Source organism: Lentzea sp. NPDC058436, from assembly GCF_042721515.1.
GTDB lineage: Bacteria > Actinomycetota > Actinomycetes > Mycobacteriales > Pseudonocardiaceae > Lentzea.
Genome location: NZ_JBHXLF010000012.1, coordinates 57,672 through 168,260 on the forward strand (window position 1 = coordinate 57,672; position 110,589 = coordinate 168,260).

Sequence of the window (110,589 nt, forward strand, 5' to 3'; positions counted from 1 at the left end):
CTTCTGGACCGACGGCACCCACGGCGTCCAAGCCCCGCTGACCGATGAGGCCGTCCGCGAGGCCGAAGCGCTGCTGGGCGTGCGCCTCCCGGAAGCCCTGCTCGAACTCCTGCGCGTGCAGAACGGCGGCACGGTGGTCGACGAACTGTCCGCCCACCCGACGACCGAGCGGACCTCCTGGGCACCGGACCACGTCCCGTTCGACAGCCTGCTGGGCATCGGCACCGCGGAGGGCACCCTGTCCCTCCTCGACACGCCCTACCTGGTCGAGGAGTGGGGTCTGCCGTCCCCGGTCGTGCTGCTCACCGGGGACGGCCACACGTGGATCGCGCTGGACTACCGCGAGGGCGGTGAGCCGTCGGTCGTCTGGCTCGACGCCGACAACGAGTCGGAACTGCCGCTGGCGCCGGACTTCACCACGTTCCTCAACGGCCTGGTGCCCGAGAACAGCTTCGACTGACCGACCAAAGGATCATCCGAAGTCTGCCCGCGCGTGTAAGGCTGCTCGTCATGAAGTGGTGGCGGGCCGGAGTGGCGGTGGCGGCGTTGCTGATCGTCGTCGTCGCGGCCGGTGGCACGTCGCCGGTCACGTTCGTCGACCGCCTCGGTGACCGGCCGCCGCCGCAGGACTCCGGGCCGCAGACCGACATCCCGCTGCCGACCGAGCTGCCGGACGTCCTGGCCGTGCCGCTCACCGCGTACCTCGTGCTGCTCGCGGGACTGGTGCTGTTCGGGCTGGTCGGGATCGTCCTCGCGTTCGAACTGCCCCGGTGGCGGCGGCCGAAGGGCGTGCGCGGGATCGAGGTCGAGGCCGCCGAGTTCGGGGAGACGGCGGTGGTGCGGCGCGTCGAGAAGGCGTTGCAGGAGTTCACCGCCCATCCGGAACGGCCGCCGCGCGACGCCGTGATCGCCGCCTGGCTCGCGCTCGAAGCGGCCGAGGAACGGCTCCCGCACCAGACGCCCACCGAGTTCACCGAGAAGCTCGGCGTGGACGCCGTGGTGCTCAAGGACCTCTACCGACGCGCGCGTTTCGGGCACGAGGACGTGACCGCGGCGCAAGCTGAACAGGCACAGCAAGAGTTGAGCCGCATCGTCCGGGAGCTCGCATGAAGACCGTGCTCGCGCTGGTGGTCGGGGTGGTCATCGGCGTCGTCATCTGGCTGCTCGGCGCCTCGCCCGCGTGGGCCGCCGCGCTGGCCGTGCCGCCGGCCGCGTTCTGCGTGCTGGTCAGCAGGTTGCCGCGAGCCACCGACATCGTCTGGAGCTCGGCGCCGCCGCCTCCCGGTTCGATCAGCACGGCGCACGCCAGCACGCTCGCGAGCAGGCTGGCCGAGGCGGCGGAGGACCCGCGGCGCTACCAGGAGCGGTTTCGCGCCCGGCTCGCACGACTGGGGATCGAGGCGTCCGAGATGCCCGATCCGAAGCAACTCGCCGACAGGCTCAGGAGGGTCGAGTGACGATCGCACGGGAGGCCGAGGCCGTCCTCGACGAGATCGGCAAGGTCGTCGTCGGGCGCACTCGGACGCTGCGGCTCGCGCTCGCGGCCGTGCTGGCGGGCGGGCACGTGCTGCTGGAGGACGTGCCGGGCCTCGGCAAGACGTTGATCGCGCGGTCGTTGGCGCAGGCGTTGTCGCTGGACTTCCGGCGCCTGCAGTGCACGCCGGACCTGCTGCCCGCGGACGTCACCGGGTCGTTCCTCTACGACCCCGGCAGCCGCGAGTTCGAGTTCCACCAGGGGCCCGTGTTCACCGGGCTGCTGCTCGCCGACGAGATCAACCGCACGCCGCCGAAGACTCAGTCCGCGTTGCTGGAGGCCATGCAGGAGCGGCAGGTCACGGTCGAGGGGCGCACGTTCCCCTTGCCCAGGCCGTTCCACGTGCTGGCGACCTCGAACCCCGTCGAGTACGAGGGCACCTACCCGTTGCCCGAGGCGCAGCTCGACAGGTTCCTGGTGCGGCTCGACATCGGCTACCCGCCCGCCGAGGAGGAGGTCGAGGTGCTGCGGCGCCGGATCGCCCGGCAGCGCGAGGAGGCCGAGGTGGCGCCGGTGCTGGCGGCGGGCAGGCTCGCCGAGCTCCAGGCCGAGCTGGAGAAGACCACTGTGGACGACGATCTCCTGCGGTACTGCGTCGATCTGGCCGTCGCCACGCGCAGGCACACGTCCGTCGAGGTCGGCGCGTCGCCACGAGGTGCGCAGGCTCTCGTGCTCGTCGCCCGCGCACTGGCCACTTTGGACGATCGCGCGTACGTGACGCCCGAGGACGTCAAGGAGTGCGCGGTCGCCGTGCTGGCGCACCGGCTCGTGGTGAAGCCCGAGACGTGGACGTCCGGCGTGAACGGCGTGCAGGTCGTCACCGAACTGCTCGGCAAGGTCCCGGGCCCGCCCAGCTCATGAGCAGAGCGGACAAGATCAGGGAGGCCTTCGCCCAGTCGCACGGCGCGCGCTGGCACCCCACGGACGCGTACTCGCGCGCCGTCTGGCTGGGTGTCGGGCTCGTCGTCGGCGGGATGTTCCTGCACGAGGTCGAACTGGTGCTGTTCGGCGTGCCGCTGATCCTGTCCGTGCTGCTGACCGGGAAGCCTCAGGGCACACCGACGGTCAGCGTCAAGCCCGTACCGCGAGGGGCCGGGTTGGGCGCAGTGCACACCGTCGCGCACGTCGACGGTGCGGACGCCGAGATCGCGGTGGTCAAGCTGCCGGGCGGCACGAAGGCCGTGCCGGCGCACTCGCCCGACCTGCCGGTGGAGATCCGGCGCGACGCCTGGGGTCCCGGCGTCGACCTGCGGCTGGACCACCTGTTCGCCGGACCCGACGGCATGCACGTCTACGGGCCGATCGTCGGCGTCGAGCACGTCCGCACGATCCTGCCGCCGGTCGAGCACCACCCGTCCGGGCCGCTGCCACCGCGGCCCGCCGGTCTGGTCGGCATCCACCGCTCGCCGCGCGCCGGCGACTCGACCGAGCTGCGCGACATCCGGGCGTTCCAGCCGGGGGACAGGCTCAAGCGCGTCGACTGGCGCGTCACGACCCGCACCGGCACCCTGCACGTCCGCGAGCGGCACGCCGAGGCCGACGCGGAGATCGTGCTGGCCCTCGACACGCGCGCCGACGTCGGTGGCGAGGTGGCGGACTGGGCCTCGCCGTACTACGGCTCCTCGACGCGTCCCGGCGGCAGCCTCGACCGGGCGGTGCGGCGGGCGGCGTCGATGGCCGCCGGCTACCTGCGGCAGGGCGACCGGGTGGCGTTGATGGACCTCTCACGCCCGCAGCTCAACGTCCGTTCCGGGGTGGGGCGGCGGCATCTGATGCGGATCCGCACGCAGCTCGTCGTGTGCGTGCAGGCCGCCGGGTGGTCGTCGCACGTGGCGTTGCGCAAGCTCCCGCACGGATGCGTGGTCGTGCTGCTGTCGCCGTTCCTCGACGACGAGATCGCGGAGCTGGCCGTGCAGACGCGCAAGCACGGTCATGTGGTGCTCGCGATCAACACGCTGCCGATGCCGTTGACGCCCGATCCGGAGACGTCGTGGGGTGAGGTCGCGGCCGAGATGATCTCCGCGGAGCACCGGCTGAGGCTGCGGCGCATGGCCGAGCACGGGGTGGCGGTGACGCGCGAGTGCTGATGCGGCTGGCGATCGTGCTCGCGGCGGTGCCCGTGGCGCTGATCCTGCACCTGGAGTCGTCGTCGATCGGGCCGTTGCTGATCGTCTCGGCGCTGACGGTGCTGACCGTGCTGATGCCGGGAAGCGCGGGAGCGGCGTTGCTGATCGGCTACGCGGCGCTGGCGATGGCGTTCGCCGACGGGCACCCGTTGCGGCTCGGGGTGCTGGTCATGATTCCGGCGCTGCACCTCATTCACGTGACGTCCGCGCTCGCGGCGGTCGTTCCGGTGAAAACGAAATTCGAAGCCGCTGCGCTGAAAGCACCAGCACGCCGGTTCGCCATTGTCCAAGCGATCACATTCGTCGTCGCGGCGTTCGCCGCCGTGGTTCCCTCGGGGGCCGGGATCGGCCTCGTGGAGGTGCTCGGACTGGGGGCTCTGACGGTCGTGATCGGGGTCGTGGCGCTGAGGATCTGAATCGACACTCTCAGGGAGAACGTGTCAGATCCAGCTCAAGTCGCAGGTCAGCCGCAGGGGTGGCGGGCATCACCCGGCGACGGTAGTCACAACGGCCCCTCCGGACGCGCGAAAAAGCGGGTCCTGGTGCGACCATGTGTGTATGGCTGCTGTGAAGTCGAACCCCACGAGGATTGTCATCGTCGGCGGTGGTTATGTCGGGATGTACACGGCTCTCGGACTGCAGAAGAAACTGCGCTCCGGTGAAGCGTCCGTCACCGTGATCGACCCGCAGCCGCACATGACCTACCAGCCCTTCCTGCCAGAAGCGGCGGCCGGCTCCATCGAGCCGCGCCACGTCGTCGCTCCGCTGCGCAAGGTGCTCAAGCGCTGCCACGTCGTCACGGGCCGCGTCACCAAGATCGAGCACGCGCGCAAGATCGTGACCGCCGAACTGTCGGACGGTCACGTCGAGGAGATCGAGTACGACGTGCTCGTCTCCGCGCTGGGTGCGATCTCCCGCACGCTCCCGATCCCCGGCCTGGCCGAGGTCGGCATCGGCATGAAGACGATCGGCGAGGCGATCTACGTCCGCAACCACGTGCTGTCACGCCTGGACCAGGCCGCGAGCACGAACAACGCGGACCTGCGCAAGAAGCTCCTGAGCTTCGTCGTGATCGGTGGCGGCTTCGCGGGCATCGAGACGCTCGCCGAGCTCGAGGACATGACGCGGTATGCGCTTCGGTACTACGAGGGCGTCAAGCCCGAGGAGATGAACTGGGTCCTCGTCGAGGCGATGGGTCGGATCATGCCCGAGGTGTCCGCCAAGCTCGGCGCGTGGACCGTCGAGGCGCTGGAGAAGCGCGGCATCAAGATCTACCTCGACACCCGCGTGAAGTCGCTCGAAGGCGGCCACGTGATCCTGGACGACGGCACCGAGTTCGACTCCGACACCATCATCTGGACCGCAGGCATGAAGGCGAACCCGGTGCTGCGCAACACGGACCTCCCGCTCGACGAGCGCGGCCGCGTCCGGTGCACCGCCGCCATGCAGGTCCAGGGCCTCGACGGCGTGTGGGCGGCCGGTGACTGCTCCGCGGTGCCGGACCTCTCGCGCACCGAGGAGGACCCGACGGCGACGTGCGTGCCGAACGCGCAGCACGCCATCCGCCAGTCGAAGCTGCTGTCGAAGAACATCGTCGCGTCGCTGCGCGGCCAGAAGCCGAAGGACTACTTCCACAAGTACCTCGGCTCCGTCGCGGGCCTCGGCCTCTACAAGGGCGTCGCGGACGTGTTCGGCCTGCGCTTCAAGGGCGTGCCGGCGTGGTTCATGCACCGCAGCTACCACGTCGCGTTCATGCCGACCGTGAACCGCAAGCTCCGCGTGCTGATGGACTGGACGCAGGCGCTGTTCTACGGCCGCGAGGTCGTGGCGCTCGGTCAGATCAACGACCCGAAGTCGGACTTCGACCGCGCGGTGCAGTCCTGACGCGCGTGCCGACGCAGGGTTAGTTCTTACTCCCTGTGAGTGCACAAGTGCCCCGAACGAGTTCTCGTTCGGGGCACTTCGTTGGTCTGGAGGCGGAACTTGAGCCCCCGTTCGGAGTAAGCTCCAGGGGCTGCCTTGACATTGCGTTACGTGTTACACAGACTACGGCTGGTGCATCACCTGAATGCGTGATTCGCCATGTGGGGAGAGAGGTGATCCCGATGTCTCTCGAGGAGCTGGCCGCACAGCTTCGTCGTGGCGAGATCGAGGACCCCGCGTTGGCGCAGTACGCCGCAGAGTACGCGCAGGCGGGGCAGGTTTTCCGCAGCAAGAAGGACGATTGACCAGGTCGGCTGACGGGCGGGTGCCAGGTGCCCCGTCCGAGGCTGCGAGGCCCCTTCTCCTGCAGGGCCAGGAGTACCTCTTCCGCTCCCCGCCCAAGTGCCTCGACTTCCAGGAGCAGGTCCACCGCCTCGGCATGGTCGACGAGGGCGACGGCAACCCGCAACCCTGTGTCCTGGTGCTGGCCCGCGCCGCCGACATGGAGATGAACGAGCTCTCCATCGCCCTGGCAGAGCGCGGCATCCGCATGGCCCGCATAGACGCCGACCGCTGCGTCGACCTCCCGCTCTCCGTCTACACGGACCAGCCGCTCGTCGAACTGGACCGCTGGCTCCTGCGCCCACTGCTGGTGTGGCGCCGCCACTTCGAACTCTCCGCGATCCCGGTCGAACCCGGCACCCTCGCCGGCGCCTACGCCGTCGACCAATGGGCCTCAGTGGCCAACTGGCTGTCCTCGCGCTCCGACTGGGCTCACGTGAACCCGTCGCGCTTCTCGACGCACCTGGACCGCCTCACACAGCTTTCCGACGCCTCGTCGTTCGGCCTCCGAGTCCCCCGCACGGCCGTGACAACCCGCCCAGGCCGCACGCGCCCAGGAGGCGCCCGCTGCATCGTCAAAACGGCCGGCAGACACCTCCTCGAACCGCGCCCAGGCGTGCAACACGGCCTCTTCCCACGCCCCCTGGAGACCTCACGGGCGTCAGACGCCCCAGAGCCTGCCCCGGTGATCGTCCAGGAGTACGTGCCGTCCGAGACGGAACTGCGCGTGTTCGTCGTCGGCGAGCAGTGCATCGCCTTCCAGGTCGACAAACTCGACCCGGCACAACTCTGGGTGGATCCCGACGCGGTCCGCGTCACGAGGACCACGGTTCCGACGTCTCTCTCGGACAAGCTGCTCGCCCTCGCCCGCCACTGGCGGGTGCAGGTGGCGGCGTTCGACCTGCTCGTGACCAGCGGTGGAGACCACGTGTTCCTGGAGATCAACGTCAACTGCGACTGGCGCTGGTTCGAGCACAGGGCGGACGACAACAGCGTCTCGACGGCCGTGCACGACTGGGTGGCGCTCCGCTTCAAGGAGCTGCTCGGTGCGGGAAGGGGACGCTGATGATCGCGACCGTTCGACGCTTAGAGGGATGCTCGCTCTAGTCCAATTCACTGGGCCGCTCGGGCGAGAAACGACCATCCGCTCACACAAGCCGACGATCAAGGCCTAGGCTCACCGCGCCCCCGTAGCCCAATCGGTAGAGGCAGGTCCCTTAAAAGGATCACAGTACGGGTTCGAATCCCGTCGGGGGTACTTTCGTTCACCTGTATGGATCATCGCTGACCTGCGCAGACGACGCCAGGCGATGATCGTGTAACTCCGGGTGACACCAGCCTGGCCCGCGCTCCACGCGCTCGTTCCGTGCCGAAGTGGTGCCCGCGCAGCACCGCCGCTGCCTGTGTTGGTGATCACAAGCGTCTGGGAGCGAACGACTTGGCCGGTGCGCTGTGTGTGCAACCGCCCCGATCGAGTAACACCCCAAAGGGTCATGTGCGATCTTGTGATCACTGATCGTGCGTTTTGAGGGGCGTTGCCGATGCGTGAGCTACTTCGCGACGTCATGGTGCTCCAGGCGGAGTGGGTTTCCGAGAACACGCCGGCGATGCGGGCACGCGGTGAGCTGATCCGCCGCGACCTGCCCGCCCTGCTGCGGGAACGACTGCCCGCGCTCCAACGGGCGGCGGCGGTCGAGATCACCGACTGGCGGGCCGCGGGCAGCGATGGTGCGGGCAACAGGGCCGAGATCCCCTGGGCGCGGGTGCATTCGGCTGGCCGTTCGCCTCGCGCGACTGAGGGGTGGTACGTCGTCTACCTGTTCGCGGCGCCGGGTGATCGGGTCTACCTGTCGCTGATGCAGGCGTCGAGCAGCAAGAAGAACCGCGAGTACAAGCGGCTGCCGGGAGCGGGGCTGCGGCAGCGGGCGCTGGAGATGCGGGAGGCGCTGTCCGCGAGACTGCGGGCGCGGCCGGACCTGGTCGCGGAGATCGCGCTCAAGGCGACCCGGTCGGAGCTCGGACAGGCCTACGAGGACGGCACCGTCGTCGCGTTCGAGTACCCGCTGGACGACCTGCCCTCCGACGAGGTGCTCGCCGACGACCTGACCTTCCTCGTCTCCGTCCTCAGCGAGCTGTACGAGCTCCTCGACCGCGGCACGACGGCTCCCGAGATCACCGACGCCGAGGTCGAGGTGGAGCGGCTGGCGGGCAAGGCGCGCAAGGGGCAGGGACTTCTCCAGAGCGCGGCCGACCGCATCGCGATCGAACGTCGTGCTGTCGACGTGGCGACGCGGTACCTGGAGGAGCAGGGGTACGACGTCGAGGACGTCGGGGCCAAGGAGTCCTACGACCTCGACGCCCGTCGGGCGGACGAGCACCTGTACGTCGAGGTCAAGGGCACCACCACGACGTGGACGGACGCGTCCGAGATCATCCTGACGCGGCAGGAGGTCGAGCTCCACCTGCGCGAGCACCCGAACACCATGCTGGTGATCGTCAGCGGCATCGCGCTCGACCGGGCGGTCTCGCCGCCGACGGCGTCGGGCGGCACCCTGCGCGTGATCCACCCGTGGGCGGTCAAGAAGCCCAACCTGACGCCGATGTCGTACCGGTACGTCGTCGGCGAGTGACGCCGGACAGGCAAAGGCCCGCCCCCGGCACAAGCCGAGAGCGGGCCTCGAAAGGTCAGTTCTTCTTCACCTGGTTGAGCCGCGTGATCACGGCCCCGCCGTCCTGCATCCCGAACGAGTTGCAGGCCGTCTCCCACGGGAACCGCGAACACGCGTTGGACTGCACCACGACGTCCTGCTCGTTGTTCCAGCCGCCGCCGATCACCTTGGCGTTCTTCCACACCTTGGTCACCGGGTTGTAGCTGTACCAGAGCAGGTTGCCGTTGTTCTGGTTCACGGCGTAGAACGTCTCGCCGCCGGCCGAGCTGAGGTTCTTCAGGTTCTGCCAGCCGGTCGTGACCGTCGAGACGGGCTTCACCCAGGTCGCGGTGGCCCCGGTCCAGAAGTCGATGTAGTAGCGGTACATCGCGCCTGCCGCGTTGCGCGCGTAGACGACGCCACGGCTCGTGGCGACGATCGCGTTGTACTGCGTCAGACCGGTTTCCAGCAGCGCGCCCTGCACGGCCCACTGCTGGGTCGTGAAGTTGAAGTAGTGCGCCTTGAGGTTGCCGGCGGCGTCGAGGGTGTAGATGACGCCGTCCTCGTCCACCGAGATGCGGTAGCGGGTGTTGGCGGCGCTGTAGTTCCAGCCCTGGCCGAGCACGAGGTACTCGTTGCCGTTGAACAGGTCCCACGAGGTGCCGTTGTAGTGCAGCAGTCTCAGTTCGCCGCTGGTGGTGATGCTGAACGTCCAGCCGCTCGGGCCGGCGAGCACGCGGCCCTGCCAGCCCGCGCCGATCTGGTAGCTCTCGCCCCACGCGAACGTGCCGGTGGCGGGGGTCGAGTGCTCGAAGCAGTAGAGGTCACCCGCGGTGTCGCACGGGTAGACCGGAGCGAGGCCGTAACGGGCCGACAACGTGGTGCTGGGTCCTGGCATTTCTCACTCCACCCCTCAGAGGTTCAGCATCGCGGTGCAGGCGTCTAGGACCAGACGCTCTGTTGACCCGGCCGCGGCGGCGCCGCTCGGGTTGAACTTCAGCGGGGACGGCCAGGCGTAGAACGTCGTCCACGAACCGGGGCCCGACATCGTGTCGTCGTCGGTCCAGCCGGCCTCGTAGCCGAAGTGCTTCGCCTCGCCCGCCTGCAGGACGTTGTGTCCCGCGACGTAGCCCTCGGTCTCGTTGGCGTACGCCATGATCCACAGCCAGCCCGGGGTCTGGTTCTGCAACGTCACGGCGTACTGCGAGAGGACCTCGTGCGACATCGCGAGGAGGTTCAGGCCGCCCAGGTTCCAGCGCTGGATCGGCATCGGGAACTCCTTGGGGAGGCCCGGTCCGTGGAACTTCTCCAGCATGACCTCGGCGTGGCGGTACGCGAAGTCGTTGGGCGGGAACGTGTCGATGCGGTCGTTGTACTGGTTGCGCGCGCGGATGGCCGCGGCCGGGTCGCCGAAGTCCACCTGCAGCGGGATCTTGATCTCGTTGTAGTACGTGGCGACGGGGCCGGTGACGGCGTTCCAGCCGCCCGAGTTCACCATCGACACGACCGCGTTGCCCAGCGTGGTGCCGAGGCTCGTGACCATGCCGGGGGAGTGCGGGTCGTTGGGCTCCTGGTCGCCGGCGGCGCCCTGGAAGAACAGCGCCTGGACGCCCAGCGCGTTGCTGATCACGTCGGTGGCGGCGCCGGGGTAGTCGCTGCAGAACACCCTGTCGTTGCCGCGCGACACGGCGTGGCAGGCGTATCCGAACAGGACGGTGTGCAGCCCGTTGTCGCTGACCCGGCGCGCGATCATCGCCGAGATCGTGGTCATGACGTGCGGTTCCTCGGCGCGGTTGTAGCCGATCGTCGCGCTGCCTTCCTTGTACCACAAGGTGACCGGCGTGCGGGCCATCGCGACGGTCTGCTGCACGAGCGCGACCATCTGGTTGATGAACACCGTCGTCGTGCCCTCGATCGCGGAGATGTCCGCGGGCGCGAGGTCCATCATCACGTACGGGCTGGGGCTCGTCGTGCCGATCATCGGACCGGAGTGGGTGTGGCTGACGATGATCAGGAAGTTGCCGTTGTTGTTGCCCACCAACGGGAGCACGGCGGAGCGGATCGCCTGGTGGACGTAGCGCGGGATGCTGACGACGTCGACGCGCAGCAGGACCTTGGGGCCGTTGCCGTCGTCGATCACGACGCACTGGGCGCGCAGCCGGCGGTCGACCACGCCCTGGTTGCCGCGGGGGGCGCCGCAGTAGCCGCCCATCCAGAGGCTGGGGTAGGTCGGCCACGACGGCGTGTAGTCGAGGGTCTTCACGGACATGGAGAAAGGCATCGTGTTGTCCCTTCGGCTCTCAGGCGGACTCGACGAACGCGACGCAGGTCGGCGTGTTCGAGTTGGGGGTCGACAACGAGCTGTCCGGCTTGCCGGAGTCGGAGTTCGCGGACGTCACCTTGCGGTTCTTCTTGTCCAGCACGAACGTCCGGCCACCGTCCTTGCTCATCGCGAGAGGACCGTTCGCCTTGCCGTTGGGTTCCTTCGTCCTGACCTTGTTCGAGTTGATGTTCACCGTGACCAGCTGGGCGTCGGTGTTGCGGCCCGCGTAGAGGCTCACGGCCGCGAACGTGCCGTTCGGGTGCACCGCGAGACCGCAGGGCACGCCTTCGAGCGCGGTCGAGCCGGACTTGCCGCCGCGCAGGCCGAACGTGGCCAGCTCACGCGACTGCGCCACGTACAGGTTCTTGCCCTTGGGGTCGATGGCGAGGAACAGCGGCGACTTCTCGGTCTCGAACCGGCCGGACACGGCGTTCTTCGCGGTGTCGATGATCGTGACGCCCTTGGCGCGTTCGTCCCCCACGAACAGCTGCTTGCCATCGGGCGTGAGTGCGAGGGTGCGCGGCAGCAGACCTGCCTTGATCAACGCGCGGACCTCGCCGTTCGCGGCGTCCACCACGGCCACGTGCCCGCGGGAGCCGCCGGCGCCGCTGGACCCGGTCGCGACGTACACGGTCTTGCCGTCGGGCGAGACGAGCACCGCGTTGGCGAACCCGCCGACGGGGACCTCCCCTGTCACGCGGGCACCGTCGACGTCCACGACGCTCAGACCCGGCCCGAAGACCGTCCCCACGTAAGCGCGCAGACCGTCGGGCGAGCCCACGATCCCGTTCGGCTGGCCGTTGACCGGCACGAGCGCCTGCTCGCCGGTCAGGCTCGGGTCGGCCAGCTGCACCACGCCGTTGCCGAGCGGGTCCACGCTGCCGATCAGGAGCTTCTTGCGGCCCGCCTTGGGTGCCGCACCGGCGGCTCCCGCGAACAGGCTCTGTCCGACAACGCTCACCGCGGCGCCACCGAGTGCGGCGGTCAGGAGCGTGCGTCGGGAAATCGGTCGGAACTCTGATGTCATGTCGTCCGTCCCCCTCCGGTCCAGGTCGACTGGTTGACCTTTCGACGAAAGGGACGCGCGTGTTATCACTCTGGGTAGCCCTGATCCAGGCTGTAATCCAGTTGAGACATTTCATAGGCGATTGATACGCACGGTAGAGGGTGCGTAACGGACCGCGTCTGATCTGGACTTATGCCATGTGACAAGAAAAGCCGCAGATGGGTCTTTGGGCCCTGTCGGCTTCTGTACGAACTGGTGTAAAAACGTGAACGACTACGTACTGTGACGTAAAGGTGTCAACTGCGTAGTGGCAGGTGCCGCAACGGGCTCACCAGGTCGGCCGAGCGGTCACTCCACCGTCCACCACGAGGTCGTGCCCGGTGATCCACTTCGCCAGGCCGCTCGCCAGGAACACGCACGCGTCGCCGACGTCCTCCGGCGTGCCGAGCCGGGTGAGCGGTGCCGCCTCCCGCCACCGCGCGACGCCCTCGGGCCACTGCTCTTCTACGCCGGGCCGCGCGATCAGGCCGGGCGACACCGTGTTGACCCGGATCCCGCGCGGTCCGTACTCCAGCGCGGCCGCCCTCGCGTGCATGATCAGCCCGGCCTTGGAGGCCGCGTAGTGGGCGTGGCCGGCAGCCGGGTGCGTGCCCTCGATCGACGCGATGTGCGTGACCGAACCGCCCTCGGGCAGGTGCGCGACGGCGGCCTGGGTGACGGCGAACGGTCCGGTCAGGTTCGTGTCCAGAACGGACCGCCACTGCTCGGGCGTCATACCGGGCAACGGGTCCACGGGCTGCGTGCCCGCGTTGTTCACGACGGCGTCCAGCCTGCCGTGCCGCGCGGCGGCCTCACCGACCACGCGCTCCGCCTCGGTGCGCAGGTCGCCGTCCTCACGACCGAGGTGGCGGACGACCAGCGCGCCCGCGGCCTCGAACCGGGCGGCGATCCCCGCGCCGATGGTGCCGCCGGCCCCGGTGACGAGCACGACCCTGCCGCTGAGATCGATCACGAGACGATGCCCTCCACTCGTTCGGCCAGCCAGTCGACGATCTCACCCCGGCCCGCCGCGAACGCGTTGTGGCCGATCTCGGTGAACACCCCGCCCGCCTCGCGCACGAGCACAGCGCCCGCCGCGACGTCCCACGGGTGGATGCCGATGTTCGCCGCCGCGTCCGCCCTGCCCGCCGCGACCCACGCGAGCGACAGTGCCGTCGAGTAGACGCGCCGCACGTCCGCCCGTTCCATGAGCTCCGTCAGCAGGTCCACCTCGCCCTCGTACGGGCTGCCGGGCAACGGGATGTCGGTCAGCACGAGCGGCCGCGGGCTCGTCCCCGGCGGGATCACCAGCCCGGCGGACCTGACGCTGAACGGCACGCCGGCCGCCGCCGTGAACAGCTCGTCGCGGAACGGGTCCAGCACGCAGCCCGCGACCAGCACGCCGTCGACCGCGGCGGCCACGGAGATGCACGACAACGGGATGCCGCGCACGAAGTTGCGGGTGCCGTCGATCGGGTCGACGAACCAGGTGACCGGCGCGGACGCGCTGCCGAGCTCCTCGCCGACCACGGCCGAACCGGGCGCGCCCTCGGTCAGGCACGCCCGCAGGAACGCCTCCAGCTCCAGGTCGGCACTGCTGACCTGGTCGTAGGTGCCCTTGGTCGACACGTCCACGCGAATTTCGCGCAGCAGCTTGGCGGCGTCCACGCAGGACTGCGCGGCCAACGACAGGAGATCCCCGGGAGTCACGCCCCCATTGTGATCGGTCACAAACACGACCGGATGACTCTGGGCAACGTCCTACCCGCACCGGTGATCCAAGCCACCACGATGAGCTCACCTGACAACGACGTTGGAGGATCGGGATGCGAATCGTGGCCGGGCTGGCTGTCGTGGCGATGTTGGTCGCCGGAACAAGCACCGCGCAGGCGGACACCCTCGACTACGTCGCCCTGGGCGACTCGGCGGCGGCGGGACCGCTGATCCCGAACCCGGACCCGGCGCTGTGGTGCCTGCGCAGCGACCGCAACTACCCGCAGGTCGCCGCGAAGCTGCTCGGCGCGAAGCTGACCGACGTCACCTGTTCCGGCGCCACGACCGACGACTTCGCCGGGCGCCAGTTCGGGTTCGTGAAGCCGCAGTACGACGCGCTGAAGCCCACGACGGACCTGGTGTCGATCACCATCGGCGGCAACGACGTCGGTCTCGTGCAGACCGCGCTGGGCTGCATCAACCTGCTGCCGGAACCCGCGGGCCTCTCCTGCAAGGCCCGGCTCACCGCGGGTGGTGACCAGGTCGCGAAGGCCATCGCCGGGTGGGCGCCCGAGTTCGGCGCCGCCCTCGACGAGGTCAAGCGGCGGTCGCCGAACGCGAAGATCCTCGTCACCGGCTACGGCACCTACATCCGTCCCGGCGGCTGCTGGCCGGTCCAGCCGATCTGGTCTCGCGACGCCGACTACCTGCAGGCGTCGGTGAACCTGCTCAGCACCACGGCCAAGGCGGAGGCCGAGAAGCGCGGCGCGACGTACGTGGACCTCGCGGCCGTCAGCGTCGGCCACGACACGTGCGCCAGGCCCGCCGACCGGTACCTGGAGGGCTTGGTCCCGACGACGATCGCGGCGCCGCTGCACCCCAACGCGGCGGGCATGGCGGCCTTCGGGGCTACGGTCGCGAACGCCGTGCGGCCAGCGCAGCCGTCAAAAGCGTGACGTGCTCGATCCGCGTGGGGTCCAGCCCGGTCAGCTCGGCGACGCGCCGCAGCCGGTAGTCGACGGTGTTGGGGTGCACGTGCAGCTCGGTGGCGGCCGGGCGCCGTGAGCCGCGCCGGAGGTAGACCTCCAGCGTCTGCACCAGCTCGTCGGTCAGCGGCTCGACGATGGCTGCCAGCGGCTCCAGAGCGGCGCTCGGCCGGGAGAGCTGGTACTCCAGCAGCACGTCGGTGAGCCGGTAGAGGCCAGGCCCCGAGCGCACCGCGACGGCCAGCACCTCGCGCGCCAAAACGGCGGCGGCCGCGACCCCGGAGGGTGGGGCCGCGACCGCCGCCACCGTCAACGGCACCCCGGCCGCCCGCGTCACGTCCGCCACGATCCGTTCGCACGGCAGGTCCTCGCCCGGCAGCAGGGCGAGGCCGCCGTCGGGCGTGAGCGACGACAGCACCGGCTCCCGGCTGTGCCGCTCCAGCTCCGCCCGCAACCGCCGCAGCTTGCGCCGGGAGGCGACGTCGGCGTCCACCCCGTCCAGCAGCTCGTCGGGATGCGGCGGCACGTGCAGGGCGAGCACCACGAAAGGTCCTGACGCCTCAACGGTTCCGGCGAGCAGGCCGGTCAGCAGCGTGGCCCGCGCCGAGCGCTCGTCGTCGAACATCGTCTGGCGTTCGTCGAGGTACCCGGCGCTCACCACGGGCGTCACGATCTGCAGGTACCGCACCGCCAGCGCGTTGAGGGCCAGCACGTCCCGGACCTCTTCTGGGCGGGCCTCGGGCACCAGCGTCTCCCACACGACCTCGATGCCCACGTGGTACGCGGTGAGCACCACGTCGATCGGCACGCCCTCCTCGGCCCGGCGCGCCGCCGACTCGCGCAGGAACGCCAACTCGTCCGCGGACGGCAGCTCGCCCGACTCCAGCACGTGGGCGAAGGCGCGCAGGGCGTGCTCGGTGACGCGGTGGATGTCGCCGGCGAGCTCCTCCGCGGGCAGCTGCGAGTACGCGGGCACGCGCTCCACCAGCGCCGCGATCACCTGCCGCACGAACGACGGCATCTCCGCGACGAGTCGCGCCGCCAGCGGACGGCCGCCGATCACGTAGGACATCCCGTGATTGTGGCCGATCTACAGCTCGATCACCGTGCCGTCCAGCGGAACCTCCACACCCGCCTCGCGCAGCTCCACCGCCTCCGGCGACGACGGGTCGAGCACGGGGTTGGTGTTGTTGAGGTGCGTGTAGAGACGGCGGACGGACGGGAACCGCCGCAGCTCGGGCAGGCTCGCGGTGATCGGGAGGTGGCCCATCGCGGCCTGACCGGACGCGCTGCCGGTCGCCGACCCCATCTCCGAAGCGGCGTGGAAGGTGCCGTCGAGCAACAGGCAGTCGGCCCCGGCCACCACGTCGTCGAACCCGTCGGGCCACGACGCCAGGCAGGGCGCGTAGACCAGCACACCGCCGGAGACCGGGTCCTCGAACCGGTACGCGACCACCCAGTCGGCGTCCACAGTGGACGAACGAGCGTACTTCGGGCGCTTGCCGCTGATCGGGATCGCCGTCACCCGCAGGCCGTCGAGGTCGAACGAGCCGGGCGCCTCCCGCCACGCCACCGGCGCGTACCCGTCGATCACCGTGCGCAGGTCGAACTGGTCCTTCAGCGCGTGCAGGACAGGACCGGGCGCCCACACCGTCAGGCCCGCGCCGCCGCGCAACGTCAGCAGCCCGAGCGTGTGGTCGAGCTCCGCGTCGGTGAACAGGGCGCCGCGCAACGGGGTCTCCCGCGCGCCGGGACCGGGGTTCAGCGAGGAGCACGAGGTGATCTGCGTGCGGATGTCAGGGGACGCGTTGACCAGCCACCAGTCGGTGCCGTTCCCGCTGATCGCCAGGCAGTCCTGCGACCGCGACGGCAACGCGCCCGAACGAGCCCGCACGCACAACGGGCAGGCGCAGTTCCACTGAGGGAAACCGCCACCGGCCGTCGTGCCGAGCAGAACGGCCTTCACCGCATCTTCCTCATCGCCATCGCGGGCACCTCTGCCGGCGCCATCTCGGTCTCCAGGATCAGGTCCACAGTGGACCGGTTCGGCGACAGCGAACACACCGGGTCGGTCGCGGCGGCGTCCCCGGTCAGCTGGAACGCCTGGCAGCGACATCCGCCGAAGTCGATCTCCTTGCGCGGGCACGACCGGCACGGGTCCTGCATCCACTCGAAGCCGCGGAAGGCGTTGAACGACGGCGAGTGGTGCCAGATGTCGTGCAACGACGAGTCGCGCACGTTCTCGATCTCCAGCGTCGAGATCACCGTGGCGGCGGGGCAGGGGAGCACGTCGCCGTTCGGCGCCACCGTCAGCTGCCGCGCACCCCACCCGTACATGCACGGTTTCGGGTGGGCCTCGTGGTAGTCCGCGATGACGTAGACGATCTCCATGCGTCCCCGCAGGCGTTCCTGCGCCGCGGCCACGACCGGATCGGCGGCGGCGAGCTGTTCGCGGGTGGGCAGGAGCACCGCGCGGTTGCGCAGCGCCCAGCCGTAGTACTGGGTGTTCGCGAGCTCCAGGCGCTCGGCGCCCATCCGTTCCGCCATCGCGATTATCCCGGCGACGTTGTCGAGGTTCTGCCGGTGCAGGACCGTGTTCACCGTCAGCGGCAACCCTTCGTCCAGCACATGCGCCGCCGCTTCCACCTTGCGGTCGAACGCCTTGATGCCGGCGATTCGGTCGTTGCCCTCTTTCGTCGCGTCCTGCAACGACAACTGCACGTGGTCGACGCCGTGAGAAGCCAGCGAACGCAACCGGTCGCGCGAGAGGCCGACCCCGGACGTGACCAGGTTGACGTAGCAGCCGAGGCTGTTCGCGTGCGCCACCAGTTCCGGCAGATCAGGGCGCAGCAACGGTTCCCCGCCGGACAGGTGGATCTGCAACGCGCCCAGCGAGCGGGCCTGGTCGAAGACGCGCCGCCAGTCCTCGGTCGACAGCTCGGCGTCGCGGCGCACCAGCTCCAGCGGGTTCGAGCAGTAGCCGCACTGCAACGGGCACCGGTGCGTCAGCTCGGCCAGCAGTCCGAAAGGCGCCTCAGCCATCCACGTCCACCACCCTCCGCTCGACCATGCGGGCGACCAGCGAGGCCACGTCCTCGGGCTCGACACCGGCGTACTCGTCGGCCAGCGCGACGGCGATGTCCCCGATGGACCGAACGCCGTCGCACAGCGCCACAACGGATGCGGCGGTCTCGTTCAGCACCAGCACGCCCTCGGGGAACAGCACGACGTGCGCCTCCCGGATCTGGTCGTAGGTGCACTTCACCCCGCGCCGTATCCGCGGCACGACCTCCAGCGCGACCGTCATGGCCTGCCCTTGCCCGAGTAGTAGTCGACGGCGTCCAGCACGGCCCGCAGCACGTCGCACTTGAACGACAACGCCGAGACGGCGGCCAGTTGTTGTTCGCGGGTCAGCGAATGCTCGACCACGATGTCCACAGTGGCGCGGCCCTCGCCGGCGACCGCCTCGATGCGGTTCGTGAAGTAGGCGAAACCCTCCTCGGCGATCCACGGGTACTGCTCTCGCAACGCCGTCAAGCGCTTGCGCATCAACGCTCCCGAGAACATCTCGGTGAGACCCGAGGCGATGGCCTCGACCCACGGCTTGGTGCGCGCGAAGTTCACGTACGCGTCGACGGCGAAGCGCGTGCCGGGTAGCACGTGCCGTTCGTCGAGCACTTCATCCCTGGTCAGGCCAACGGCCTCGGCGAGGCGGATCCAGTTCTCCGCACCACCCTCACCGGGCTTGGTGCCGTCGTGCCAGACGATCCGCTCGCGCCACTGGCGGCGGATCTCCGGCGACGGGCAGTTGGAGAGGATCGCGGCGTCCTTCTGCGCGATGCAGCGCTGGTAGTACCAGCGGTTCGCGGCCCACGCCTGCAACTCGTGCTTGCTCAGCTGTCCGGCGTGCATGCGCAGGTGGAACGGATGGCTGTCCCAGTACCGGGGTGCGAGGGCGCGGAGCTCGGCGACGAACTCCGCGGGAGGAACGGCAGACATGGGAACTCCTCGATCGGCCGACGAAGGACCGGGGCTCCGGCGCGGAGCCCCGGCCCGACCACCTGACGTCAGCTGCGCGCCGCGTAGGCGGTGACCTCCATCGGCGTCTCGAAGTCGCGGAAGTCTGGCTTGACCCACTCGCGCCTGACCTCGGGGAGCTTGGTCTCGGTGGTGGTGACGGCAACGTTCATGCGCAACTCCTCGGTCTCCAGCCCGCACACCCGAACGGGCGTGCAAGCGCTTTCCGGAAGGGCGCGGCGGCGAACCACACGGTAGGTGCTCCGGACCGCCACGGTCTAGACCGTACAGAAAGTGACCTGAAGTCATCGGAGGGATCGCCGTCCGTTTCACCCGGTCGACGACCGGGAATACCGGGACCTCCGACCACTGTTGCGGGCCTCTGCGATCTGTGATTGCGTGAACACGCCCTGCAACACCGCCGCCGCAGCCCAACTCCGAGCGGACCAGAAGGAGAGCACAGATGCGTGCTCGTCGAATCGCAGCGGCGGCAGCCTGCACTGCCATGGCCGCGTCCCTCTGCGCGTTGCCCGCCTCGGCCCAGGAAGATCCCTCCGTCCTGGCCGAACGGACCCTCGCCACGAAGCTGGACATCCCGTGGGACATCGAGTTCCTGCCGGACGGCAGCGGCATCTTCACCGAGCGGGACACCCGCAAGATCAAGAAGATCTCCGGCACGACCGTGACCGAACTGGACACGGTGGAACAGGCCCAGACGACCGGCGGTGAGGGCGGACTGCTCGGCCTCGCCGTCTCGAAGAGCTTCGCGACCGACAACTCGGTCTTCATCTACTACTCGACGGCGAGCGACAACCGCGTCGCCAAGCTCCAGCTCGGCGGTACGCCGCAGCCGATCGTGACCGGGATCCCCAAGAACCGCTACCACAACGGCGGCGGCCTCGAATGGGGTCCGGACGGCTTCCTGTGGGCCACCACGGGCGACGGCCAGAACACCGCGAACGCCCAGAACTGGAACTCGTTGGGCGGCAAGGTCCTCCGCTTCGACGCCGCGGGTCAGCCCGCAGCCGGCAACCCCCGCGCCGGCAGCGTCGTCTACTCGATCGGCCACCGCAACGTCCAGGGCATCACGTGGATCGGCACCACCGCGTACGCCACGGAGTTCGGCAACAACTCGACCGACGAGATCAACCGGATCGAGGCGGGCAAGAACTACGGCTGGCCGACGTGTGAGGGCAACTGCAGCACGGCGGGCATGACGAACCCGGTCAAGACGTGGTCCACCAGCCAGGCGGGCCCGACCGGCATCGCGTTCTACAAGAACTCGCTGTACGTCGGCGCGGTCACGGGCAAGCGCGTGTGGAAGATCCCGGTCAGCGGCACCACGCTCGGCACCCCGCAGGCGGTGTTCACCGGCTACGGCCGCGTGCGCGCGGTCACGACGGCGCCGGACGGCACGCTGTGGCTGGGAACGTCCAACCAGGACGCGAACGGCTCACCGGGCGCGAACGACGACCGGATCATCTCCACGGACGGCTGAGCGGCAGGGCAGGGCGTTCCCAGCCGCGTCACCAGTTGCGGGCAGCGGGGATCCGGCGGAGCTGGTCGAGCACCGCCGGGTCCTGCAGCTGCATCCACTGGATCACCTCGGTGTAGGTGGCGCAGACCGTCTCCGGCTTGTCGCACACGAACTCCATGAACTGCTCCATCGCCGTCGAGAACGCGTTGCCGTTCCACTCGTTGAAGTGGTTGCCGACGACGATCGGCGCGCGGTTGCCGTTCAACGCGGCCTGGTGCACCGACTTGTAGGTGTCGAGCACGATCTGGGAGAAGTCCGCAGCGCGTTCCGGCTGGTCCTTGGCCTGGTTGAGCGAGTACCAGAGGTTGAAGTCCATCATCACGACCTGCTTGCCCAGCGCGGGAACGCGGACCTCGGGCATCGGGAACTCGTACAGTCCGTTCTGGACGGTCGGCCACTGCACGCCGAGCGCGACCTTGCTGGTGTCGTAGACGAGCCCGTGCGCGGCCATCGCCGGGAAGGCCTGGTCCCAGTTGCCTTCCAGGCACGGCGTCCGTCCACCCCGGACGGCGTCGGCGGGCAGGTTGAGGCCGGCGGCGCGGGACTTGTCGACGAGCTTCTTGAACTGGTCGAGCTCCTGGTTCCAGGCTGCGGTGTCCCACTTGTCGACCGAGGGCTGGGTGCCGCCCGAGCAGAAGTGGCCGTTGTAGTGGGTGCCGATCTCGTGGCCGTCGGCGATCACCTGGTTCAGGTAGCCGATGCGGGCCGCGATGTCCTGCCTGGTGCCGCCGAACGAGATGTCGGAGACGCCGCGCTTGAGACCCGCCGGCGGCTGGTACTGGTCGCCGTCCTGGTCCGCCAGCATGTACACGCCGGACAGCAGACCGGTGACGTGCGCGTTCTTGGCCTTCGCGATCGGCAGGACCTTGTCCCAGTGCTGCTTCGACACCGCGCCGTCGAAGGAGAAGAGCACGAACTGCGGCGGCTTCTCACCGGGCGCGAGCTTGTGCATCCACGGCTGCTTGGCGAGCTGCTCGGGGGTGGGGGCGGGCACCGTCGGCGTCGGCCCCGCGTCCTTGGGAGCGGGCAGTCTCGGCGCCATGGGTAAGGGACCCGAGTCCGACACCGGAGTCTGTTCGTCGCGCGACCCGAGGGTCCACACCATTGCCACTACCAGACCCAGCGCCACGCCCGTGGTCAACCATCCCCACCGTTTCACACTAAAGGAGACGACTAGTTACCCGAAGGGGTTGCGTGAGGTGCGCGATTGGTCACTGAACGGGTTCGGCGATGACCACTCTGTTCGCCTCGTACCCCTGTCGACCGCCGATCCACGTGCCGCCGCAGGTGACGAGAACCAGCCGGTGCGGCCCGCGCGGACCGAAGAACTCGACCGCGCGCGCCGGGAGCTCCTCCTTGCGCACGGTCTCGATCTGCTTGATGCGGAACCTGAACTCCTTGCCCGCGCTGTCGGCGATGACGACGTCACGGCCGTTCTGCGCCTGCCACAGCTCCGCGAACGGGCCCTTCGCGCCCTTCCAGTCGACGTGCCCGGCCAGCACCGTCGCGCCCTCGGCGCCACCGATCTCGGTGCCCCACCAGGTCGCCTCGCCGATGCCGTCGGGCACCGGCAGCACGCCGTCTTTGACCTCCTTGCGCACCAACGTCGCCGAACCGCCCGCGGGCAGTCGCACGGAACCAGGGCCGGCCTTGGGCGGTGCAGGCTGCTGCTGTTGCTGCGGGGCGGGGTCGGCGGGCCTGGCGTTGGCGGTGTTCGCGCCGCCGGCCAGCCCGGTGAGGTCGGGACCGCGCCCGGTGCTCAGGCTGTCCGCGACCGGTCCCGGTCCGACCACCGGGATCTCGTCCGCGACCGCCCGTCCCTTGACGACGGCGGTCTCGGACGTGCCGACCAGCACGCTGGCGGCGGCCACACCCGCCACCAGCGCACCGGTCAGAAAGGCCTTGCCACTCACTGCCTGCGCCACACCAGGAAGCCTGCCAGCGCCGCGCCGAGGAGCACCAGGCCGCCCACGGTCAGCATCAGGCCCGGACGCAGTTGCGTGTCGAACGACGCGGTCGCGACCGGCGTCTGGCCGTCCGCACCCGCGGGGATCGTGCTCGGCACGACCGGCTTGTTCGGCTTGTTCACCAGTTCCAGCGCGAGCGTCTGCCCCGCGGCGAGCGTGCCGCACGCGGACGGCGGCGCCTTCGGGTCGAAGAACTCCTCATAACCCTTGGGAGCGGCCACCTCGACGAGGCAGATCTCCTGCGGGGTGCGCAGGTCCGGCACCTCGACCGTGCCGTCGGCGCCGGTCTGCAGCACCAGTGGCTTGCCGTCGGTGCCGACGAGGTCCGTGTCGTCCTGCTTCTTCGCCGCGGACGTCTGGTCCTTGGCCGTGACGCGCAGCGCGACACCCGCGATCGACTTCTTGGTCTCGGAGTCGATCTTCGTGATCTTCACGGCACCGGGAGCGGTCTTGGCGGTGGTGTTCGCGGCGGCGTTCAGCTTCAGCTCGCCACCGGTCGTGACCATGCGCTGCATGTTCTCGGTCTGGATCGGGAAGTGCACGACCGGCTTGAGCGCGGGCGAGTCCGCGACGGCCGCGATCGACGGCTTGGGCCCGGTGGCGATGAGCTTGACGGCGGCGGGACTGCCGTCCGCGCCGGTCGTGGCAGTGCCGCTGGTGGCGCCGTCGGCCAGCTTCGCGTCGGTCAGGGTGAAGTTGATCGGGGCGTTCGTGACGCCCTTCTTGTCCGCCTTCACCAGCGACAGCGTCCAGGTGGACTCGGCGTCGATGATCAGCGGTTCCTTCGGCGCGGTGGCGCTGAGCTCCCACGGGCCGCGGTTCGCCTCGGCGTCGGCCTTGATGCGCGCGACGGTGTCCATGACGGACTGCGGCAGGCGCGCGGCGTAGAACTCCGCGTTGTAGGCGAGGTGGTTCGCGTCCTTCGCGTCGTAGTTGACGTCACCGTCGGGCGCCGACGTCCAGCTGTGCAACAGGTGCGCGAGCGCGGCCGCCTCGTCCGCCGACTTGGTCGTGGAGTAGCGCAGCAGCAGGTAGGAGATGTTCGCCGCGATGTCGGGGGCGAGGTCCTTGCCCGCCTTGGTGCGCAGCGCGTCACCTTCCTTGTAGCCGACGCTGCTGTCCGGCGCGGGCAGCGCGTACTGGACGCACCACACCTGCTTGTCCTGCCAGATGTATGAGCCGTGCCACTCGCTGCCCGGTGTGGCGTTGGGCTGGAGTCCTGAAGCGTTGTGGCCGATCCCCTTGACGCCGACAGCTGACGCCGTCGCGGGAACGGTCAGGAGCGCGAGCCCCGAAACCATCGCCACGGCGGCCAGACGTTTCCAGCCCATGGTGAATCTTCATCCCCTCTGACCTGTGAGATCCCGCGTGCGAGCTTCTCGTTCCCCCACACCGGGGACAAGCCGCCACGAGGGGGAAGTGTCTCGTCACAGAGGGTGTGACTGTGAATGGAATGTGATGGGCCTTACGTCCAACGTGCGAGACACGCCGCGACACGCCGCAGTCTCATAACGCTCCGGAGTTAGCGCACTATTTGCGCACGTGTGATCGTCGCCGGGGGTAAAGTCGCCTTTACCGATGGGGAACATGGCACAGAGCGTGCTCGTTGTACCCCGTGACGGCGTAAAGCAACGCCCCAGGAGGACCAGGTGCGCTCGAGCAGCAACCCGGCTTTCCGTAACCTGCCGACCGGCGGCGGGTACGGAGGCTACGCAGGCTTCGGCCAGCCAGACCAGGCCGGTTACCAGCAGGCCCCGCCGCCGCTGACCAGCGAGCGGCCCATGACGATCGACGACGTCGTCACCAAGACGGGCATCACGCTCGCCGTGGTGGCCGCGACCGCCGTCGTCACGTACCTCATGCAGGCGTGGTTCCTGCTGTTCCCGGCCGCGATCATCGGCCTCGTGCTCGCGCTGATCATCACGTTCAAGCGCATGCCGAGCCCGCCGCTCGTCATCGCCTACGCGGCCGTCGAGGGCGTCTTCCTCGGCGCGTTCAGCGGCATCATCGGCACCATGGTCGACCGCATGACCGGTACCCCCGGCCAGGGCGTCGTGATCATCGGCCAGGCCATCATCGGCACGATCGGCGTCTTCGCCGGCATGCTCGTGGTCTACAAGACGGGCGCGGTCCGCGTCACGCCGAAGTTCACCAAGTGGATCGTCGGCGCGATCATCGGCGTCGGCGTCCTCATGCTCTTCAACCTGATCATGAGCTTCTTCACCGACGGCGGCCTCGGCCTCCGCAGCGGTGGCCCGCTCGCGATCATCTTCAGCCTCGTCTGCATCGGCCTCGCGGCGTTCAGCTTCCTGATCGACTTCGACGCCGCCGACCAGGCGATCCGCGCCGGCGTGCCGGCCAAGTTCGCGTGGCAGATCGCGTTCGGTCTCACGGTCACCCTGGTGTGGCTGTACACCGAGATCCTGCGCCTGCTGTCGTACTTCAACTCGGACTGACGTCCGGGGTGTGCTGGAGGGGCGTTCCGCTGCGGCGGGGCGCCCCTTCGGCGTTCTGGGGGATGGGATGACGAAGAAGAGGTTCGACGAGGCCCTGTGGCTGATGCGCCGCCGCGATCCGCAGAAGGCCGAGGACGGGTTCGGTCTGCTGCGCGCGCTCGCGGCCGAGCACGTGGCGGACCTGGTCGAGGCGTTCCGGGCCGAGAGCGACCGCGGCCTGAGGGCGTGGCTGCTGGAGCTGATCGGCGAGGCGCGCTCGCCGGAGGCGTTGCCGGTCCTGGTCGAGCACCTGGACCACGACGACGAATCGCTCGTCTCCTGGGCGGTTCGCGGTCTCGAACTGCTCGACACGAAGGAGGCGCGGACCGCCCTCTACCGTCATCGAACGAACAACGCGCACAACTGAGGGGGAATGCGTGGACTCCGCGTACCGGCTCGCAATGCAACCGCCGTCGATCGACGACTACCAGCGCCTGCGCAAAGAATCCGGCCTGAGCGAACGCACTCGTGAAGAAGCCGAGAACGGCATCAACGGCGCGTGGACCAGCGCAATCGTCATTCACGTGGAATCAGGCGAAACCGCGGGCATGGGCCGTGTGGTCGGTGACGGAGGCACGTACTTCGTCATCATCGACATGGCGGTGCTGCCGCGGCATCAACGCAAGGGCCTGGGAGACGCGATCCTGACCGCGCTGCTGGCGAGGATCCGTGAGGCTTCGCCGAACGCGCTGGTCAGCCTGCTCGCCGACCCGCCCGGCCGTCGTCTCTACGCACGACATGGCTTCGTGGAGAGCGCACCGGACTCGATCGGGATGTGGCGCCGTTAGACGCGCCAGCGCACGTCCGGCAGATCGGTCCCCACCTTGATCAGGCAGGTCGTGCACAACGCGCCGGCCTGCGCGCGCGAGACTCGTTCGTCGGGAACCGAATGTTCGCACACGGCCTCGTAAAAGCTCCGGGAACCGTCGGCTTGATCGAGAGGGAAAGCGTGGCATTGCAGGTCATATTCGCTTTGCCACCACACGTAAGGCATGTCCGACCCCTCCTTGCTCATCGGTAGGGACGGACTTCCCCTCGCCTGATGACGCCATTGCGCGATGTTTGTCTCATCGGCGGAAAGGGGGTAGGCAAGTAGCTCCGTTCGGGTGAAGCGGAGCTACTTGCAGGCGTCAATTTGCAGATCTTGACCGGAAGATCAGCTCAGGCGCTCGACGACCATCGCCATGCCCTGGCCGCCGCCCACGCACATGGTCTCCAGACCGAACTGCTTGTCGTGGAACTGCAGCGAGTTGATCAGGGTCGTGGTGATGCGCGCGCCGGTCATGCCGAACGGGTGGCCGACGGCGATGGCGCCACCGTTGACGTTCAGGCGGTCCAGGTCGATGCCGAGGTCCTGGTAGGACGGGATCACCTGGGCGGCGAACGCCTCGTTGATCTCCACGAGGTCGATGTCGGAGACCGACAGGCCCGCCAGCGCCAGTGCGCGCTTCGAGGCCTCGACCGGGCCGAGGCCCATGATCTCCGGCGACAGGCCCGAGACGCCGGTCGACACGATGCGGGCGAGCGGCGTGATGCCGAGCTCGCGGGCCTTCGTGTCGGACATGATCACCAGGGCCGCTGCGCCGTCGTTGAGCGGGCAGCAGTTGCCGGCGTTGATGCGGCCGTCCGGGCGGAAGACGGGCTTGAGCTGGGAGACGGCCTCGTAGGTGACGCCGGCGCGCGGGCCGTCGTCGGACGACACCACGGTGCCGTCGGGCAGCTCGACCGGCGTGATCTCGCGGGTCCAGAAGCCGTCCGCGATGGCCTTCTCGGCGAGGTTCTGCGAGCGGACGCCGAACTCGTCCATCTCCTGGCGCGAGATCCCCTTCAACAGAGCCAGGTTCTCGGCGGTCTGGCCCATCGGGACGTAGACGTCCGGCACGACGTCGAGCGTGCGCGGGTCGACCCACTCCGAAGCACCCGAGGCCGCGACGGACGCGGTGCGCGCCTCGGCCTCGCCGAACAGCGGGTTGTGCGTGTCGGGCCACGAGTCGGAGCTGCCCTTGGCGAACCGCGACACCGCCTCGACGCCCGCGGAGATGAACACGTCGCCCTCGCCCGCCTTGATGGCGTGCAGCGCCATGCGCGTGGTCTGCAGCGACGAGGCGCAGTACCGGGTCACGGTCGTGCCGGGCAGGTTGTCGTAGCCCAGCAGCACGGAGACGATGCGCGCCATGTTGAAGCCCTGCTCGCCGCCGGGCAGGCCGCAGCCGAGCATCAGGTCGTCGATCTGCGCGGGGTCGAGCTGCGGCACCTTGTCCAGCGCCGCGCGGATCATCCGCGCCACCAGGTCGTCGGGACGGACGTCCTTCAGCGAGCCCTTGCCCGCGCGGCCGATGGGAGAGCGGGCAGCGGAGACGATCACGGCCTCAGGCATCACGAAACTCCTCGTTGAGAGTCAAGGTTGCCGTCGAGCCTAGTTAACGCCCGCTCACCCCGGCCAGCGCGAGTGACGAGGATTTCCGAAACTCACGCGTGCCGCTTCTGCAGCCACGCCGGCACGCGGGACGGCCGCAGCGCCAGTGCCGCCGCCGACCGGATCGGCACCGCGGGAGCGCCCCAGACCGGCCACAGTCCCGCCACCTGGCACAACGGCGCCAGCAGCACGCCCGCCGCCGCCTCGTAGCCCGCCGCGCTGGGGTGGAAGCGGTCCGAGCTGAACATGTCGACGTGCCGCGCCATGAACTCCGGCGCCAGCAGGTTCCCCAACGACACCGGCACACCACCGGCACTGCGCACGGCAACGGTCTGCGCGGCCGCGAGACGCACGCTGTAGCGGTGACCGATCGCCCGCAACGGCTGGGCGATCGGCCGCACCGTCCCGAGGTCGGGGCAGGTGCCGACGACGACGCCGCACCCGACCGCGCGCAGCCTGCGCACCTGCTCGGCCAGCAGCCGGGCCGAGTCGGCGGTGCCCATCCGCGACGTCACGTCGTTCGCGCCGATGATGATCAACGCCACCTGCGGCGCGTCCCGCACGGCCGCGTCGACCTGCGGCACCAGGTCACGCGTGGTCGACCCGCTGACGGCGTACGTCGACAGGCGCACCGGCCGTCCCGCCTCCTCCGCGAGCGCCTCGGCCAGCAACACGCCCGGCATCTGCGAGGGATGGGTCACACCGACGCCCACCGCCATCGAGTCGCCGAGCACCGCCAGCCGCACCGGGTCGCCGCCGTCGTCGAGGTACACGCCGTCCGGCGCCGGCCAGAGGTGCTCCAGCACGCCGATGGCCACCCGAGCACGTCTTCCCTGCTCCGTGAGCAGGCCGACCAGCGCACCGGACAGCCCTCCGAGCGTCGCGGCGGTCATCGCCACCGCGCGCAGCGTTCTCAGCCCGATCATCCGCACCACCTCCTTCCCCCGGAATCGTCGGCCTCGCTGTTCGAATCAACCTCCGCAGCCACTAGAGCTACGCTTCGTCCCGCTATCTCGGAGTGTGGGAGCAGGGGAGTAGATACCGGTGGAGTACGTCGAACACGTCGTCGATCTGGTCGGCAACACGCCGCTGGTCAAGCTCAACTCGCTGACGACGGGCATCAAGGCCACGGTGCTGGCGAAGGTCGAGTACCTGAACCCCGGCGGCAGCGTGAAGGACCGCATCGCGCTGCGGATGGTCGAGGCGGCCGAGAAGTCCGGTGAGCTGCGGCCCGGCGGCACGATCGTCGAGCCGACCTCGGGCAACACCGGCGTCGGCCTCGCCCTGGTCGCCCAGCGCAAGGGCTACAAGTGCGTGTTCGTCTGCCCGGACAAGGTCAGCGAGGACAAGCGCAACGTCCTCAAGGCCTACGGCGCCGAGGTCGTGGTCTGCCCGACCGCCGTCGCGCCCGAGCACCCGGACTCCTACTACAACGTCTCCGACCGGCTGGTCCGCGAGATCCCCGACGCGTGGAAGCCCGACCAGTACTCCAACCCGGAGAACCCGGCGAGCCACTACCACCAGACCGGCCCCGAGATCTGGCGCCAGACCGAGGGCAAGATCACCCACTTCGTCGCGGGCGTCGGCACCGGCGGCACGATCTCCGGCACCGGCCGCTACCTCAAGGACATCTCCAACGGCGCCGTGCAGGTCATCGGCGCCGACCCGGAGGGCTCCGTCTACTCCGGCGGCACCGGCCGCCCGTACCTCGTCGAGGGCGTCGGCGAGGACTTCTGGCCGGAGGCCTACGACAAGACCGTCGCCGACCAGATCGTCGAGGTCTCCGACGCCGACTCGTTCGACGTCACGCGCCGCCTCGCCCGTGAGGAAGGCCTGCTCGTCGGCGGTTCGTGCGGCATGGCGGCCGCCGCCGCGCTGCGCATCGCCCGCGACCTGCCCGAGGACGCCGTCGTCGTCGTGATCCTCCCGGACGGCGGCCGCGGCTACCTGTCCAAGGTCTTCAACGACCGCTGGATGGCGTCCTACGGCTTCCTGCCGCCCGACTCGACCGGCGCCACCGTCGGCGACGTGCTGCGCCGCAAGGGCGGCATGCTCCCCGACCTCGTGCACGCTCACCCGAACGAGACCGTGGGTGACGCCGTCGCGATCCTGCGCGAGTTCGGCGTCTCGCAGATGCCCGTCGTCAACGCCGAACCGCCCATCATGGCGGCCGAGGTCGCGGGCGCGGTCAACGAGCGCGACCTGCTCGACGCCCTGTTCACCGGCAAGGCGCAGCTCGCCGACCGCCTCGACAAGCACATGTCGCCGCCGCTGCCGACGCTCGGCGCCGGTGAGCCGGTCGGCATCGCCATGAACGCCCTGTCGCACGCCGACGCGGCCCTCGTGCTGGAGGACGGCAAGCCCGCCGGCGTCGTGACCCGGCAGGACATTCTGGGCTTCTTGGCTGGTCGCTGAGCGTAGAACCCCGTGCGTCCGATAGCGTGACGCCCGATCAACACCAGTCTCACTCGTACACGGCCCAGCCAAGGGGGTTGGAAACCGGATGAACGCTCCGCAGCCGCCAGGAAATCCGTTCGGCGGTCAGCCGCAGGAGCCCAACGCGGACGCAACGCAGATCGTCCCGGGAGGTGGCCAGCCGTCAGCGGCGAACCCCAACCCGGACGCGACGCAGGTCGTCTCGCCTGGACAGGCTCCTGCCGCACCGCAGCAGAACGCGGACGCCACCCAGGTCGTCAGCCCCGGGCAGACGCCGCCCGCTTCGGGTGGTTTCGCCGCACAGGGTCCCGGCTCCGGCGGTTTCCCCGCCCAGCAGCCGCCGCCCCCGTACGGCGCTCCGCCGCAGCAGCCGCCGGCCTACGGCGCACCGCCGCAGCAGCAGCCGTACGGCGCACCGCAGTCCAACCCGTACGGCCAGCCGGCCGCGGGTGCCTACGGTCAGCCGCAGCAGCCCTACGGCGCACCGCAGTCGAACCCGTACGGCCAGCCGCAGCAGCAGGCGTACGGCCAGCCCGGCGGCTACGGCCAGCCCGCCTACGGCATGGCACCGCCGCCGCCCACCGGCTACGCCGAGTGGGGCCAGCGCGCCATCGGCTACCTGATCGACGTGGTCGGCCCCGGCATCGTGGTCTACGGCGTCGGAACGGTGCTGACGATCATCGGCGCCTCGTCCGGTGACGCGACGATGGCCGGCCTCTTCGGCATCATCGCGCTGGTCCTCTACCTGGGCCTGCTCGGCTTCTTCATCTGGAACACCATCATCCGGCAGGGTGCGACGGGCCAGACGATCGGCAAGAAGATCGCCAAGATCAAGCTGGTCTCCGAGGAGACCATGCAGCCGCTCGGCGCCGGCACCACGTTCGTGCGCCAGCTGTGCCACGTCGTCGACGGCATCCCCTGCTACGCGGGCTTCTTCGCCCCGTTGTGGGAGGTCAAGAAGCAGACCTGGGCCGACAAGATCATGAAGTCCATCGTGATCAACGCCCCGGAGACCGCCTCGCAGTACGGCGGCGGCACCGGTGGCTACCCGCAGCAGCCGAGCACCGGCGGTTACCCGCAGCAGCCCCAGCAGGGCGGCTACGGCCAGCCTCCGCAGCAGGGTTACGGCGGTCAGCAGCAGGGCTGGTAAAGCCAACGGCGCAGCCCCCGGTCACCTCGTGGTGGCCGGGGGCTGAGTCTTTTCCGGGGTGTTCACGACGTGGACTCCGGCCGTCGACCGCCAGACGGGTGAGTACCCTTCGGACATGAGCACCCCATACGGCTTCGCCACCAGGGCGATTCACGCCGGTCAGGACCCGGACCCGACCACGGGTGCGGTGAACGTCCCCATCTACGCGACCTCCACGTACGCCCAGGACGGCGTCGGCGGCCTGCGTGAGGGCTTCGAGTACTCGCGGACCGGCAACCCGACCCGCCGCGCGCTGGAGACCTGCCTCGCGTCGCTCGAACGCGGCCGCTACGGCCGTGCGTTCTCCTCCGGCATGGGTGCGACCGACGCCGCGCTGCGCACGTTCCTCAAGCCCGGCGACCACATCGTCATCCCGAACGACGCGTACGGCGGCACGTTCCGGCTGATCGACAAGGTCTTCTCGCAGTGGGGCGTCACCCACTCCCCGGCGCCGGTGTCGGACGTCGACGCCATCCGCGCCGCCATCCGCCCCGAGACCAAGCTCGTGTGGATCGAGACGCCGACCAACCCGCTGCTGAACATCGGCGACATCGCCGCCATCGCCTCCGTCGCGCACGAGGCCGGCGCCAAGCTGGTGGTGGACAACACCTTCGCCTCGCCCGCCCTGCAGACTCCGCTGGAGCTCGGCGCGGACGTGGTGCTGCACTCCACGACCAAGTACGTCGGCGGGCACTCCGACGTCGTCGGTGGCGCGCTGATCACCTCCGACGAGGAGATCGACGCCGCCTTCGGGTTCCTGCAGAACGGCGCCGGCGCGGTGCCCGGTCCGTTCGACGCCTACCTGACGCTGCGCGGCATCAAGACGCTGCAGTTGCGCATGGAGAAGCACTCGGACAACGCCGAGTTGGTCGCCGAGGCGCTGACCCGGCACCCGAAGGTCAAGAAGGTCATCTACCCCGGGCTGGAGTCGCACCCCGGGCACGCCGTCGCCGCCAAGCAGATGAGCCGGTTCGGCGGGATGGTGTCGTTCATCGTCGACGGGGGCGAGGAGGCGGCGCTGGAGGTCTGCGCGCGGACCAAGCTGTTCCTGCTGGCCGAGTCGCTGGGCGGCGTCGAGTCGCTGATCGAGCACCCCGGGAAGATGACGCACGCGTCCACTTCCGGGTCCCTGCTGGAGGTGCCCGCGGACCTGGTCCGCGTGTCGGTGGGCATCGAGTCCGGTGACGACCTGGTGGCGGACCTGCTCGAAGCCCTCGGCTGATCCACCCTGAAACGCACGCGGGGCCCTTTCGCACTGAAAGGGCCCCGCGTTCGTTCTGCTACGGCTTCTTCGAGCCGAACCTGTCCACGTTCTCGGCCTCGGCCGTCGGCGCCGCCGGTAGATCGGCGCCGTTCACACAGCCGCCGACGAACTGCAGCGTGTCGCCGGTGCGGACGAAGCGGCCGGCCTCGTCACAACCCGCGTGCGCCACGGTCAGGAACGCCGCGCCGGTCAGTGCCACAGCCGTGGTCACGGCTCCGACCAGCGGAACTACCGCGGCCACGCGTCGCGCGAATGCCATGCCACCTCCACCCGATGTGAGTCCCCCGTAAGGCAGCCTACCGGGGGATCGGCGTCAGAGGTTGCCCCGTCGCTCCTGTTCGCGCTCGATCGCCTCGAAAAGGGCCTTGAAGTTGCCCTTGCCGAAGCCCAGCGAGCCGTGGCGCTCGATCATCTCGTAGAAGACGGTCGGGCGGTCGCCGATCGGCTTCGTGAAGATCTGCAGCAGGTAGCCGTCCTCGTCGCGGTCGACCAGGATGCGGTGCTCCTTCAGGACCTCGATCGGAACGCGGACCTCGCCGATGCGGGCGCGCAGGGCCGGGTCGTCGTAGTAGGAGTCCGGGGTCTCCAGGAACTCGACGCCCGCGTCGCGCATGGCCGTGACCGTGGCGATGATGTCGTTGGTCGCCAGCGCGATGTGCTGGACGCCCGCGCCCTCGTAGAACTCGAGGTACTCGTCGATCTGCGACTTCTTCTTCGCGATCGCCGGCTCGTTCAGCGGGAACTTGACGCGGTGGTTGCCGTTGGAGACGACCTTCGACATCAGCGCCGAGTAGTCGGTGGCGATGTCGTCGCCGATGAACTCCGCCATGTTCACGAAGCCCATGACGCGGTTGTACCACTCGACCCAGTAGTCCATCTTGCCGAGCTCGACGTTGCCGACGCAGTGGTCGACGGCCTGGAAGAGGCGCTTCGGAGCACCTTCCGGACGCTTCACCGTGGAGCTGCGGGCGACGAAACCGGGCAGGTAGATGCCGGTGTACTTGGAGCGGTCGACGAGCGTGTGGCGGGTCTCGCCGTAGGTGGCGATCGCGGCCATGCGCACGGTGCCGTGCTCGTCGGACACGTCGTGCGGCTCTTCGAGGACGGTCGCGCCCTGCTCGCGGGCGTGCCTGACGCACTGGTCGACGTCGCCGACCTCCAGCGCCAGGTCCACGACGCCGTCGCCGTGGCGGCGGTGGTGGTCGAGGAGCTCGGAGCCCGGGGTCACGCCGCCGTTGATCACGAAGCGGGCCGAGCCCGACTTCAGCACGAACGACTTGTGGGTGCGCTGGCCGGTCTCGGGGCCCGCGTAGGCCACGAGCTCCATGCCGAACGCCACCTGGTAGAGCCACGCGGTCTGCGTGGCGTTGCCCGCGACGAACACCACAGCGTCCATGGCGCGCACAGGAAAGGGGTCCTTGGTCGCGTCGTAGTCGACCAACCCCACGAGCTGGCGGAGCTGGTCGTAGCTCACGTCGTCAAGCTGCTGCGTCATGTCCATCAGCATGAGTCGACCTAGCAGGGTGAGCAACAGTCAGCGATTTCTCAGGACAACTTGTATAGTGATCTATGCCTTCTGATCAGCAGAGTGAGCACTCTGACCAGGTCGTGGACGAGTTGGACGCAAGGCTGCTCCTGCTCTTGACGGACGAACCGCGTCTCGGCGTCCTCGAATGTTCGCGCCGGCTGGGGGTCGCGCGGGGAACCGTGCAGGCCAGGCTCGACCGGCTCGTCGAACGCGGGGTGCTCACCGGGTTCCCGCCGGCGCTCGACCTCGGCGCCATGGGGTACGGGCTGACGGCGTTCGCGATGGTCGAGATCGCGCAGGGACGGCGCGCGGAGGTGTGCGAGGGCCTGGCCGCGATCCCCGAGGTGTGCGAGGTGCACGCGACGACCGGCCAGGGCGACCTGTTCGTGCGCGTGGTCGCGAGGTCGAACTCGGACCTGCAGCGCGTCGTCGATCACATCGTCGACGTTCCTCACGTCCGGCGGCTGTCGACGTCGATCGCGCTGTCGACGCCAGTGCCCCCACGCGTGCGGCCCCTCCTGGAACGCGTGAAGGGCCGGTCACCGAAGTGACCGGCCCCTCGCACGTCGTGTGGCGTGACTACGCCTGGTAAGGAACAGCGGAGATCAGCGTGACCTTCTGCTGCTTGCCGTTCGGCAGCTCGTAAGAGACGGTCTCGCCGTCCTTCGCGCCGTTCAGGGCCTTGCCGAGAGGCGAAAGCGGGGAGTAGACCTCCATCTCGCCGTGCGCACCCTCTTCGCGGGTCGCGAGGAGGAACGTCTCCGCCTCGTCGTCACCCTCGTAGCGGATCGTGAGCACCGTGCCCGGTGCCGCGACACCCTTGGTGGTGGGAGCCTCGCCGACCTTCGCGGCCTGGAGCAGCTCGTGCAGCTGGCGGATGCGCGCCTCCTGCTTGCCCTGCTCCTCGCGAGCCGCGTGGTAGCCGCCGTTCTCGCGGAGGTCGCCCTCTTCGCGACGGGCGTTGATCTCGGCAGCCATGACCGGGCGGTACGCGATCAGTTCGTCCAGCTCAGCCTTGAGCCGGTCGTAGGCCTCCTGGGTCAGCCAGGTCACCTGGGTGTCGCTCACGGTCACCAACTCCTCGTCTTGCTCTGGCGCATGCGTGTGCACCAGATAGTTCCCGGGCCTGAGGCTCGGAACGGAAAAACACGGCCCGCGCCGGGGCCGTGCTTGAGCTGCAATAGTAACACGGAGACAACGTTCAGCGACGGCGATTTGTTCCCCATCTCGCCGTTTAAACCGCAGATCACCCGCTTGGCCGCTAGGTCGTGGACAAGTAGGCGGGAACCTGGTAGGAGCACCCGAACACTTCGCCGGTGACCGGCGGCTTCGAGGTGCGGAGAACAGTTGTCTCGACGACGACGTCATTTCCGGGCGGAACCAGAACTTCACGCCGACCTGCTTCGTCCCCGTCCTGTGATCGGGCCCGAATGATGCAGACGGCGGCACGCTCCGGTTGATCGCGGGAAACCTCGAAACTGACCTTCACCTGGTCGTCGCCGATGATGGTGAACGCGGTCTGCTTCGCCTCGATCGGCTTTGTGCCGAGATTTCGGTAACCGACGAAGGCGATGACGGCACCTATCGCAACGGCTACAGCGAGTAATGCCCATCGCGCCCATTTGCTGAGCGGCTTGCGGGTCTGCTTGCTGTAGCGCCCCTCGGGGAGCACGCGCTGTGCCACTTCCGCGTCCTCCTCGGTCTCTGGGGAACAATGGTGCCCGACGTTCAGTTGATGAGTGTCGCAGGACCGTTCACACAGGAGGACCACGGGGGTCATGGCCGACAAGCTGCGCCTTATGGCAGTGCACGCACATCCCGACGACGAGTCGAGCAAGGGCGCGGCCTCGATGGCTCGCTACATCGCGGAAGGGCACGACGTGATGGTCGTGACCTGCACCGACGGTGGTGCGGGCAGCATCCTCAACCCGGCGATGGACAAGCCGGACGTGCTCGAGAACATCATCGAGGTCCGCCGCGAGGAGATGGCCAACGCGGCCAAGATCCTCGGCATCCAGCACCGCTGGCTGGGCTTCAAGGACTCGGGCCTTCCCGAGGGCGACCCGCTGCCGCCGCTGCCCGAGGGGTGCTTCGCCCTCGTGCCGCTGGAGGAGTCGGTGCCGTCCCTGGTGGAGGCCATCCGCGACTTCCGCCCGCACGTCGTCGTGACCTACGACGAGAACGGCGGCTACCCGCACCCGGACCACATCCGCACGCACGAGATCTCGATGGCGGCCCTCGACGCCGCCTCCGACGCCTCGTACAAGCCGGAGCTGGGCGAGGCCTGGGAGACGCAGAAGGTCTACTACGGCCACGGCTTCTCCCGCGCCAAGATCGTCGCGTTCCACGAGGCGATGGAGGCCCGCGGCATGGAGTCGCCGTACGCCGAGTGGCTCGCGAACTGGAACAGCGACCGCCCCGACGTCATGGAGCGCGTCACCACGCAGGTCGAGTGCGCGGAGTACTTCGACGTCCGCGACGAGGCACTGAAGGCGCACGCCACCCAGATCGACCCGACCAGTCGCTGGTTCGGGATCCCGATGGAACTGCAGCGGGAGATCTGGCCGACCGAGGAGTACGAGCTCGTCCGCTCGCAGGTCGACTCGACGCTGCCGGAGAACGACCTGTTCGCCGGAGTTAAGGTCTAGGGGTGCTCTCCCCAGACTTCTCCCTCGGCAGCACGGTGGCCCTGGTCGCCGTGCAGCCGTCGAACCCGAACGAGAACGACAAGGGCGGCCAGGGCGAGGACTTCGGCAAGTCCTCCCCGGTCGGTCTTGTCCTGCTGATCGTCTTCTTCATCGCCGTGTTCTTCCTGGTGAAGTCGATGAACAAGCACATCAAGGGTCTGCCGGCGTCGTTCGATGAGCCGGAGCCCGCCAAGGAAGCTCCGGCCGCCGCGGACAAGAAGGACTAGCTCAGCCTGAGGCTCACGACGAAGTCGTGGACCTCGTCGAACGCGGGCGGCTCCAGCGGCAGGTCGCTGGCCTCCCGTGCCTGCCGCAGCTCCTCGTGCCAGTGCGCCAGGTCCGCCTCCAGCCGTTCGGGCGCGGGCCTGCCCGGCACCCCGGCCAGCGCCCGGTGCTCGCCGAGGACCTTGGCCTCGATCAGCCCTGGCAGGTAGTCAGGCCCGTCGAGCTTCTCCAGCAGCGTCGGCAGGTGCGCGTTCACCTCGCCGGTGCGCAGCAGGTGCACGCCGGTCAGCAGCGCGCGGAACGTGTAGAGCAGCGGCTTGATCTCGCCGGTCTTCTCGAACAGCCGCCACTGGGTCACGGCGAACCCGCGGTAGTGGTGCCCGTGCCGTGAGGTGAGGCACCCCGCGGCGAGGGCGGCCAGCTTCCGGTGCGCCTCGGTGGTGTGCACGACCAGCGGCGAGAGCAGCTGCTCCAGCACGTAGCCGTTCGGGCGGACCAGCAGCCGGCAGAACTTCTGCACGTCGTGCGTGACGAGGTCGATCTCGACGCCGTCGCGCACCCACATCCGTTCCTTGGTCTCCGGGCCGTGCCGCAGTCCCAGCACCTCGGCGAGCGGCAGCACGTGCACGCCGCGCAGGTCCACGTCCGAGTCGCGGGACGGGAAGCCGTACAGGTGCGCGCCGGAGACCGTCGCGAACAGCAGGTCGTGCGACTGCTCGGCGACGACGGCGCTCAGGTCGGGTACCTCGTAGCTCACAACATCCTCCTGCGCACCGACACCAACCAGTCCTCCACCCGCGCCCGGTCCGGTTCGTCCGGCAGCGGGCCTTCCGCGGCGGCGATCTCGTCGCCGAGCCTGTGAGCCCACGCGACCGCGTCGTCCCAGGCCATCGAGCCGTCCCTGATCGACAGCAACGACCGGTCCGCCGCGATGTCGTACCGGCCGGTCCGCAGCAGGTTCAGCCCCACCAGCCGCAACCGCACCACGTGCATGAGCTGCTTCGGCTTGAGGTTGCGGCCCGCACGCGACAGCTGCATCTCCGTCGCGCGCGTGAACGCCCGCACCGCGTACCGGGAGAGGAACGCGGGCAGCAGGTCCCGCAGTTCCTCTCCCATCGGCGTGCTGATCTCCACCAACGGGCTGACCAGCGTCTCCAGCACCGTCGGGTTCGACTTCAGGCCCAGCGCGCAGAAGTGCTCGACCTCCCAGCTGAGCTGTTCGGGGTCAGGGCCCTCGACCGAGGTCGGGGGCTTCTCGAAGCGCCAGAACGCCTCCGTGGGCGCGACGAACACCCCGCGTCTGTCCACATCGGACTCCGCGCTCTCCAGCCCGTAGGCGTGCGAGCCGATCACCACTTCGAGGATCACAGTCGTGGGTCCACCGGTTCCGACTCCAGCGCGAGCACGCCGAAGACGCACTCGTGCACCCGCCACAGGGGTTCGCCGCGCACGAGACGCTCCAGGGCCTCGATGCCCAGGGCGTACTCGCGCAGCGCGAGGCCGCGCTTGCGGCCGAGCGAACGCTTGCGCAGCCGCGCGAGGTTCGCCGGTGACGTGTAGTCCGGGCCGTAGATGATCCGCAGGTACTCGCGCCCGCGCACCTTCACGCCCGGCTGCACGCGTGCGCCGAGGTTGGCCAGCGGCTTCACCACCATGCCCTCGCCTCCGTCCGCGGTCAGCTCCTCCCACCACCGAACGCCCGCCGCCACCTGCGCGGGGTCGTTCACGTCGACCACGAGGTGCCTGGTCTGCTGGAACAGCGGGCCCTCCAGCCGTCCCAACGTCTCCAGGTGCCACAGGTGCGAACGGTCGTGGAACGTCCGCCCCTGCGCCGCGAGCAGCTGGAACGGTGCGATCCGCACACCGTCCAGGCCGTCCACCGGCCAGCAGTACCGCTCGTACGCCGCGCTGTACGCGGCCGCGTTCGAGGCGCGCTCCGCGGTGCGCCCCAACAGGTCCGCGACGTCGACACCGCGCGAGGCCGCCGCTTCCAACGCGTCGACCGCCACCGGCAACGCACCACCGGCCGCCGCCCCGACCGCCGCGTACTGCTCGCGGATCAGGCCGGAGGCCTTGGCGTTCCACGGCATCAGCTCGGCGTCGATGAGCAGCCAGTCCGTGGCGAACTCCTCGAACAGGCCCGCGCAGGCGGCACGCACCCGATCGAGCAGCTCCACACCGCGCGCGCCGTCGAAGAACGCACGTCCGGTGCGCGTGTAGATCGCGCCGCCCTCCTTGCGCACCAGCAACACCGCGCGGGAGCCCATGTGCTTCTCCTCGCAGATCACCTGGTCCACGCGGCCGGACCGGTACTCCGCGAAGGCCTCCGCCGGGTGCTCCAGCACGTCGTCGAGCTGCGAGGTCGCGACGGGCGCCATCGTCGGCGGCAGGTACAGCAGCTCGTGCGGGTCGATAGCGAACCGGCTCATGACCTCCAGGGCCGAGGCCGACTGCTCCGCGCGGATCGTCACGGCGCCGATCAGCGACGTGTCGATCCGGCGCAGGCCAGTGACGTCGGTCAGCGCCAGCACGTCCGGCGCGCGCTCGACGGCCTTCGGCGGGAACGGCGCGTCGTTCTGGTACCAGACCTGGTGCGCCTTGACGGAGACGAGCTCCTTCTCCGGGTAGCGCAACGCGGTCAGCTTCCCGCCGAACACCACACCCGTTTCGAGGCACATGGTGTTGTTGACCCACTCGGCCTCGGGGGTGAGGACGTGCCCGTACAGCACCATCGCCGAGCCGCGGTAGTCGTTCGCCCACGGCAGGCGCACCGGCAGTCCGTGCGCGTCGGTCTCGCCGGTCGTGTCGCCGTACAGGGCGAAACTGCGGACCTTCGCGGACGCACGTCCGTGGTAGCGCTCGGGCAGGCCGGCGTGCGCGACGACGAGGTTCCCGCCGTCCAGCACGTAGTGCGCGACGAGGCTGTCGCAGAACTTCACCGCGGCCAGGCGGAACTCCTCCGGCTCGTGCGCGAACTGCTCCAGCGACTTCTCCAGCCCGTGCCGGACCGTCACCTTGTGGCCGCGCATCGCCCGCACGAGCTTCTCCTCGTGGTTCCCGCGCACGCTCAGGGCGTGCCCGGCCGCCACCATGCCCATGACCAGGCGCAGCACGCCGGGCGTGTCCGGTCCGCGGTCCACCAGGTCGCCGACGAACACCGCCTTGCGGGCACCGGGCGGAACCGCGTCCACCGCACGGCCCTCGTCGTCGCGCACGAGGGTGTAGCCGAGCTCGACGAGCAGCTCCTCCAGCTCCGCGCGGCAGCCGTGCACGTCACCGAACACGTCGAACGGCCCCGTCTCGTGCCTGAGATCGTTGAGCAGGCGCTCGTAGACGATCGTGGAGGCGTCCACATCGGACTCGGAGCGCAGCACGTGGACGCGCTTGAAGCCTTCCTTGCCGAGGAACTTCAACGATCGCCGCAGAGCCGCCCGGTGCCGCTTCACGACGTGCGCGCCGAAGTCGCGGTCGGGCCGCTGCGCGTTGCGCGCGAGGCACACCTCGGTCGGGGTGTCGAGGACGATCGCGACCGGCAGCACGTTCGCCTTCTTCGCGACCTCGACCAGCTGTGCGCGGTCCTGCGGCTGGACGTTGGTCGCGTCGATCACGGTGACGCGTCCGGCTTCGAGTCGCTTGCGCGCCACGAAGTGCAGCACCTCGAACGCCGCAGCGGACGCCGACTGGTCGTTCTCGTCGTCGGACACGAGCCCGCGGAAGTAGTCGCTCGACAGCACCTGCGTGGGCAGGAAGTGCTTGCGCGCGAACGTCGACTTGCCAGAGCCGGAGGCGCCGACCAGCACCACCAGGCACAAGTCGGGGATCTTCAGTTCCATCAGTCGTCCTCCGAGCTGAACACGGCCATCTGGGTCGGCGCGCCGCGTTCGGCGTCCTCCGGCCCGATCGGCACGTACCGAACGGTGTAGCCGCGGCGTTCCGCGACGCCGTCCGCCCACTCCTGAAACTCCGCGCGAGTCCATTCGAAACGGTGGTCCGAATGGCGCATCTGGCCCTCCGGCAGCGTCTCGAACAGCACGTTGTACTCGACGTTCGGCGTGGTGACCAGAACGGTCGCCGGCCGCGCGACGGTGAAGACGGAGTGCTCCAGCGCGGGCAGGCGCGACGGGTCGACGTGCTCGACGACCTCCATCAGCACCGCCGCGTCGAAGCCCGCCAGCTCGGTGTCCGCGTACGTCAAAGCCGACTGCCGCAACGTGATCCGCTCGCGCTGCCGCTCGCCCATGCGGTCGAGGTGCAGCTTGCGCGCGGCCTCCTGCAACGCCTTCGCGGACACGTCGACACCGTGGATCTCGGTGAACTCCGGCTCGTTGACGAGTGCGCGCAGCAGGGCCCCGCCACCGCACCCGAGGTCGAGCACGCGCTTGGCCCGCGCTTCCTTCAACGCCGCGATCACGGCCTCCTTGCGCTGTACGGCAAGGGAGATCTTCGGTTCGGCCAGCGCGTTGTCGAGCTCCTCCGGCTCGACCTCGTCGACGTCCGCGAGGCGTTCCAGCGCGGAGGTGATCAACGGACGCTTGCGCGCCAGGTACCGGGTGGTGATCAGCTCCTTGTCCGGGTGCTCCGCCAGCCAGCCGTCACCGGCCCTGAGCAGCTTGTCGACCTCGTCGGCCGCGACCCAGTAGTGCTTGCCGCCGTCGAGCACGGGCAGCAGCACGTAGAGGTGCTTCAACGCGTCGCTGAGCCGGAGAGTGCCGGTCAGCGTCACATCGCCGAAGCGCGAGTCGCCGTGCTCGGTGACCGCGACGTCCCAGCCCAGCGGAGTGAACAGGCGTTCCGCGAGCCGGTGTGGCAGCGCGGGAACGCGGACGACCAGCGGGATCGGCGTCCGCGCGAGCTCGGGGTAGCTGTCGCTGCGGCCGTTCATGGCCGTGCGGAACACGCTGCCGAGCGCGACCGTGAGCAACGACCCGGCCGCGTACGGCCTGTCGTTGACGTACTGGGTGAGCGTGCTGCCGGGACCTCGGACGAGCGCGATGGGGTCGACCTCCAGCAGGAGGGCGACCGTGCACTCCTCGTCCGTCGCCTTCGGGTAGAAGACGTGCGCGACGCCCGAGCTCGTCGTGAAGGACTGAGCCCGGTCGGGATGCTTGTGCAGCAGGTGGCCGAGGTCGGTTGCCGGCCGGTGCGTCGTGGTCATGGTGAGCAACACGCGCCTGAGTCTGATCGAGAGTCGCTGAATCCGCAGGCGAATTAGGCTGCCGGGCATGGCGAACCGACTCGCGGACGCGACCAGCCCCTACCTGCTGCAGCACGCCGACAACCCGGTCGACTGGTGGCCGTGGTCCGAGGAGGCGTTCGAGGAGGCCCGGCGGCGCAACGTGCCGGTGCTGCTGTCCGTCGGCTACGCGGCCTGCCACTGGTGCCACGTGATGGCGCACGAGTCGTTCGAGGACGCGGCCGTTGCCTCGTACCTCAACGAGAACTTCGTGGCGGTGAAGGTGGACCGCGAGGAACGCCCGGACGTCGACGCCGTGTACATGGAGGTCACGCAGGCCATGACGGGCCAGGGCGGGTGGCCGATGACCGTGTTCCTCACGCCGGACGCGCGCCCGTTCCACGCCGGCACCTACTACCCGCCGTCGCCGCGGCCCGGCATGCCGTCGTTCACGCAGCTCGTCGAGGCCGTGTCGGCGACGTGGGCCTCGCGGCCGGACGAGATCCTGGAGTCCGCCTCCGCCGTGGTGGAGGAGATCTCGCGCCACGCGGCGCCGTTGCCACCGTCCGCTGTGGACTCGGACGTGCTGGCGGGCGCCGTGGTGTCGTTGCTCGGCGAGTTCGACCGGCGCCACGGCGGATTCGGTGGCGCGCCGAAGTTCCCGCCGTCGATGGCGCTGGAGTTCCTGCTGCGCCACCACGAGCGCACCGGGTCGGTCGAGGCGGTGTCGATGGCGACCTCGACGGCGGACGCGATGGCGAACGGCGGCCTGTACGACCAGCTCGGCGGTGGTTTCGCGCGCTACAGCGTCGACGCGTCGTGGGTCGTGCCGCACTTCGAGAAGATGTTGTACGACAACGCTTTGCTGCTCCGCTTCTACACGCACCTGACGCGGGTCACTCGGTCCGAGCGCTACGAACGGGTCGCGCGGGACACGGCGTCGTTCCTGCTGCGGGACCTGCGCACGGCCGAGGGCGGGTTCGCGGCGTCACTGGACGCGGACACCGAGGGCGTCGAGGGCCTGACGTACGTGTGGTCGTTCGAGGAACTGGGCGATGCCGCAGCGGCGTTCGGCGTGACCGCCGAGCCGAACTTCGAGGACGGCAAGTCGACGCTGGGGTTCGTGTCGGAGCCGGGGGAGGAGGTGCGGGCCGCGTTGCTGGCGGCGCGTGCCCTGAGGCCGCAGCCCGGCCGTGACGACAAGGTCATCGCCTCCTGGAACGGCATGGCGATCGCCGCGCTGGCCGAGGCGGGCGCGTTCTTCGGTGAGCCGGCGTGGATTTCGGCTGCCGAGGAGGCGGCGTCGTTGCTGGGATCGGTGCACCTGGTCGAGGGCAGGCTGCTGCGCACCTCGCGTGACGGCGTGGCGGGGCCGTCGTTCGGCGTGCTGGAGGACTACGGCTGCCTCGCCGACGGGCTGCTGGCGTTGCACCAGGTCACCGGCTCGATCCGGTGGCTCGACCTGGCCTGCGGGCTGCTGGACACCGCTCTCGCGCGGTTCGCCGTCGTGGGCTCTCCTGGTGCCTACTACGACACCGCCGACGACGCCGAGGCACTCGTACGGCGCCCTGCCGACTCCACCGACAACGCGTCGCCGTCCGGAGCGTCCTCGCTGGCCTCGGCGCTGCTGACGGCGTCCCTGCTGTCCGGCGCCGATCGTTCGTCGCGGTACTACGAGGCCGCTGTGGCCGCCGTGACCCGAGCCGGACTGCTGGCCGCGCGGGCACCCCGGTTCGCCGGGCACTGGCTGACGGTCGCCGAGACGCTGGTCGCCGGTCCGTTGCAGGTGGCAGTGGTGGGTGCCGACGACTCGCGCCGTGCGTCGCTGTGGGCGGCGGCGGTGGCCCATGTGCCCGGAGGCGGCGTCGTCGTGGCCGGAGAGCCGGCGTCCGTGCCGTTGCTCGAAGACCGTCCGTTGGTCGACGAGGGTCCCGCGGCGTACGTGTGCCGTGGGTACGTCTGCGATCGCCCGGTGGTTTCGGAGGACGCCCTGGTCACTTCGCTGACGGCGAACGCGTGATGGCTGATTGCAGGCGTAACGTCGGTTACGACGTAATCATGTAATCAGAGGTGGTTGAAATGGGACGTGGATGGCGAGGACGAGGCGGGTGGCAGCAGGCTGACCTGCCCTCGGCCGACGACGCGGCGGCCTGGTTCGCGGGCAGGCTCCCGGACGGCTGGTTCACCGGCGCGGCGGAGGTGATCGTCGACCGCGAGGAGATCACGGTCGTCGGCACGCTCACGCCGCTGGAGGGCGAGTTCGACGACGCCTCGCGCGCCGCCGCCGAGTCGGGCCGCATCTCGCGCTGGCGCGAGGAGACCCGCGACGAACGCATCGAGATCGCCCGCCAGGCCGAGCACCGCTACGGCCGCAAGGTCGCCTGGGGCGCGTCGCTGGGCGGCACGCGCGAACTGTTCACGCACCTGGCCGTGCCGGTCATGACGCGCCTGCGCCAGCCGGAACGCCAGGTGCTCGACACGCTGGTGGCCGCCGGCGTGGCACGCTCACGGGCAGATGCTCTGGCATGGGCCGTGCGACTGGTGGGCGAGCACGCCGACACGTGGCTCGACGAACTCCGTGACGCGATGTCGCGTGTGGACGATCTCCGCTCGCAGGGGCCGGATCTGGCCTAGCCTGCCGTGCATGGACCTTTCGCCGGCCGTGTCCGAACCACCTGCACGGCCGGCGGAGGTCCGCGCGTGAGCTTCTCCGGCAACGCGCGGAAGGTCCTCGACACGTCGCTTCCGCTGACGCACCGCGTCGGCTCCCTGCGGCAGTGCCTGTGGCGCTACCGCCCGCTGGCTTCCAGGCGACGTTCAGCTTCCTGCGGGCCGTGGTCGGCGACTTCACCCGTGACCCGGCCCTGCTCCCCGCCGCGATGGAACTGCTGAGCGCGAGTCACGCCGCCTGGCAGGCGGACCTCCACGCCTACGGCGTTCTCCGCAAGAACGCCAAGCGCCTGGGCTACCGCGTGCCGAACCCCTCCGCGCCCAACCCGAACCGGCCTTCGCACTGGTACGGCGCACCGCGCGAGGGTGCACTTCACGCCGTGTGGTTCTGGTACTCGAAGGGTGCTTCCGACGACGTGGACGTGCACAGCCTCGCCGTCGCGTTGATCGAGCGTGGACGGTTCACGGCGGCGCAGCGGGAGATCTTCGAACGGGTCCGCGCCGAGCCCGGCGACTCGTGGGCGATCGTGCGTCAGATGGAGGTCGCGGTCGGGAGCGGTCGTTCGTAGGAACTCTCTCTCGTGTCCGCAGGTTTGGGCGTGCGGAGTCCGATGACGCACCCGAGCGCGACCGTCGTGACACCGGCGACGGACACGAGAGAGAGTTCCTGCGCGCCCAGCAACACGGAGGTCGCCAGGCCGGACACGGGCATCAGTCCGATGAGCACGCCCGCGCGGTCGGAGCCCAGGCGGTTCACGGCGAAGTACCAGAGCCCGAACGCCAGTGCCGTCACCACCACGGCCAGCAGCGAGAGAGAGAAGCCCTGCCGTGGCGTCGGCATCTGCCAGCCGCCGACGAACGTGCCGAGCACCGCGCCGATCACCGTCGCGAGGATGCAGGTCCAGGTGGCCACGCCGAGCACACCAAGGCGCCGTACGACTCCCACGGCGAAAAGCGTGAAGCAGACTTCGCCGGCCATCGTGAGCAATGCCAGCGCAAGGCCGGGACCGTGCCACGAGCCGCCGCCGGACAACAGCACGATGCCCGCTGCCACCACTACGGCACCCACCACGGCGGATGCGGTGCGTTGGCGGGAGAGCAGCGCGAGTGCGATGGGCGCGCCACCCATGACGGCGGCGACGAAGCCCGGTTCCGCGTACTGCTGGGCGGCGATCAACACGGCGTTGAAGCCGAGCATGCCCGTGACGACCACGCCGAGCAGCGGTGGCAGGTCGCGCCACGAAGGCATCGGCAGACGGCGTGCGACCAGCAGCAACACGGCCGCGCCGAGGGCGTAGCGCATGGCCTGACCGGTCAGGACCGGGTAGCCCTCCAGCATTCCCGTGACCGGAACGGACGCTCCGACGATCGTTGCCGCTGTCGCTCCCGCGGCCACCCCGAGTTTCATGTCCTAGAGCCTTGCGCTGGACTGGTCCAGGTTTAAGCTCCACTTCAATGGCTACGAACTGGACCACTTTTCGCGAGCTGCTGCTGCCCGGCCACCAGCGGCGCCGAGGGGTGGAGGCCGAGCTGCGCAGGGCGATCCGGGACGGACGGCTCCTGCCGGGCACGCGGCTGCCGTCGAGCCGGGACCTGGCCGCACAGCTCGACGTGGCGCGCGGGACGGTGACGTCGGCGTACACGCAGCTCGTCGCGGAGGGGTACCTCACGACGCGGCGCGGCTCGGGGACGACGGTCGCGAGCCTCGGACCGGCCGGCACGAGCGGTGTGCCGCAGCCGCCGCCGCGGTGGAGGTACAACCTGCGGCCAGGCCTGCCCGCGCTGGGCGCGTTCCCCCGAGCCGAGTGGGTGGCGGCGCATCGCGCGGCGCTCGCCGAGCTGCCCGACGACGACCTCGCCTACCCCGACCCCGCCGGTTTCGTGGGGCTGCGCAAGGAGATCGTCGACTACCTGTCGCGGGTGCGCGCGGTCGTCGCGAAGGACGCGGTGATCACGAACGGCGCGGCGGACGGGTTGCAGCTCACCGCCAGGATCCTGAACGGCAGCATCGCCATCGAGGAACCCAGCCACTTCGGCGGCGAGAACATGCTGCGGTCGCACGGACTCAACACCGTGCCCATTCCGGTGGACGACAAGGGAATTCGAGTCGACCTTCTGTCCAAAACGGACTGCAGCGCGGTGCTAGTCACGGCGGCGCACCAGTTCCCGCTGGGAGTGGTGCTCGATCCGGAACGGCGGCGGGCGCTCGTCGAGTGGGCGCGCTCGCGCAACGGGTTGATCATCGAGGACGACTACGACGCCGAGCACCGCTACGACCGGCCGGCGCTGGGGGCGTTGCAGGCGCTCGCGCCCGAGCACGTGGTGTACCAGGGCACGACGAGCAAGGTGCTGGCGCCCGCGCTCAGACTCGGATGGCTCGTGGTGCCGGAACGTCTGCGCGCGGAGATCGTGCAACGCAAGCAGTACAACGACATGGGCACCGGCACGATCCCTCAGGCCGCGTTCGCGCACCTGCTGCGTACGGGTGGCTATGACCGGCATCTGCGCCGTACGCGCGCGCTCTACCGGAAGAGGCGCGATGCGTTGCTGGAGGCCGTGGCGGAGCATCTGCCCGCATGGCAGTCCATCGGTGTCGCGGCCGGGCTGCACGTCGTGCTGCGCATGCCCGACGGGACGGACGACCTCGCGTTGAAGAGCAGGCTTGAGGAGCGTGGCGTGCACGTATGGGCGTTGGCGCAGTACACGCGCACGCCCATGTGGCCCGGCTTGGTGCTGGGGTACGCGGCGCTCACCCCCGACCGGCTGCGGGAGGCGGTCAGGGAGATCGCCGACGTCGCGGTCGCCTAGTGCGGTGACCACAATCCTCACCGTGTTCTGCGCGGCCCAGGTGGACGCCTCGCGGCACCTCCCCCACGCCCCCGTACAACCAGTACGAGGGCGTGGGGGAGGCACCACGATGCATCGCCCTGGACCGCGCACAACCCGGCAAGGGTTCGTGGTCACCGCACTAGAGGATGTGCTCGCGGGCGGTGCTCATGATGTGCTCGCGAGGCTCGCCGAGGATGTGCTCGCGGTCGGTGCCGGCGGAGGCGCCGTTGAGCGCCGTCACGGCGACGGCGGCGAACAGCAGAGCGGCCGCGACGATCTTGAATGCGTTCATGGTCCGACAAACCCCCAGGTAGAACGGTTGGCGAAGGCAGCCTAGTCCGCTCCTCCAGAAATTGTCAGTGCACGGGTGCACCATGAACACGTGCTCCTGTCCGAAGTGGTCGACACGTCAGCCGCCGTCGCGGCGACCCGGTCGCGCCTGGCCAAGGTCAAGGCGTTGTCCGCGTTGCTGCGCTCGGCGACGGCGGATGTGGTGGTCGCGGTGGTGTCGTTCCTCATAGGCACGCCGCGGCAGGGTCGTATCGGCACGGGTTGGCGCACCGTCGTCGACCTGTCGGTGCGGCCGGCTCCCCAGGCCGAGCTGACGATCGCCGAGGTCGACGCCGCGCTCGCCGAGGTGGCCGCGACGTCCGGCAAGGGCTCGGCGCAGCGCCGGGTCGCTCTGCTGACCGCGCTGTTCGAACGCTCGACCGAGGCGGAGCAGGACTTCTTGCGCCGGCTGCTCACCGGCGAGCTGCGCCAGGGCGCGCTGGAGGGCGTGATGCTGGACGCCATCGCCTCGGCCGCCGACGTGCCCGGCGACGTGGTGCGGCGCGCGTTCATGCTGTCCGGCCGCCTGCCCGAGACGGCCGTGACCGCGCTGGACGGCGGCGCGGAGGCCCTGGAGGCGTTCCGGCTGGAGGTGGGCCGCCCCCTGCGCCCGATGCTCGCCTCACCGGCGGAGTCGCTGGACGAGGCGCTGACCGAGCTGGGCAGCGTCGTCGTGGAGCACAAGCTCGACGGCGCGCGCATCCAGGTGCACCGCGACGGCGACGAGGTCCACGTCTACACGCGCACGTTGCGCGAGATCACCAAGACGGTGCCGGAACTCGTCGACCTGGTGCGCGCCCTGCCGTGCACGTCCGTGGTGCTCGACGGCGAGACGCTGGCGCTGACCGACGAGGGCAGACCCCGCCCGTTCCAGGAGACGATGAGCAGGTTCGGCGCGCAGGACGAACGCGAGCTGCTCCTGCACCCGTACTTCTTCGACTGCCTGCACCTCGACGGCAAGGACCTGCTCGACGAACCGCTGCGCGACCGCCTGGCCGCCCTGCGCCAGGTGGCGGGCGAGCACGTCATTCCCGGCGTGCAGGACCCGACACCGCAGGAGGCGGCCGACGTCGTGACGGCGTCCCTGTCCGCGGGCCACGAGGGCGTGATGGTGAAGTCGCTGGCCTCGCCCTACGCCGCGGGCCGAAGAGGCCGAGCCTGGCAGAAGGTGAAGCCGGTCCACACCCTCGACCTGGTGGTGCTGGGCGTCGAATGGGGCAGCGGCCGCCGCCGCGGCTGGCTCTCGAACCTGCACCTGGGCGCCCGCGACCCGGACGGCGGCCCACCCGTGATGGTCGGCAAGACCTTCAAGGGCCTCACCGACGAGCTGCTCAAGTGGCAGACCACCGCCCTGCAGGAGATCGCCACCGAGCAGAACGACTGGGTCGTCACGGTCCGCCCGGAACTGGTGATCGAGATCGAACTGGACGGCGTCCAGGTCTCGCCGCGCTACCCCGGCGGCGTCGCGCTGCGGTTCGCCCGCGTCGTGCGCTACCGCCCGGACAAGGACCCCGCGGAGGCGACGACGATCGAGGAGGTGAGGGCGCTCCTGCCGACCGCGCACCCGAAGCCGGAGGCCTGACGGCCCGTTGCTCGCCGACGTCGGCCGGCTCGGCGAGGCTGAACGGGCGCGGAAGGGCGCGGGTCGGGCTGGATGGCCGGAGGTCGGGCTGGGCGGTCGGAGGTCGGGCTGGGCGGCCGCGTGAGGGAGCTGCCGCGTTGAGGGAGCTGCGGCTGCAGGAGCGGCAGCCGCGTGGGAAGCAGCCGCTGCTGGAGCTGCGTCCCGCCACCCGCCATGGCCGGAAACCCGCGCGTCACGCCGCGCCCGCGGTTGGTGCCTTCGTGGTGGGGACTGCGTGCGTCCCGCCACGCCTACGGCCAGGCCCTTCGTGGTGAGGACCGAGTGCGTCCCGCTATCGCTGCGGCCGAATCCGCGTGCGTCCCATCCTCACCCCCCACCCTCACCGCCAGCCGCCCTCGGCGCGAAAATCGGGTGCGGCCCCAACCGCACCGCCCATAGCGTGCAGCCAGTGACCGACGCTTCCGCGCTGCTCAGCGCCTTCGACTCCCAAGCCCGCCCCGCCGAGTGGACCTTCCCCGAACCCGGCGCAGTCGTCCACCAGGACGGCCCCGTGTTCCGGGTGACCTGGCCGCGCCGGCGCGGCTTTGTCGCGGGCCCACCCGCCCTGGGCGTCTCCGGCGCCGAGCTGGACGAGCTCATCGCCCGGCAGCGCGACTTCTTCACGGCGCGCGACCAGGCCGTCGAGTGGAAGACGTGGAGCCACGACACCCCCGCTGACCTGCCCGAACGGCTAATGGCGGCCGGGTTCGAGTCGGAGGGAAGGGAGACCGTGCTCGTCGGACTGGCGGAGCACATGGCGGCGTCGGTCGAGCTCGACGGCATCACCGTCAGGGAGGCGACGGAGGAGGCGGACTTCCACCGGCTCGCCGCCACGGCCACCGAGGTGTTCGGACGGGACCACGACTGGCTGGTCGAGCGGCTGGTCGAGAAGAAGGACGACCCGGACGTCGTCGCGGTCGTCGCGGAGGTGGACGGGCTGGTGGTGTCGTCGTCGCGGATCGAGTTCGTGACCGGCACGGAGTTCGCCGGGTTGTGGGGTGGCGGCACGCTCCCCAGATGGCGCGGCAAGGGCGTCTACCGGGCGCTCGTCGCGTATCGGGCTCGGCTGGCGGTGCAACGCGGGTTCCGGTACCTGCAGGTCGACGCGACGGAGGACAGCAGGCCGATCCTGGAGCGGCTCGGGTTCGTGGCGGTCACCACGACCACCGGCTACGCGTGGAATCCGTGAGTCCGGCCCCGGCGGGGCGCTGCGGGTATCGTGGAAGCACGTGCGGTTCATCGAAGGGCATCGACCCTCTTACGACCTGACCTACGACGACGTCTTCCTCGTTCCCGGCCGCAGCGCCGTGGAGTCCCGGTTCGGCGTCGACCTCTCCACCTCGGACGGCACCGGGGCCACGATCCCGATCGTCGTCGCGAACATGACGGCTGTGGCCGGGCGGCGGATGGCCGAGACCATCGCGCGGCGTGGCGGGCTCGTCGTCATCCCGCAGGACGTGCCCACGGAGGCCGTCGCGGAGATCATCACGTGGGTCAAGGAGCGGCATCCCGTGTGGGACACGCCGTTGACGCTCACGACCGGTGACGCGGTGGCGGACGCGTGGAACCTCCTGCACAAGCGGGCGCACGGGGCCGTTGTCGTCGTGGACGACGGCGGGCGGCCGCTCGGGGTGGTCGACGAGGCCGCGCTCACCGGGGTCGACCGGTTCGCGCGGCTCGGTGACGTCATGAACACCGACGTGCTGAAGCTGTCGCTCGACTCGCGGCCCCAGGACGTGTTCGACGAACTGCACCACAGCGCGCACAAGGTCGCGTTGGGCGTGGACGAGGAGCAGCGGCTCCGGGGTGTGCTGACCGAACTGACGGCGTTGCGCGCCGAGGTCTACAAGCCCGCGACGGACGACGACGGCAAGCTGCGGGTCGCGGCGGCCGTCGGGGTCAACGGCGACGTGCGGGCCAAGGCCGAGGCGCTGGTCAAGGCCGGGGTGGACGTGCTGGTCGTCGACACCGCGCACGGGCACCAGGAGAAGATGATCGCGGCGCTGCGGGCCGTCAAGGAGGCGAACCCCGGTGTGCCGGTGGCGGCGGGCAACGTCGTGACCGCCGAGGGCGTTCGGGACCTGGTCGAGGCCGGCGCGGACATCATCAAGGTCGGTGTCGGGCCCGGCGCGATGTGCACGACGCGGATGATGACCGGCGTCGGCAGGCCGCAGTTCAGCGCCGTGGCCGAGTGCGCCGCGGAGGCGCGCAGGCTCGGCAAGCACGTGTGGGCCGATGGCGGCGTGCGGCACCCTCGCGACGTGGCTCTCGCTCTTGCCGCCGGTGCCAGCAGCGTGATGGTCGGCAGCTGGTTCGCCGGAACGTACGAGTCTCCAGGGGATCTGCAGCGGGATGAGCGCGGGAACCTCTACAAAGAATCCTTCGGAATGGCGTCCAAGCGTGCGGTGACGGCGCGGACGCGCGGCGACAACGCGTTCGAACGGGCCAAGAAGGGACTGTTCGAAGAAGGCATCTCGACGTCGAAAATGCGGTTGGACCCGGTGCGCCCGAGCGTGGAGGATCTGCTCGATGCGATAACGTCCGGCGTTCGCTCGGCCTGCACGTATGCCGGTGCGACCTCGCTGGAGGAATTCCACGACAAGTCTGTGCTCGGCATCCAGTCCGCTGCCGGATTCGCGGAAGGAAGGCCGTTGCCAGGGGGATGGTGAGAAAGTGGACGAAGCGGTCTCGGTGAGAGATCTCCGCAAAGTCTATAAAACGGGACAAAAACCCGCGGTGGACGGATTGAGCTTCGACGTCCGCCGCGGTGAGGTCTTCGGACTGCTCGGGCCCAACGGCGCGGGCAAGACGACCACGGTCGGTGTCCTCACCACGCGCGTCCGCCCCACCTCGGGGCAGGCGCTCGTGGAGGGCGTCGACGTGGTGGCCGACTCCAAGCGCGCGCGGCAGCTGCTCGCCGTCGTGCCGCAGCGCAACAACCTCGACCGGTCGCTCAACGCGCGGCAGAACCTCCTGTTCCACGCGGCCTACCACGGCATCGGCCCGAAGGAACGCCAGCGGCTCGCCGACGACATCATCGAGCGGATGGGCCTCAAGGACCACCAGAACGCGCTCGTCGACACGTTGTCCGGCGGGCAGGCGCAGCGGCTGATGATCGCCCGCGCGCTGATGCACCGGCCCAAGGTCCTGTTCCTCGACGAGCCGAGCACCGGACTCGACCCGCAGGCGCGGCTCTTCGTCCACGAACGCGTCGCGGCACTGCACGCGGACGGCGTCACGGTCGTGCTCACCACGCACGACATGGACGAGGCCACCAAGCTGTGCGACCGCGTCGGCATCGTCGACCACGGCAAGCTGCTCACGCTCGACACCCCGGACGAGCTCACGAAGAACCTGCCCGGCAGCAACACGGTCAGCGTCTCGCTGAGCCCGAACGGCCACGACTCCGCCAAGATCACCCAGGTGCTGTCCGAAGTGGACGGAGCCCAGCGCGTCGAGGAGGTCGGGAACATGTTCCGCGTCTACACCGACGCCGACACCTCGGTCACGCTGCCGGCCGTGCTGAACGTCCTGCGGGACCTCGACGTCACGGTCAGCGACGTCGCGATCGGCAAGCCCAGCCTGGAGGACGTCTTCATCCACCTGACCGGCAGGGAGCTCCGGTGAGCCAACTCAGGACGTTCCAGGCGATCCTCTGGCGCGACGTCTTCGTCACGGGCCGCGAGCTGCCGAGCTTCCTCGCGCAGGTGATCATCCAGCCGTTCTTCATCCTCTTCATCTTCGCGAAGGTGCTGGGGGACATCGGGTACGTGCAGGGCGACTTCGCGCAGGTGCTGTTACCGGGCATCATCGCGATGAACGGGTTCCTGGGCGCGTTGCAGAACACGACGCTGCCACTGGTGCTCGACTTCTCCTGGACGCGCGAGATCGAGGACCGGCTGCTCGCGCCGATCTCCATCCCGCTCGTCGCGGTGGAGAAGATCGTGTTCGGCGCGATCCGCGGCTTCTTCGCGGCCGTGCTGATGGTGCCCGTCGGGTTCGTGATGCTCGACGTCTCCTGGGCCTGGGAAGGCATCCCGGGCGCGTTGCTGGTGATCATCCTCGGCTGTCTCGCCGGAGGCAGCGTCGGCCTGGTCATCGGCACGTCCGTGCCCGCGCGCCGGGTGAACGTGATGTTCGCGGTGATCCTCACCCCGATCCTGTTCACCGGCTCCGCCCAGTTCCCGTGGCTGTCGCTGAGCGACAACCTCCTGTGGTTCAAGGTGGTCTGCGCGCTCAACCCGCTGACGTACGTGAGCGAGGGCATGCGCGCGGAGCTCGTGCCGAACGTGCCGCACATCCCGCTGCCGATCGTGCTGCTCGTGCTCGTCGTCGCGATCGCGGGCTTCGGCGGCCTCGGCCTGCGCGGGTTCATGAAACGGGCCCTGGACTAGACGAAGAACGGCCCCGCGCAACGAAAGCTGCGCGGGGCCGTTCCGTCGAACGACGCTACGAGGCGTAGTCCTCCTCCAGCATCTCGGTGACGAGGGCCGCGATCGGCGAACGCTCCGAGCGAGTCAGCGTGATGTGAGCGAAGAGCGGGTGGCCCTTCAGCTTCTCGATCACCGCCGCCACGCCGTCGTGCCGGCCGACCCGCAGGTTGTCGCGCTGCGCCACGTCGTGCGTCAGCACCACCCGCGAGTTGCTGCCCAGACGCGACAGCACGGTCAGCAACACGTTGCGCTCCAACGACTGCGCCTCGTCCACGATCACGAAGGAGTCGTGCAGCGAGCGGCCGCGGATGTGGGTGAGGGGCAGGACCTCCAGCATCCCGCGGTCCATCACCTCTTCCACGACCGCCTGGCTCACCAGCGCGCCGAGGGTGTCGAACACCGCCTGCGCCCACGGCCCCATCTTCTCGTTCTCGCTGCCCGGCAGGTAGCCGAGCTCCTGGCCGCCGACCGCGTACAACGGCCGGAAGACCACGACCTTGCGGTGCTGCCTGCGCTCCATCACGGCTTCGAGACCGGCGCACAGCGCCAGTGCCGACTTGCCGGTGCCCGCACGTCCGCCCAGCGAGACGATGCCGACGTCGGAGTCCAGCAGCAGATCCAGGGCGATCCGCTGTTCGGCGGACCTCCCGTGCAGTCCGAACGCCTCCCGATCTCCGCGCACCAGCTTGATCTGCTTGTCCGCGGTCACCCTGCCCAGAGCGCTCGACGTGCCCGCCAGCAACCGGATTCCGGTGTGGCACGGCAGTTCGGCGATGTGCTCCAGGTCCTCGTACTGGGTCGGGTCGACGACGTTCTCCTTGAACAGGCCGTCCACGAGGGACTGCGGGACGTCCATGTCGGACATTCCCGTCCAGCCTGAGAGGGTCACGTCGTGCGCCCGGTACTCCTCCGCCGGCAGGCCGACCGATCCGGCCTTGACCCGCAGCGGCATGTCCTTCGTCACCAGGGTGACGTTGCGCCCCTCAGCAGCGAGGTTGAGGGAGCACGCGAGGATTCGGGCGTCGTTGGAGTCCGTTCGGAAACCTGATGGCAACACCTCCGGGTCGGAGTGGTTGAGCTCGACGTGCAAGGTGCCTCCCAGATCCCCGATGGGGATCGGCGAATCGAGGCGACCATGCCGCAAGCGCAGGTCGTCGAGGAGGCGCAGGGCTTCCCTCGCGAACCAGCCCAGTTCGGGGTGGTGGCGCTTGCCCTCCAGCTCGCTGATCACCACGAGCGGGAGCACGACCTCGTGCTCCGCGAACCGGGTGGGGGCGAGAGGATCGGACAGCAGTACCGACGTGTCCAGCACATATGTCGTGATGGCCGGAGCGGCGGACTTGCGCCTGGAGGAAGAACTGCGCGATGAGCCTGAGGTACGGCTCGCGGGACGTCGTGCGTTCACGGCAACTCCCTCACGAACGCGGCACCCGCGTCCGCTCCTCGCTGGGCCAGGCACCACCCTGATCGATCGTCCAGCCGTCCGCCGGTGTGGCGTCAGGCAGGTCGACCACGAGGGCCGGGTGCCGGCCCCCTCGCGACGTTGTCTGCCACGATCAGAGCCTCCCTGCGCGGTCCGCAGTGGTCGCGTCCCGCCGCTTTCGAAGTTACCTGTGGAAGTGCCCCAACGGCACGAAGCCACACAGGTGAATCCGAATTTGTCATCTACCGGACAACAGAACGAAATGTGACCGCTTCCGTGTTTGCGCTGGTCAGATCGTGTTCTCGTGGGCGTTGCGCGCCAGCCACGACACACCGTCCCTCACCTGGGATTCGAGTGATTTCGGCGTGAGGGGCTCGTCGAGAAGTCTCAGATAGCGGGAGTCGAGCGATTCGCCGGGCGCGCGGACGTCGAGCCAGGCCCGCACGAGGCGCACCCCTTCGACATAGGTGGTCGTGTACGCGCGCCACAGCGGATCGGCCAGGAAGCGCACCATCTGGCGTGCGCGGCGGTCGGGGACTAGCAGCCACCTGCGCAGATGCGCAACCACGTCATCCTGATCCGCACCCCGATCGTGTAGCAGCAGGGCGGCGTCCTGCCGCACCGTGAGCAGGCCCGATGTCGCCGACTCGACCTTTTCGGACAGTTCGCCGTCCATTCGCAACCCCAGGTCGCGGAAGATCCCCTCCGTCCAGAGGCCCCAGCCGGGCCCGACGGCGGCGTGCAGGCCGAGGTCCGCCATGCCCTCGGCCATCAGGCACTGCGGCGTGTTGATCAGGAAGATCGACTGCTCGGCGTGGCCGCGCCTGGCGACCAGGCCCGCGTCCTTGCGGCAGTGCTCGGTGTGGTGGCCGGGGTAGGACTCGTGCGCGACCAGGTGCGGCAGGTTCGACATGCGGTGGCCAAGGTCGGCGTTGATCGCGACGCGGGACCGGTAGCCGCCCAGGTAGTAGTTGAAGCCGCTCCACGGCTTGTTCGTGACGACCTGGTACTCGACGATCTCCTGCTCGGGCAGCGCGTACTTCTGCCGCACGCGGTCCCGCAGCGCGCTGGAGAGGGCCTGCACGGCGCCCTGAAGCCTGCGCGCGGGCACCTCGTCGGCCGTGCGGAAGGCCGTGAGGCGGTCGGCGAGCGAGCCCGGTCCTTCGAGGACCGCGTCGAGGTTGCGGTGGGCCTGCGCGTACGCGTCCTCGTCGCCGGGGCGCACGCGGACCTGGAAGTACCGCTGGACCTCGTCGACGAACGAGATGCGCTCGCCGTCGAGCTTGCGCGCGGTGCAGTCCAACGCCCTGAGGTGCGCGTCGAGGAACTGCTTGCGCTGCTCCGCCAGGTCCGTGCCGGGAAGTTCCCTGATCAGCAGCCGGGCGTGCTCGCCGAGGGCCCTGGGGTGCAGGCGCGGCTCGTTGTCGACGCCGCGGCTCAGCACCGGGTCGCCGGTGAACGAGTCGACGAACCCGGGCACCAGGCGCCCGAGCCGCAGCCCCAGCACCAGGTATCCGCGCACCAGCTCGTCAGCGTCCATGAGTCGGAGAGCTTAGGGCGTCTACCACAGCGCCTTACTCGCGACCGAATCGTGAAACGAGTACCACCTGATCGGGGAATGTTGTTGATCTTGGCGTCACACAATGGGGTCACTCGGACGGTCGATTGCACTGAATGCCTATAGCGTTTCCGCCCGGAGACCCCACCGACTCCGGAGATCCCCGAAGACTCCGGAAATGACGGGGATAACCCGACATGAAGGAGAATCACATGAAGAAGGCTTGTGCCGTGGTTGCCGCTGCAGCCGCGCTGTCGCTCGCGTTCGCCCCGGCCGCCATGGCCGGCGAGGGCCACGGTGGACACCACTGGAAGAACGGCCCCCTGCTGGTTCTGCTGAACGGCAACAACCTCAACGGCACGGTCGGTGCCTGCGGCAACAACGTCGGCGTTCTCGGCGGTGCCGTGCCGATCAACTCGCCGTCGATCACCGAGACCTGCGCCGCCGGCGGCATCGTCGACGAGGGCTGATCTCCCCTTTGCTCTACGTCTGGGGGCGTCATTTCTGGCGCCCCCAGACGCGTTTTCCCCGCTTTAAACCTTCATGAGGAGAAAATCGTGCTGAAGAAGGCTGCTGCCGCCCTGGGCGTCGCTGCTGCGTTCGTTGTCATCGGTTCCCCGGCAATGGCCGCCCCCGGCCACCACTGGGTCAACGAGCCGCTGCTGATCGTCGGCAACGCGAACAACCTGAACGGCACCATCGGTGCGTGTGGCAACAACGTCGGTGTGCTCGGCGCGGCGGTTCCGGTGAACTCGCCCTCCATCACCGACACCTGCGCCGCCGGCGGCATCGAGGACGGCGACGACTTCGGCCACTACTGGGGCTGATCGCTGCTGTAGCGAAAGGGGCGTCCACCTCGCGGTGGGCGCCCCTTTCGGCGTTCAGCTGCCGTAACGGCGGTGGCGCTTGGCGTACTCGCGCATGGCGCGCAGGAAGTCGGTGCGCCGGAAGCCGGGCCAGTAGGCCTCGCAGAACCAGAACTCCGAGTGCGCGGACTGCCACAGCATGAAGCCGGAGAGCCGCTGCTCACCGGACGTGCGGATGATCAGGTCGGGATCGGGCTGCCCGGACGTGTAGAGGTGCTCGGCGATGTGGTCGACGTCGAGGACCTCGGCCAGCTCCTCGATGGTGCCGCCACGCTCAGCGTGCGCCTGCAACAGCTTCCGCACGGCGTCCGCGATCTCCTGCCGCCCGCCGTACGCGACGGCGACGTTGACCTGGATGCCCGTGCGGTTCTTGGTGCGCGCCGCGGCGTTCGTGAGACGCTCCGCGTGCTCCTTGGGCAGCATGTCGAGCGCGCCGACGTGCCGGACCCGCCACGGCTTGTCGTCCTCGGCCAGCTCGTCGGTGATGTCCGCGATGATGTCGAGCAACGGCGCGAGCTCGTCGTTGTCGCGGCTGAGGTTGTCGGTGCTCAGCATCCAGAGGGTGACGACCTCCACTTTGGCGTCACCGCACCAGTCGAGCAGTTCGAGGATCTTGCGCGCGCCGGCCCTGTGCCCGTGCGCGACATCGGTGAACCCGGCTTCCCTGGCCCACCTGCGGTTGCCGTCGAGGACCACGCCCACGTGCTTCGGGGCCTGTGGCGTCACGCTCAGCTCGCGACGGAGAATCCACTCGTAGAAGTGGATAGCGACGTCTTTCACACGGGTGCGGAGTGCCACGTCCGAACAGCGTACGCCGTGCAAGGTTCATCACTGAGCCGTGGTGCCAAACCTACGGTCGCGTAACCTAGGGCCCTGTGACCACTGCGACCGTTCCTCCCCAGCCCGGACTGCGGCCGCGCCTGCGTGGATGGCTGCACCTCTGGTCGTTCATCGCCTCGGTGGCGACAGGCGCGACGCTCATCGCCCTCGCGGCGTCCACGGTGTCCGGGCGCGCTGCCCTGGCCACCTCCGTCTACGGCCTGACCGTCCTGGGCCTCTTCGGCGTCTCGGCGCTGTACCACCGCGTGACGTGGAAGTCCGACCGCGTCCGCACGTGGATGAAGCGCCTGGACCACTCGATGATCTTCGTGTTCATCGCGGGCACCTACACGCCGTTCGCGTTGCTGGCGATGGATCCCGACACCGGTTCCACGGTGCTGTGGGTGGTGTGGATCGGTGCGCTGCTCGGGGTGACCCTGAAGCTGGCCTGGCCGCACGCGCCCCGGTGGCTCGGGGTGCCCATCTACATCGCCTTGGGGTGGGTGGCGGTGTTCGTGCTGCCCGAGTTGTTGCACCACGCCGGGGTTGCCGCCCTGGTGTTGCTGCTCGTGGGTGGGGCGCTGTACACCGTGGGCGCGGTCTTCTACGCGACTCGGTGGCCCAACCCCTGGCCGCAGGTGTTCGGGTATCACGAGTTCTTCCACGCCGCGACCGTGGTGGCGGCGATCTGCCACTACATCGCGATCTGGCTCGCGATGTACTCCTGATCCGGCGCCGGGTGCGAGCCCGGCACCGGAACCAGACCCTCAGCGGCCCCCGCGGGCCATGTGCAGCACGTCCAGAGCCGCGTCCAGCTGCTCCTCGGTGAGCTTGCCCGGCACGTGTCCGCGCTCCAGCACCACCTCGCGGATCGTCTTGCGCTCCTTCAACGACTGCTTGGCGATCGAAGCCGCCTCCTCGTAACCGATGTACCGGTTGAGCGGCGTGACGATCGACGGCGACGACTCCGCGTACTCGCGCATCTGCGAGGCCTGAGCCTCCGCACCGACGAGCACCTTGTCGGCGAGCAGACGTGCCACGGCACCCAGGAGGCGCGAGGACTCCAGGACGTTGCGGGCGATGACCGGCAGCATCACGTTGAGCTGGAAGTTGCCCTGCGAGCCGGCGAACGCGACGGTGGCGTCGTTGCCGATCACCTGGGCCACGACCATCATCGTCGCCTCGGAGATCACCGGGTTGACCTTGCCCGGCATGATCGAGCTGCCCGGCTGCAGGTCGGGCAGCGCCAGTTCGCCCAGGCCCGTGCGGGGGCCCGAGCCGAGCCAGCGGAGGTCGTTGGCGATCTTGAACAACGCCACGGCCGAGGCGCGCAGCTGGCCCGAGATCTCGACCACGCCGTCCTGGGTGGCCTGCGCCTCGAAGTGGTCGCGGGCCTCTACCAGCGGCAGGTCGGTCGCGGAGGCCAGTTCGGCTGCGACCAGAGCGCCGAACTCGGCGGGCGCGTTCAGGCCCGAGCCGACCGCCGTGCCGCCGATCGGGAGTTCCGCGAGGCGCGGGATCGAGGCCTGGAGCCGTTCGACCGAGTAGCGGACCTGCGACGCCCAGGCTGCCGCCTCCTGGCCCAGCGTGATCGGGACGGCGTCCATCAGGTGCGTGCGGCCGGACTTGACCAGGTCGGACCACTCGGCGGCGCGTGACTCCAGCACTTCCAGCAGGTGCGTGAAAGACGGGATCACGTCGGTCACCACGGCCTCGGTGGCGGCCACGCGCAGGGTCGTCGGGAACGTGTCGTTGGACGACTGCGAGGCGTTCACGTGGTCGTTCGGGTGCACGTCGCGGCCCAGGGCGCGGGTGGCGAGGGTGGCGATGACCTCGTTGGCGTTCATGTTCGAGGACGTGCCGGAGCCCGTCTGGAAGACGTCGACCGGGAAGTGCGCGTCCCACTGGCCGGCGGCGACCTCGTCGGCCGCGGTGGCGATGGCGGAGGCCACGTCCTCGTCGAGGACGCCTAGTTGTGCGTTGACTCGCGCCGCCGCTGCCTTGAGCAGGCCCAGTGCTCTGATCTGGGCGCGTTCCAGGCCTCGACCGGAAATCGGGAAGTTCTCGACCGCGCGTTGTGTTTGGGCGCGCCACAATGCGTCGATCGGCACGCGGACCTCACCCATCGTGTCGTGCTCGACGCGGTACTCCTGTTCAGACATGCCTTCGAGTCTCTATGGTCGATCACAGCACTGCCACCCACCACTGGCAGAAGGGCACCCTCATGGAGCGTGACGTCGACCTCCTCATCGTGGGCGCTGGTCCCACGGGGTTGTTCGCCGCTTACTACGCAGGTTTCCGGGAGATGGACGTCGCGGTCGTGGACGCCCTGCCCGAACCGGGCGGCCAGGTCACCGCGATGTATCCGGAGAAGATGATTTTCGACGTCGCCGGCTTTCCCGCCGTGCGGGGTCGTGACCTCGTCAACGGACTGGTGGAGCAGGCGGCCCAGTTCAAGCCGAACTACCTGCTCGGTCGTCAGGCGCGCACCTGCGAGTCCACTGAGGACGGTCTGCGGGTCGGGCTGGCGGACGGGTCGGTGATCAACACCAAGGCCGTGCTGATCACGGCCGGCATGGGCGAGTTCAACCCGCGTCCGCTGCCCGCGGGCGACGGGTGGCTGGGGCGCGGCATGGTGCACTTCGTGCCGGTGCTGGCCGAGCACGCGGGGCAGCACGTCGTGATCGTGGGCGGTGGCGACTCGGCGTTCGACTGGGCGTTGGCGCTGCACCCGATCGCCGCGAGCGTCAAGATCGTGCACCGCCGGGCCAACTTTCGCGCGCACGCGGCCACCGTGCGGCAGGTGCGGGAGCTTGGCGTCGAGATCATCACGGACGCCGAGGTGCTCGCGTTGCGCGGAGAGCCTCTGTCCGAAGTGGACGTCAAGGTCAAGGGCGGGGACGCCCGCACGTTGCCCGCGCAGACCGTCGTCGCCGCGCTCGGGTTCACGGCCGACCTCGGGCCGATCGAGTCGTGGGGACTTGAGCTCGACCACCGGGCCGTCCTCGTCGACACCACGATGAAGACCAAGCTGGACAAGGTGTACGCGGCGGGTGACGTCGCGCAGTACCCCGGCAAGGTCAAGCTCATCGCGACCGGGTTCGGGGAGGCGGCGACCGCGGTCAACAACATCGCGGTGGCGCTCAACCCGTCGGCGCACCTGTTCCCGGGGCACTCCAGCGACGGCACCTGACGTGCGTCAGGGCAGCGGCGCCGGGTCGTGCTTCGCCAGGTGCCGGAAGATGATCGACGTGCGGAAGCCGACGATCTCCTTGCGCTGACTGAGCCTGTCGACCAGGAACGCGTGCAGGTGCTCGTTGTCCTGCGCGCCGACGTGGATCACGAAGTCGTCGTTGCCCGCCATCACGAACACCGCCGTCACCTCGGGCAGGCCGTGGGCGAACGCCTTGAAGGCGTCGATCACGGCCCGGCTGAGCGGCCGGACCTGCACCGACACCAGCGCCTGCACGCCCCGGTTCAGCGCGGCCGGTGCGATGTCGGCGTGGTAGCCCCGGATAACGCCCCGCTCGCGCAGCAGGCGGGTGCGTTCCAGGCACGTCGACGGGGCGATGCCCACCTTGCGGGCGATGTCGCGGTTCGACTGCCGGGCATCGCGCTGCAGTTCGCGCACGATCGCCGAATCAAGTTCGTCCATCCCGCTCCCCACCTCACGCTGCCGAACGAAGTTCGGCAGGGCGTCCACACCTCTGTCCATCACCCTAACTTCGACGTCGGAGCTTGACCGAAGTTCGGGAGGGGACGTACATGTGGGAGCACGAACGACTCGTCGTCCGCACGGGGAAGCGGTCGGGGATGACCACCATGGTCGCCCTGCACTCGACCGAGGCGGGCCCGGCGGTCGGCGGGTGCCGGATGAAGCCGTACGAGCGGATCACCGACGCCGTCACGGACGTGCTGCGGCTGTCGAGGGCCATGACGCTGAAGTGCGAGGCGGCCGGGATTCCGCACGGTGGGGCCAAGAGCGTGATCGTGGTCGACCGCGAGCTCACCCCGGAGCTGCGACGTGCCGTGCTGCTGGACCACGCCGACCTGATCAACGAGTTCGGCGGCGACTACCAGGCGGGGCCCGACGTCGGCACGGGACCGGACGACATGCTGGTGCTCAGGGAACTCACGCCGCACGCCTACTGCCTGCCGGAGGAGCACGGCGGCACGGGCTCGTCGAGCGGCCCCACGGCGCGAGGTGTGCTGGCCGCGCTGAGGGCGGCGGCACGGCACACGTTCGGCACCAGCGACCTGACCGGCAGGAAGGTCGTGATCAGCGGGTTCGGCTCGGTGGGCGAGCTGATCGCGCGAGGGCTCGAAGGCGCGGACATCACGGTGTCCGATGTGGACCCGAGCAGGCGGACGGACGAGTTCGGCTGGGTGGAGCCGGACCAGGCGTACTCGACGAAGGCCGACGTGCTGGTCCCCGCGGCGGTGGGCGGCGTGCTGAGCCCGGAGACCGTGCGGAACCTCGACGTGCGGCTGGTCGTCGGACCGGCCAACAACCAGCTCACCGACGACGGCGTGGCCGGTCTGCTGGAGGAGCGCGGGATCGTCTGGGTGCCCGACCACGTCGCCAGTGCCGGCGGGGTGATCTACACGCTCGCCAGGGAGGACGACGGAGACGACCACGAGACGGCTCTGAAGCGGGTCGACGTCATCGAGGCGACGGTCGACAGGCTGCTCCGAACGCGTCAGTGAGACGACAGCACGACGTCTGCGCGGCTCAGTAGCATGGAGGTTCAGACCCTGGGGGGCTTGTGATCCACGTTTGCTGGGCCGACATGGTGCCGGGCGTGCCGTGGTGGGCGGGACCCGTCGCGCGCCGGCCGCGCGCGGTGTACTGGCAGCCGTTGTCCGATCTCGTCGAACGCCGGGTGAACGCCGCCGTCGACACGTTGGGCTGGGGTTCGGACGTCCTGGTCGAGCTGACCGTGCCTGGCCTGCTGAGCACCGAGATCGCGGTGCTGCCGGGGTTCGCGGTCGCGCAGCTCGCCCTGCCGGACGCGCTGAACCGGTCGCGGGACGTCGAGCTGGTCGTGGCCGCGCTGGAGGACGGCGTGCACGTCACGGTCGAACGGGTCGCGCGCAGGCTCGGGAAGCCGTACCTGCGCACCAATGCCGAGCCTCAGGGCGTCGAGCACCCGTTGCGGCTGAGCACGCTGGCCGGGCGGTTCGGCGGGACGATCGCGCTGGTGGCGCCGCACGCCGAGCCGGAGTTCCCGAACGCGAGCGAGGTCGCGTGGGAAGGTCACGAAGGCTGGCGGATCGTGCGGGCCGACCACGAGCCCGCCGGACGGCCGGTGTCCGATGTGGACTTCAGCGCGGTGGACGTGCCCGTGTCGCTGGACGACCTGTCCGCCGACCAGGAGACGACGCTGGTCGTGGTGGGCAAGGAGCTCGAACGGCTCACGGGCTGGCTGCCCACCGGCCTCGCCGGTCGCGTGTCCGTGATGGGACGCGACGACGGGTGCTGGTGGGCAGCCACCCGGTGAACGGTCAGGGCAGGACCTGCACCTGCTCGCCGACCATCAGGTTGTCGTAGAACACGAGCGAAGCATCCATCGGCATCCGGATGCAGCCGTGCGACTGGACCGCCGTGTCACCCTGGTGGAACGCGATACCGGTCGTGGTGAAGTACACCGCGTTCGGCATCGGGCCGTTGTAGGGGACACTCCAGTCGTTCTTCACCTTGCGCAGCACCGAGAACGTGCCCACCGGGGTCTCGTACCCCGGTTTGCCGTGGCTGATGGTCACCGGCCCGTAGCTCGTCCGGCCGTTGAACACCAGCCACGCCTTGTTGGTGCCCTTTTCCAGGCACGCTCCGTTGTAGACGGTGCATCCCGCCTGAGCCTGTGCGGGAACAGCGAAGCCGAGGATCAGGAGCACCGTCGCGATCAGAACTCGCATCTCTCATCACCCCTCAGTAGTGGAGTTGCCACTATGGGGTGACTTCAATCATGTTTTTATGGAAGTACTTGAACGCGCTCGCCGGGGAAGAGGTTGTTGTAGAAGACCTCGGAGTCGTTCCAGGAGAGCCGGACGCAGCCGTGCGTCTGGGAGTTCAGGTCGCCCTGGTGGAACGCGATGCCGTCGGTGGTGAAGTAGACCGCGTTGGGCATCGGGCCGTTGTAGGGGACGCTCCAGTCGTTCTTCACCTTGCGCAGCACGGGGAAGTTTCCGACGGGTGTGCCGAAGCCGGGCTTGCCGTGGCTGATCCGGACCGGTCCGTAGCTCGTCACGCCGTTGGTGACGAGCCAGGCCTGGTTCGTGTGCTTCTGGACGCACGCTCCGTTGTAGACGGTGCAGCCGGAGGAGGCGTGCGCGGGTGCCGCGAAGCTAAGCAGCAGCAAGGCCGTTACGGCCAGGAGTCTCATGGTCGATGATCATGAGACCACCTGCACGGTCTCGCCAATCGAGAGGTTCTCGAAGTAGTACCGGGCGGCCTGCGGGTCCAGGTGGATGCAGCCGTGCGACGGATCGGTCAGCGAGCCCTCGTGGAACGCGATGCCGCTCTCGGTGAAGTACGTCGACCACGGCATCGGCGCGTTGTACGGCCGGCTCCACTCGTTCTTCACCTTGCGCAGCACCGGGAAGTTGCCGAGCGGCGTCTCGAAGCCGCGACGGCCGTGCGTGATCGGGGACGGGCCGTGGACGATCTTGTCGCCCCGCACGACCCACGACTGGTTCGTCGAGAGCTGGATGCACGCGCCGTCGCTGATGGTGCACGGCGTCGGCTTCACGACGGGCGGAGGAGGAGGCGGCGGCGGGGGAGGCGTCTCGGAAGACGAGGGCGGGGGCGTCGAGGAGACCGGCGAGGACGAAAACGGCGGCGTGGTGGGAGTCTCGGCCTGCACAGGCCCCTGAGCACATCCCGCCACCGACACCAACGCGACCGCCAAGAGCAGCATCCGCATCGCGCACCCCGTGCTCGTTCCATCCCTTGCCGAAGTAGACGACCGGGGGATCACCGGGGTTGCAACGCGGAGGCCCGCCTCCCATAACGGTTGGGAGACGGGCCTCGGAATGCGGTTACCGGGTTACAGGCCGCCCACGTTCGAGCTGACCCACGAGCGGTAGTACGAGACGTCCACGTAGATCGACGGCGCGACGGCGCAGTTGGCGCCACCACCGGAGCGGCTGGTCGCACCGATCAGCTCCCAGCGGCCACCGACCGACTTCACCTGCGGGCCACCCGAGTCGCCGTAGCAGGCGCCCTTGTTGCCACCGGTGTTGTTGGTGCAGATCTCCGACACGGCGCTGATGCCGGAGCACCGGCTGTCAGCGACGATCGAGGTGTTGAGCTCCTGCAGGGTCACCGGGGCACCACAGGCACCGCGGACGGGGCACGTCTGGCCCCAGCCGATGATGCGGGTGGCGGTGCCGACCGCGCCCGACGAGGTCGGGATGGAGATCGGCGCCTGGCTGACCGAGGTGTTGAGCTGCACGACCGCGAGGTCCGCGGACGGGTGCAGGATGATCCGCGAGGCACCGGTCGTGGTGCCGCCGCTGGTGCGGTTCGTGGTGCCGATCCGGGTGCGGATCGAGGACGCCGACGAGCCCTGGACGCAGTGCTTCGCCGTCACGACCCAGTTGGCCTTGACCAGCGAGGCGCCGCAGAAGTGGCTGCCCGAGGTGTTCTGCAGGGACACCATGAACGGGTAGACCTGGGAGGCGTTGGTGCCACCGACGATCATCGGCGAGACCTCGCCGTCCGCGGTGGGAGCCGGCGCCGCGGAAGCCGCGGTGACCGTGGCGAGCAGGGCGCCCGCGGCCACGACGACTGCGGAGAACAACGAACGTGCCCTCATCGTTGAGTTCCTTTCCTGAACCCGGCGCAGGGTTGCCGGGGTCAGGACGGAAACTAAGGACGAAAGCGACCCGGTCACTAGGGTCACTCGGAGGGTGACCCTCCGTTAACGGTTCACAGATTCACACCGAACTACGGCAGCGGCTGCTGTGCGCCCTCGGGCAGGTCGAAGTCGACCGAGGAGTATTCGCGCAGCTTGTGCAGGCTGTGGAAGCCGTCGATCATGCGCACGGTGCCGGACTTGGAGCGCATGACGATCGACTGCGTCGTGCAGCCGCCCGCCCGGTAGTGCACGCCGCGCAGGAGGTCGCCGTCGGTCACGCCGGTCGCGCAGAAGAAGACGTTGTCGCCGCTGACGAGATCGTTCGTCGTGAGCACGCGCGACAGGTCGTGGCCCGCGCCGATCGCCTTCTCGCGCTCCTCGTCGTCCTTGGGCCACAACCGGCCCTGGATGGCGCCACCGACGCACTTGAGGGCCGCCGCCGCGATGATGCCCTCGGGGGTGCCGCCGATGCCCACGAGCATGTCCACGCCCGACGTGGGGCGCGCCGCCGCGATCGCGCCCGCCACGTCGCCGTCGGAGATGAAGTGGATGCGCGCGCCGGCCTGCCGGACCTCCCGCACGATCTGCTCGTGCCGGGGCCGGTCGAGGATGCACACGTTCACGTCGGAGACGTCGCTGTGCTTGGCCTTGGCGACGCGGCGGATGTTCTCCGCGAGCGGGGCGGTGATGTCGATGACGTCGGCCGCCTCCGGGCCCACGGCGAGCTTCTCCATGTAGAACACGGCGGACGGGTCGAACATCGCCCCGCGCTCGGCGACGGCCAGCACCGCCAGCGCGTTCGGCATGCCCTTGGCCATCAGCGTGGTGCCGTCGATCGGGTCGACCGCTACGTCGCAGTCGGGGCCCTCGCCGTTGCCGACCTCCTCGCCGTTGAACAGCATGGGCGCCTCGTCCTTCTCGCCCTCGCCGATCACCACGACGCCTCTCATCGAGACGGTGTGGATGAGCTTGCGCATCGCGTCGACGGCCGCGCCGTCACCGCCGTTCTTGTCGCCGCGCCCCACCCACCGGCCCGCGGCCATGGCCGCCGCCTCGGTGACGCGCACGAGCTCCAATGCCAGGTTCCGGTCGGGGGCTTCGCGACGTCGTTCCGCGGGGGTGTTCACCATTGCGCGCCTCCATGCGACTACTCAGCGTGCCGGATTTTGTGATCGGCAACTGAATCCTTGCACGGGATCACGCGTCCGAAACGTCCTCCTCGACGACAGCCAGAGCTGCATCGATTCGCTCGCGCGCACCGGCGAGATGCTGCTCACAAGTCTTGGCGAGCGCCTCACCGCGTTCCCACAGCGCGAGGGAGTCCTCCAGCGACAGGCCACCGGCCTCCAGCTTGCGGACCACCTCGACCAGCTCGTCACGGGCGGCTTCGTAACCGAGTGTTTCCGAACTCACGCGGATTGGCTCCTCAGACGGCTCAGCACGGTCGCGACGGCCAGGTCGTAGCCGACCAGCGCCTCCGCGAACTCCTCGCCGTCACCCTCTCGCACCGCCTCGTCGATGAGCGCCTCGGCCTCCGCGACGCGCCGGTACTGGACCGTGCCGGCGGTGGCCTCGCTCAGGTCGTGCAACGTCAGGATCAGCGTGCGGCGGCTCGGGGTGTCGCAGTCGCCCACCATCGCCGTCCAGCACTCCGCCGCGGCGCGGTTCGCCGCCTCCGCCTTCGTCCGCAGCCCCGTCGCGCACTCGCCGGCCGCCTCCATGGTCAGGGGCAGGAACACGGCATCACGCATCATCGGTACCTCCCCCTTCCGCAGTGGTGACAGTGGCGTGCACTGCTCCGTCAACGACGCGTACCCGCAGCTGTGTTCCGCTCGGCGCGTCCGTCACGGATCGCAACACGCCGTCCGGACCGTCAGGTGTGACGAGTTGCACAACGGCGTATCCGCGGGCCAGCGTGGCGGCTGGTCCGAGGGTCGTCAAGCGGGCCTTCGTCCCCGACAGGTGGACGTCTTCCCGATCGAGTCGTTGCGTGACCGCCCGGCGACCCTGGTCGCGAAAACGCTTCACTTCCTCGAAACGGCGCTCCAGTGGGCCGTAAGGATCCGAAAGTACTGGTCGGGAGCGCAGCGCGTCGAGCAGTTTGCGTTCTCGATCAACCCAGCCGTGCAGGGCGCGCCGGCCGCGGTCGCGCATCTGGCGGACCCGTTCACTCTCTTCAGCGACGTCCGGAACCACCCGTTTGCCAGCGTCGGTCGGCGTCGAACAACGCACGTCAGCGACGTGGTCGAGCAGCGGGGTGTCCGGTTCGTGGCCGATCGCGGACATGACCGGCGTGCGGCACTGGGAGACCGCGCGGCACAGCGCCTCGTCGGAGAACGGCAGCAGGTCCTCCACGCTGCCGCCGCCGCGGGCGATGATGATCACGTCGCACTCGGAGTCGCGTTCCAAAGTGGACAGTGCGGTCATCACCTGCGTCACGGCGGTCGGGCCCTGCACGGCGACGTTGATGACGCGGAAGTGCGCGCCGGGCCAACGGTTCCGTGCGTTCGTGAGCACGTCGCGCTCGGCCGCCGACGCGCGTCCGGTGATGAGCCCGATCTTGTTCGGCAGGAACGGCGGACGGCGCTTGCGGCGCGGGTCGAACAGGCCCTCGGCGTGCAGCAGCTTGCGCAGCCGTTCCATGCGCGCCAGCAACTCGCCGATGCCGACGGCGCGGATGTCGTCCGCCCTCAACGAGAGCGTGCCCCGGTTCGGGTAGAAGCTGATCTTCCCGTGCGCGATCACCCTGCTGCCCTCGGTCAGCTGCAGCTCGCGGACCATCGACGCGTTGCAGGTGATCGACATCGACATGTCGACGCTCGGGTCGCGCAGGGTCAGGAACGCCGTGGAGCTGCGCGCGTTGAGCTGCGTGACCTGGCCCTCGACCCAGACGTCGCCGAGCCGGTTGATCCAGTCGAGCAGCTTGCGGGCGACCGTCCGCACCGGCCACGGGTTCTCCGGCGTGGATTTTCCCTCGGTCACGGTTGCGCTTTCACCGTCGCGATCCGGCGGTTGAGCATCCCCAGGAACTCAGGCCGGGACTCGTGCGCCTTCTCGTAGCGCAGGAGCTCTTCGAGCTGTTCGACGTCGAGGTTGCGCAGCCGCGCGCGGAGCTGGGCGATCGACAGCTCGTCGTAGGACGGCAGGAACACCGGCACCTCGGCGATGGCGCGTTCCTCTTCCTCCCACGGGTCGTCGGCGGGAGTTTCCTGAGAAGTCGTGACGGGCGTCTCGTCCTCGTCGAAGGTCGCCCACTCCGGTTCTTCCTCGGCGGGGCGCAGTCCAGAGAGGACGTCGTCGCCCTTGATGGCGAGTTCGGTCACATGCTGCTGCACGCGCATGGAAAGCTGCATCGCCTCGCTGACCACCGTCAACGGGAGTCCGGCGAGCTGCTGGGGCAGCCTGCGGGCCTGTTCGAGGGCGGTCACGGCGAGGCCGGCGGCGACGCGGACACCCAGTGGCAGTGGCTTCATGCCGTCTAGCCTGCCGTAACAGCGTCTGAATTGCCTAGGACCGGGGCTGGGTACCCTGGGGGCATGCCCAAGCGAGTCCTGTTGGCGAAGCCGCGTGGTTACTGCGCGGGCGTTGATCGTGCCGTCGAGACGGTCGAGCTCGCCCTCGAGAAGTACGGCGCTCCCGTCTACGTGCGCAAGGAGATCGTCCACAACAAGTACGTCGTGGAGACGCTGTCCGACCGCGGTGCCATCTTCGTCAACGAGACGGACGAGGTTCCCGAGGGCGCGCTCGTGGTGTTCTCGGCGCACGGCGTGTCGCCCGCCGTCCACGCGGAGGCCGAGCAGCGCTCGTTGCGCACGATCGACGCCACGTGTCCTTTGGTGACGAAGGTCCACAAGGAAGCGGTGCGGTTCGCCAAGGAGGACTACGACATCCTCCTGATCGGCCACGAGGGCCACGAGGAGGTCGAGGGCACCGCCGGTGAGGCGCCGGACCACGTCCAGCTCGTCGACACCGCCGAGGACGCCGCCAAGGTCGAGGTGCGCGACCCCTCCAAGGTCATCTGGCTGTCGCAGACGACGCTCTCGGTCGACGAGACCATGGTGCGCGTGCGTCAGCTCAAGGACCGCTTCCCGGATCTGCAGGACCCGCCCTCGGACGACATCTGCTACGCCACCTCGAACCGCCAGACCGCGGTGAAGACGATGGCGCCGTCGTGCGACCTGGTGCTCGTCGTGGGCTCGAAGAACTCCTCCAACTCGGTCCGGCTGGTCGAGGTCGCGCTGCAGCACGGCGCCAAGGCCTCCTACCTGATCGACTACGCCAAGGAGGTCGACCTGGCGTGGCTGGAGGGCGTCGAGACCGTCGGCGTCACGTCGGGCGCGTCGGTGCCGGACCTGCTGGTGATGGAGCTGCTGAAGTTCCTGGAGGGCCACGGCTACGGCGAGGTCGAGGAGATCACCACGGCGAACGAGCGCATCACGTTCTCGCTGCCGCGTGAGCTCCGCAAGGACCTCGTTCGCTAGCGCTGAGACGTCGAAGGGCCGTCACCGGTGTGGTGACGGCCCTTCGTGCGTTCCGGGGGTCTCAGCGGTCGTCGCGCGGCGGGCGGGGCCTGCGCTGGCCCGCTGGGCGTTCGCCGCGGGCACCGTCCGGGCGTGGACGGCGGGCGGGAGTGCCCTCGGGACGCGGGCGGCGAGCGGGGGTGCCCTCAGCGCGTTCGGGACGCTCGGAGCGTTCCGGGCGGGGGCGGCGCGGGCGCTCCTCCTCGTCGGCCGGCTCCTCGCGGGGCCTGCGGACGGGCTTGGCGCGGTCCTTGATCTCGGCCTTGGCCTCGCGGACCTCGTCCTTGGACGGCCGGTTCGGGTTCTTCTGCAGGAAGATCCGCAGGACGCCGAGGCCGACCGTGACGGCGGTGGTGACGGCCATGACCGGGAAGCTGTCGATCAGCGGCTTGCCCAGGCCCAGCGCCATGGCGGACAGGCCGCCCTTCTGCACGCCACCGGTGAGCAGCACGAGCGCGGGCACGGTCGCGGCGAGGACCAGCGGCGGCTGCACCATCGGCCCGAAGAGGCTGCGGCGCTGCACGAGCAGGATCGCGGCCAGCGCGCCGACGAAGAACACGACGTTGAACGTCCAGCCGACGGTCTTGCTGGAGTTGATGTCGATGAACGCGCCGACGAACGCCGGGACCAGGGCGGCGAGGACCGCGGCCCACCAGGGGATTCCCTTGAACTCCCCGAAGATGGCCCGGTAGTTCCACGGCACAGCCTCATAGTCTTCGACGTCGTCATCGAAGGCAGCCGAACGCTCGCGCAATGCACTCACGACGCACACGGTAGCCGTTCGGCCATTCGGTGTTCGTCAGTCCGCTGCTTTCTCACCCGGAAGCAACCTGCGGGCACGCTGAGTGCGTTTTATGCGGACTGTTCGTCCGCCCTTCGGACGAGCGGAAGGGGCGTAGGAGTGGCGGAAGCGTCCGTGAGGGGTTCCACGCTCGCCCGGAAACCCTCCAGCGCCTCCAGTTCGCGGCGCCTGGCCGAGAGGAACCGCTGCAGGTGCGTGGTGGAGAGGTTGACGGCCTCGATGGCGCTGTCGGCGGCCCGGTTCGCGCGACCGGCGGACAGCCTGACCTGCTCGACGTCCTCGGCCAGCGCGCGTTCGGTGACCGCGAACATGGCGCTGGAGGCGATCACGGCGAACCCCGTCGGGCCGCACAGGAACACGCGGCGGTCGAGCAGCCAGCGCAGCAGTTCGGGGTCGGTGTCGAGCGCCGCGACGACCGCGCCGTCGTTGGGGACGAACATGATCGTCCCGTAGATGGCGTCGGCCCAGCGCTGGTAGCCCTTGCCCGCCAGTTCGGCGGCGCGCGAACGGATGTTGCGGACGTGCACGCGCAGCGCGTCCTGGCGTTCCTGGGGGTCGTCGGTCTCGACGGCCTCGGCCCAGGTGGCCATGGACATCTTCGAGTCGACCGGGACCGCGCGGCCGCCGCCGACGTTCAGCACCATGTCGGGCCTGACCGCGCCGCCGCCCGCCACGTCCGTCTGGAGCGTGTAGTGGAGGTTTTCCCTCAGACCGAGGGCGCGCGCCGTCTCGACGAGCACCTGTTCGCCGAGTTCGCCACGACCTGAGACGCTGGAGAACGCCACTTCGTAGCGTTGCAAAGCTTGCTGTTGTGCGTCGTAGCGCGCGCGTTCGGTGCCGATGGCCTGGAGCGCTTCGTCGGTGCGCCGGACGCTGTCCTGGTACAGGCGCCAGACGAACAGCAGCGCCCCGGCGCTGACGAGCGCCAGGACGATCAGGGCGGTGATGATCACTGCGGTCACGGCACCGATGATGCTCCTCCAGAGATGTTGAACTCGATCGGGTGACACGCCGGGAACCCTCCCGGAGATTTGTCGGACCCCGTCTCTACGGTTGGGGTCATGCGGATCCTGCACACCTCCGACTGGCACGTGGGGCGCACCTTCCACGGCCGCGACCTGCTCGTGGAGCAGGAGTCGGTGCTGAGCGGCCTCGCTGACCTGGTGTCCTCCGAGAAGGTCGACGTCGTGGTCATCTCCGGCGACCTGTACGACCGGGCGGTGCCGTCCGCCGACGCGGTGGCGTTGTGCGCGCGGGTCCTCATGCGGATTCGGTCGGCGGGAGCGCGGATCGTGATCACGCCCGGCAACCACGACTCGGCGGCGCGGATCGGGGTGTTCGGGGAGTTCGCGGCGGCCGGCGGGCTGTACCTGCGCACGCAGATCTCGTTGCTGGACAAGCCCGTCGAGCTGGAGGACGAGCACGGGCCGGTCGCGGTGTACGGGATCCCGTTCCTGGAACCGGAGCCCGCGCGGCACGTGCTCGGCGTGGCGGACAAGGGCCACGCACCCGTTCTGGGCGAGGCGATGCGGCGGATTCGCGCCGACCTGGCATCGCGTGAGTCCCGCTCTGTCGTGCTGGCGCACGCTTTCGTGACAGGAGGGGCTCCGTCGGAGTCCGAGCGCACCATCGCGGTGGGCGGTGTGCAGGACGTGTCGATGCAGGTGTTCGCCGGCGTCGACTACGTGGCTCTCGGGCACCTGCACGGGCCGCAGACGCTGGCGGAGAACCTGCGGTACTCGGGAAGTCCGCTGGCGTACTCGTTCTCCGAGGCGCGCCACCGCAAGTCGGTGTGGCTCGTCGAACTGGACGCCGGTGGGCTCGTCGGCGTGGAGCGGCGGGACCTGCCGGTGCCGCGCCAGCTGGCCGTGGTGTCCGGCACCCTGGCCGAGGTGCTGGAGGACCCGGCGCACAAGCCGCTGGAGGACCACTTCCTGTCGGTCGTGCTGACGGACCAGGTGCGGCCGATGGACGCGTTGCGGCAGCTGCAGAAGCGCTTCGAGCACGCGGTGCACGTCGAGTGGCGGCCGGAGCAGGGCCCGCAGCACGACATGACGTACGCGGAACGGGTTCGCGGCCGCACCGACGAGGAAGTGGCCTGCTGCTTCGTGTCCGACGCGCGCGGCTCCGAGCCGTCTTCTGCTGAGATGGCCTTGTTGCGCGAGGCGTTCGCATCGGTGGCGAGGGAGCAGGAGCAATGAGACTGCACCGCCTGGAGCTCACGGCGTTCGGGCCCTACCCGAAGCCCGAGGCCGTCGACTTCGACGAGCTCGGCGCGGACGGGCTGTTCCTGCTGCACGGAGACACGGGCGCGGGCAAGACGACGTTGCTCGACGCGGTGGCGTTCGCGCTGTTCGGCCGGGTGCCGGGCGCGCGGGGCGACGTGAAGAAGCTGCGGTGCGAGTACGCCGATCCCGAGGTGCCGACGGAGGTGTCGCTGGAGCTCACCGTGCAGTCGCGGCGGTTCCGGATCGTGCGCTCGCCGGAGTTCGACCGGCCGAAGAAGCGCGGCGGCGGTTTCACCACCCAGCCCGCGAAGTGCTCGCTGACCTGGCTGGAGGGCTGGGACGGCGAGGGCATCACCCGCATCGACGACGTGGCGCGCGCGGTCGAGGACATGCTGGGCATGTCGTACGAGCAGTTCTTCCAGGTCGTGCTGCTGCCGCAGGGGGAGTTCGCGAAGTTCCTGCGCTCGGACACGGCCGAGCGCGAGGTGTTGCTGGAGAAGCTCTTCGGCACCGAGCGGTTCCTCGACGTCGAGAAGTGGTTCCGCGACAGGCGCGTGGCCGCGGGGCGCGTGCTGGAGGAACGCCGTCAGGGTGCCTCGCAGCTGGTGCAGCGCGTGGCGGAGGCGGCGGGCGAGGAGCCGTCGGCCGAACCCGGCTGGCTGGAGTCCGTGCTGGAGCGGCTTTCTCTCGCCGTCAGGGCGGCTGAGGGGCTGTCGGAGGAGACCGCCGGTGTGGCCGACGGCGCGCAGGTGCTGCTGGACCAGGCGCGCGTGCACGCCGACCAGATCCGCCGCGTGCGTGACGCCCGCGAGCTGCTGGGCAAGGTGGAGGCCGCCGACTCGGCGTCGTGGTTCGCCGAACGCGACGCGGCCAGGCGAGCGAGTCCGGTGGTCCCGGCATTCGGCGAGATCGCGAAGCTCCGGCAGTCCTACGAGTTCGCCGTCCGCGACGAGTCCCGTGCCGCGGAGTCGTTGGAGCGCCTGGGATACACGGGCACGTCGTTGCGCGAGGACGCCGAGCGCTTCCGCGAGGAGGCCGGTGGTCTCGGCGAGCTGGCGGCCGAGGCGGAGCGCCAGCAGTCCGACGTGCGGCGGCTTTCGGTGCTGAAGAACAGCTCGCACCAGGTGGAACGGCGTCTGCTCGCGCTGAACACCGAGCTGGACGTGCTGCCGGAGCGCCTGGCGAAGTGTCGCGTGCAGCTCGACGCGGCGGTCGAGGCGTCCGCCCGGCTGGAGTCGCTGAAGTCCCGCGCGGACGCGGCCCTCGCGCTGCCGGACGCGGGAAAGGCGTTGGAGCGCACCAAGAAGGAGCTGCACGAGGCGATCGACGTCCACCAGAAGACCAAGGACGTCCTCCAGCAGGTCCGCCACCAGCGGCTGGAGAACATGGCCATCGAACTGGCCAGTGCGCTCAAGCGCGGCAAGCCGTGCGCTGTCTGCGGTTCGCCGTCGCACCCCAAGCCCGCCCAGCCGATGCTCGGGGGCGTGGACGCGACCGACGAGGAGGACGCGGCCCGCGAGGAGCAGGAGGCGCTTGACCGCCGCAACGAGGCCGCCCACGCCGCCCACGCCGCCGAACTGCGCATCCAGGCCTGTTGGGAGGCGTTGGGTTCGGAGGAGCCGTCCGTCGCCGTCGCCGAGCACCGCGAGGCCAGGGAACTGGCCGCCACCCGGTCGCAGCGGCAGACCGAGTTCGTCGGCCTCGAAGCCAAGACGCGCGACCTGGGCGCCGAGAAGGCCCGCGTGGAGCAGGACCTGGTGGGGCTTCAGACCGAGCACAAGTCGTTGGTGACCGTGGTCGAGGAGCGCGGCGCTCGCCTGGACAAGGCCCGCGGCGAGCACGACGACGTCCTGACCCGCCGCGACCACCTGCTGCGCCTGGCGAAGGCGTTGGTGGAGCTGGCGGAGCGCCGGTCGAAGCGCGACGACGCACTGGCGCGCGTGGAGGAGCAGCAGGGCCGCGTGGCCGCCCTGGCGGCGGACGCGGGTTTCGCCGACGTCGACTCGGCGCTGTCCGCCGCTCGTCCCGAGATCAAGTTGCAGGCCCTCGACGACCGCATCGCCAAGTGGGAACGCGCCCGCGCGTCGGCCCTCGCGACCCTGGAGGAGCTGGACGGCGTCGACCCGGCCACCGAGGTGGACCTGGGCCAGGTGACGGCCGACGCGTCGTCCGCGCGCGCCGCCGCCTCCTCCGCCGCGACGGGCCTGGCACGCGCCCGTGCGGCGTTCGACCGCGTCAGCCAGCTCGCCGCCCTGCTGCGCGCGGAGTGGAAGTCGCTGGAGCCGCTGGAGGCCACGTACGCCGAACTGGACGCGCTGACCGACGTGATCAACGGCCGCGGCCAGAACTCGAAGAAGATGACCCTGCGGTCGTACGTGCTGGCGGCCAGGCTGGAGGAGGTCGCCGTGGCCGCGTCCGCCCGGCTGCACCGGATGAGCCAGGGCCGCTACAGCTTCGTGCACTCCGACACGGCCGGTGCCCGCGGCACCCGCGGCGGCCTGAGCCTGGACGTGCTGGACGACTACTCGGGGCGGTCCCGGCCCGCGAAGACGTTGTCCGGCGGGGAGTCGTTCCTGGCGTCCCTGTCGCTCGCACTGGGACTGGCGGACGTGGTGGCCAACGAGACCGGCGGGGCGTTGCTGGACACCCTGTTCGTGGACGAGGGCTTCGGCACGCTCGACTCGGACACGCTGGACATCGTCATGAACACGCTCGACGAGCTGCGGGCCGGCGGGCGGGTCGTGGGGCTGGTGTCGCACGTGGAGGAGCTGCGGCAGCGGATCCCGACCCGGTTGCGGGTGCGCAAGGCCAGGACCGGGTCGACGCTGGAGATGTCGCTGGCCTGATCAGCGTCTAACCTCGGCGCGTGCTGTCCCACGTGGAAATCACCGCGCGCGTCACCCTCACCGAGGCCGCCCACTTCGGCTGGGCGAACAAGGTCGAGTACTCGCACGACTGCTTCGTGTGCGGCCGGACGGGCCGCACGGTCAGCCTGCGGCACGGCGCGACGCACGGCGTGTGCCACTCCTCGCAGACCCCGCTGGACTGGCAGGGCGAGGCCGGGCGGGGCAGCCATCCCGCGCCCATCCGCGTCACGAGCTTCGACGCCAACGGCAGCGGTACGACCCGTGAGCTGCGGTGCCGGCTGTCGTTCTGGTGGTCGCCGTTCACCGACGCCGAGCGCGGGGGCGAAGGCGGTGAGCTGGGCGCCGGGCCCTGGGTCCGGCTGTTCTACCGCGTCGGCTGCCACGCGTGCCGTGACGCCGGCGAGGCGGACTGGTTCAACGGCGAGCAGTCGCTGCAGACCAACGTGGTGCTGCCCGTCGCCAGGCCGTGCACGCGGTGCGGCACGGACCTGGTGACGATGACCGGACGTCCGGAGATCACGCTCGTCGGGTGAGAGCCGCGGGCCTGGTCACTTCTCGTGGGCCAGGAGCCAGCGCTTGACGTCGAGGCCCCAGCGGAAGCCGCCCAGTTCGCCGCCGAGCCGGATGACGCGGTGGCAGGGCACGAAGAGTGCCGCGGAGTTGCGGGCGCAGGCCGAGGCCGCCGCCCTGATCGCGGCCGGACGGCCGGACAGTTCCGCGTACTCGGAGTAGGTGACCGGTTCGCCGGCCCGCACCGTGCGCAGGACGTCCCACGCGTGCTGCAGGAACGGGCCCGACCTCTGCCGGACCGGGATCGCGTCGATCGCTGTCAGGTCACCCTCGTGGTAGGCGACGGCGGCCTTGGTGACGTCGCCCAGGTCGGGTCGCGGCGTGATCTCCGACGGCATCAGCGAGGCGTGGATCTGGGGCGTCAGCAGGGCCAGGTCGGCGGTCCAGCCGCTCGCCAGCACCGCCCCGTCCGGCGCGACGACCGACGTGAACGGTCCCGCCGGGGTGTCCACGGTGGACGTGTGCGCGACGCTCATGATGTTGCTGCCTTCCTCGTCAGGTGTGCTCCGGCGTAGGAGCGCCACGGCCGCCACTCGGGACCGTGGGAAGCCAGGTGTCGTGCGGTCTCGGGGAGTACGAGCACGTCCGGCGCGCCCAGCACCCGCATGGCCACCTCGTCGGCGACCGCGGCGCCGGCCAGGGGTGTCAGTTCCTCGGTCAGGTCCTCGATCGAGCGGCCCACGTCGATCACGAGCGCGCCGCTCGCCAGCGCCTCGGTGACGGGGTGGTCGCCCGCCGCGTAGAGGTGTGTCAGTGCGCCGTCCGGGATCTGCAGCGGCACGCCGGTGAACGGCGCGACCAGCCGCAACAGGGTCTCGGCGCCGTCGACGCTGCCCGGCACGCGGATGCCGGGCGCCGCGCGGACCAGCGGGCCGATGACCGGGTCGGCGCCCAGGAACGAGTCGACGGCGACCGGGTCGGCGTCGAGGTCGAGCAGGCGCCGGACGCGCGAGACGGCCGCGCCCAGGTCCCGCACGTCCGCGAGGCGCAGCGAGCACAGGACGTGGTCGGCGGGGAACGTCAGGCGCACCGTCGCCTCGCCGTGCGGCAGCGCCAACGTCCGCGCGTACGAGTCGGCGGTCACCTCCTCGACGCCCGGCAGCGCGTTCGCGCGGAAGTGCGTCAGCAGGCCCGCGGCGTCGAACGGCGCGCGGTACGGCAGGCGCAGGACGATCCGGCCCGGCGTGCCGACTGGTGCCTTGCCGCGGCCGCGCATGTCGGACGGCGTCGAGGCGAACACCATGCGGATCGTGTCGTTGAACTGCCGCACCGACGCGAAGCCCGCGGCGAACGCGATGTCGGCGAACGGCAGCTCGGTCGTCTCGATCAGCAGCCGGGCGGCGTGGGCGCGGTGAGCACGGGCGAGGGCCAGCGGGCCAGCGCCGAGCTCGGCGGTCAGCACGCGGGTGAGGTGGCGTTCCGAGTAGCCGAGCTTCCCGGCCAGACCGGTCACGCCGTCGCGTTCGACGACGCCGTCGCTGATCAGGCGCATCGCCCTGCCCGCCAGGTCCGCGCGGAGGTTCCACTCGGGGGAGCCCGGCACGGCGTCCGGCAGGCAGCGGCGGCAGGCGCGGTAGCCCGCGGACTGCGCGGCGGCCGCCGTCAGGAAGAAGTGGCTGTTGCGGCGCTTCGGGGTCACCGCGGGGCACGACGGCCGGCAGTAGATGCCGGTCGTGCGGACCGCGTGGATGAAGCACCCGTCGAAGCGGGCGTCACGTGCGGAGCACACCCGGTACGCGTGTTCTTCGTCAATGACCATGCCAACGATCCTGCCAGCGGGAACGCGCAATAGCTCGCGGGAATCGGACACGACCGTGGCCTGCCGTAGACTCGTCGATCGTGAGTTTGACCCTCGGTATCGTCGGCCTGCCCAACGTCGGCAAGTCCACCCTGTTCAATGCGCTGACGCGCAACGACGTGCTCGCCGCGAACTACCCGTTCGCGACCATCGAGCCGAACGTGGGCGTCGTGCCGCTGCCGGACGCGCGCCTCACCAAGCTCGCCGAGATCTTCGGTTCCGAGCGCGAGGTGCCCGCCGTGGTGTCGTTCGTCGACATCGCCGGCATCGTCAAGGGCGCGTCGGAAGGCGAGGGCCTCGGCAACAAGTTCCTCGCGAACATCCGCGAAGCGAACGCGATCTGCCAGGTCATCCGAGTCTTCGACGACCCGGACGTCGTGCACGTAGACGGCCGCGTCGACCCGTCGAGCGACATCGAGACGATCAACACCGAGCTGATCCTCGCCGACCTCCAGACCCTGGAGAAGGCCATCCCGCGCATCGAGAAGGAGGCGCGGATGCAGAAGGACCGCCGCGCCGCCCTCGAGAACGCCAAGAAGGCCAAGGACATCCTCGACTCGGGCCGCACGCTGTTCTCGGCGCAGTCCGAAGTGGACGGTGAGCTCCTCCGCGAGCTGTCGCTGCTCACCACCAAGCCGTTCCTCTACGTCTTCAACGCCGACGAGGGCATCCTCAGCGACGAGGCCCGCGTGAAGGAACTGCGCGAGCTCGTGGCCCCGGCCGACGCCGTCTTCCTCGACGCCAAGGTCGAGTCGGAGCTGATCGAGCTCGAAGAGGCAGAGGCCCTGGAGCTGCTGGAGTCGATCGGCCAGACCGAGCCGGGCCTGCACGCCCTGGCCCGCGCCGGCTTCCACACCCTCGGCCTGCAGACCTACCTGACCGCGGGCCCGAAGGAGTCGCGCGCCTGGACGATCCCGCAGGGCGCCACCGCCCCGCAGGCCGCCGGCGTGATCCACACGGACTTCGAGCGCGGCTTCATCAAGGCCGAGGTCGTGTCGTTCGACGACCTGGTCGCGTCGGGGTCGAAGGCCGACGCGAAGGCGGCGGGCAAGGTCCGCATGGAGGGCAAGGACTACGTCATGTCCGATGGTGACGTGGTGGAGTTCCGCTTCAACGTCTGACGCGTTCCGGCAGCCCCTTCCCGTTCGGGAGGGGGCTGCTGTGCTGAAGAGCCGGTCTCGCGTCCCTGGACTCGTCCGACGTGATCGTCGAGTACCGCGTGCTGGGGCCGTTGGAAGTGCTGCTCGACGGCGAGCCTCGTCGAGGCCCATCGCGAGGCGATCCGGCTGATGCGGGTGATCCGGGAGGCCCACAACCTGCCCGACGGGCTCGTGCTGCTGGCCAAGGCCCAGGCGAGCCCTCGCAGGCCCGTGAACACCTCACCGAGGCGCTGGCCCTCTACGAGGAGCAGGGCCAGGCCGAGGCCGCCGAGGTCCGGGAGCTTTTACATCGGCGACAAATGTATGACGCGAGGTTTGTACCGACCTCCGACGGGTATTTCTACGTCAGGATTCCCCACCTGGAGGTTGGAATGATCGTCCTCGGTCTGATTCTGCTCGTCGTCGGATGGCTGATGGGTATCAGCATCCTGACGACGCTGGGCGTGGTGCTCCTGGTGATCGGCGCGATCCTCGCCGTCCTCGGCGCGGTCGGCAAGCCGATCGGCGGCCGGGCGCACTACTTCTAAAGACGCAACAGTCACCGTTCCTCCCCTCGGAAACGGTGAAGGGGGAGTCTCCTTTGTGGAGGCTCCCCCTTCGTTTTGTCTCACAACGGTTTTACACGTTGTTCCTGGCGCGTGCGGCAGCAGCGAACACTCCGAACGCGACCCCCAGCATGGCCAGAGCGGCGACAGCGGCAACAACAAGATCAACAGACATGATCAGAAAAACTCCCTCTTGCGATCTCTCCCGTCCTTATGACGCCGGGGTACCCCGGAACGTTGCCTCGGGTAACGTTTTCGGGGTGAAACTCCGTGCTGTGGAAGCGCGAGTGCTCTCCGTAGCGCCGTGGCTGTTCGCGTTGTCGGTGCTCGGGCACCTGTTCATGGTCGCGTTCCAGACGAAGATGACCATGATCGACCTGCTGGTGTACCGCAACGGGTCGCCGCACCTGTTCTCCGGCGACCTCTACGAGTGGCGGCTCGACCAGTACGCGGACGTGTTCCCGCTGCCGTTCACCTACCCGCCGTTCGCGGCCGCGATCTTCACGCCGATGAGCTGGGTGCCGTGGGAGGCCTCGCGCTGGATCTGGCAGCTGATCTGCCTGGGCTGCCTCTACTACATCGTGCACGTCACCCTGAAGCTGCTGAAGCTGCAGGACCCGCGCCGCGTGATGCTGTGGACCGCGCTGACGCTGTGGATCGAGCCGGTCCGCACCACGCTCAACTACGGCCAGATCAACCTGGTGCTCGTCGCGATCCTCATCGGCACGCTCGCCAGTGTGCGCAACTGGGTCGGCGGCGCGGGTGTCGGGTTCGCGGCGGGCATCAAGCTGACGCCCGCGATTTCGGGGCTGTACTTCCTGATTCAGCGCCGGTGGATGGCCGCGGTGTGGTCGTTCGTCGCTTTTGTCGTCGTCTACGGCATCGGCTGGGCCATCTCACCGTCGCAGTCGGACAAGTTCTGGTTCCAGCTCTTCGGTGACGCGAGTCGCGTCGGGCCGGTCGGCAGCGCGATCAACCAGTCGATGCGCGGCGCGTTGAGCCGGACGTTCGGCTACGACGTGAAGACCGGGGCGATCTACATCGTCGCCGTGCTCGTCGCCGCCGCGTTGACGTGGTTCGCGGTCAGCAGGACCAAGGACGTGCTGGCGTTGATCGTCAGCGTCCAGATGCTCGGCCTGCTCGTCTCGCCGATCTCGTGGAGCCACCACTGGGTGTGGATGGTGCCCGCCCTGCTGTGGCTGGTCTACGAGGGCGGACACCTGCTCTGCAAGATCACCGCCGGCCTGTGGGTGCTGCTGACCGGCGGCTACCTGATCTCGTTCCTGCTGCTCGCCCAGCCGAACATCTGGGACTTCCCGCGGCCGTGGATCTTCGTGCTGCTCGGCTGGGGCTATCCGGCCGCGGGCATGCTCACGCTGGTCGCGATCGGGCTAGCAACCCGGCGTAAGAGGGACGAGTTGCTGACCGGCGAGGAGAAGGCTGCCGACGGCGAACCCAGCCGAGTCGCCGGCTGACGCGGGCCTCCAGGAGTTGCGGGCCGCGGTCCAGCCGAGCAGTCCGTCGGCGTCGAGCGCGGTCAGCAACGCCTGCCAGCCCTTCTGGGCGTGCGGCAGGTAGGTGGCGCGGTCGAGCACGCCCGCGTTGATGCCGGCCGCGATCGCGTAGGTGATCATCGCGGTGGCCGCCGAGTCCTTGCCGGTGGCGCCCCAGAAGCCGTCGTGGCGCTGCAGGAACTTGAGCGTCTTGAGGCTCTTGGACAACGTCCTGGCGTACTCGGCGCGGTACGGGTGGTCGGCCGGGAGGGCGAGCATCGCCTTCGCCAAGCCCTGCACGGCCCAGCCGTTGGTCTGCGCGTTCAGGCTCCACAGGCCCGTGAACTCGTTGAACGTCCTGGCTTTCAGGCTTTGGTAGGACCGGAACGAGTAGTCGAGCATCGCCTGGTCGTTGTCGGCGAGCGCGATCCGCGTGAACGACGGCAGCGCCATGTTCAGCGCGTCGGGCGACCGCCAGTGGTTCCCGCCGTCCTTCACCTGGGCGCGCAGGTTGTCCCGCAACGGTTGCAGCACCTCGGGCTCCGGGTGGAAGTACGCCACGTCGAGGTACGGCTCACCGGTCGCCTGCGCGTCCGGGGCGAAGGGGGCCGCCGGGTCGACCGGCAGCAGGTAGGAGTTCGCCTGCACCCACGGCCACGTCTTGTGGTTGCTGATCCCGGTGGTCCGCACCTGCGCGAGGTTGCCGACGTGGAAGCCCGCGTTGGACCAGTTGTTCGCCGCGAGATCGGCACCCTTGGTGACCCACGTGGCGCTGGCCTTGATCATCGTGTCCGTCACGGCACACGGCACGGCCTGAGCCGCGGCCGGAATCACGGTCAGCGTCCCGGCAAAAAACAAGACGAAAAGTGATGTGCGCAACCGCATGAGGGTGTTCCCTCTCATTTCCGCGGGCGGCGGCAGCGCACATCTTGACCGAATCAGCTCAGGGCGTCCAGGACTCCGTCGATCTCTTCGGCGAGAGTCACGTCGAGGGCGGTGATTCCTCCCTTGTAGTGCGTGCTCAGGCGAAATGTGAGGGTCTTGTACCGGATGTCGATGTCCGGGTGGTGGTTGTCGTTCTCGGCGATCTCCGCGATCCGGTTCACGACCATGATCGCTTGGGGGAAGCTCGCCAGCTCCACGGTCCGGACCAGCGCCGCGTCCTGGGCGCTCCAGTCGGGCAGCTTGGGCAGCACGTCGTTCAACTGATCGTCGCTCAACAGCTCGGCCATGTCCTGATCGTCCCACCACGTCACGTAAGCTGCGCGTTTGCCACGGGAGTCCGGTGAAGCGCCGGGCTGAGAGGAGGGCTCGCAAGCCCTCGACCGTCCACCTGATCCGGGTCATACCGGCGTAGGGAGAGGTTTCGCTGTGAGAAGGATTTGTGCTGTTTTCGCTGCTCTGGCGCTGACGGGCTGCTCGGCCGGCACGTCGACCGCGCCGCAGTCGCACGAGGTCACGCTGGTGACCCACGACTCGTTCGCGGTGAAGCAGGAGGTGCTGGACGAGTTCCAGAAGTCCTCGGGCATCACCGTGAAGCAGCTCGCGAGCGGTGACGCGGGCGAGCTGACGAACAAGCTGGTGCTGACCAAGGCGAACCCGATCGGCGACGTCGCGTTCGGCGTCGACTCGACGTTCGCGTCGCGCGCTCTGAGCGAGGGCGTGTTCGCCGAGTACGCCTCGCCGGAGGCCTCGAAGGGCGCCCAGCGGTACAAGGCGGACGACACGAACCGGCTCCAGGCCGTCGACGTCGGTGACGTGTGCCTGAACATCGACCCGGCGAAGCTCACCGCCGGCGAGCCGAAGTCGTACGACGACCTGGTGGACCCGAAGTTCAAGGACCAGTTGGTCGTCGAGAACCCGGCCACGTCGTCGCCCGGTCTCGCGTTCCTGCTCGGCACGATCGCCAAGTACGGCGAGAACGGCTGGCAGGAGTACTGGACCAAGCTCAAGGCCAACGGCGTCAAGGTCGTGAGCGGCTGGGAAGAGGCCTACAACCAGGAGTTCTCGGCCACCAAGGGCACGCGGCCGATCGTCGTGTCGTACGCGTCGTCGCCGTCGGCAGAGGGCGGCAAGACCAAGGCCGTGCTGGACACCTGCTATCGCCAGGTCGAGTACGCGGGTGTGCTGTCCGGCGCCAAGAACACCGAGGATGCCAAGAAGGTCCTCGACTTCCTGCTGGGCGAGAAGTTCCAGGCCCAGGTGGCCGAGCAGATGTACGTCTACCCGTCTCGTGAGGGCGTCGCGCTGCCCGAGTCGTGGGCCAAGGACGCTCCGTTGCCGTCTTCGCCGCAGTCGCTGCCCGCGGACAAGGTGAAGGACAACCGCGAAGCGTGGGTCGAGCAGTGGCGCAAGCTCGTGCAGGGCTGAGTTCGCGCACGGGCTGGTCGGCGGCGGCACTGCTGCCGCTGGCCTTCCTCGCGCTCTTCTTCGCCTGGCCCGTTCTCGCGATCGTCAACCTCGGCCTGCGCGAGGGCGGTGTGCTCGCCGCGGTCTTCGAGGCGGACACGTGGGAGCTCGTCGGCTTCACGCTCGGGCAGGCACTGGCGTCGACGGTCGTGGCGGTCGTCGCCGGGATGCCGCTCGCGTTCGTGCTGGCGCGCTGCAAGATCCGTGGCCTGGGGTTGGTTCGGGCGGCCGTGATGGTGCCGTTCGTGCTGCCGACCGTGGTGGTGGGCCTGGCCTTCCGGACGTTCTGGCCGGACGGCGGGGTGCTGCCGATCGTGCTGGCCAACGCGTTCTTCAACGTCGCCGTGGTCGCGCGGACCGTCGGTGGGCTGTGGGCGCACACGGATCGACGCGCTGAGGACGCGGCCCGTGCGCTCGGCGCGTCACGGCCGCGGGCGTTCGTGTCGGTCGTGCTGCCCGCGCTGGCACCGGCGATCGGGTCGGCCGCGGCGGTGGTGTTCCTGTTCTGCGCCACGAGTTTCGGCGTCGTGCTGGTGCTGGGCGGGGCGCGGTACCGGACGCTGGAGACCGAGATCTACCTGCGGACGGTCGAGCTGTTCGACCTGTCCGGGGCGGCCGCGCTGTCGTTGCTGCAGTTCGCCGCGGTGCTCGCCGTGCTGGTGCTGGGCGCGTTGGCCCGGCGTCGGCGCGAGACCGCGCTGGCGTTGCGGGGCAGGGAAGAGCTGGCCCGTACGCCCACCGGCGGTGAGTGGTACGTGGTGGCCGCCGCGTTCGCCGTCGTGGTGGCGCTGCTGACGCCGGTCGTCGGGTTGATCACCCGGTCACTGTCCACACGGGACGGCTGGAGCTTCGCCGGGTACGTCGCGCTGAACACCCGTGGTGACCGGGGAACGCTGGCGGTGACCGGGATCGACGCGGCGGTGAACTCGTTGCGGACGGCCTTCGACGCGACCCTGGTGGCGTTGGTGGTCGGGGTGTTCTCGGCTGTCGTGCTGGTCGGGTTGCGCCGGTCGGGGGCACGGTTCGCCGAGGTGCTCGACACCGCGCTGATGCTGCCGCTCGGGGTGTCTGCTGTGACGGTCGGCTTCGGCTACCTGATCACGATGGACGCGCTGCCCGGCGACTTCCGCACGTCGCCGATGCTGGTGCCGCTGGCCCAGGCGCTGGTGGTGACGCCGTTGATCGTGCGGATGGTGCTGCCGGTGCTGAGGGCGGTCGACGAACGGCTGCGGCAGGCGGCGGCGACCCTGGGTGCATCTCCGGCGCGCGTGTGGCGTGAGGTCGACCTGCCGCTGGTCGGCCGGTCTTTGGTTGCGGCAGCGGGATTCGGGTACGTGGTGGCGCTGGGGGAGTTCGGGGCGACGAGCTTCCTGGCCCGCCCGGACGCGCCGACGCTGCCGGTGGTGATCGCGCGGCTGATGTCGCGGCCGGGGGAGTTGAACAGCCAGATGGCCTACGCGGCGTGCGCGCTGCTGATGGTCGTGACGGTCGGGTGCGTGCTGCTGATCGAACGGTTGCGCGTGCCGAGCAGCGGGGAGTTCTGATGGCACTGGAACTGGACTCGATCACCGTCCGCTATGGACAGACGGCCGCGGTGTCGGACGTGTCGCTGGAGGTGGCGGACGGCGAGGTCGTCGCGCTGCTCGGGCCGTCCGGCTGCGGGAAGTCGACGTTGCTGCGCACGGTCGCGGGGCTGGAGAAGCCCTCTTCCGGTGCGGTGCGGTGGGACTCCGCCGACCTGGCCGGCGTTCCGGTGCACCGCCGTGAGTTCGGGCTCGTGTTCCAGGACGGCCAGCTGTTCCCGCACCGCACGGTCGCGGGGAACGTGGCGTTCGGCCTGCGGATGAAGAAGACCGAGCGCGAGGCGCGCGACAAGCGCGTGCTGTCGCTGCTGGAACTGGTCGGGCTCGAAGGCTATGCCGATCGCCGGGTCACGCAGCTGTCCGGCGGTGAGCAGCAACGGGTCGCGCTGGCACGGGCTTTGGCGCCGTCGCCCCGGTTGCTGCTGCTGGACGAACCGCTGTCGGCGCTGGACAGGGCGTTGCGCGAACAGCTCGCGGTCGACCTGGCGCGGTTGCTGCGAGAGGCCGCGACCACGGCCCTGGTAGTGACGCACGACCACGACGAGGCGTTCATGCTGGCCGACCGCGTGGCGATCATGTCGCGCGGCCGGATCGTCCAGGTCGGGCCACCGGCAGAGGTGTGGTCGTCACCGGTCGACGTGGAGACGGCGAAGTTCCTGGGCTGCAACAAGTTCGTGCCCGGCTCGTTCGTCGGGCTGGACGTCGAACGGGTCGGGCTGCGGGCCACGGCGCTGCGGGTCGACTCCGACGGGCTCCTGGAGGGCACCGTCGTCGAACGGGTCCACCGGCGTGATCACGTGCGGCTGCTCGTGGAGATCGGCGGCGAGGAGTACGAGGCCGTGGGGCCGGTGTCCGTCGGCGACCGCGTGCGGCTCGCAATTGACTTGGACGGCGTCGCGCGCGTCGGGTAGTCATGGAGCCCTATGGGACTTCTTGAAGGACGCGTCGCGCTGGTCACGGGTGTGAGCCGGCGGCAGGGAATCGGCTACGCGATCGCCTCGCGGCTGCGCGGGCTGGGCGCCGAGCTGTTCGTGCAGCACCACGTCGCGCACGACGCCTCACAGCCGTGGGGCGCCGATGACGTGAGCGAGGTGTTGGGGGATCTGGGTGCTCAGGGGCTGGGCGTCGACCTGGCCCGGCCCGAGGCGCCGGAGGAGTTGGTGGCCGCGGCCGTCGAGGTCTTCGGACGGGTCGACGTGCTGGTGTGCAACCACGCGCGGTCCGGTGGCGACGGGGCGTTGGGCGAGCTGACGGCGGTGATGCTCGACGAGCACTACGCCGTCAACACGCGGTCGTCGATCCTGCTCGCGCAAGCGTTTGCCAAGCAGTGGACCGGGGACGACGGTGGCCGGGTGGTGTTCCTGACGTCCGGGCAGAACCTCGGGCCGATGCCCGGCGAGGTCGCCTACGCGGCGTCGAAGGGGGCGCTGGCGGCGATCGTCGCGACGCTGTCGCACGAGCTGGCCGAGCGTGGCATCACCGTCAACGCCGTGAACCCCGGCCCGACCGACACGGGGTGGGCCGGACCGGAGCTCACGGAACTGGTCAACGAGCGGATGCCGCACAGGCGCTGGGGTCAGCCGGACGACGCCGCCCGGCTGATCTCCTGGCTGTGCACCGGCGACGCTGCCTGGATCACCGGTCAGGTGATCAACAGCGAAGGCGGTTTCCGGCGCTAGTTGTCCTTCGTGATCAGGCGCATCGCGGCCAGGCCCGTGCCGATCAGCAGGTAGCAGCCGGCGAGCAGCGTGCTGTCCCAGATCTGGTCGAGCGGGATCGGGTCGCGCATCACGTCGATCAGCCCGGGGAAGCCCGTCGTGATCAGGAACGGGTGCAGCCAGTCGAGCGACGGGAACTGCGACAGCACCTGGAACACGATGATCGACGTCATCGTCGCCGCCTGCACCACCAGCGGGTGCTCGGTGGTCGCCGAGACGGCGAGGGCGACCGCGCCGATCGACACCATCTGGAACGTCACCAGCACCACGAACAACGCGATCCGCAGCAGGCCCTCGGCGGTGCCCAAAGTGGTGCCGGACAACGTCATCATGCCGTCGGAGCCGAGGAACGCGGTGCCGGCGATGATGCCTACGACCGCCATCAGCGTGACGGCGAACAACGACATCGCGGTGAGGCCGAAGAGCTTCACGAACAGCAGCCGCACGCGGGACACCGGCGCGACCAGCAGGCCGCGCAACGTCCCGTGCTGTGCCTCGCCCGCGAGCCCGTCCGCCGCCCAGATCGACGCCACCAGCGGCAGCAGCAGGTTGAGCGACAGGAACAACGTGAAGATCGGCACGACCATGCCGTTGCCCTGGATGATCGCGGCGAGCCCCGGCCCGCCGCCACCCTCGTCGCCGCCGGCGGTCCAGATGCCGAAGCTGATGATGATCGGCACCAGGACCAGGCCGAACAACCCGATGATGGTCCGCGGCCTGCGCAGCATCCAGCGCACCTCGGAACCGAACTGACGCGTGATCATCGCCGTCCCCCGTCCAGCGTGTCCACAGCGGACATCCCGCGCTCGGCCTCCTCGGCCTCGGTGAGCCGCGCGAACAGCTCCTCCAGACCGGTCTTCCAGCGCGTCGCCTCGAAGACGCGGGCGCCGCCCTGCACGAGCGTCTCGATCACCTGCGGCGCGCTCGTCCCCGCGAGCTCGACGCGCAGGCCGTCACCGAGCGGCCGTGCGGAGATCTTGGCCTGCCTCAGCGCGCTCAACGCCTTTTCCACGTCCGGCGTGATCACCTGCAGAGCGGATCCCCCCGCCTGCAGGAGCTCGGTCAGCTCTCCTTGCGCCACAACGGTTCCGCGGTGCAGCACGGCCACGTGCGTGCACGTCGCCTCGACCTCGCTGAGCAGGTGGCTGGACACCAGCACCGTGCTGCCGGCCTCGTGCAGCTCCGCGATGATCTTGCGGATCTCCCGCGTGCCGGCCGGGTCGAGACCGTTGGTCGGCTCGTCGAGCACGACGAGCTTGCGCGGCACGAGCAACGCCGCGGCCAGGCCGAGACGTTGCTTCATGCCGAGCGAGTACCCCCGGTACCTGCGGTGGGCCGCCTGCGCGAGCCCGACGCGTTCGATGGCGTCCTCAACCGCCTGCTTGATCTCCTTGCGAGGCAGCAAGGGCTCGAACGCGGCACACCTGACGAGGTTCTCCCGTCCGCTGAGGAACGGGTGGAACCCCGGACCCTCGACCAGCGCGCCCACGTGGGGCAGCGCCTGCTCGGCTCCCTCAGGCAGCGGCCTTCCGAGCAGTTCGATCTCCCCCTGCGTGGGGCGGACCAGCCCGAGCAGCATCCGGATCGTGGTCGTCTTGCCGGACCCGTTGGGGCCCAGCATGCCGAGCACGGCACCTTCCGGCAGCTCGAGGTCGACGCGGTCGACGGCGACCGTGCTCCCGTACTCCTTGCGCAGTCCCTTGGTCCGCGCGGCGACAGCGGTCTTCGAAGGCGCTGTCACCGGCGCGCTGGTCGAGGTGGTCACTTCACCTGTCCGATCGTGTCGAACAGGACCTGCTCCGGAACGGCACCCGCGACCACACGGCCGTCGTCCGCGATCAGGATCGTGGCGACCTTCGTGTTGAACAGCTGGCCACTACCCCAGGAGCCGCTCACCTTCTTGGTGAACCTGTCGACCAGACCCTGCGCCTCGGCCGGAACCTGCGTCATGGCCTGGGCGGGAATCCTCGCGCCGACGACCGTGTCCCAGCCCGTGCCGAAGATCTGCGGGTCCTTGCCCTGCAGGGCCTGCTCAAGACCCAGCTCGGGCTTGCGGTCGCGACCCTTCTCCTCCTTGGCCTCCGGCGTGGTCACCTTGGCGTTGGCCGGCGGCGTGAACTCGAACAGCTTCGAGTCCTGCGGGCCGACGTTGATCTCGGTGAACCCGACGGTGCCCGCGGGCTCCGCCGTGCCGTTGGTCAGGACGGCGACGCGCAGCGGCATCTTCAGCTCCGAGTCGACGGCGATCCGCACCTCGCGGATCAGCGTCTTCTCGCTGGCCTTCGGGGTCAGCACGAGCTCGTAGGCGGCACGGTTCGCGACCCGCGCGGTGCCGTCGACGCTGATGTCGCTGAACTCCTTGGTCAGGCCGACGACCTGCTTGGCCGCCTCGGCCGGGTCGACCGACTTCGCCTTCTCGTCGGCCGGCTTCGGCTCGTCGGCCTTGTGCTCGGCCTTCGTGACCTCGTTGTCCGCGGAGTTCCACGACCACGTGGTCGTGCCGTCGTTCACGATGGTCTGCTCGGACTGGCCGTTCGGCAGTGCGGCGCGGAACTTGCCGTTGCCGTCCGTCCAGATCCGCGCGCTGTGCTTGCCGTCGGCGAGCTGCGGGATCTCCGCGATCGACGGCAGGCCGAGCTTGTTGTCGACCTGCACGGTGCCGCCGAACGCTCCGGGCTTGCTCGTCAGGACCTGCTCGACGAGCGACTCCGGGGAGACGTCCGGCAGCGTGGGCGGCTGGCCCGCACCCGCCGGCATCGCGAGCAGGCTCAGGCCTGCCGCTCCGGTGATCACACCGGCCGCCGCGGCGGCCAGGGTCACCTTTCGCTTGTTCATCAGTGGTTCCCCTCCTCCAAGGGCTTGTACCCATAGCTTGGTGGTGGGTTGCTGAGATGGAGCTGAGACTACTCCGACCTGCGGTTTCCCGCCCGCGGCACGCTGTTTTCTGAGAGTCGGCTGAGATCTTGCGGGCAGCTGAGAGCCGTGGGCGGCATGCTGTGCGGTGTGAAGCCTCGAGTGCTGGTCGTGGACGACGAAGTCGGCGTGCGCCGGGCGTTGGAGCGCGGCCTGTCGGCCGAGGGCATGGAGGTCGTCACGGCCTCCGACGGGCCCACGGCGCTGCGGGTCGCGTTGACGGGGGCGTTCGACGTGGTGCTGCTCGACATCATGCTGCCCGGCCTGTCCGGGTACCGGGTGCTGCAGCGCATGCGGGCCGACGGCGTGCGCACGCCCGTGCTGATGGTGTCGGCCAAGGACGGGGAGATCGACCAGGCCGACGGCCTCGACCTCGGCGCCGACGGGTACCTCGTCAAGCCGTTCAGCTTCGTGGTGCTGGTCGCGCAGGTCAGGGCGTTGCTCAGGCGCGGGGGCGGGGCGCGCCGGAAGCTGACGCTCGGGCACCTGGTGATCGACCGCGGGCTGCGCGAGGTCAGCTGGGGCGGGCAGGACGTGTCGCTGTCGCCGCGCGAGTACGCGGTGCTCGACGTGCTGGCGTCGCGCGCCGGGTCCGTGGTGACGAAGGACGAGCTGCTGCGGACCGTCTGGGGGGACGAGCAGGCCGCCACCCGCAACGCCGTCGAGGTCTACGTCGGGTACCTGCGGCGCAAGCTGGAGGCCGTCGGGGCGGGCGAGGTCGTGCGGACCATTCGCGGGCACGGGTACATCGCGTCCACTCCGGACCTCGACAGCGCGCTGGGGAACAGGTGAACCCTCGCCGCTGGTGGTTGCGGCGCACACTGCGCTTCCGCATCACCGTGGTGGCCACCGGGGTGGCGTTGCTGTGCCTGCTGGCTTTCACAGGCCTCGCGCCGGCGTTGATCGGGCTGATCCAGATCACGGCGGTGGACCAGGAGCTCGCCAAGTCGGAGCCGCGCCTGCTGGACGTGGCCGGGGTGCCCGTGGACGGGGGGCCGCCGCTTCCCCTGACGGCGCAGGACATCCGGGCGTTGAGGTCAGGGGAACCGGTGCTGCGGCTGGAGGGGGAGTCCGCGCTCAGGTTCCGCGGGCAGGTGGTGTTCTCCGGCGACGGGACGCCCAGGATCGAGGTCTACGCGAGCACGTTGCTCGGGTACGGGAAGGCCAACACGCTGGGCACGCGCTGGCTGGCCGTCGCGGCGGTGCTGGTGGCCGGGCTGGTGGGGATCGCGACCTGGCTGTCGGTGCGCTCGTCGTTGCGGCCCGTCGAACGGATGCGGATGGCGGCGGGGGAGCTGCCGCACGGCGAACGGCTGCCGGTGCCGCTCGCGCGCGACGAGCTGCAGGCGTTGGCCGAGGCGTTGAACGCGTTGCTGACCCGGCGCGACGAGGCCTCGGACCGGTTGCGGCGCTTCACGGGGGACGCGGCGCACGAGCTGCGGTCGCCGGTCGCGTCGGTGCGCGCGCAGGCCGAGGTCGCGGTGGCGCACCCGGACCCCGACTTCTCCATCGAGGTGCTGGAGTCGGTGGTCGAGGAGTCGATCCGGCTCAGCGCGCTGGTGGAGTCGTTGCTGATCCTGGCGCGGGCGGACACCGGGCGACCGCCGCGCGCCGAGGCCGTGGACCTGGTGCTGGAGGCGGAGGCGGCGATCTCGCGGCTCGACGCGGAGCTGCTGGTGCGGCTGAACGCGCCGCCGTCGGCGTGCCTGGTGTCGGCCGCGCGGTCCGAGGTCGAGCTGGTGCTGGACAACCTGCTGCGCAACGCCGCCCGGTACGCGTACTCGACGATCACGCTGACGCTGGTGCCGGTGGGGCGGGACGTGCGGCTGATCGTGGACGACGACGGCCACGGGATCCCGGCGGAACACCGGACCAAGGTGTTCGACCGGTTCTACCGGGTGGAGGAGGACCGCGGCCGCCGGTCCGGCGGGTTCGGGCTGGGGCTCGCGCTCGTCTCGCACCTCGTGCAGCGCCGCGGCGGGTCCGTGCGGGCCGCGGAGTCGCCCGCCGGTGGTGCGCGTTTGGAGATCCGCTGGCCGTCCTGGTAGCAAGCTCCGGTGCCAGAGTTGCGAGCGTCGGCACTGGTCGACGCGCCTGTTTCGGTGGTCGCGGGTGCCCTGTTGGACACGTCGCTGATCACGGGGTTCGGTGTCACGGTCGCCGGTCCGTTGCTGTGCCTGGGAGATGAGCTCACCGGGCCGTTCGGGGTCCGGCTGCGGGTGACGCGTGCCGACCTGTCCGGTGTGTCCGCCGCGGGCGGTTTCCTGGAGCTGCACACGGATCTCGTGGTCACCGGTGCCGGGACGATGGTGATCGACCGGGTCTCGTGGACGTCCGTGCGCGGGGTCGTCGGGCGGGTCGCGGACGTGACGGTCGCGCGCGGGACGGCGTTGCGGGTGCTGCAGAAGCGCTCGGCGCTGCTGTCCCGTCGCTGTGCGGAGCTGGCAGGGGCGCGTGTGGTGGTCGGCGCGGCGGTCGTCCGGGATGGACGGTTGCTCGCGCAGCAGCGTTCGTACCCGGAAAGCCATGCGGGGCAGTGGGAACTGCCCGGCGGGCGGGTCGAGCCCGGCGAGAAGCCCGAGGACGCGCTGGTGCGCGAGTGCGTGGAGGAGCTGGGTGTCTCCGTCGTCGTCGGCCCGCAGGTCGGTCCCGACGTGCCGTTGAAGCGCGATCTGGTGCTGCGGATCTTCGCCGCGGAACTCGCCGGCGGTGAGCCGGAAGCGTTGGAGCACAACGCTGTCCGGTGGCTCACCGCCGGCGAGCTGCCCGGCGTGGACTGGCTGCCGGCCGACCGGGTGCTGGTGCCTGCCCTTCAGGAGCTGTTCAACTGAGCCCGGACAGGCGCAGGGCCGCGTTCAGCCGGTGCTGGGCGCGTTCCTGGGCCCGTTCGGCACCGGCCTGGCGGATCCGGTCGAGCTCCGCGGGGTCGGCGAGCAGTTCCAGCGTGCGGTCGCGCACGGGCCGCAGCTCCTCGATGATCGCCTCGGCCACGACGTCCTTGAGCTCGGCGAACCTGCTCGTGTGGTCCTCTGGCTCCTTGCCGGTGCACGAGGCGAGGATCTCGGTCAGGTTCGCGATGCCCTCGGTCGACGACACGGCCCTGCGGACCTTGCGCCGCACCAGGTCCGGCTCGTCGAGCACGAACACGACCCCCGCCGAGTTCTGCGCCGACTTGTCCATCTTGCGACCGGGGTCCGACAGGTCCTTGATGCGCGCGCCGACCTTCGGCACCACGGCGGTCGGCACGATGAACGCGTCCCCGTACGCGTGGTTGAAGCGCCGCGCGAGCGCACGGGCCAGCTCGACGTGCTGCAGCTGGTCCTCGCCGACCGGCACCTCAGCCGTGCCCTGCAACAGGATGTCCGCCGCCATCAGCACCGGGTAGGTGAGCAGGCTCAGCCGCACCGACTCGCGCCCGAGCGACTTCTCCTTGAACTGGATCATCCGCGCCGCCTCCCCGTAGGTGCAGGTGCACTCCAGGACCCAGTTGAGCGCCCCCAGCTCGCGGATGAGGTCGCTCTGCACGCACACGCTGGCCGGGTCGATGCCGGACGCGACGAGCACCGCGAGCTGCTCGCGCGTCATCGATCGCAGCCGTTGCGGGTTGTGCGACGACGTCATCGCGTGCAGGTCGCTGATGAAGTACACGTCCTCGTGGGTGCCTTCTTTCGCCCACGTGCGCAGCGCCCCCAGGTAGTTGCCCAGGTGCACCTGGCCGGACGGCGTGATGGCGGAAAGCCGGATCATGATCGGTCCTCTCGGTGGGGGACCGCCCGTCCGGAACGCATCAAAAAAGCCGCCCGTCGGGGCGGCCCAGGTGTTCGCGTCAGTGGTGTCTGCGCGCTGCTACTCCGGCCGCCTGAAAGCGGCCTGCCAGAAGGCGTTGAGGATGCGCACGATCGTCAGTATAGGGCTACCGTCAAAGCATGTTCATCGTGCTGCTCAAGTACGTCGCGCCGCTGGAACAGATCGACTACGCCCTCCCCGACCACCGCGAGTGGGTCGAGAAGCAGTACGAGCGAGGCCTGTTCCTCGCTTCGGGGCGTCAGGTGCCGAGGACGGGCGGCGTGATCATCACGCGCCCCATGCCCCGGGGCAAGCTCGACGCGCTGCTCGCCACGGACCCGTGGGCCGTGCAGAAGCTCGTCAAGTACGAGGTCTGCGAGTTCGAGGCGACGCGGACGGCGCCCGAGCTCTCGAAGCTGAACGAGGCCGTGCTCCAGCACTAGCGCGTGTCCCCGAGGTTCGTCCGCTGGCAGGCGCGGGCCTTCGGCCGCCATTGCAGCCAGACGACCTTCCGGGACGCGCACTAGCCCCGTCCGGCCAGCCACTCGATCGCCGCTGTGAGCGCGTCGCCGTCGACGACCGCCTGCGGGACGACCGGGGCGTTGCCGTACGTCCGGCCGGTCCGGTCGGCCATGAGCGCCGTCGTGATCGCGAGCCGTGCGCCGTCGGGGAGCGGGAACGCCTGGTTCGCCGTCGCGTACCCGGCGGTGGGCTCACCGAAGGTGCGGACGTCCGGGCCGCCGAGGAACGAGATCAGCACCGCCTCGCCGGAGCTCGCGGTGCGGCCGTCGACGAGCACCGCCACCGGCTCGGTCCTGGCGGCCGGGACCCTGCGCCACCAGAACGCCGTCCGCGCTCCGTTGTAGACGTGGCGGCGGCGGACACCCCAGCCCGTGGAGCCGTGCGGGCCGACGAACCTGCCCCGTTCGCCCTCCCCGAGCAGCGGGGCGACCACGGTGAGCATCGGGTGCATGTCGCCGCCGCCGTTGCCGCGCACGTCGACCACCCAACCGGTCGGTCGTTTCGCGATCAGGTCTCTCAGCGCCCTCAGGCCCGCCGTGACGTACGCGCGCCCGTGGCGCGAGTGCGTCGGGGGCAGGACCAACCATCCGGTTCCGTCGATCAACCGACCGGTCGGCATGGCGTGGCGCCGCGGTGAGGCCGCGCGTTCGGCCGTGATCAGGTGGGTGTGCGGGTTGCCGAGGGCGGCGATCGCACCCCGGATCGCGTCGTAGGTGTCCTCCGGGGCGTGCGCGGAGGCAGCGGCGGCGTGAGCTTCGGCACGTAGTGCGGGCCAGTCGGCCCCCGCGCTTTCGATCGAGTGACGCTGGAGAAGGCCTAAAGCCGTGTCCAGGTACGCCCCTGCCCCGGCGGGTCTCAAGCGGCCTTCTTGAGGGCCTTCTTGGCCGCCTTCTCCGCCTTCTTGGCGGCCTTCTTGCGGGCCTTGTCACGTTCCTTGAGCAGGTACGGGACCGGGCAGCGCTTGCACTGGGGCTTCGAGCGGCAGCACTTCTTCTTGAGCTTTTTACCCACTGGTTGAACTCCACTCCGACACGTATCGCTAGAGTAGGTGAGGCTCACTTCACTGGCACTCTTGTGTGGTAATGGCGACGCAGCCGGTAGTATCAGCAACGGCCCTGCGCATCGAAGTGTCCGGCGCGAGCCCCTCCAACGCCTTCGAAGCTCTAGGAGTTCTGCGTGCCCACGGCCACCGCGTCTGCCCTTCAGACGCGCACTGACCTGCGAAACGTCGCGATCGTCGCGCACGTCGACCACGGTAAGACCACCCTGGTCGACGCCATGCTGCGCCAGTCCGGTGCCTTCTCCGCGCGTGCCGAGCTCGTCGACCGGGTCATGGACTCGGGCGAGCTCGAGCGCGAGAAGGGCATCACGATCCTCGCCAAGAACACGGCTGTGCGTCGGCACACGCCGGACGGCGACGTGATCATCAACGTTGTCGACACCCCCGGCCACGCCGACTTCGGTGGTGAGGTCGAGCGTGCCCTGTCCATGGTCGACGGTGTCGTCCTGCTCGTCGACGCGTCGGAGGGCCCGCTGCCCCAGACGCGCTTCGTGCTCCGCAAGACCCTCGCCGCCGGCCTGCCGGTGATCCTGCTGGTCAACAAGGTCGACCGTCCCGACGCCCGGATCTCCGAGGTCGTCGACGAGGCCCACGACCTGCTGCTCGACCTCGCGACCGAGGTCGGCGCCGACGAGTCGGTGCTGGACCTGCCGGTCGTCTACGCGTCCGCGCGTGCCGGTCGTGCGTCGCTGACGCAGCCCGAGGACGGCGGCCTGCCGGACGAGGAGAACCTGGACACGCTGTTCCAGGTGCTGCTCGACCACATCCCGGCTCCGCACGTCGACGTCGACGGGCCGCTGCAGGCGCTCGTCACCAACCTCGACGCCTCCACCTTCCTCGGCCGCATCGCGCTGTGCCGCATCCACCGCGGCACGCTGCGCAAGGGCGAGACCGTGGCGTGGTGCCGCGAGGACGGCGAGCCGCAGAAGGTCCGCATCACCGAGCTCCTCATCACCGAGGCCCTCGACCGCATCCCGGCCGAGTTCGCCCGTGCGGGCGACCTGGTCGCCATCGCCGGCATCGCGGACATCACCATCGGTGACACGCTGGCCGACGCCGAGACCCCCGAGGCGCTGCCCCGGATCACGGTCGACCAGCCGGCCATCTCGATGACCGTCGGTGTGAACACCTCGCCGCTGGCCGGTCGCAACGGTGGCACCAAGCTCACCGCCCGCGTCCTCAAGGCCCGTCTCGACGCCGAGCTCGTCGGCAACGTGTCGGTGAAGGTCCTGCCGACCGAGCGCCCGGACACCTGGGAGGTGCAGGGCCGCGGTGAGCTGGCGCTGGCCATCCTGGTCGAGCAGATGCGCCGCGAGGGCTTCGAGCTGACCGTGGGCAAGCCCCAGGTGGTCACGCACACCGTCGACGGCAAGATCCACGAGCCGTTCGAGCGCCTGTCCGTCGACTGCCCCGAGGAGCACCTCGGCGCCGTCACGCAGCTGCTGGCGAACCGCAAGGGCCGCATGGAGAACATGTCGGGCCACGGCACGGGCCGCATCAAGCTCGACTACGTGGTCCCGTCGCGCGGCCTGATCGGCTTCCGCACCGAGTTCCTCACCGAGACCCGCGGCACCGGCATCGCGAACGCCGTGTCCGAGGGCTACGCGCCGTGGGCGGGCGAGATCCGCACCCGCCACAACGGCTCCCTGGTCGCCGACCGCACCGGCTCCATCACCGCCTACGCGATGATCCAGCTGGCCGACCGCGGCACGTTCTTCGTCGAGCCGGGTGCCGACGCGTACGAGGGCATGGTCGTGGGTGAGAACCCGCGCGCCGAGGACCTCGACGTCAACATCACGCGCGAGAAGAAGCTCACGAACATGCGCTCCTCCACGGCCGACGTGATGGAGACCCTGGCGCGTCCCCGCAAGCTCTCGCTGGAGGAGGCGCTGGAGTTCTGCGCGTCCGACGAGTGCGTGGAGGTGGCCCCTGAGGTCATCCGCGTCCGCAAGGTCACGCTGGACGCCAACCTGCGCGGCCGCGAGCGCTCGCGTCTCAAGGCGCGCGGCTGACGCTGATCTGAACGCCTGACGAGGGCGGCCGGGCCGATGGCCTGGCCGCCCTCCGTCGTGTCCGGGGTGCACAGCCCTCCGGTACCCGCTCACGGCGTTTCGAAGCGGGGAAACCAGCCGACTCCGGCAGCGAACCACCTGTCCAGGTGAGCCGTACTACCCACCGGGTGAGCAACCCGGCGCCGCCGCCACACGTCACCCGTAGTGGCGCGGGTGACAAAACCTGGGTTGCCCGAACGCCACCACCACTCTTCTGGCAATGTGAGGACCATGAGGCGACTTGGGGGAGTTCTAGTCGCTGCTGTGCTGTGCGGCGCTGCGGCGGCGTGCACGAACGCGCCTCCTCCGCCTCTCGTGCCGGCGTCCGAGGCTCCCGTCATCACCACCACGGGACCCAAGGTCACCGAGATCGTGGTCGGCGTGGACGACGTGGCGGGCGGCTACAACCCGCACGCCCTCGCGGCCCAGAGCCCCATCACGACGGCGCTCAGCTCGCTGCTGCTGCCGAGCGTGTTCCGGCCGGGCAACGACGGCGCGCCGCAGCTCGACCGCAACCTCGTGGTGAGCGCCAAGGTCACGAAGGCCGAACCGTTCACCGTCACCTACACGATCCGCAAGGACGCCAGCTGGTCGGACAGCGCTCCCATCGCCGCCGAGGACTTCTACTACCTCTGGCAGCGTATGAGGGCAGAGCCGGGAGTGGTGGATCCGGCGGGTTACAGGCTCATCAACAACATCAGCGCGCGCGAGGGCGGCAAGGTCGTCGAGGTCGCCTTCGGCAAGCCGTTCCCCGGCTGGCGGTCGCTCTTCGCGAACCTGTTGCCCGCGCACCTGCTCAAGGACGCGCCCGGCACGTGGTCGAACGTGCTCGCCACCGGGTTCCCCGCCACCGCGGGCCCCTTCCAGATGCGCAGCCTGGACGAGCCGCGCGGCGAGGTCGTGCTGGAGCGCAGCGACCGGTACTGGGAGACGCCGACCACGCTCGACCGGGTCGTCATCCGCAGGTCCACGCACAGCGCGATGGCCGAGTCACTGTCCAAAGGCGACAACCAGGCCGCGTTGCTGCGCGCCGACGCCTCGGACGTGAACCTGTTCAAGGAGATCAAGGACGTCACCACGAAGCCGGTGCCGCGCAACGAGGTCGTGCAGGTGCTGCTGCGGCCCGCGAGCGAGCAGCTCAAGGACGTGAAGACGCGCAAGGCGATCGTGGCCGCTCTCGACCGGGAGGCGCTCATCGCGTTCGGGACGCAGAGCGGGCCCAGCGCCCCGTTCCGCGCCGACTCGTACGTGGTGCCGCCGAGCCGAGCCGGGTACGCGAAGTCCATCACCGCGAACACGCTCGACGTGGCGGCGAGCGAGCAGCTGCTGACCGAGGCCGGGTACGCGAAGACCGGCGCGGAGTGGCAGAAGGCCGGCAAGGCGCTGAAGCTGAGGATCGCCGCGCCGGAGAAGACCGAGCCGTACGCCGGCATCGCGAACCGCATCAAGGCCCAGCTCGCCGAGCGCGGGATCGACTCCGAGGTCGTCACCCCGAACGCCGAGGAGCTCTTCAGCAAGCAGCTCACCGAGTCCGACGTGGACATCGCGGTCGTGCCGCGGGTCGACGCGGGCGACTCGGCGGCGGCCCTCGCGAGCGAGTTCGGCTGCACCGGTGACGCTCCGGACGGGGCGACGCCCGGCCCGCAGAACCCGGCGGGCTTCTGCGACCCGGTGATCCAGGCCGACATCGACGCCGCGCTCAACGGCAAGGTGCTCCTGTCGGACGTGCTGGCCCGCGTCGAGCCGTTGATCGCGGCTCAGGCCGTGTCGGTGCCGCTCTTCCAGATCGTCGACCTGCTCGGTGTGCTCCCGACGGTTTCAGGAGTCGACACCGGGGCACCCCTGGCGGGCGTGCTCAGCGGTGCGCCCGAATGGCGGCGGCTCGACAAGTAGCCGGCGCCTGAAATTGCGTTGCGCGCGCCCTTTCCGCGTTGCTACGTTCGGCCGTTTTCGTTGACAGAATTCCAGTCGCCCGGTCAACGAACGCTTTCGCCCGGTAATCGGGCCATTGCGCCGCGCAACAACCTGTTTCCATTGGGTCACGATCCCCCTCCCAGGTAGTGACCACTACCTCAGCGGGTTCTTACGGTGCTGCCCACGATGTGCCGGTTCGGGGCGCGTATGGCACATCTCGGTTATGGGCGTGCATGCCGACCTGGCCACGGCCGCCCAGTGCTAGGAGGGCACGTGTCGATGAGGAGAACCAAAGCACTTCCGGCGATCGCGCTGGTCGCCAGCGCGTCTCTCGTGCTGGGTGCCTGCGGTGGTGGCGGCGGAACGAGCGACGCCGACGGTGGAGACGCCACCGTCGCGGAGATGGCGACCGCCCGCGGTGAGTCCGCGGACGGCTACACCGCACCGGATACGAAGCAGAGCGACCAGGTCGTCGTTTCGACCGACAAGCCGTTCACCTCGTACAACAACGCGACCGAGGACGCCAACCAGTCCTACAACACGTTCGCGTTGACGCTCGTGCAGCCTGGTGCGCACCTGCTGAACGGCAACAACAAGGTCATCCTGAACAAGGACGTCATGGATTCGATCGAGGTCACCTCGAAGTCTCCGCAGGTCGTCACGTGGAAGCTGAAGAAGGGCGTCAGCTGGTCCGACGGCGAGGCCTGGGACTGCGACGACTTCTACATGGCGTGGTTCACGCAGAGCAACTCGTCCAAGAAGGCCGACGGCAGCAAGTTCTTCAAGCCGGCCGGTACCACCGGGTACGACCTGATGACCGGTGAGTGCAAGGACGACCAGACGTTCGTCGGCACGTTCTCGGACCCGTACCCGGACTACGAGGACATGTTCAACAACGACGTCCTCCCGGCGCACATCCTCGAGAAGAACGCCGGCGTCGCGGACATCACCAAGCTCAACAAGGGCAGCGACCCCGCCGAGATCCAGAAGGCCGCTGACTTCTGGAACGAGAAGTGGAACGGCTTCACCAAGGACCTCATGCCCGGCGCGGGTTCCTACGTGCTGACCGGCTTCGAGCCCAACCAGTCGGTGACGCTGGAGCGCAACCCCAAGTGGGCCGGCAAGGCCGGTGGTCCCGCCAAGATCATCCTCAAGGCGATCCCGGACCCCGTCGCGCAGGCGCAGGCGCTGGAGAACGGTGAGCTCGCCGTCAACTCCTTCGCCCAGCCGGACGCGAACGCGGCCACCAAGCTCAAGGGCCTCAACGCCCAGGGCGTCACGTTCGGCGCGGGCCCCGGCCTGTCGTTCGAGCACCTGGACATCCAGTTCAAGAACCCGGTGCTGGCCAACGAAGAGATCCGCAAGGCCTTCTTCATGTGCATCAAGCGCCAGGACATCATCGACAAGCTCATCACCGAGGTGCAGGCCGACGCCAAGCCGATGGGCAGCCTGATCTTCTTCCCGAAGGACGAGGGCTACAAGGACGTCTACGGCGACAAGGCCAAGGGCGACGCGACCGAGGCCAAGAAGATCCTGACCGACGCCGGCTGGGCCCAGGGTGCCGACGGTGTGTTCGCGAAGGGCGGCACGCGTGCCTCCTTCCGCATCAGCCACACCGACATCCCGCGCCGCAAGCAGACCGTCGAGCTGATCCAGGGCCAGTGCAAGGAAGCCGGCATCGAGATCAAGGACGACACCGACCCGAACTTCCTCGACGAGCGCGTCTCCGCTGGTGACTACGACGTCGCGCTGTTCGCGTGGTCCGGCTCGCCGTTCAAGGGCGGCAAGAAGTCGATCTACGAGACCGGTGGTGGCCAGAACTGGCAGAACCTGACGGTCCCGGCGGCCGACGAGGCCATGAAGAAGGCCGTGTCGCAGACCGCGATCGCGGACTCGCTGAAGTTCTGGTCCGAGGCGGACGCGGCGCTGGCGAACTCCTACGGTTCGCTGCCGCTGTTCCAGATGCCGAACATGTGGGCCTTCAAGGGTCTGGACCGGGTGTACTTCCAGAGCTACTACGGCGCGCTGTGGAACGCCAACGAGTGGCAGACCAAGTAATCGCCATAGCTGAAGTGCGCAACGCCTGAGCGGGCGGGGCCGGACCACGAGTCCGGCCCCGCCCGAGCGGGTTGCCCCCTAGGGAGCTCGTCGTGATCCGCTACATCATCCGGCGCCTGCTGATCTCGGTACCCATCCTGCTGATCGGCAGCTTCGCCTGTTACGTCCTCGTCGCCACCGCCGGCAACCCCTTGGCGGAGATGCGATTCCGGCCCGGTGTCACCGAAGCCGACATCAAGGCCGCCGAGGTCTCCCTCGGCCTCGACCAGCCCGTCGTCGTCCGCTACTGGAACTGGCTCACCGACTTCGTGTCCGGTGACTGGGGCCAGAGCATCGCCCTCGGCCAGGCCAAGACCGCCGTCTACCCCGCCGTCACCGACGCGCTGTGGACCACCGGACGGCTCGTCATCGGTGCCGAACTCCTCGCCCTCACACTGGGTGTCTCGGTCGGCGTGCTCGCCGCCGTGCGCCAGTACTCGATCTTCGACTACCTCGCCACCAGCACCGCGTTCCTCATGTTCTCGATGCCGATCTTCTGCGTCGCGGTCATCGTGAAGAACTACGGCATCCAGTTCAACAACGTCCTGGAGTCGATGGGGCTGGACCGCTGGCTCACCACCGCCGGTCCGAGACCGGGTGGCTTCAGCGGCAGCTTCGGAGAGGTGATCTTCAAGTACACCGGCACGTTCCTGCTGCCGACGGTCGCGCTGATGCTGATCAGCTTCGCCGCCTACAGCCGGTTCGAACGCGCGTCGATGCTGGAGATCCTGCACTCGGACTTCGTGCGCACCGCGCGGGCCAAGGGCATCTCGCAGGGCCGGGTGATCTTCCGCCACGCGTTCCGCAACGCCCTCATCCCCGTCGCCACGCTGTTCTCGCTGAACTTCGGTGCCGTGCTGTCCGGCGCGATCATCACCGAGACCGTGTTCGGCTGGGCCGGCATGGGCACGTTGCTCGTCAACTCGGTGCGGCAGTTCGACCCGCCGATGCTGATGGGCTGGCTCGCGGTCACCGCGACCCTCATCGTGCTGTTCAACCTCATCGCCGACGTCGTCTACGGCGTCCTCGACCCTAGGATTCGCCTTGGCTAACATCAACTTGGCGTCCGAGGGCGGCGTGGTCAACAGCGCACCCCAGTCAGACTCGCACGAGTTCGACGCCTCCAAGACCCGCACGCAGGGCCAGCTGGTCCTGCGTCGCTTCCTGCGCCACCGGCTCGCGATGGTGAGCCTCGGCGTCTTCGTCTTCCTCGTCCTGTTCGCGTTCGTGGGCCCGTTCATCTGGACCTACGACTTCGAGGACGTGACGAGCAAGTCCTACCAGCCGATGAGCGGCACCCACCCGCTCGGCACCACCCAGGTCGGCAAGGACATGCTCGCGCTGCTCATGCGCGGCACCGGTTACTCGCTGCAGATCGCGTTGATCGTGGCCGCGCTGGCCACCGCGGTCGGCGTGACGTTCGGTGCACTGGCGGGATACCTGCGCGGGTTCGTGGACACCGCGCTGATGCGTCTCGTCGACCTGCTGCTGATCATCCCTCAGATCGCGGTCGCCGCGATCGTCGTCAAGGGGTTCTCCGGCAGCTGGTACGTCGTCGCGCTGGTGCTCGCCGCGTTCGCGTGGATGCAGATCGCCCGCATCACGCGCGGTGAGACGCTTTCCCTGGCACAACGGGAGTTCGTCGAGGCCGCGCGTGCCTGTGGCGCCTCCACCCCGCGCATCATCTTCAAGCACCTCGTGCCGAACATGATCGGCAGCATCACGGTCAACGCCACGCTGGCGATCGCGGCCGCGGTCCTCACCGAGGCCGCGCTGTCGTTCCTGGGACTGGGCGTCCAGCCCCCGGACACCTCGCTCGGCGTGATCGTGCTGGAGAACTACGGGCAGTTCATGAACCGCCCGTGGCTGTTCTGGGGTCCGTTCATCGTGCTCGTGTCGCTCTCCCTCGCCGTCAACTTCATCGGTGACGGCCTGCGCGACGCGTTCGACCCGAGGCAGACGAAGGTGCGTGCCTGATGACTTCCGTTTCCGAACTGTCGGAGGACTTCCTGCCCTCCAACACCACCGCACCGCTGCTCTCGGTCAAGGACCTGTCGGTCACCTTCCCGACCGACGACGGCGACGTCCGTGCCGTGCGCAACGTCTCGTTCGACCTCAACTCGGGCGACGTGCTCGGCATCGTCGGCGAGTCGGGCTCCGGCAAGTCCGTGTCGTCCATGGCGATCATGGGCCTGCTGCCCAAGAACGCCGTCATCGAGGGCTCGATCCGCTACCGCGGTGAGGAGCTGAACGGCCGCAGCTACAAGCAGATGCAGCCGTTCCGCAGCAAGCACATCGCGATGATCTTCCAGGACCCGATGACGTCGCTGAACCCCGTCTACACCGTGGGGTGGCAGCTCGCCGAGACCTACCGCGCGCACCACGACGTCTCCAAGAAGGCGGCGTGGGCCAAGGCGGTCGAGGCACTGGAACTGGTCGGCATCCCACAGCCGGACAAGCGCGCGTCGCAGTACCCGCACGAGTTCTCCGGCGGCATGCGGCAGCGCGTGGTGATCGCGATGGCGATCATCAACGACCCCAGCGTGATCATCGCCGACGAGCCGACCACCGCGCTCGACGTGACGGTGCAGGCGCAGATCCTCGACACCATGCTGCGCCTGCAGTCCGAGACCGACGCGGCGATCATCATGATCACGCACGACCTCGGCGTGGTCGCGGGCATGGTCAACCGCGTGCAGGTGATGTACGGCGGCACCGTGGTCGAGTCGGGCCCGGTCGACGACGTCTTCGAACGGCCGCGGATGCCCTACACCGTGGGACTCCTGGGCTCGGTGCCCAACCCGTCCACGCTGGGCAAGCGGCTCACCCCGATCAAGGGCGCCCCGCCGTCCCTGGTGAACCTGCCGACCGGCTGCTCGTTCTCGCCGCGCTGCCCGCTCGTCACCGACGTGTGCCACGAGTGGGAGCCGGAGCTGGAGGAGGCCGGCGCGTCGAACCACCGCACCCGGTGCCACCGCTGGGAGCACCTGGCGACGATCGAGACGCCGCAACGGCTGTTCCTGCACGACGAGATCGGCACGGTCGAGAACCCGGCCGCGTTCGCCGCGGCCAACCCCGACGAGTCGCTCGAAGTGACCGCCGTGCACGGCACCCTGGTTTCTGATGAGGAGGCGAAGTGACCGCTCCGCTGCTGGAGGTCACCGACCTCGTCAAGGAGTTCCCCGTGCGCGGCAAGGGGATCATCCCGCGCAACATCGGCACGGTGCAGGCCGTGTCCGGCGTGTCGTTCACGCTGCACCCCGGTGAGACGCTCGGCCTCGTCGGCGAGTCGGGCTGCGGCAAGTCCACGACCGGACGCGCGATCCTGCAGCTGCACAAGCCGACCTCGGGCTCGGTGAAGTTCGAGGGCCGCGAGCTCACGTCCATGAGCAACAAGCAGCTGCGTCCCCTGCGCAAGGACATCCAGATCGTCTTCCAGGACCCGTACGCGTCGCTGAACCCCAAGTGGCAGGTCAACGACATCATCGCGGAACCCCTGGTGATCCACGGCGTCGAAGGCGGCGTGCAGCGGCGGGTCAACGAGCTGATGGAGCTCGTGGGCCTCAACCCCGAGCACCGCAACCGCTACGCGCACGAGTTCTCCGGCGGCCAGCGCCAGCGCATCGGCATCGCCCGCGCACTCGCGCTGAACCCGCGGTTCCTGGTGCTGGACGAGCCGGTGTCCGCTTTGGACGTCTCGGTGCAGGCCGGTGTCGTGAACCTGTTGGAGGAGCTGCAGGAACGGCTCGGGCTCGCGTACCTGTTCGTCGCGCACGACCTCTCGGTGGTGCGGCACATCTCGGACCGGGTCGCGGTCATGTACCTCGGCAAGATCATCGAGATGGGCGAGCGCGAGGCGATCTACGCCAAGCCGATGCACCCGTACACGCAGGCGCTGCTGTCCGCCGTGCCGATGCCGGACCCGAAGGCGGAGCGCCAGCGCCAGCGGATCGTGCTGACGGGTGACGTGCCGTCGCCGGTCAACCCCCCGTCGGGGTGCCGGTTCCGCACGCGGTGCTGGAAGGCGCAGGACATCTGCGCGACCGAGGAACCGAAGCTGGAACGGCGTGGTGGGCCGGAGGGAACGCTCTCCGCGTGCCACTTCGCGGAGGAACGTTCGGTGGTGTGACGTTCGCACCGCGATGTTCGGATCTTTAGCAAAGGCCGCCTTTATCAGCTGATGAGGGCGGCCTTTACTCTTTTCCGGTGACGCTGACTGCCCCACCACGGTTGCTCTTCGTGCACGCCCACCCGGACGACGAGAGTCTCTGGACCGGCGGCACCATCGCGCGCTACGCCTCCGCCGGCGCGCACGTCACGGTCGTCACCTGCACGCTGGGCGAAGAGGGCGAGATCATCCCGCCCGCGCTGGCGCACCTCGCCGCCGACGCCGCCGACCAGCTGGGTGGCTACCGCGTGGGTGAACTCCGCTCGGCCTGCGCCGCACTCGGTGTGACGGACCACAGGTTCCTCGGCGGCATCGGCCGGTGGCGGGACTCCGGCATGGTCGACGTGCCGTCCAACGCCAAGGCCCGCGCGTTCATCCAGGGAGCGCTCGACGACCAGACCGCCCAGCTGGTCGAGATCCTGCGCGAGGTCAAGCCTCAGGTCGTGGTGAGCTACGACGCGTTCGGCGGCTACGGCCACCCTGACCACATCCGCGCGCACGAGATCACGGTCGCCGCGTGCGCCCAGGTCTCGGACGTCGAACGGGTCTTCTACGCCGTGACGTCCCGCGACGCGACGAACGCCGGTGTGGCCGCGCTGGAGAACGTTCCCGAGGCGTTCCGGCTGCCCGAGCCCGGTGAGCTGCCGGTGACGCCGGATGAAGAGATCACAACGGTTGTCGACATCTCCGAGCACCTGACGGCCAAACGGCGGGCGTTGAGGGCACACTCGACGCAGGTCAGTGTGTGGGACGGCGGGTACGCGTTGTCGAACGACATCGCGCAGCCGCTGGTCGGGGGCGAGTACTACGTGCTCGCGAAGGGCTCACCGGAAGGTGCGGCCACAGATCTGTTCGGAGGACTTGGGTGAGCGCTGGCGCGCGTGGGTTGTTGTTGCTGCTTCTGTGCGTGGAGGCAGCAGCGCTCGCCGTGCTCGAAACGTTCTTCCTCCCGCTCAGACTCGACGGCGTGATCCTGCCGCGGCTGGGCGACATCCCGTTCCCGGTCACGATCGTCGTGGCCGTCGTGACCACGCCGCTGCTCGTGCAGTGGGCGGCCGGCCTGTCCGGCAGGGTCTCGGCCGCCGCGGCGCCCCTGGTCGTGTGGTTCTTCACGATCTTCACGCTCGGGTTCCTCGAACCGGGCGGTCAGGGCCAGTTCCTGCTCGGGGACTGGCGCACGCTGCTGCTGATCGCGGGCGGCGCGCTGCCCGGCGCGGTGGCCGTGGGCGCCGTGATGGCGCGCAACGCGGCCAACCGGCCCGGCCTCTACGAGACCGCCGGGATCCAGTAGCGGTAGCGGTGGTGCTCGGTGCAGCCGAGCTCCTCGTACAGCCTGATCGCCGGGGTGTTGTGCTCGGCGACCTGCAGGACGCACGTCGTGGCGCCGTGCTCCAGGCCCCAGCCCGCCAGTTCGCCCATGAGCCTGCGGGCGAGGCCCTGGCGGCGGTGTGACGGGCGCACGGCGAGGCGGGCCACGTGCAGCACGTCCTCGACCACGGCTCCCCGGACGGCCGCGATCACGACGCCGTCTTCGGTGAGGCTGGCGAAGCAGACGTTGCCGCCGCTGCCGAGCACGTGCCGTTGGGCGGTGGAGACCTCCGATCCGGCCGTGAGTTCCCACCATCCGGGAAGATCGAGATTCTCGGCTACGCCCTCGGCGAACTTCTCCAGGGGACCCGTCATGACCAGCGACTCGGCGCCGCCGGGGTGGTCCAGGTCGACGTGCCAGCCGGCCGCCTCGATCGAGGACTCGCAGGCAGAGCCCCTGACCACGTGCGCTGTGGGTTTGATGTTGTGCTCACGGGCGAACCCCTGGACGGCCCTCAGCGCGTCAGGGATCGGGATGCCGGGATCACCGCAGGTCACCGTGCTGTTCGCGCGACCGGTGAATCCGGCGGCCGCGCGCATCAACCAGTCTCCTAGCGGAACTTCTGCCAGAACGGGCCATGCTCGCGCGCAGAGAGACTCAAGATGATCCACGGTGTGCACCCGTCCATCCTGTCCCACCAGGTGTTGTGACGTGGCACACCGCACAGCTAAGGCAAGCCTGACCGGGTGATACTCGAACGTGCCGCGTACTCTCCGGCTTGCGCGGTGTGACCGATGAAGTTGGAGAGCGCAGTGACTTATGTGATCGCCCAGCCGTGCGTGGATCTGCTCGACAAGGCGTGCATCGAAGAGTGCCCCGTCGACTGCATCTACGAAGGCGACCGGATGCTCTACATCCACCCCGACGAGTGTGTGGACTGTGGCGCGTGCGAACCGGTGTGCCCGGTGGAAGCCATCTACTACGAGGACGACGTCCCCGACGAGTGGAAGGACTACACCAAGGCGAACGTCGACTTCTTCGACGAGCTCGGCTCGCCGGGTGGCGCGTCGAAGGTCGGCAAGGTCAGCAACGACCCGCCGTTCGTCAAGGCGCTCGAGGTGCAGCAGACCGAGGGGCATTGATCATCGCAGGCAGGGGCCCGGCGCTGCCGGACTTCCCGTGGGACCAGCTGGCCGACCACGCCGCCAAGGCGCGCACGCACCCCGGTGGCGTGGTCGACCTGTCCGTCGGCACCCCCGTCGACCCGGTCCCGGCGGTGATCCAGGCAGCGTTGTCGTCGGTCGCCGAGATCCCCGGTTACCCGACCACCCACGGCACTCCTGAGCTGCGGGCGGCCTTCGTCGCCGCGGTGGAGCGCCGGTACGGGGTCGTCGGCCTGCCGGAGGCGGCCGTGCTGCCCACGATCGGCTCCAAGGAGCTCGTGGCGTGGCTGCCCACCCTGCTCGGGGTCGGGCCTGGTGACGTCGTGGCCGTGCCCGCCGTCGCGTACCCCACCTACGAGGTGGGCGCGCTGATGGCGGGGGCCGAGGTCGTCCGCCTGGCCGACGGGGAGCTCCCGCCCGCCGGCACGAAGCTGGTGTGGCTGAACTCGCCGTCGAACCCGACCGGGCGCGTCCTGTCCGCCGGGCAGTTGCGGGACGCGGTCGCCGCCGCCCGCGCGGTCGGCGCGGTCGTGGCGTCCGACGAGTGCTACCTGGCGCTGCCGTGGGACTCGTCTCCGGTGTCGGTGCTGCACCCGTCCGTCGTGGACTCCTTCGACGGCGTGCTCGCCGTGCACTCGCTGTCGAAGACGTCGTCACTGGCGGGCTACCGGGCCGGGTTCGTCACCGGCGACCCGGAGCTGGTCGCGGGCCTGCTGGAGCTGCGCAAGCACGCGGGCATGATCGTGCCCCGGCCGGTGCAGGAGGCCATGCGCGCCGCCCTGGAGGACGACGGGCACGTGGCGGAGCAGCGGTCGAGGTACCTGGCGCGGCGCGAGGTGCTCAAGCCCGCGCTGGAGGCGGCAGGGTTCACCGTGTCGCACTCCGAGGCGGGGCTCTACCTGTGGTCGTCGCGCGGTGAGGACGCCTGGGAGACGATCTCCTGGCTGGCCGATCGCGGCATCCTGGCGGCTCCGGGCACGTTCTACGGACCGGCGGGCGCGAAGCACGTGCGGGTCGCGTTGACGGCCACGGACGAACGCGTCGCCGCGGCCGCGGAACGCCTCACGGCTTGAGAGCCGACCACACCCGACGCGTGAACTGGTTGGGCGGCACGGCATCCGTCGTGAGCCGCACCGACGTGCTGATCTCCTCGCCGCTCAGCCCGAGGCCCAGCACGAGGTGCCAGTGCAGGTCCCAGAGATCCGCGAACGAGTCCAGTTCCACGTCGGCGTCCGCGCTGACGTGGAGCACGGCCGGTTCCGCGACGCGCACGACGCGTTCGACCGCCCGCACGTCCCGCGTGTTGGTGCGGAAGCTGAACTGCAGGTCGACCGTCTCGCTGTCGAGCCCGTACGTCGCGTACGAGTGGCATCTGTGGTGCGGCAACGACAACGGCTGGTTCGTCTCCAGGTAGAGGTCGCCCTCGAACCGCAGCGTCGGCGAGTGCTGGCTCAGTGTCGCGCGGGCGCTGACGAACTCCCAGCCGGGCATGTCGAGCTTGGGCACCAGCAGTTCCAGCACCTCGCCACGACGCGCTGACCGCGTGCGCTCACCCGAGCGCCACGGGATCTCCCTGCTGTACGGCTCTTTCTTCGTGACGAACACGTACGGCGCGTTGTCGGTCTGCAGCGACAGCACGACGACCGTGCGGTTGCGCGCCCAGTCGAACGCGACCGTCGTCAGTCCCGGTGCGACACCGTCGAAGTGGCTCTCCACCCGAGGCCACCACGACGACAGCTCCTCGGCCGGCGCGCCCTTGACGTACCGGCCCTTCTCGTCGACGCCGACGATCCACATCGCCTCGGAGCCGCGCGCGGCGTTGCACAGCGCGGCGATCTGCCGGGCCGCCTTGCCGTGGTCGACCGGCCACTGCGTCTTGAACTCCACGAAGGAGTCCTCCGACTGCGCCCCCTGGAGGGCACGCTCGATCG

General features: G+C 69.5%; 117 protein-coding genes, 1 tRNA gene and 1 riboswitch (2 of these 119 running past the window's edge). Of the genes, 63 read left to right on the top strand and 55 right to left on the bottom strand.

Annotated features, from left to right (window positions below; genetic code table 11):
• The 11 genes from ACFWN2_RS31975 to ACFWN2_RS32025 all read left to right on the top strand — a co-directional run.
• On the top strand, window positions 1-460 hold the 3' portion of the coding sequence (locus ACFWN2_RS31975; RefSeq protein ID WP_382433788.1) for an SMI1/KNR4 family protein. The gene continues 5 nt to the left of window position 1, outside the view; the window shows 460 of its 465 coding nt (coding positions 6-465); its start codon lies off the left edge, out of view; its stop codon occupies window positions 458-460.
• Window positions 461-510: 50 nt separating this feature from the next.
• Window positions 511-1,110, top strand: coding sequence for a DUF4129 domain-containing protein (locus ACFWN2_RS31980; RefSeq protein ID WP_382433790.1), 600 nt, complete (start codon window positions 511-513; stop codon window positions 1,108-1,110).
• Window positions 1,107-1,457 carry a hypothetical protein gene (locus ACFWN2_RS31985; RefSeq protein WP_382433792.1) on the top strand — a complete coding sequence of 117 codons (351 nt, stop codon included), beginning with the start codon at window positions 1,107-1,109 and terminating at the stop codon, window positions 1,455-1,457. Before ACFWN2_RS31980 ends, ACFWN2_RS31985 begins: the two co-directional genes overlap by 4 nt.
• Window positions 1,454-2,395: an AAA family ATPase gene (locus ACFWN2_RS31990; protein WP_382433794.1), complete on the top strand. Its 942-nt coding sequence runs from the start codon at window positions 1,454-1,456 to the stop codon at window positions 2,393-2,395. Before ACFWN2_RS31985 ends, ACFWN2_RS31990 begins: the two co-directional genes overlap by 4 nt.
• Window positions 2,392-3,621: a DUF58 domain-containing protein gene (locus ACFWN2_RS31995; RefSeq protein ID WP_382433796.1), complete on the top strand. Its 1,230-nt coding sequence runs from the start codon at window positions 2,392-2,394 to the stop codon at window positions 3,619-3,621. The genes ACFWN2_RS31990 and ACFWN2_RS31995 overlap by 4 nt, the downstream gene beginning before the upstream one ends.
• Window positions 3,615-4,076 carry a hypothetical protein gene (locus ACFWN2_RS32000; RefSeq protein ID WP_382433798.1) on the top strand — a complete coding sequence of 154 codons (462 nt, stop codon included), beginning with the start codon at window positions 3,615-3,617 and terminating at the stop codon, window positions 4,074-4,076. The genes ACFWN2_RS31995 and ACFWN2_RS32000 overlap by 7 nt, the downstream gene beginning before the upstream one ends.
• Window positions 4,077-4,218: 142 nt before the next feature.
• Window positions 4,219-5,544, top strand: coding sequence for an NAD(P)/FAD-dependent oxidoreductase (locus ACFWN2_RS32005; RefSeq protein ID WP_382433800.1), 1,326 nt, complete (start codon window positions 4,219-4,221; stop codon window positions 5,542-5,544).
• A gap of 221 nt (window positions 5,545-5,765) precedes the next feature.
• Window positions 5,766-5,888 (top strand): hypothetical protein, encoded by a 123-nt coding sequence (locus ACFWN2_RS32010; protein ID WP_256238980.1) that lies wholly within the window; start codon window positions 5,766-5,768, stop codon window positions 5,886-5,888.
• Window positions 5,885-6,991 carry a RimK family alpha-L-glutamate ligase gene (locus tag ACFWN2_RS32015; RefSeq protein ID WP_382433802.1) on the top strand — a complete coding sequence of 369 codons (1,107 nt, stop codon included), beginning with the start codon at window positions 5,885-5,887 and terminating at the stop codon, window positions 6,989-6,991. Before ACFWN2_RS32010 ends, ACFWN2_RS32015 begins: the two co-directional genes overlap by 4 nt.
• A gap of 118 nt (window positions 6,992-7,109) precedes the next feature.
• Window positions 7,110-7,183 (top strand) — tRNA-Leu (locus ACFWN2_RS32020).
• Between the two features lie 283 nt (window positions 7,184-7,466).
• Window positions 7,467-8,555 (top strand): MrcB family domain-containing protein, encoded by a 1,089-nt coding sequence (locus ACFWN2_RS32025; RefSeq protein ID WP_382433804.1) that lies wholly within the window; start codon window positions 7,467-7,469, stop codon window positions 8,553-8,555.
• A 55-nt stretch (window positions 8,556-8,610) separates the two neighbouring features.
• Here the strand turns inward: ACFWN2_RS32025 and ACFWN2_RS32030 are convergent, their stop codons facing one another.
• From ACFWN2_RS32030 to ACFWN2_RS32050, 5 genes are all read right to left on the bottom strand, one after another.
• Window positions 8,611-9,471, bottom strand: coding sequence for a tachylectin-related carbohydrate-binding protein (locus tag ACFWN2_RS32030; RefSeq protein WP_382433806.1), 861 nt, complete (start codon window positions 9,469-9,471; stop codon window positions 8,611-8,613).
• Window positions 9,472-9,486: 15 nt separating this feature from the next.
• Complete coding sequence (locus ACFWN2_RS32035; protein WP_382433808.1) at window positions 9,487-10,854, bottom strand: hypothetical protein; 1,368 nt, start codon at window positions 10,852-10,854, stop codon at window positions 9,487-9,489.
• A 19-nt stretch (window positions 10,855-10,873) separates the two neighbouring features.
• Complete coding sequence (locus ACFWN2_RS32040; RefSeq protein WP_382433810.1) at window positions 10,874-11,857, bottom strand: hypothetical protein; 984 nt, start codon at window positions 11,855-11,857, stop codon at window positions 10,874-10,876.
• Window positions 11,858-12,230: 373 nt separating this feature from the next.
• Window positions 12,231-12,914: an SDR family NAD(P)-dependent oxidoreductase gene (locus tag ACFWN2_RS32045; RefSeq protein WP_382433812.1), complete on the bottom strand. Its 684-nt coding sequence runs from the start codon at window positions 12,912-12,914 to the stop codon at window positions 12,231-12,233.
• Window positions 12,911-13,651, bottom strand: a complete 741-nt coding sequence (locus ACFWN2_RS32050; RefSeq protein ID WP_382433814.1) for an inositol monophosphatase family protein — start codon at window positions 13,649-13,651, stop codon at window positions 12,911-12,913. Before ACFWN2_RS32050 ends, ACFWN2_RS32045 begins: the two co-directional genes overlap by 4 nt.
• Window positions 13,652-13,767: 116 nt before the next feature.
• On the opposite strand from ACFWN2_RS32050, the gene ACFWN2_RS32055 reads away from it, so the two are divergent.
• Entirely contained in the window at window positions 13,768-14,610 is an 843-nt protein-coding gene (locus ACFWN2_RS32055) for an SGNH/GDSL hydrolase family protein (protein WP_382433816.1), read from the top strand.
• On the opposite strand, the gene ACFWN2_RS32060 is transcribed toward ACFWN2_RS32055, so the two are convergent.
• The 6 genes from ACFWN2_RS32060 to pqqA all read right to left on the bottom strand — a co-directional run bounded on the left by ACFWN2_RS32060 (window position 14,564) and on the right by pqqA (window position 18,830).
• Window positions 14,564-15,712: a PucR family transcriptional regulator gene (locus tag ACFWN2_RS32060; RefSeq protein ID WP_382433818.1), complete on the bottom strand. Its 1,149-nt coding sequence runs from the start codon at window positions 15,710-15,712 to the stop codon at window positions 14,564-14,566. The genes ACFWN2_RS32055 and ACFWN2_RS32060 overlap by 47 nt on opposite strands.
• Window positions 15,713-15,730: 18 nt before the next feature.
• The gene (gene pqqB, locus ACFWN2_RS32065) at window positions 15,731-16,606 is read right to left on the bottom strand and encodes a pyrroloquinoline quinone biosynthesis protein PqqB (RefSeq protein ID WP_382433820.1); all 876 of its coding nucleotides are present in this window, start codon (window positions 16,604-16,606) and stop codon (window positions 15,731-15,733) included.
• On the bottom strand, window positions 16,603-17,682 hold the full coding sequence (gene pqqE, locus ACFWN2_RS32070; RefSeq protein WP_382433822.1) for a pyrroloquinoline quinone biosynthesis protein PqqE: 1,080 nt from the start codon (window positions 17,680-17,682) through the stop codon (window positions 16,603-16,605). Before pqqE ends, pqqB begins: the two co-directional genes overlap by 4 nt.
• A complete protein-coding gene (gene pqqD, locus ACFWN2_RS32075) occupies window positions 17,675-17,947 on the bottom strand; it encodes a pyrroloquinoline quinone biosynthesis peptide chaperone PqqD (protein WP_382433824.1) in 273 nt (90 codons plus the stop codon). Before pqqD ends, pqqE begins: the two co-directional genes overlap by 8 nt.
• The gene (pqqC, locus tag ACFWN2_RS32080) at window positions 17,944-18,639 is read right to left on the bottom strand and encodes a pyrroloquinoline-quinone synthase PqqC (protein ID WP_382433826.1); all 696 of its coding nucleotides are present in this window, start codon (window positions 18,637-18,639) and stop codon (window positions 17,944-17,946) included. The genes pqqD and pqqC overlap by 4 nt, the downstream gene beginning before the upstream one ends.
• Before the next feature lie 68 nt (window positions 18,640-18,707).
• Window positions 18,708-18,830, bottom strand: coding sequence for a pyrroloquinoline quinone precursor peptide PqqA (pqqA, locus tag ACFWN2_RS32085; protein ID WP_063758378.1), 123 nt, complete (start codon window positions 18,828-18,830; stop codon window positions 18,708-18,710).
• Window positions 18,831-19,162: 332 nt separating this feature from the next.
• Between pqqA and ACFWN2_RS32090 the strand changes: the two genes are divergently transcribed.
• The gene (locus tag ACFWN2_RS32090; RefSeq protein ID WP_382433828.1) at window positions 19,163-20,155 is read left to right on the top strand and encodes a PQQ-dependent sugar dehydrogenase; all 993 of its coding nucleotides are present in this window, start codon (window positions 19,163-19,165) and stop codon (window positions 20,153-20,155) included.
• A gap of 28 nt (window positions 20,156-20,183) precedes the next feature.
• Here ACFWN2_RS32090 and ACFWN2_RS32095 read toward each other — a convergent pair whose 3' ends face one another.
• The 3 genes from ACFWN2_RS32095 to ACFWN2_RS32105 all read right to left on the bottom strand — a co-directional run bounded on the left by ACFWN2_RS32095 (window position 20,184) and on the right by ACFWN2_RS32105 (window position 23,492).
• Window positions 20,184-21,236, bottom strand: coding sequence for a polysaccharide deacetylase (locus ACFWN2_RS32095; RefSeq protein WP_382433830.1), 1,053 nt, complete (start codon window positions 21,234-21,236; stop codon window positions 20,184-20,186).
• Window positions 21,237-21,405: 169 nt separating this feature from the next.
• Window positions 21,406-22,119 (bottom strand): class F sortase, encoded by a 714-nt coding sequence (locus tag ACFWN2_RS32100; protein WP_382433832.1) that lies wholly within the window; start codon window positions 22,117-22,119, stop codon window positions 21,406-21,408.
• The gene (locus tag ACFWN2_RS32105; RefSeq protein WP_382433834.1) at window positions 22,104-23,492 is read right to left on the bottom strand and encodes a collagen binding domain-containing protein; all 1,389 of its coding nucleotides are present in this window, start codon (window positions 23,490-23,492) and stop codon (window positions 22,104-22,106) included. The genes ACFWN2_RS32100 and ACFWN2_RS32105 overlap by 16 nt, the downstream gene beginning before the upstream one ends.
• Before the next feature lie 318 nt (window positions 23,493-23,810).
• Here ACFWN2_RS32105 and ACFWN2_RS32110 point away from each other — a divergent pair, with 318 nt between their 5' ends.
• The 3 genes from ACFWN2_RS32110 (at window position 23,811) to ACFWN2_RS32120 (ending at window position 25,444) form a co-directional block, all read left to right on the top strand.
• Window positions 23,811-24,617, top strand: coding sequence for a Bax inhibitor-1/YccA family protein (locus ACFWN2_RS32110; RefSeq protein WP_382433836.1), 807 nt, complete (start codon window positions 23,811-23,813; stop codon window positions 24,615-24,617).
• Window positions 24,618-24,684: 67 nt separating this feature from the next.
• Window positions 24,685-25,023, top strand: a complete 339-nt coding sequence (locus tag ACFWN2_RS32115; protein ID WP_382433838.1) for a HEAT repeat domain-containing protein — start codon at window positions 24,685-24,687, stop codon at window positions 25,021-25,023.
• A 10-nt stretch (window positions 25,024-25,033) separates the two neighbouring features.
• Window positions 25,034-25,444, top strand: a complete 411-nt coding sequence (locus ACFWN2_RS32120; RefSeq protein WP_382433840.1) for a GNAT family N-acetyltransferase — start codon at window positions 25,034-25,036, stop codon at window positions 25,442-25,444.
• Here the strand turns inward: ACFWN2_RS32120 and ACFWN2_RS32125 are convergent.
• The 3 genes from ACFWN2_RS32125 to ACFWN2_RS32135 all read right to left on the bottom strand — a co-directional run bounded on the left by ACFWN2_RS32125 (window position 25,441) and on the right by ACFWN2_RS32135 (window position 27,998).
• A complete protein-coding gene (locus tag ACFWN2_RS32125; RefSeq protein ID WP_382433842.1) occupies window positions 25,441-25,650 on the bottom strand; it encodes a hypothetical protein in 210 nt (69 codons plus the stop codon). The two genes, ACFWN2_RS32120 and ACFWN2_RS32125, sit on opposite strands and share 4 nt — an antisense overlap.
• Window positions 25,651-25,812: 162 nt before the next feature.
• Window positions 25,813-27,033, bottom strand: coding sequence for an acetyl-CoA C-acetyltransferase (locus ACFWN2_RS32130; protein ID WP_382433844.1), 1,221 nt, complete (start codon window positions 27,031-27,033; stop codon window positions 25,813-25,815).
• A gap of 92 nt (window positions 27,034-27,125) precedes the next feature.
• Window positions 27,126-27,998: an SGNH/GDSL hydrolase family protein gene (locus ACFWN2_RS32135; RefSeq protein ID WP_382433846.1), complete on the bottom strand. Its 873-nt coding sequence runs from the start codon at window positions 27,996-27,998 to the stop codon at window positions 27,126-27,128.
• A gap of 118 nt (window positions 27,999-28,116) precedes the next feature.
• Here ACFWN2_RS32135 and ACFWN2_RS32140 point away from each other — a divergent pair, with 118 nt between their 5' ends.
• The 3 genes from ACFWN2_RS32140 (at window position 28,117) to ACFWN2_RS32150 (ending at window position 31,919) form a co-directional block, all read left to right on the top strand.
• Window positions 28,117-29,487 (top strand): cystathionine beta-synthase, encoded by a 1,371-nt coding sequence (locus ACFWN2_RS32140; RefSeq protein ID WP_382433848.1) that lies wholly within the window; start codon window positions 28,117-28,119, stop codon window positions 29,485-29,487.
• Window positions 29,488-29,575: 88 nt separating this feature from the next.
• A complete protein-coding gene (locus ACFWN2_RS32145; RefSeq protein WP_382433850.1) occupies window positions 29,576-30,658 on the top strand; it encodes an RDD family protein in 1,083 nt (360 codons plus the stop codon).
• A 115-nt stretch (window positions 30,659-30,773) separates the two neighbouring features.
• On the top strand, window positions 30,774-31,919 hold the full coding sequence (locus ACFWN2_RS32150; protein ID WP_382433852.1) for a cystathionine gamma-synthase: 1,146 nt from the start codon (window positions 30,774-30,776) through the stop codon (window positions 31,917-31,919).
• A 58-nt stretch (window positions 31,920-31,977) separates the two neighbouring features.
• Here ACFWN2_RS32150 and ACFWN2_RS32155 read toward each other — a convergent pair whose 3' ends face one another.
• Entirely contained in the window at window positions 31,978-32,220 is a 243-nt protein-coding gene (locus tag ACFWN2_RS32155; protein WP_191305760.1) for a hypothetical protein, read from the bottom strand.
• 54 nt (window positions 32,221-32,274) lie between these two features.
• Entirely contained in the window at window positions 32,275-33,456 is a 1,182-nt protein-coding gene (gene hppD / locus ACFWN2_RS32160) for a 4-hydroxyphenylpyruvate dioxygenase (protein ID WP_382433854.1), read from the bottom strand.
• Between the two features lie 74 nt (window positions 33,457-33,530).
• Between hppD and ACFWN2_RS32165 the strand changes: the two genes are divergently transcribed.
• Entirely contained in the window at window positions 33,531-34,040 is a 510-nt protein-coding gene (locus ACFWN2_RS32165) for an Lrp/AsnC family transcriptional regulator (RefSeq protein WP_382433856.1), read from the top strand.
• A gap of 28 nt (window positions 34,041-34,068) precedes the next feature.
• Here ACFWN2_RS32165 and greA read toward each other — a convergent pair whose 3' ends face one another.
• A complete protein-coding gene (gene greA / locus ACFWN2_RS32170) occupies window positions 34,069-34,563 on the bottom strand; it encodes a transcription elongation factor GreA (protein WP_177320718.1) in 495 nt (164 codons plus the stop codon).
• A gap of 187 nt (window positions 34,564-34,750) precedes the next feature.
• A complete protein-coding gene (locus tag ACFWN2_RS32175; protein ID WP_382433858.1) occupies window positions 34,751-35,269 on the bottom strand; it encodes a DUF4307 domain-containing protein in 519 nt (172 codons plus the stop codon).
• On the opposite strand from ACFWN2_RS32175, the gene mca reads away from it, so the two are divergent.
• Window positions 35,268-36,137: a mycothiol conjugate amidase Mca gene (mca, locus tag ACFWN2_RS32180; RefSeq protein ID WP_382433860.1), complete on the top strand. Its 870-nt coding sequence runs from the start codon at window positions 35,268-35,270 to the stop codon at window positions 36,135-36,137. The genes ACFWN2_RS32175 and mca overlap by 2 nt on opposite strands.
• Window positions 36,138-36,172: 35 nt before the next feature.
• Complete coding sequence (locus ACFWN2_RS32185) at window positions 36,173-36,403, top strand: hypothetical protein (RefSeq protein ID WP_382434062.1); 231 nt, start codon at window positions 36,173-36,175, stop codon at window positions 36,401-36,403.
• Here the strand turns inward: ACFWN2_RS32185 and ACFWN2_RS32190 are convergent.
• Genes ACFWN2_RS32190 through ACFWN2_RS32205 form a run of 4 tightly spaced genes read right to left on the bottom strand, consistent with a single transcriptional unit; the run spans window position 36,400 to window position 41,568 of the window.
• Window positions 36,400-37,158, bottom strand: a complete 759-nt coding sequence (locus ACFWN2_RS32190; RefSeq protein WP_382433862.1) for a DNA polymerase beta superfamily protein — start codon at window positions 37,156-37,158, stop codon at window positions 36,400-36,402. The two genes, ACFWN2_RS32185 and ACFWN2_RS32190, sit on opposite strands and share 4 nt — an antisense overlap.
• Complete coding sequence (locus ACFWN2_RS32195; protein WP_382433864.1) at window positions 37,155-37,769, bottom strand: DNA polymerase beta superfamily protein; 615 nt, start codon at window positions 37,767-37,769, stop codon at window positions 37,155-37,157. The genes ACFWN2_RS32190 and ACFWN2_RS32195 overlap by 4 nt, the downstream gene beginning before the upstream one ends.
• Window positions 37,766-40,234, bottom strand: coding sequence for a polynucleotide kinase-phosphatase (locus tag ACFWN2_RS32200; protein WP_382433866.1), 2,469 nt, complete (start codon window positions 40,232-40,234; stop codon window positions 37,766-37,768). Before ACFWN2_RS32200 ends, ACFWN2_RS32195 begins: the two co-directional genes overlap by 4 nt.
• A complete protein-coding gene (locus ACFWN2_RS32205; protein ID WP_382433868.1) occupies window positions 40,234-41,568 on the bottom strand; it encodes a 3' terminal RNA ribose 2'-O-methyltransferase Hen1 in 1,335 nt (444 codons plus the stop codon). Before ACFWN2_RS32205 ends, ACFWN2_RS32200 begins: the two co-directional genes overlap by 1 nt.
• A gap of 55 nt (window positions 41,569-41,623) precedes the next feature.
• Here ACFWN2_RS32205 and ACFWN2_RS32210 point away from each other — a divergent pair, with 55 nt between their 5' ends.
• The 3 genes from ACFWN2_RS32210 to ACFWN2_RS32220 all read left to right on the top strand — a co-directional run bounded on the left by ACFWN2_RS32210 (window position 41,624) and on the right by ACFWN2_RS32220 (window position 44,813).
• Entirely contained in the window at window positions 41,624-43,594 is a 1,971-nt protein-coding gene (locus ACFWN2_RS32210) for a thioredoxin domain-containing protein (protein WP_382433870.1), read from the top strand.
• A gap of 59 nt (window positions 43,595-43,653) precedes the next feature.
• Window positions 43,654-44,208 (top strand): hypothetical protein, encoded by a 555-nt coding sequence (locus ACFWN2_RS32215; protein WP_382433872.1) that lies wholly within the window; start codon window positions 43,654-43,656, stop codon window positions 44,206-44,208.
• A gap of 143 nt (window positions 44,209-44,351) precedes the next feature.
• Window positions 44,352-44,813 carry a hypothetical protein gene (locus tag ACFWN2_RS32220; protein WP_382433874.1) on the top strand — a complete coding sequence of 154 codons (462 nt, stop codon included), beginning with the start codon at window positions 44,352-44,354 and terminating at the stop codon, window positions 44,811-44,813.
• On the opposite strand, the gene ACFWN2_RS32225 is transcribed toward ACFWN2_RS32220, so the two are convergent.
• The gene (locus ACFWN2_RS32225) at window positions 44,777-45,652 is read right to left on the bottom strand and encodes a DMT family transporter (RefSeq protein WP_382433876.1); all 876 of its coding nucleotides are present in this window, start codon (window positions 45,650-45,652) and stop codon (window positions 44,777-44,779) included. The genes ACFWN2_RS32220 and ACFWN2_RS32225 overlap by 37 nt on opposite strands.
• 47 nt (window positions 45,653-45,699) lie before the next feature.
• Between ACFWN2_RS32225 and ACFWN2_RS32230 the strand changes: the two genes are divergently transcribed.
• Window positions 45,700-47,052 carry a PLP-dependent aminotransferase family protein gene (locus tag ACFWN2_RS32230; RefSeq protein WP_382433878.1) on the top strand — a complete coding sequence of 451 codons (1,353 nt, stop codon included), beginning with the start codon at window positions 45,700-45,702 and terminating at the stop codon, window positions 47,050-47,052.
• Between the two features lie 160 nt (window positions 47,053-47,212).
• On the opposite strand, the gene ACFWN2_RS32235 is transcribed toward ACFWN2_RS32230, so the two are convergent.
• A complete protein-coding gene (locus ACFWN2_RS32235; RefSeq protein WP_382433880.1) occupies window positions 47,213-47,365 on the bottom strand; it encodes a hypothetical protein in 153 nt (50 codons plus the stop codon).
• A gap of 90 nt (window positions 47,366-47,455) precedes the next feature.
• On the opposite strand from ACFWN2_RS32235, the gene ACFWN2_RS32240 reads away from it, so the two are divergent.
• From ACFWN2_RS32240 to ACFWN2_RS32260, 5 genes are all read left to right on the top strand, one after another.
• The gene (locus ACFWN2_RS32240; RefSeq protein WP_382433882.1) at window positions 47,456-48,985 is read left to right on the top strand and encodes an ATP-dependent DNA ligase; all 1,530 of its coding nucleotides are present in this window, start codon (window positions 47,456-47,458) and stop codon (window positions 48,983-48,985) included.
• Window positions 48,986-49,433: 448 nt separating this feature from the next.
• Window positions 49,434-50,213 carry a GNAT family N-acetyltransferase gene (locus tag ACFWN2_RS32245; protein WP_382433884.1) on the top strand — a complete coding sequence of 260 codons (780 nt, stop codon included), beginning with the start codon at window positions 49,434-49,436 and terminating at the stop codon, window positions 50,211-50,213.
• 40 nt (window positions 50,214-50,253) lie between these two features.
• The gene (locus ACFWN2_RS32250) at window positions 50,254-51,693 is read left to right on the top strand and encodes a GuaB1 family IMP dehydrogenase-related protein (protein WP_382433886.1); all 1,440 of its coding nucleotides are present in this window, start codon (window positions 50,254-50,256) and stop codon (window positions 51,691-51,693) included.
• A 4-nt stretch (window positions 51,694-51,697) separates the two neighbouring features.
• Entirely contained in the window at window positions 51,698-52,651 is a 954-nt protein-coding gene (locus tag ACFWN2_RS32255; protein WP_382433888.1) for an ATP-binding cassette domain-containing protein, read from the top strand.
• Complete coding sequence (locus ACFWN2_RS32260; protein WP_382433890.1) at window positions 52,648-53,418, top strand: ABC transporter permease; 771 nt, start codon at window positions 52,648-52,650, stop codon at window positions 53,416-53,418. Before ACFWN2_RS32255 ends, ACFWN2_RS32260 begins: the two co-directional genes overlap by 4 nt.
• A gap of 55 nt (window positions 53,419-53,473) precedes the next feature.
• Here the strand turns inward: ACFWN2_RS32260 and ACFWN2_RS32265 are convergent, their stop codons facing one another.
• Together ACFWN2_RS32265 and ACFWN2_RS32270 are read right to left on the bottom strand one after the other, a co-directional pair.
• Window positions 53,474-54,781 carry a PhoH family protein gene (locus ACFWN2_RS32265; protein WP_382434064.1) on the bottom strand — a complete coding sequence of 436 codons (1,308 nt, stop codon included), beginning with the start codon at window positions 54,779-54,781 and terminating at the stop codon, window positions 53,474-53,476.
• Between the two features lie 388 nt (window positions 54,782-55,169).
• Entirely contained in the window at window positions 55,170-56,420 is a 1,251-nt protein-coding gene (locus tag ACFWN2_RS32270) for a DUF885 domain-containing protein (protein WP_382433892.1), read from the bottom strand.
• Window positions 56,421-56,650: 230 nt separating this feature from the next.
• Between ACFWN2_RS32270 and ACFWN2_RS32275 the strand changes: the two genes are divergently transcribed.
• Both ACFWN2_RS32275 and ACFWN2_RS32280 read left to right on the top strand, forming a co-directional pair.
• Window positions 56,651-56,908 (top strand): hypothetical protein, encoded by a 258-nt coding sequence (locus ACFWN2_RS32275; RefSeq protein ID WP_360037917.1) that lies wholly within the window; start codon window positions 56,651-56,653, stop codon window positions 56,906-56,908.
• 87 nt (window positions 56,909-56,995) lie between these two features.
• Complete coding sequence (locus tag ACFWN2_RS32280; RefSeq protein ID WP_382433894.1) at window positions 56,996-57,265, top strand: hypothetical protein; 270 nt, start codon at window positions 56,996-56,998, stop codon at window positions 57,263-57,265.
• Window positions 57,266-57,319: 54 nt separating this feature from the next.
• Here the strand turns inward: ACFWN2_RS32280 and ACFWN2_RS32285 are convergent, their stop codons facing one another.
• Window positions 57,320-58,102: an isoprenyl transferase gene (locus ACFWN2_RS32285; protein WP_382433896.1), complete on the bottom strand. Its 783-nt coding sequence runs from the start codon at window positions 58,100-58,102 to the stop codon at window positions 57,320-57,322.
• Window positions 58,103-58,179: 77 nt separating this feature from the next.
• Between ACFWN2_RS32285 and ACFWN2_RS32290 the strand changes: the two genes are divergently transcribed.
• Window positions 58,180-58,851 (top strand): hemolysin III family protein, encoded by a 672-nt coding sequence (locus ACFWN2_RS32290; RefSeq protein ID WP_382433898.1) that lies wholly within the window; start codon window positions 58,180-58,182, stop codon window positions 58,849-58,851.
• Window positions 58,852-58,890: 39 nt separating this feature from the next.
• On the opposite strand, the gene ACFWN2_RS32295 is transcribed toward ACFWN2_RS32290, so the two are convergent.
• A complete protein-coding gene (locus ACFWN2_RS32295; protein WP_382433900.1) occupies window positions 58,891-60,285 on the bottom strand; it encodes a class II fumarate hydratase in 1,395 nt (464 codons plus the stop codon).
• 62 nt (window positions 60,286-60,347) lie between these two features.
• On the opposite strand from ACFWN2_RS32295, the gene ACFWN2_RS32300 reads away from it, so the two are divergent.
• On the top strand, window positions 60,348-61,316 hold the full coding sequence (locus ACFWN2_RS32300; RefSeq protein ID WP_382433902.1) for an NAD(P)/FAD-dependent oxidoreductase: 969 nt from the start codon (window positions 60,348-60,350) through the stop codon (window positions 61,314-61,316).
• 6 nt (window positions 61,317-61,322) lie between these two features.
• On the opposite strand, the gene ACFWN2_RS32305 is transcribed toward ACFWN2_RS32300, so the two are convergent.
• On the bottom strand, window positions 61,323-61,778 hold the full coding sequence (locus ACFWN2_RS32305) for an Lrp/AsnC family transcriptional regulator (protein WP_382433904.1): 456 nt from the start codon (window positions 61,776-61,778) through the stop codon (window positions 61,323-61,325).
• An 83-nt stretch (window positions 61,779-61,861) separates the two neighbouring features.
• Here ACFWN2_RS32305 and ACFWN2_RS32310 point away from each other — a divergent pair, with 83 nt between their 5' ends.
• A complete protein-coding gene (locus tag ACFWN2_RS32310) occupies window positions 61,862-62,830 on the top strand; it encodes a Glu/Leu/Phe/Val dehydrogenase dimerization domain-containing protein (protein ID WP_382433906.1) in 969 nt (322 codons plus the stop codon).
• A gap of 95 nt (window positions 62,831-62,925) precedes the next feature.
• A complete protein-coding gene (locus tag ACFWN2_RS32315) occupies window positions 62,926-63,624 on the top strand; it encodes a hypothetical protein (RefSeq protein ID WP_382433908.1) in 699 nt (232 codons plus the stop codon).
• Between the two features lie 4 nt (window positions 63,625-63,628).
• On the opposite strand, the gene ACFWN2_RS32320 is transcribed toward ACFWN2_RS32315, so the two are convergent.
• The 9 genes from ACFWN2_RS32320 to ACFWN2_RS32360 all read right to left on the bottom strand — a co-directional run bounded on the left by ACFWN2_RS32320 (window position 63,629) and on the right by ACFWN2_RS32360 (window position 69,455).
• On the bottom strand, window positions 63,629-64,039 hold the full coding sequence (locus ACFWN2_RS32320; RefSeq protein WP_382433910.1) for a L,D-transpeptidase: 411 nt from the start codon (window positions 64,037-64,039) through the stop codon (window positions 63,629-63,631).
• Window positions 64,040-64,095: 56 nt separating this feature from the next.
• A complete protein-coding gene (locus tag ACFWN2_RS32325) occupies window positions 64,096-64,506 on the bottom strand; it encodes a L,D-transpeptidase (protein ID WP_382433912.1) in 411 nt (136 codons plus the stop codon).
• 9 nt (window positions 64,507-64,515) lie between these two features.
• Window positions 64,516-65,046, bottom strand: coding sequence for a L,D-transpeptidase (locus ACFWN2_RS32330; RefSeq protein WP_382433914.1), 531 nt, complete (start codon window positions 65,044-65,046; stop codon window positions 64,516-64,518).
• A gap of 123 nt (window positions 65,047-65,169) precedes the next feature.
• Complete coding sequence (locus ACFWN2_RS32335) at window positions 65,170-65,940, bottom strand: S1 family peptidase (protein WP_382433916.1); 771 nt, start codon at window positions 65,938-65,940, stop codon at window positions 65,170-65,172.
• A gap of 131 nt (window positions 65,941-66,071) precedes the next feature.
• Window positions 66,072-67,112 carry a class II fructose-bisphosphatase gene (gene glpX / locus ACFWN2_RS32340; protein ID WP_189158201.1) on the bottom strand — a complete coding sequence of 347 codons (1,041 nt, stop codon included), beginning with the start codon at window positions 67,110-67,112 and terminating at the stop codon, window positions 66,072-66,074.
• A 67-nt stretch (window positions 67,113-67,179) separates the two neighbouring features.
• A complete protein-coding gene (locus tag ACFWN2_RS32345) occupies window positions 67,180-67,395 on the bottom strand; it encodes an exodeoxyribonuclease VII small subunit (protein WP_090099824.1) in 216 nt (71 codons plus the stop codon).
• Complete coding sequence (locus tag ACFWN2_RS32350; protein ID WP_360037869.1) at window positions 67,392-67,736, bottom strand: sugar ABC transporter substrate-binding protein; 345 nt, start codon at window positions 67,734-67,736, stop codon at window positions 67,392-67,394. Before ACFWN2_RS32350 ends, ACFWN2_RS32345 begins: the two co-directional genes overlap by 4 nt.
• Entirely contained in the window at window positions 67,726-68,964 is a 1,239-nt protein-coding gene (gene xseA, locus ACFWN2_RS32355) for an exodeoxyribonuclease VII large subunit (protein ID WP_382433919.1), read from the bottom strand. Before xseA ends, ACFWN2_RS32350 begins: the two co-directional genes overlap by 11 nt.
• Window positions 68,961-69,455, bottom strand: a complete 495-nt coding sequence (locus tag ACFWN2_RS32360) for a lipid droplet-associated protein (protein ID WP_382433921.1) — start codon at window positions 69,453-69,455, stop codon at window positions 68,961-68,963. The genes xseA and ACFWN2_RS32360 overlap by 4 nt, the downstream gene beginning before the upstream one ends.
• A gap of 63 nt (window positions 69,456-69,518) precedes the next feature.
• On the opposite strand from ACFWN2_RS32360, the gene ACFWN2_RS32365 reads away from it, so the two are divergent.
• Window positions 69,519-70,463, top strand: coding sequence for a 4-hydroxy-3-methylbut-2-enyl diphosphate reductase (locus ACFWN2_RS32365; RefSeq protein WP_382433923.1), 945 nt, complete (start codon window positions 69,519-69,521; stop codon window positions 70,461-70,463).
• 61 nt (window positions 70,464-70,524) lie between these two features.
• Here ACFWN2_RS32365 and ACFWN2_RS32370 read toward each other — a convergent pair whose 3' ends face one another.
• Both ACFWN2_RS32370 and ACFWN2_RS32375 read right to left on the bottom strand, forming a co-directional pair.
• Window positions 70,525-71,265, bottom strand: a complete 741-nt coding sequence (locus ACFWN2_RS32370) for a DUF6542 domain-containing protein (RefSeq protein ID WP_382433925.1) — start codon at window positions 71,263-71,265, stop codon at window positions 70,525-70,527.
• Between the two features lie 89 nt (window positions 71,266-71,354).
• A complete protein-coding gene (locus ACFWN2_RS32375; RefSeq protein WP_382433927.1) occupies window positions 71,355-72,266 on the bottom strand; it encodes a DNA recombination protein RmuC in 912 nt (303 codons plus the stop codon).
• Between the two features lie 99 nt (window positions 72,267-72,365).
• Here ACFWN2_RS32375 and ACFWN2_RS32380 point away from each other — a divergent pair, with 99 nt between their 5' ends.
• Genes ACFWN2_RS32380 through ACFWN2_RS32390 form a run of 3 tightly spaced genes read left to right on the top strand, consistent with a single transcriptional unit; the run spans window position 72,366 to window position 76,932 of the window.
• Window positions 72,366-73,505 carry an exonuclease SbcCD subunit D gene (locus ACFWN2_RS32380; RefSeq protein ID WP_382433929.1) on the top strand — a complete coding sequence of 380 codons (1,140 nt, stop codon included), beginning with the start codon at window positions 72,366-72,368 and terminating at the stop codon, window positions 73,503-73,505.
• Window positions 73,502-76,378, top strand: a complete 2,877-nt coding sequence (locus ACFWN2_RS32385) for an AAA family ATPase (protein WP_382433931.1) — start codon at window positions 73,502-73,504, stop codon at window positions 76,376-76,378. Before ACFWN2_RS32380 ends, ACFWN2_RS32385 begins: the two co-directional genes overlap by 4 nt.
• Before the next feature lie 20 nt (window positions 76,379-76,398).
• Window positions 76,399-76,932, top strand: coding sequence for a hypothetical protein (locus ACFWN2_RS32390; protein ID WP_382433933.1), 534 nt, complete (start codon window positions 76,399-76,401; stop codon window positions 76,930-76,932).
• Between the two features lie 15 nt (window positions 76,933-76,947).
• On the opposite strand, the gene ACFWN2_RS32395 is transcribed toward ACFWN2_RS32390, so the two are convergent.
• Window positions 76,948-77,445 carry a methylated-DNA--[protein]-cysteine S-methyltransferase gene (locus ACFWN2_RS32395; RefSeq protein ID WP_382433935.1) on the bottom strand — a complete coding sequence of 166 codons (498 nt, stop codon included), beginning with the start codon at window positions 77,443-77,445 and terminating at the stop codon, window positions 76,948-76,950.
• Window positions 77,442-78,728: a bifunctional transcriptional activator/DNA repair enzyme AdaA gene (locus ACFWN2_RS32400; RefSeq protein ID WP_382433937.1), complete on the bottom strand. Its 1,287-nt coding sequence runs from the start codon at window positions 78,726-78,728 to the stop codon at window positions 77,442-77,444. Before ACFWN2_RS32400 ends, ACFWN2_RS32395 begins: the two co-directional genes overlap by 4 nt.
• Window positions 78,729-78,808: 80 nt before the next feature.
• Here ACFWN2_RS32400 and ychF point away from each other — a divergent pair, with 80 nt between their 5' ends.
• The 3 genes from ychF (at window position 78,809) to ACFWN2_RS32415 (ending at window position 81,947) form a co-directional block, all read left to right on the top strand.
• Entirely contained in the window at window positions 78,809-79,888 is a 1,080-nt protein-coding gene (ychF, locus tag ACFWN2_RS32405; protein WP_382433939.1) for a redox-regulated ATPase YchF, read from the top strand.
• Between the two features lie 80 nt (window positions 79,889-79,968).
• Complete coding sequence (locus ACFWN2_RS32410) at window positions 79,969-80,454, top strand: hypothetical protein (protein ID WP_382433941.1); 486 nt, start codon at window positions 79,969-79,971, stop codon at window positions 80,452-80,454.
• Window positions 80,455-80,732: 278 nt separating this feature from the next.
• Window positions 80,733-81,947 carry a mannosyltransferase gene (locus ACFWN2_RS32415; protein ID WP_382433943.1) on the top strand — a complete coding sequence of 405 codons (1,215 nt, stop codon included), beginning with the start codon at window positions 80,733-80,735 and terminating at the stop codon, window positions 81,945-81,947.
• Here the strand turns inward: ACFWN2_RS32415 and ACFWN2_RS32420 are convergent.
• Window positions 81,864-82,799 (bottom strand): glycoside hydrolase family 88 protein, encoded by a 936-nt coding sequence (locus ACFWN2_RS32420; RefSeq protein WP_382433945.1) that lies wholly within the window; start codon window positions 82,797-82,799, stop codon window positions 81,864-81,866. The two genes, ACFWN2_RS32415 and ACFWN2_RS32420, sit on opposite strands and share 84 nt — an antisense overlap.
• Window positions 82,800-82,903: 104 nt before the next feature.
• A complete protein-coding gene (locus tag ACFWN2_RS32425) occupies window positions 82,904-83,197 on the bottom strand; it encodes a 4a-hydroxytetrahydrobiopterin dehydratase (RefSeq protein WP_382433947.1) in 294 nt (97 codons plus the stop codon).
• Window positions 83,198-83,231: 34 nt separating this feature from the next.
• Window positions 83,232-83,342: riboswitch (TPP riboswitch) on the top strand.
• Here ACFWN2_RS32425 and ACFWN2_RS32430 point away from each other — a divergent pair.
• The 4 genes from ACFWN2_RS32430 to ACFWN2_RS32445 all read left to right on the top strand — a co-directional run bounded on the left by ACFWN2_RS32430 (window position 83,337) and on the right by ACFWN2_RS32445 (window position 87,636).
• Complete coding sequence (locus ACFWN2_RS32430) at window positions 83,337-84,335, top strand: thiamine ABC transporter substrate binding subunit (RefSeq protein WP_382433949.1); 999 nt, start codon at window positions 83,337-83,339, stop codon at window positions 84,333-84,335. Its footprint overlaps the riboswitch before it by 6 nt.
• Window positions 84,311-85,918 (top strand): ABC transporter permease, encoded by a 1,608-nt coding sequence (locus ACFWN2_RS32435; protein WP_382434066.1) that lies wholly within the window; start codon window positions 84,311-84,313, stop codon window positions 85,916-85,918. Before ACFWN2_RS32430 ends, ACFWN2_RS32435 begins: the two co-directional genes overlap by 25 nt.
• Window positions 85,918-86,868 carry an ABC transporter ATP-binding protein gene (locus ACFWN2_RS32440; protein WP_382433951.1) on the top strand — a complete coding sequence of 317 codons (951 nt, stop codon included), beginning with the start codon at window positions 85,918-85,920 and terminating at the stop codon, window positions 86,866-86,868. Before ACFWN2_RS32435 ends, ACFWN2_RS32440 begins: the two co-directional genes overlap by 1 nt.
• A 12-nt stretch (window positions 86,869-86,880) precedes the next feature.
• Window positions 86,881-87,636 carry an SDR family oxidoreductase gene (locus ACFWN2_RS32445; RefSeq protein WP_382433953.1) on the top strand — a complete coding sequence of 252 codons (756 nt, stop codon included), beginning with the start codon at window positions 86,881-86,883 and terminating at the stop codon, window positions 87,634-87,636.
• On the opposite strand, the gene ACFWN2_RS32450 is transcribed toward ACFWN2_RS32445, so the two are convergent.
• Genes ACFWN2_RS32450 through ACFWN2_RS32460 form a run of 3 tightly spaced genes read right to left on the bottom strand, consistent with a single transcriptional unit; the run spans window position 87,633 to window position 90,510 of the window.
• Window positions 87,633-88,439 carry an ABC transporter permease gene (locus ACFWN2_RS32450; RefSeq protein ID WP_382433955.1) on the bottom strand — a complete coding sequence of 269 codons (807 nt, stop codon included), beginning with the start codon at window positions 88,437-88,439 and terminating at the stop codon, window positions 87,633-87,635. The two genes, ACFWN2_RS32445 and ACFWN2_RS32450, sit on opposite strands and share 4 nt — an antisense overlap.
• On the bottom strand, window positions 88,436-89,440 hold the full coding sequence (locus ACFWN2_RS32455; protein ID WP_382433956.1) for an ABC transporter ATP-binding protein: 1,005 nt from the start codon (window positions 89,438-89,440) through the stop codon (window positions 88,436-88,438). Before ACFWN2_RS32455 ends, ACFWN2_RS32450 begins: the two co-directional genes overlap by 4 nt.
• Complete coding sequence (locus ACFWN2_RS32460; protein WP_382433958.1) at window positions 89,437-90,510, bottom strand: outer membrane lipoprotein carrier protein LolA; 1,074 nt, start codon at window positions 90,508-90,510, stop codon at window positions 89,437-89,439. Before ACFWN2_RS32460 ends, ACFWN2_RS32455 begins: the two co-directional genes overlap by 4 nt.
• Window positions 90,511-90,666: 156 nt before the next feature.
• On the opposite strand from ACFWN2_RS32460, the gene ACFWN2_RS32465 reads away from it, so the two are divergent.
• The 3 genes from ACFWN2_RS32465 to ACFWN2_RS32475 are packed head-to-tail and all read left to right on the top strand — an operon-like array spanning window position 90,667 to window position 93,419.
• Window positions 90,667-91,380, top strand: coding sequence for a response regulator transcription factor (locus tag ACFWN2_RS32465; protein WP_382434068.1), 714 nt, complete (start codon window positions 90,667-90,669; stop codon window positions 91,378-91,380).
• Window positions 91,377-92,636 carry a sensor histidine kinase gene (locus ACFWN2_RS32470; protein WP_382433960.1) on the top strand — a complete coding sequence of 420 codons (1,260 nt, stop codon included), beginning with the start codon at window positions 91,377-91,379 and terminating at the stop codon, window positions 92,634-92,636. Before ACFWN2_RS32465 ends, ACFWN2_RS32470 begins: the two co-directional genes overlap by 4 nt.
• A gap of 9 nt (window positions 92,637-92,645) precedes the next feature.
• Window positions 92,646-93,419, top strand: coding sequence for a (deoxy)nucleoside triphosphate pyrophosphohydrolase (locus ACFWN2_RS32475; RefSeq protein ID WP_382433962.1), 774 nt, complete (start codon window positions 92,646-92,648; stop codon window positions 93,417-93,419).
• Here ACFWN2_RS32475 and trpS read toward each other — a convergent pair.
• A complete protein-coding gene (trpS, locus tag ACFWN2_RS32480; RefSeq protein ID WP_382433964.1) occupies window positions 93,412-94,335 on the bottom strand; it encodes a tryptophan--tRNA ligase in 924 nt (307 codons plus the stop codon). The two genes, ACFWN2_RS32475 and trpS, sit on opposite strands and share 8 nt — an antisense overlap.
• A gap of 179 nt (window positions 94,336-94,514) precedes the next feature.
• Here trpS and ACFWN2_RS32485 point away from each other — a divergent pair, with 179 nt between their 5' ends.
• A complete protein-coding gene (locus ACFWN2_RS32485; protein ID WP_382433966.1) occupies window positions 94,515-94,817 on the top strand; it encodes a YciI family protein in 303 nt (100 codons plus the stop codon).
• An 80-nt stretch (window positions 94,818-94,897) separates the two neighbouring features.
• Here ACFWN2_RS32485 and ACFWN2_RS32490 read toward each other — a convergent pair whose 3' ends face one another.
• Entirely contained in the window at window positions 94,898-95,755 is an 858-nt protein-coding gene (locus ACFWN2_RS32490) for a S41 family peptidase (protein WP_382433968.1), read from the bottom strand.
• Window positions 95,752-95,907, bottom strand: a complete 156-nt coding sequence (locus ACFWN2_RS32495; protein WP_382433970.1) for a hypothetical protein — start codon at window positions 95,905-95,907, stop codon at window positions 95,752-95,754. Before ACFWN2_RS32495 ends, ACFWN2_RS32490 begins: the two co-directional genes overlap by 4 nt.
• A 165-nt stretch (window positions 95,908-96,072) precedes the next feature.
• On the opposite strand from ACFWN2_RS32495, the gene typA reads away from it, so the two are divergent.
• The 9 genes from typA (at window position 96,073) to ACFWN2_RS32540 (ending at window position 107,477) form a co-directional block, all read left to right on the top strand.
• Window positions 96,073-97,968: a translational GTPase TypA gene (typA, locus tag ACFWN2_RS32500; protein ID WP_382433972.1), complete on the top strand. Its 1,896-nt coding sequence runs from the start codon at window positions 96,073-96,075 to the stop codon at window positions 97,966-97,968.
• Between the two features lie 270 nt (window positions 97,969-98,238).
• A complete protein-coding gene (locus ACFWN2_RS32505; protein WP_382433974.1) occupies window positions 98,239-99,900 on the top strand; it encodes an ABC transporter family substrate-binding protein in 1,662 nt (553 codons plus the stop codon).
• 300 nt (window positions 99,901-100,200) lie between these two features.
• On the top strand, window positions 100,201-101,979 hold the full coding sequence (locus tag ACFWN2_RS32510; RefSeq protein ID WP_382433976.1) for an ABC transporter family substrate-binding protein: 1,779 nt from the start codon (window positions 100,201-100,203) through the stop codon (window positions 101,977-101,979).
• A 92-nt stretch (window positions 101,980-102,071) separates the two neighbouring features.
• Window positions 102,072-103,070, top strand: coding sequence for an ABC transporter permease (locus tag ACFWN2_RS32515; protein WP_382433978.1), 999 nt, complete (start codon window positions 102,072-102,074; stop codon window positions 103,068-103,070).
• Window positions 103,063-103,995, top strand: coding sequence for an ABC transporter permease (locus tag ACFWN2_RS32520; protein ID WP_382433980.1), 933 nt, complete (start codon window positions 103,063-103,065; stop codon window positions 103,993-103,995). Before ACFWN2_RS32515 ends, ACFWN2_RS32520 begins: the two co-directional genes overlap by 8 nt.
• On the top strand, window positions 103,995-105,158 hold the full coding sequence (locus ACFWN2_RS32525; protein WP_382433982.1) for an ABC transporter ATP-binding protein: 1,164 nt from the start codon (window positions 103,995-103,997) through the stop codon (window positions 105,156-105,158). The genes ACFWN2_RS32520 and ACFWN2_RS32525 overlap by 1 nt, the downstream gene beginning before the upstream one ends.
• Window positions 105,155-106,147, top strand: a complete 993-nt coding sequence (locus ACFWN2_RS32530; protein ID WP_382433984.1) for an ABC transporter ATP-binding protein — start codon at window positions 105,155-105,157, stop codon at window positions 106,145-106,147. Before ACFWN2_RS32525 ends, ACFWN2_RS32530 begins: the two co-directional genes overlap by 4 nt.
• 77 nt (window positions 106,148-106,224) lie before the next feature.
• A complete protein-coding gene (mshB, locus tag ACFWN2_RS32535) occupies window positions 106,225-107,055 on the top strand; it encodes an N-acetyl-1-D-myo-inositol-2-amino-2-deoxy-alpha-D-glucopyranoside deacetylase (RefSeq protein WP_382433986.1) in 831 nt (276 codons plus the stop codon).
• Window positions 107,052-107,477: a hypothetical protein gene (locus ACFWN2_RS32540; RefSeq protein WP_382433988.1), complete on the top strand. Its 426-nt coding sequence runs from the start codon at window positions 107,052-107,054 to the stop codon at window positions 107,475-107,477. The genes mshB and ACFWN2_RS32540 overlap by 4 nt, the downstream gene beginning before the upstream one ends.
• Here ACFWN2_RS32540 and ACFWN2_RS32545 read toward each other — a convergent pair.
• The gene (locus ACFWN2_RS32545) at window positions 107,453-108,094 is read right to left on the bottom strand and encodes a GNAT family N-acetyltransferase (RefSeq protein ID WP_382433990.1); all 642 of its coding nucleotides are present in this window, start codon (window positions 108,092-108,094) and stop codon (window positions 107,453-107,455) included. The genes ACFWN2_RS32540 and ACFWN2_RS32545 overlap by 25 nt on opposite strands.
• A gap of 213 nt (window positions 108,095-108,307) precedes the next feature.
• Between ACFWN2_RS32545 and fdxA the strand changes: the two genes are divergently transcribed.
• Window positions 108,308-108,637, top strand: a complete 330-nt coding sequence (gene fdxA, locus ACFWN2_RS32550; RefSeq protein WP_382434070.1) for a ferredoxin — start codon at window positions 108,308-108,310, stop codon at window positions 108,635-108,637.
• Window positions 108,634-109,731: a succinyldiaminopimelate transaminase gene (gene dapC / locus ACFWN2_RS32555; protein ID WP_382433992.1), complete on the top strand. Its 1,098-nt coding sequence runs from the start codon at window positions 108,634-108,636 to the stop codon at window positions 109,729-109,731. The genes fdxA and dapC overlap by 4 nt, the downstream gene beginning before the upstream one ends.
• On the opposite strand, the gene ACFWN2_RS32560 is transcribed toward dapC, so the two are convergent.
• Window positions 109,721-110,589 carry the 3' portion of a hypothetical protein gene (locus tag ACFWN2_RS32560; RefSeq protein WP_382433994.1) on the bottom strand. 37 nt of this gene lie beyond the right edge of the window, so only the last 869 of its 906 coding nucleotides appear in the window; its start codon lies beyond the right edge, outside the window; its stop codon occupies window positions 109,721-109,723. The two genes, dapC and ACFWN2_RS32560, sit on opposite strands and share 11 nt — an antisense overlap.

Coding starts and splice junctions, on each gene's coding strand:
- ACFWN2_RS32155 (WP_191305760.1), bottom strand. CDS start 32,220: ATGGCATTCGCGCGACGCGTGGCCGCGGTAGTTCCGCTGGTCGGAGCC.
- ACFWN2_RS32235 (WP_382433880.1), bottom strand. CDS start 47,365: ATGAACGCATTCAAGATCGTCGCGGCCGCTCTGCTGTTCGCCGCCGTC.
- ACFWN2_RS32440 (WP_382433951.1), top strand. CDS start 85,918: ATGGCACTGGAACTGGACTCGATCACCGTCCGCTATGGACAGACGGCC.
- ACFWN2_RS32305 (WP_382433904.1), bottom strand. CDS start 61,778: ATGGACGAACTTGATTCGGCGATCGTGCGCGAACTGCAGCGCGATGCC.
- ACFWN2_RS32445 (WP_382433953.1), top strand. CDS start 86,881: ATGGGACTTCTTGAAGGACGCGTCGCGCTGGTCACGGGTGTGAGCCGG.
- ACFWN2_RS32145 (WP_382433850.1), top strand. CDS start 29,576: ATGAACGCTCCGCAGCCGCCAGGAAATCCGTTCGGCGGTCAGCCGCAG.
- trpS (WP_382433964.1), bottom strand. CDS start 94,335: ATGATCCGGCTTTCCGCCATCACGCCGTCCGGCCAGGTGCACCTGGGC.
- ACFWN2_RS32380 (WP_382433929.1), top strand. CDS start 72,366: ATGCGGATCCTGCACACCTCCGACTGGCACGTGGGGCGCACCTTCCAC.
- hppD (WP_382433854.1), bottom strand. CDS start 33,456: ATGACGCAGCAGCTTGACGACGTGAGCTACGACCAGCTCCGCCAGCTC.
- ACFWN2_RS32525 (WP_382433982.1), top strand. CDS start 103,995: ATGACTTCCGTTTCCGAACTGTCGGAGGACTTCCTGCCCTCCAACACC.
- ACFWN2_RS32165 (WP_382433856.1), top strand. CDS start 33,531: ATGCCTTCTGATCAGCAGAGTGAGCACTCTGACCAGGTCGTGGACGAG.
- ACFWN2_RS32335 (WP_382433916.1), bottom strand. CDS start 65,940: ATGAGGGCACGTTCGTTGTTCTCCGCAGTCGTCGTGGCCGCGGGCGCC.
- ACFWN2_RS32425 (WP_382433947.1), bottom strand. CDS start 83,197: ATGGCCGAGCTGTTGAGCGACGATCAGTTGAACGACGTGCTGCCCAAG.
- ACFWN2_RS32270 (WP_382433892.1), bottom strand. CDS start 56,420: ATGGACGCTGACGAGCTGGTGCGCGGATACCTGGTGCTGGGGCTGCGG.
- ACFWN2_RS32055 (WP_382433816.1), top strand. CDS start 13,768: ATGCGAATCGTGGCCGGGCTGGCTGTCGTGGCGATGTTGGTCGCCGGA.
- ACFWN2_RS32395 (WP_382433935.1), bottom strand. CDS start 77,445: ATGAGCGTCGCGCACACGTCCACCGTGGACACCCCGGCGGGACCGTTC.
- ACFWN2_RS32095 (WP_382433830.1), bottom strand. CDS start 21,236: ATGGCGCCGAGACTGCCCGCTCCCAAGGACGCGGGGCCGACGCCGACG.
- ACFWN2_RS32350 (WP_360037869.1), bottom strand. CDS start 67,736: ATGATGCGTGATGCCGTGTTCCTGCCCCTGACCATGGAGGCGGCCGGC.
- ACFWN2_RS32485 (WP_382433966.1), top strand. CDS start 94,515: ATGTTCATCGTGCTGCTCAAGTACGTCGCGCCGCTGGAACAGATCGAC.
- ACFWN2_RS32005 (WP_382433800.1), top strand. CDS start 4,219: ATGGCTGCTGTGAAGTCGAACCCCACGAGGATTGTCATCGTCGGCGGT.
- ACFWN2_RS32545 (WP_382433990.1), bottom strand. CDS start 108,094: ATGCGCGCGGCCGCCGGATTCACCGGTCGCGCGAACAGCACGGTGACC.
- ACFWN2_RS32400 (WP_382433937.1), bottom strand. CDS start 78,728: ATGGTCATTGACGAAGAACACGCGTACCGGGTGTGCTCCGCACGTGAC.
- ACFWN2_RS32510 (WP_382433976.1), top strand. CDS start 100,201: ATGAGGAGAACCAAAGCACTTCCGGCGATCGCGCTGGTCGCCAGCGCG.
- ACFWN2_RS32105 (WP_382433834.1), bottom strand. CDS start 23,492: ATGGGCTGGAAACGTCTGGCCGCCGTGGCGATGGTTTCGGGGCTCGCG.
- ACFWN2_RS32115 (WP_382433838.1), top strand. CDS start 24,685: ATGACGAAGAAGAGGTTCGACGAGGCCCTGTGGCTGATGCGCCGCCGC.
- ACFWN2_RS32330 (WP_382433914.1), bottom strand. CDS start 65,046: ATGCGGATGCTGCTCTTGGCGGTCGCGTTGGTGTCGGTGGCGGGATGT.
- ACFWN2_RS32505 (WP_382433974.1), top strand. CDS start 98,239: ATGAGGCGACTTGGGGGAGTTCTAGTCGCTGCTGTGCTGTGCGGCGCT.
- ACFWN2_RS32385 (WP_382433931.1), top strand. CDS start 73,502: ATGAGACTGCACCGCCTGGAGCTCACGGCGTTCGGGCCCTACCCGAAG.
- ACFWN2_RS32450 (WP_382433955.1), bottom strand. CDS start 88,439: ATGATCACGCGTCAGTTCGGTTCCGAGGTGCGCTGGATGCTGCGCAGG.
- ACFWN2_RS32150 (WP_382433852.1), top strand. CDS start 30,774: ATGAGCACCCCATACGGCTTCGCCACCAGGGCGATTCACGCCGGTCAG.
- ACFWN2_RS32030 (WP_382433806.1), bottom strand. CDS start 9,471: ATGCCAGGACCCAGCACCACGTTGTCGGCCCGTTACGGCCTCGCTCCG.
- ACFWN2_RS32135 (WP_382433846.1), bottom strand. CDS start 27,998: ATGATCGGGCTGAGAACGCTGCGCGCGGTGGCGATGACCGCCGCGACG.
- ACFWN2_RS32365 (WP_382433923.1), top strand. CDS start 69,519: ATGCCCAAGCGAGTCCTGTTGGCGAAGCCGCGTGGTTACTGCGCGGGC.
- ACFWN2_RS32090 (WP_382433828.1), top strand. CDS start 19,163: ATGGCCGCGTCCCTCTGCGCGTTGCCCGCCTCGGCCCAGGAAGATCCC.
- ACFWN2_RS32035 (WP_382433808.1), bottom strand. CDS start 10,854: ATGCCTTTCTCCATGTCCGTGAAGACCCTCGACTACACGCCGTCGTGG.
- mca (WP_382433860.1), top strand. CDS start 35,268: ATGGCCGACAAGCTGCGCCTTATGGCAGTGCACGCACATCCCGACGAC.
- ACFWN2_RS32225 (WP_382433876.1), bottom strand. CDS start 45,652: ATGAAACTCGGGGTGGCCGCGGGAGCGACAGCGGCAACGATCGTCGGA.
- ACFWN2_RS31980 (WP_382433790.1), top strand. CDS start 511: ATGAAGTGGTGGCGGGCCGGAGTGGCGGTGGCGGCGTTGCTGATCGTC.
- ACFWN2_RS32215 (WP_382433872.1), top strand. CDS start 43,654: ATGGGACGTGGATGGCGAGGACGAGGCGGGTGGCAGCAGGCTGACCTG.
- ACFWN2_RS31985 (WP_382433792.1), top strand. CDS start 1,107: ATGAAGACCGTGCTCGCGCTGGTGGTCGGGGTGGTCATCGGCGTCGTC.
- pqqA (WP_063758378.1), bottom strand. CDS start 18,830: ATGAACGTTGCCGTCACCACCACCGAGACCAAGCTCCCCGAGGTCAGG.
- ACFWN2_RS31995 (WP_382433796.1), top strand. CDS start 2,392: ATGAGCAGAGCGGACAAGATCAGGGAGGCCTTCGCCCAGTCGCACGGC.
- pqqE (WP_382433822.1), bottom strand. CDS start 17,682: ATGGCTGAGGCGCCTTTCGGACTGCTGGCCGAGCTGACGCACCGGTGC.
- ACFWN2_RS32175 (WP_382433858.1), bottom strand. CDS start 35,269: ATGACCCCCGTGGTCCTCCTGTGTGAACGGTCCTGCGACACTCATCAA.
- ACFWN2_RS32230 (WP_382433878.1), top strand. CDS start 45,700: ATGGCTACGAACTGGACCACTTTTCGCGAGCTGCTGCTGCCCGGCCAC.
- ACFWN2_RS32200 (WP_382433866.1), bottom strand. CDS start 40,234: ATGGAACTGAAGATCCCCGACTTGTGCCTGGTGGTGCTGGTCGGCGCC.
- glpX (WP_189158201.1), bottom strand. CDS start 67,112: ATGGTGAACACCCCCGCGGAACGACGTCGCGAAGCCCCCGACCGGAAC.
- ACFWN2_RS32010 (WP_256238980.1), top strand. CDS start 5,766: ATGTCTCTCGAGGAGCTGGCCGCACAGCTTCGTCGTGGCGAGATCGAG.
- ACFWN2_RS32125 (WP_382433842.1), bottom strand. CDS start 25,650: ATGCCTTACGTGTGGTGGCAAAGCGAATATGACCTGCAATGCCACGCT.
- pqqC (WP_382433826.1), bottom strand. CDS start 18,639: ATGTCTGCCGTTCCTCCCGCGGAGTTCGTCGCCGAGCTCCGCGCCCTC.
- ACFWN2_RS32025 (WP_382433804.1), top strand. CDS start 7,467: ATGCGTGAGCTACTTCGCGACGTCATGGTGCTCCAGGCGGAGTGGGTT.
- ACFWN2_RS32360 (WP_382433921.1), bottom strand. CDS start 69,455: ATGAAGCCACTGCCACTGGGTGTCCGCGTCGCCGCCGGCCTCGCCGTG.
- ACFWN2_RS32320 (WP_382433910.1), bottom strand. CDS start 64,039: ATGCGAGTTCTGATCGCGACGGTGCTCCTGATCCTCGGCTTCGCTGTT.
- ACFWN2_RS32460 (WP_382433958.1), bottom strand. CDS start 90,510: ATGAACAAGCGAAAGGTGACCCTGGCCGCCGCGGCGGCCGGTGTGATC.
- ACFWN2_RS32210 (WP_382433870.1), top strand. CDS start 41,624: ATGGCGAACCGACTCGCGGACGCGACCAGCCCCTACCTGCTGCAGCAC.
- ACFWN2_RS32465 (WP_382434068.1), top strand. CDS start 90,667: ATGCTGTGCGGTGTGAAGCCTCGAGTGCTGGTCGTGGACGACGAAGTC.
- ACFWN2_RS32130 (WP_382433844.1), bottom strand. CDS start 27,033: ATGCCTGAGGCCGTGATCGTCTCCGCTGCCCGCTCTCCCATCGGCCGC.
- pqqD (WP_382433824.1), bottom strand. CDS start 17,947: ATGACGGTCGCGCTGGAGGTCGTGCCGCGGATACGGCGCGGGGTGAAG.
- ACFWN2_RS32300 (WP_382433902.1), top strand. CDS start 60,348: ATGGAGCGTGACGTCGACCTCCTCATCGTGGGCGCTGGTCCCACGGGG.
- ACFWN2_RS32275 (WP_360037917.1), top strand. CDS start 56,651: ATGAAGAAGGCTTGTGCCGTGGTTGCCGCTGCAGCCGCGCTGTCGCTC.
- ACFWN2_RS32325 (WP_382433912.1), bottom strand. CDS start 64,506: ATGAGACTCCTGGCCGTAACGGCCTTGCTGCTGCTTAGCTTCGCGGCA.
- ACFWN2_RS32060 (WP_382433818.1), bottom strand. CDS start 15,712: ATGTCCTACGTGATCGGCGGCCGTCCGCTGGCGGCGCGACTCGTCGCG.
- ACFWN2_RS32295 (WP_382433900.1), bottom strand. CDS start 60,285: ATGTCTGAACAGGAGTACCGCGTCGAGCACGACACGATGGGTGAGGTC.